At 63.1% G+C, this 114149-nt stretch carries 100 protein-coding genes, 2 tRNA genes and 1 pseudogene (1 of these 103 running past the window's edge); 45 read left to right on the forward strand and 58 right to left on the reverse strand.

From position 1 onward, the window contains the following. Positions 1-278: 278 nt before the first annotated feature. From NKI19_RS00005 to NKI19_RS00020, 4 genes are all read right to left on the reverse strand, one after another. Positions 279-518: a DUF680 domain-containing protein gene (locus tag NKI19_RS00005; RefSeq protein WP_352488697.1), complete on the reverse strand. Its 240-nt coding sequence runs from the start codon at positions 516-518 to the stop codon at positions 279-281. 189 nt (positions 519-707) lie between these two features. Further along, positions 708-1349, reverse strand: coding sequence for a TetR/AcrR family transcriptional regulator (locus NKI19_RS00010; RefSeq protein ID WP_352488698.1), 642 nt, complete (start codon positions 1347-1349; stop codon positions 708-710). A 226-nt stretch (positions 1350-1575) separates the two neighbouring features. Next, the gene (locus NKI19_RS00015) at positions 1576-2070 is read right to left on the reverse strand and encodes a MaoC family dehydratase (RefSeq protein WP_031211357.1); all 495 of its coding nucleotides are present in this window, start codon (positions 2068-2070) and stop codon (positions 1576-1578) included. Positions 2071-2109: 39 nt separating this feature from the next. After that, a complete protein-coding gene (locus NKI19_RS00020; protein WP_352488699.1) occupies positions 2110-2925 on the reverse strand; it encodes an SDR family oxidoreductase in 816 nt (271 codons plus the stop codon). A 339-nt stretch (positions 2926-3264) separates the two neighbouring features. Here NKI19_RS00020 and NKI19_RS00025 point away from each other — a divergent pair, with 339 nt between their 5' ends. Next, positions 3265-3405: a hypothetical protein gene (locus tag NKI19_RS00025; RefSeq protein ID WP_352488700.1), complete on the forward strand. Its 141-nt coding sequence runs from the start codon at positions 3265-3267 to the stop codon at positions 3403-3405. Between the two features lie 35 nt (positions 3406-3440). Here NKI19_RS00025 and NKI19_RS00030 read toward each other — a convergent pair whose 3' ends face one another. Continuing rightward, positions 3441-4268, reverse strand: coding sequence for a MurR/RpiR family transcriptional regulator (locus NKI19_RS00030; RefSeq protein ID WP_352488701.1), 828 nt, complete (start codon positions 4266-4268; stop codon positions 3441-3443). 145 nt (positions 4269-4413) lie between these two features. Between NKI19_RS00030 and NKI19_RS00035 the strand changes: the two genes are divergently transcribed. The 13 genes from NKI19_RS00035 to NKI19_RS00095 all read left to right on the forward strand — a co-directional run bounded on the left by NKI19_RS00035 (position 4414) and on the right by NKI19_RS00095 (position 19471). Continuing rightward, complete coding sequence (locus NKI19_RS00035; RefSeq protein WP_352488702.1) at positions 4414-5238, forward strand: N-formylglutamate amidohydrolase; 825 nt, start codon at positions 4414-4416, stop codon at positions 5236-5238. A 22-nt stretch (positions 5239-5260) separates the two neighbouring features. After that, positions 5261-6823 (forward strand): amino acid permease, encoded by a 1563-nt coding sequence (locus NKI19_RS00040; RefSeq protein ID WP_352488703.1) that lies wholly within the window; start codon positions 5261-5263, stop codon positions 6821-6823. A gap of 85 nt (positions 6824-6908) precedes the next feature. After that, positions 6909-8279: a glutamine synthetase family protein gene (locus tag NKI19_RS00045; protein ID WP_352488704.1), complete on the forward strand. Its 1371-nt coding sequence runs from the start codon at positions 6909-6911 to the stop codon at positions 8277-8279. A gap of 182 nt (positions 8280-8461) precedes the next feature. Further along, positions 8462-9850, forward strand: a complete 1389-nt coding sequence (locus tag NKI19_RS00050) for an aldehyde dehydrogenase family protein (RefSeq protein ID WP_352564874.1) — start codon at positions 8462-8464, stop codon at positions 9848-9850. A gap of 42 nt (positions 9851-9892) precedes the next feature. Continuing rightward, positions 9893-10378 (forward strand): DUF2569 domain-containing protein, encoded by a 486-nt coding sequence (locus NKI19_RS00055; protein ID WP_352488706.1) that lies wholly within the window; start codon positions 9893-9895, stop codon positions 10376-10378. A 38-nt stretch (positions 10379-10416) separates the two neighbouring features. After that, a complete protein-coding gene (locus tag NKI19_RS00060) occupies positions 10417-11589 on the forward strand; it encodes an iron-containing alcohol dehydrogenase (RefSeq protein ID WP_352488707.1) in 1173 nt (390 codons plus the stop codon). A 232-nt stretch (positions 11590-11821) separates the two neighbouring features. Next, on the forward strand, positions 11822-12928 hold the full coding sequence (locus tag NKI19_RS00065) for an ABC transporter substrate-binding protein (RefSeq protein WP_352488708.1): 1107 nt from the start codon (positions 11822-11824) through the stop codon (positions 12926-12928). A gap of 64 nt (positions 12929-12992) precedes the next feature. Then, positions 12993-13907 (forward strand): ABC transporter permease, encoded by a 915-nt coding sequence (locus tag NKI19_RS00070; RefSeq protein ID WP_352488709.1) that lies wholly within the window; start codon positions 12993-12995, stop codon positions 13905-13907. Then, on the forward strand, positions 13904-14695 hold the full coding sequence (locus NKI19_RS00075) for an ABC transporter permease (RefSeq protein ID WP_023675357.1): 792 nt from the start codon (positions 13904-13906) through the stop codon (positions 14693-14695). Before NKI19_RS00070 ends, NKI19_RS00075 begins: the two co-directional genes overlap by 4 nt. 16 nt (positions 14696-14711) lie before the next feature. Further along, positions 14712-15776 (forward strand): ABC transporter ATP-binding protein, encoded by a 1065-nt coding sequence (locus NKI19_RS00080; RefSeq protein WP_352488710.1) that lies wholly within the window; start codon positions 14712-14714, stop codon positions 15774-15776. Between the two features lie 189 nt (positions 15777-15965). After that, positions 15966-17516 (forward strand): cation:proton antiporter, encoded by a 1551-nt coding sequence (locus tag NKI19_RS00085; RefSeq protein ID WP_352564875.1) that lies wholly within the window; start codon positions 15966-15968, stop codon positions 17514-17516. A gap of 193 nt (positions 17517-17709) precedes the next feature. Beyond that, on the forward strand, positions 17710-18618 hold the full coding sequence (locus tag NKI19_RS00090) for an endonuclease/exonuclease/phosphatase family protein (RefSeq protein WP_352488712.1): 909 nt from the start codon (positions 17710-17712) through the stop codon (positions 18616-18618). Between the two features lie 7 nt (positions 18619-18625). Further along, positions 18626-19471, forward strand: a complete 846-nt coding sequence (locus tag NKI19_RS00095; protein WP_352465875.1) for an EamA family transporter — start codon at positions 18626-18628, stop codon at positions 19469-19471. Here the strand turns inward: NKI19_RS00095 and NKI19_RS00100 are convergent, their stop codons facing one another. The 13 genes from NKI19_RS00100 to NKI19_RS00160 form a co-directional block, all read right to left on the reverse strand. Continuing rightward, the gene (locus NKI19_RS00100; RefSeq protein WP_352488713.1) at positions 19472-19783 is read right to left on the reverse strand and encodes a Dabb family protein; all 312 of its coding nucleotides are present in this window, start codon (positions 19781-19783) and stop codon (positions 19472-19474) included. 10 nt (positions 19784-19793) lie between these two features. Then, entirely contained in the window at positions 19794-21422 is a 1629-nt protein-coding gene (locus NKI19_RS00105) for a GMC family oxidoreductase (protein WP_352488714.1), read from the reverse strand. A gap of 29 nt (positions 21423-21451) precedes the next feature. Next, positions 21452-22213, reverse strand: a complete 762-nt coding sequence (locus tag NKI19_RS00110; RefSeq protein ID WP_352488715.1) for a 3-ketoacyl-ACP reductase — start codon at positions 22211-22213, stop codon at positions 21452-21454. Beyond that, positions 22210-23724 (reverse strand): GMC oxidoreductase, encoded by a 1515-nt coding sequence (locus NKI19_RS00115; protein ID WP_352488716.1) that lies wholly within the window; start codon positions 23722-23724, stop codon positions 22210-22212. The genes NKI19_RS00110 and NKI19_RS00115 overlap by 4 nt, the downstream gene beginning before the upstream one ends. Before the next feature lie 5 nt (positions 23725-23729). Then, the gene (locus tag NKI19_RS00120; RefSeq protein WP_352488717.1) at positions 23730-24845 is read right to left on the reverse strand and encodes an ABC transporter ATP-binding protein; all 1116 of its coding nucleotides are present in this window, start codon (positions 24843-24845) and stop codon (positions 23730-23732) included. Between the two features lie 4 nt (positions 24846-24849). Next, a complete protein-coding gene (locus NKI19_RS00125) occupies positions 24850-25794 on the reverse strand; it encodes a carbohydrate ABC transporter permease (RefSeq protein ID WP_352488718.1) in 945 nt (314 codons plus the stop codon). Next, complete coding sequence (locus NKI19_RS00130) at positions 25791-26750, reverse strand: carbohydrate ABC transporter permease (RefSeq protein WP_352488719.1); 960 nt, start codon at positions 26748-26750, stop codon at positions 25791-25793. Before NKI19_RS00130 ends, NKI19_RS00125 begins: the two co-directional genes overlap by 4 nt. A gap of 142 nt (positions 26751-26892) precedes the next feature. Further along, positions 26893-28146 carry an ABC transporter substrate-binding protein gene (locus NKI19_RS00135; RefSeq protein WP_352488720.1) on the reverse strand — a complete coding sequence of 418 codons (1254 nt, stop codon included), beginning with the start codon at positions 28144-28146 and terminating at the stop codon, positions 26893-26895. A 59-nt stretch (positions 28147-28205) separates the two neighbouring features. Continuing rightward, positions 28206-29717, reverse strand: a complete 1512-nt coding sequence (locus NKI19_RS00140) for an aldehyde dehydrogenase family protein (RefSeq protein ID WP_352488721.1) — start codon at positions 29715-29717, stop codon at positions 28206-28208. A 15-nt stretch (positions 29718-29732) separates the two neighbouring features. After that, on the reverse strand, positions 29733-30509 hold the full coding sequence (locus tag NKI19_RS00145) for an enoyl-CoA hydratase/isomerase family protein (protein WP_352488722.1): 777 nt from the start codon (positions 30507-30509) through the stop codon (positions 29733-29735). Further along, complete coding sequence (locus NKI19_RS00150; protein WP_352488723.1) at positions 30502-32103, reverse strand: acyl CoA:acetate/3-ketoacid CoA transferase; 1602 nt, start codon at positions 32101-32103, stop codon at positions 30502-30504. The genes NKI19_RS00145 and NKI19_RS00150 overlap by 8 nt, the downstream gene beginning before the upstream one ends. Further along, positions 32100-33116, reverse strand: a complete 1017-nt coding sequence (locus tag NKI19_RS00155; RefSeq protein ID WP_352488724.1) for a Gfo/Idh/MocA family protein — start codon at positions 33114-33116, stop codon at positions 32100-32102. The genes NKI19_RS00150 and NKI19_RS00155 overlap by 4 nt, the downstream gene beginning before the upstream one ends. Continuing rightward, entirely contained in the window at positions 33113-34168 is a 1056-nt protein-coding gene (locus tag NKI19_RS00160) for a LacI family DNA-binding transcriptional regulator (RefSeq protein ID WP_352488725.1), read from the reverse strand. The genes NKI19_RS00155 and NKI19_RS00160 overlap by 4 nt, the downstream gene beginning before the upstream one ends. Positions 34169-34410: 242 nt before the next feature. Here NKI19_RS00160 and NKI19_RS00165 point away from each other — a divergent pair, with 242 nt between their 5' ends. Next, the gene (locus tag NKI19_RS00165) at positions 34411-35565 is read left to right on the forward strand and encodes a dihydrodipicolinate synthase family protein (RefSeq protein ID WP_352564876.1); all 1155 of its coding nucleotides are present in this window, start codon (positions 34411-34413) and stop codon (positions 35563-35565) included. Positions 35566-35727: 162 nt separating this feature from the next. Next, positions 35728-36690 carry a GDP-L-fucose synthase gene (gene fcl, locus NKI19_RS00170; RefSeq protein ID WP_352564877.1) on the forward strand — a complete coding sequence of 321 codons (963 nt, stop codon included), beginning with the start codon at positions 35728-35730 and terminating at the stop codon, positions 36688-36690. Positions 36691-36756: 66 nt separating this feature from the next. Here the strand turns inward: fcl and NKI19_RS00175 are convergent. Together NKI19_RS00175 and cpdR are read right to left on the reverse strand one after the other, a co-directional pair. Beyond that, positions 36757-36831, reverse strand: a tRNA-Val gene (locus tag NKI19_RS00175). A 104-nt stretch (positions 36832-36935) separates the two neighbouring features. Continuing rightward, a complete protein-coding gene (gene cpdR, locus NKI19_RS00180; protein ID WP_006199474.1) occupies positions 36936-37298 on the reverse strand; it encodes a cell cycle two-component system response regulator CpdR in 363 nt (120 codons plus the stop codon). Positions 37299-37451: 153 nt separating this feature from the next. On the opposite strand from cpdR, the gene NKI19_RS00185 reads away from it, so the two are divergent. Beyond that, a complete protein-coding gene (locus tag NKI19_RS00185) occupies positions 37452-38393 on the forward strand; it encodes an N-formylglutamate amidohydrolase (RefSeq protein ID WP_352539364.1) in 942 nt (313 codons plus the stop codon). 327 nt (positions 38394-38720) lie between these two features. After that, a complete protein-coding gene (gene hisN, locus NKI19_RS00190; protein ID WP_352564879.1) occupies positions 38721-39494 on the forward strand; it encodes a histidinol-phosphatase in 774 nt (257 codons plus the stop codon). Here the strand turns inward: hisN and NKI19_RS00195 are convergent. Both NKI19_RS00195 and NKI19_RS00200 read right to left on the reverse strand, forming a co-directional pair. Further along, on the reverse strand, positions 39394-40098 hold the full coding sequence (locus NKI19_RS00195) for a styrene oxide isomerase (RefSeq protein ID WP_352564881.1): 705 nt from the start codon (positions 40096-40098) through the stop codon (positions 39394-39396). The genes hisN and NKI19_RS00195 overlap by 101 nt on opposite strands. A 133-nt stretch (positions 40099-40231) precedes the next feature. Beyond that, positions 40232-41206, reverse strand: a complete 975-nt coding sequence (locus NKI19_RS00200) for an alpha/beta fold hydrolase (RefSeq protein WP_352564883.1) — start codon at positions 41204-41206, stop codon at positions 40232-40234. 476 nt (positions 41207-41682) lie between these two features. Between NKI19_RS00200 and NKI19_RS00205 the strand changes: the two genes are divergently transcribed. Then, positions 41683-42147 (forward strand): Hsp20 family protein, encoded by a 465-nt coding sequence (locus tag NKI19_RS00205; protein WP_023675381.1) that lies wholly within the window; start codon positions 41683-41685, stop codon positions 42145-42147. Positions 42148-42237: 90 nt separating this feature from the next. Here the strand turns inward: NKI19_RS00205 and NKI19_RS00210 are convergent, their stop codons facing one another. Next, a complete protein-coding gene (locus NKI19_RS00210; protein ID WP_352501928.1) occupies positions 42238-43290 on the reverse strand; it encodes a threonine aldolase family protein in 1053 nt (350 codons plus the stop codon). 475 nt (positions 43291-43765) lie between these two features. Between NKI19_RS00210 and gltB the strand changes: the two genes are divergently transcribed. After that, entirely contained in the window at positions 43766-48496 is a 4731-nt protein-coding gene (gene gltB, locus NKI19_RS00215; protein ID WP_352564885.1) for a glutamate synthase large subunit, read from the forward strand. 143 nt (positions 48497-48639) lie between these two features. Continuing rightward, entirely contained in the window at positions 48640-50094 is a 1455-nt protein-coding gene (locus NKI19_RS00220) for a glutamate synthase subunit beta (RefSeq protein WP_352564887.1), read from the forward strand. A 22-nt stretch (positions 50095-50116) separates the two neighbouring features. On the opposite strand, the gene NKI19_RS00225 is transcribed toward NKI19_RS00220, so the two are convergent. Together NKI19_RS00225 and NKI19_RS00230 are read right to left on the reverse strand one after the other, a co-directional pair. After that, positions 50117-51364, reverse strand: coding sequence for an SGNH/GDSL hydrolase family protein (locus NKI19_RS00225; RefSeq protein WP_352469526.1), 1248 nt, complete (start codon positions 51362-51364; stop codon positions 50117-50119). A 26-nt stretch (positions 51365-51390) separates the two neighbouring features. Next, positions 51391-52617: a lytic murein transglycosylase gene (locus tag NKI19_RS00230; RefSeq protein ID WP_352564889.1), complete on the reverse strand. Its 1227-nt coding sequence runs from the start codon at positions 52615-52617 to the stop codon at positions 51391-51393. A gap of 207 nt (positions 52618-52824) precedes the next feature. Here NKI19_RS00230 and galU point away from each other — a divergent pair, with 207 nt between their 5' ends. Then, on the forward strand, positions 52825-53730 hold the full coding sequence (galU, locus tag NKI19_RS00235) for a UTP--glucose-1-phosphate uridylyltransferase GalU (protein WP_352488740.1): 906 nt from the start codon (positions 52825-52827) through the stop codon (positions 53728-53730). Positions 53731-53742: 12 nt separating this feature from the next. On the opposite strand, the gene NKI19_RS00240 is transcribed toward galU, so the two are convergent. Further along, a complete protein-coding gene (locus tag NKI19_RS00240; RefSeq protein ID WP_352564891.1) occupies positions 53743-55503 on the reverse strand; it encodes an outer membrane beta-barrel protein in 1761 nt (586 codons plus the stop codon). A 150-nt stretch (positions 55504-55653) separates the two neighbouring features. Between NKI19_RS00240 and NKI19_RS00245 the strand changes: the two genes are divergently transcribed. Beyond that, positions 55654-56655 (forward strand): KpsF/GutQ family sugar-phosphate isomerase, encoded by a 1002-nt coding sequence (locus NKI19_RS00245; RefSeq protein WP_352489108.1) that lies wholly within the window; start codon positions 55654-55656, stop codon positions 56653-56655. A 108-nt stretch (positions 56656-56763) separates the two neighbouring features. Here NKI19_RS00245 and NKI19_RS00250 read toward each other — a convergent pair. The 13 genes and pseudogenes from NKI19_RS00250 to NKI19_RS00310 form a co-directional block, all read right to left on the reverse strand. After that, positions 56764-57229 (reverse strand): annotated as a pseudogene (locus NKI19_RS00250) (NfeD family protein). A gap of 10 nt (positions 57230-57239) precedes the next feature. Then, positions 57240-58190, reverse strand: coding sequence for an SPFH domain-containing protein (locus NKI19_RS00255; protein ID WP_352564893.1), 951 nt, complete (start codon positions 58188-58190; stop codon positions 57240-57242). Between the two features lie 130 nt (positions 58191-58320). After that, positions 58321-59385 (reverse strand): ferrochelatase, encoded by a 1065-nt coding sequence (hemH, locus tag NKI19_RS00260; RefSeq protein WP_352564895.1) that lies wholly within the window; start codon positions 59383-59385, stop codon positions 58321-58323. A 150-nt stretch (positions 59386-59535) separates the two neighbouring features. Further along, entirely contained in the window at positions 59536-61647 is a 2112-nt protein-coding gene (locus tag NKI19_RS00265) for a 5'-nucleotidase C-terminal domain-containing protein (RefSeq protein WP_352564896.1), read from the reverse strand. A 190-nt stretch (positions 61648-61837) separates the two neighbouring features. Continuing rightward, positions 61838-62212, reverse strand: a complete 375-nt coding sequence (gene omp10 / locus NKI19_RS00270; RefSeq protein ID WP_352489110.1) for an outer membrane lipoprotein Omp10 — start codon at positions 62210-62212, stop codon at positions 61838-61840. A gap of 187 nt (positions 62213-62399) precedes the next feature. Then, positions 62400-63845 (reverse strand): homospermidine synthase, encoded by a 1446-nt coding sequence (locus tag NKI19_RS00275; RefSeq protein WP_352564898.1) that lies wholly within the window; start codon positions 63843-63845, stop codon positions 62400-62402. Positions 63846-63967: 122 nt separating this feature from the next. Beyond that, a complete protein-coding gene (locus tag NKI19_RS00280) occupies positions 63968-65206 on the reverse strand; it encodes a hypothetical protein (RefSeq protein ID WP_352488750.1) in 1239 nt (412 codons plus the stop codon). After that, positions 65190-66146 carry a heme-dependent oxidative N-demethylase family protein gene (locus NKI19_RS00285; protein WP_352564900.1) on the reverse strand — a complete coding sequence of 319 codons (957 nt, stop codon included), beginning with the start codon at positions 66144-66146 and terminating at the stop codon, positions 65190-65192. Before NKI19_RS00285 ends, NKI19_RS00280 begins: the two co-directional genes overlap by 17 nt. Further along, a complete protein-coding gene (locus NKI19_RS00290; protein ID WP_292662929.1) occupies positions 66143-66430 on the reverse strand; it encodes a YciI family protein in 288 nt (95 codons plus the stop codon). The genes NKI19_RS00285 and NKI19_RS00290 overlap by 4 nt, the downstream gene beginning before the upstream one ends. Positions 66431-66447: 17 nt before the next feature. Further along, positions 66448-67110 (reverse strand): aminotransferase class IV family protein, encoded by a 663-nt coding sequence (locus NKI19_RS00295; RefSeq protein ID WP_352488752.1) that lies wholly within the window; start codon positions 67108-67110, stop codon positions 66448-66450. Continuing rightward, complete coding sequence (locus tag NKI19_RS00300; RefSeq protein WP_352488754.1) at positions 67059-68210, reverse strand: aminodeoxychorismate synthase component I; 1152 nt, start codon at positions 68208-68210, stop codon at positions 67059-67061. Before NKI19_RS00300 ends, NKI19_RS00295 begins: the two co-directional genes overlap by 52 nt. Positions 68211-68367: 157 nt before the next feature. Further along, the gene (locus NKI19_RS00305; RefSeq protein ID WP_352488755.1) at positions 68368-69198 is read right to left on the reverse strand and encodes a helix-hairpin-helix domain-containing protein; all 831 of its coding nucleotides are present in this window, start codon (positions 69196-69198) and stop codon (positions 68368-68370) included. Positions 69199-69606: 408 nt separating this feature from the next. Then, complete coding sequence (locus NKI19_RS00310; protein ID WP_352488756.1) at positions 69607-71442, reverse strand: M3 family oligoendopeptidase; 1836 nt, start codon at positions 71440-71442, stop codon at positions 69607-69609. A 152-nt stretch (positions 71443-71594) separates the two neighbouring features. On the opposite strand from NKI19_RS00310, the gene NKI19_RS00315 reads away from it, so the two are divergent. The 3 genes from NKI19_RS00315 to NKI19_RS00325 all read left to right on the forward strand — a co-directional run bounded on the left by NKI19_RS00315 (position 71595) and on the right by NKI19_RS00325 (position 75581). Beyond that, positions 71595-73172: a sigma-54-dependent transcriptional regulator gene (locus NKI19_RS00315; protein ID WP_352488757.1), complete on the forward strand. Its 1578-nt coding sequence runs from the start codon at positions 71595-71597 to the stop codon at positions 73170-73172. A 360-nt stretch (positions 73173-73532) separates the two neighbouring features. Next, positions 73533-75401: a peptidoglycan L,D-endopeptidase MepK gene (gene mepK, locus NKI19_RS00320; protein WP_352564902.1), complete on the forward strand. Its 1869-nt coding sequence runs from the start codon at positions 73533-73535 to the stop codon at positions 75399-75401. A 106-nt stretch (positions 75402-75507) separates the two neighbouring features. Continuing rightward, positions 75508-75581, forward strand: a tRNA-Gln gene (locus tag NKI19_RS00325). 250 nt (positions 75582-75831) lie between these two features. Here NKI19_RS00325 and NKI19_RS00330 read toward each other — a convergent pair. The 3 genes from NKI19_RS00330 to NKI19_RS00340 all read right to left on the reverse strand — a co-directional run bounded on the left by NKI19_RS00330 (position 75832) and on the right by NKI19_RS00340 (position 78519). Beyond that, entirely contained in the window at positions 75832-76056 is a 225-nt protein-coding gene (locus NKI19_RS00330; protein WP_352488759.1) for an HAD family hydrolase, read from the reverse strand. Positions 76057-77086: 1030 nt separating this feature from the next. Next, positions 77087-77635 carry a hypothetical protein gene (locus NKI19_RS00335; protein ID WP_352488760.1) on the reverse strand — a complete coding sequence of 183 codons (549 nt, stop codon included), beginning with the start codon at positions 77633-77635 and terminating at the stop codon, positions 77087-77089. Positions 77636-77880: 245 nt separating this feature from the next. Further along, the gene (locus NKI19_RS00340) at positions 77881-78519 is read right to left on the reverse strand and encodes a 2-dehydro-3-deoxy-phosphogluconate aldolase (protein WP_352564904.1); all 639 of its coding nucleotides are present in this window, start codon (positions 78517-78519) and stop codon (positions 77881-77883) included. 170 nt (positions 78520-78689) lie between these two features. Here NKI19_RS00340 and trhO point away from each other — a divergent pair, with 170 nt between their 5' ends. Beyond that, a complete protein-coding gene (gene trhO / locus NKI19_RS00345) occupies positions 78690-79610 on the forward strand; it encodes an oxygen-dependent tRNA uridine(34) hydroxylase TrhO (protein ID WP_473599496.1) in 921 nt (306 codons plus the stop codon). Between the two features lie 21 nt (positions 79611-79631). Here the strand turns inward: trhO and NKI19_RS00350 are convergent, their stop codons facing one another. Continuing rightward, positions 79632-79991 carry a YybH family protein gene (locus NKI19_RS00350; RefSeq protein ID WP_352564908.1) on the reverse strand — a complete coding sequence of 120 codons (360 nt, stop codon included), beginning with the start codon at positions 79989-79991 and terminating at the stop codon, positions 79632-79634. Between the two features lie 276 nt (positions 79992-80267). On the opposite strand from NKI19_RS00350, the gene NKI19_RS00355 reads away from it, so the two are divergent. Beyond that, positions 80268-81020: a tellurite resistance TerB family protein gene (locus tag NKI19_RS00355; RefSeq protein WP_352564910.1), complete on the forward strand. Its 753-nt coding sequence runs from the start codon at positions 80268-80270 to the stop codon at positions 81018-81020. A gap of 212 nt (positions 81021-81232) precedes the next feature. Continuing rightward, positions 81233-81988: an SDR family oxidoreductase gene (locus NKI19_RS00360; RefSeq protein WP_352564912.1), complete on the forward strand. Its 756-nt coding sequence runs from the start codon at positions 81233-81235 to the stop codon at positions 81986-81988. A 23-nt stretch (positions 81989-82011) separates the two neighbouring features. Here the strand turns inward: NKI19_RS00360 and NKI19_RS00365 are convergent, their stop codons facing one another. Beyond that, positions 82012-82392 carry a YciI family protein gene (locus tag NKI19_RS00365; RefSeq protein ID WP_352564914.1) on the reverse strand — a complete coding sequence of 127 codons (381 nt, stop codon included), beginning with the start codon at positions 82390-82392 and terminating at the stop codon, positions 82012-82014. A gap of 22 nt (positions 82393-82414) precedes the next feature. Next, on the reverse strand, positions 82415-83599 hold the full coding sequence (locus tag NKI19_RS00370; protein ID WP_352564916.1) for a pyridoxal phosphate-dependent aminotransferase: 1185 nt from the start codon (positions 83597-83599) through the stop codon (positions 82415-82417). Positions 83600-83682: 83 nt separating this feature from the next. Between NKI19_RS00370 and NKI19_RS00375 the strand changes: the two genes are divergently transcribed. The 4 genes from NKI19_RS00375 to denD all read left to right on the forward strand — a co-directional run bounded on the left by NKI19_RS00375 (position 83683) and on the right by denD (position 86715). Then, the gene (locus NKI19_RS00375) at positions 83683-84369 is read left to right on the forward strand and encodes a GNAT family N-acetyltransferase (RefSeq protein WP_352564918.1); all 687 of its coding nucleotides are present in this window, start codon (positions 83683-83685) and stop codon (positions 84367-84369) included. 114 nt (positions 84370-84483) lie between these two features. Next, positions 84484-85467, forward strand: coding sequence for a cation diffusion facilitator family transporter (locus NKI19_RS00380; protein ID WP_352564920.1), 984 nt, complete (start codon positions 84484-84486; stop codon positions 85465-85467). Positions 85468-85529: 62 nt separating this feature from the next. Then, the gene (locus NKI19_RS00385; RefSeq protein ID WP_352448198.1) at positions 85530-85736 is read left to right on the forward strand and encodes a hypothetical protein; all 207 of its coding nucleotides are present in this window, start codon (positions 85530-85532) and stop codon (positions 85734-85736) included. A 1-nt stretch (position 85737) separates the two neighbouring features. Next, on the forward strand, positions 85738-86715 hold the full coding sequence (denD, locus tag NKI19_RS00390) for a D-erythronate dehydrogenase (RefSeq protein ID WP_352564922.1): 978 nt from the start codon (positions 85738-85740) through the stop codon (positions 86713-86715). A 25-nt stretch (positions 86716-86740) separates the two neighbouring features. Here denD and NKI19_RS00395 read toward each other — a convergent pair whose 3' ends face one another. From NKI19_RS00395 to NKI19_RS00410, 4 genes are all read right to left on the reverse strand, one after another. After that, entirely contained in the window at positions 86741-87910 is a 1170-nt protein-coding gene (locus NKI19_RS00395) for a nickel/cobalt transporter (RefSeq protein WP_352565158.1), read from the reverse strand. Next, positions 87907-88575, reverse strand: coding sequence for a DUF1007 family protein (locus NKI19_RS00400; protein ID WP_352564924.1), 669 nt, complete (start codon positions 88573-88575; stop codon positions 87907-87909). Before NKI19_RS00400 ends, NKI19_RS00395 begins: the two co-directional genes overlap by 4 nt. A gap of 86 nt (positions 88576-88661) precedes the next feature. Continuing rightward, the gene (locus NKI19_RS00405; RefSeq protein ID WP_352564926.1) at positions 88662-89561 is read right to left on the reverse strand and encodes a LysR family transcriptional regulator; all 900 of its coding nucleotides are present in this window, start codon (positions 89559-89561) and stop codon (positions 88662-88664) included. Between the two features lies 1 nt (position 89562). Then, positions 89563-90762, reverse strand: coding sequence for an amidase (locus tag NKI19_RS00410; RefSeq protein ID WP_352564928.1), 1200 nt, complete (start codon positions 90760-90762; stop codon positions 89563-89565). A gap of 563 nt (positions 90763-91325) precedes the next feature. On the opposite strand from NKI19_RS00410, the gene odc2 reads away from it, so the two are divergent. After that, positions 91326-92459, forward strand: a complete 1134-nt coding sequence (odc2, locus tag NKI19_RS00415) for an ornithine/lysine decarboxylase (protein ID WP_352488774.1) — start codon at positions 91326-91328, stop codon at positions 92457-92459. 95 nt (positions 92460-92554) lie between these two features. Further along, positions 92555-93157: a GNAT family N-acetyltransferase gene (locus NKI19_RS00420; protein ID WP_352564930.1), complete on the forward strand. Its 603-nt coding sequence runs from the start codon at positions 92555-92557 to the stop codon at positions 93155-93157. A 53-nt stretch (positions 93158-93210) separates the two neighbouring features. Here the strand turns inward: NKI19_RS00420 and NKI19_RS00425 are convergent, their stop codons facing one another. Then, the gene (locus NKI19_RS00425; RefSeq protein ID WP_352448193.1) at positions 93211-93495 is read right to left on the reverse strand and encodes an SCP2 sterol-binding domain-containing protein; all 285 of its coding nucleotides are present in this window, start codon (positions 93493-93495) and stop codon (positions 93211-93213) included. A 287-nt stretch (positions 93496-93782) separates the two neighbouring features. Between NKI19_RS00425 and NKI19_RS00430 the strand changes: the two genes are divergently transcribed. The 7 genes from NKI19_RS00430 (at position 93783) to NKI19_RS00460 (ending at position 101773) form a co-directional block, all read left to right on the forward strand. After that, positions 93783-95564, forward strand: coding sequence for a chloride channel protein (locus NKI19_RS00430; RefSeq protein ID WP_352488776.1), 1782 nt, complete (start codon positions 93783-93785; stop codon positions 95562-95564). A 380-nt stretch (positions 95565-95944) separates the two neighbouring features. After that, positions 95945-96232, forward strand: coding sequence for a hypothetical protein (locus NKI19_RS00435; RefSeq protein WP_352488777.1), 288 nt, complete (start codon positions 95945-95947; stop codon positions 96230-96232). Positions 96233-96424: 192 nt separating this feature from the next. Next, a complete protein-coding gene (locus NKI19_RS00440; protein WP_352488778.1) occupies positions 96425-97084 on the forward strand; it encodes a L,D-transpeptidase in 660 nt (219 codons plus the stop codon). Positions 97085-97094: 10 nt separating this feature from the next. Further along, positions 97095-97607: an OmpA family protein gene (locus NKI19_RS00445; protein ID WP_352488779.1), complete on the forward strand. Its 513-nt coding sequence runs from the start codon at positions 97095-97097 to the stop codon at positions 97605-97607. A gap of 358 nt (positions 97608-97965) precedes the next feature. Then, entirely contained in the window at positions 97966-98397 is a 432-nt protein-coding gene (locus NKI19_RS00450; RefSeq protein ID WP_352488780.1) for a DOPA 4,5-dioxygenase family protein, read from the forward strand. Between the two features lie 342 nt (positions 98398-98739). Next, a complete protein-coding gene (locus NKI19_RS00455) occupies positions 98740-99756 on the forward strand; it encodes an aminopeptidase (RefSeq protein ID WP_352488781.1) in 1017 nt (338 codons plus the stop codon). Between the two features lie 163 nt (positions 99757-99919). Further along, positions 99920-101773 carry an adenylate/guanylate cyclase domain-containing protein gene (locus NKI19_RS00460; protein WP_352488782.1) on the forward strand — a complete coding sequence of 618 codons (1854 nt, stop codon included), beginning with the start codon at positions 99920-99922 and terminating at the stop codon, positions 101771-101773. A gap of 431 nt (positions 101774-102204) precedes the next feature. Here NKI19_RS00460 and NKI19_RS00465 read toward each other — a convergent pair whose 3' ends face one another. Both NKI19_RS00465 and NKI19_RS00470 read right to left on the reverse strand, forming a co-directional pair. After that, positions 102205-102702, reverse strand: a complete 498-nt coding sequence (locus NKI19_RS00465) for a GFA family protein (protein ID WP_352489113.1) — start codon at positions 102700-102702, stop codon at positions 102205-102207. 5 nt (positions 102703-102707) lie between these two features. Next, entirely contained in the window at positions 102708-104135 is a 1428-nt protein-coding gene (locus NKI19_RS00470; RefSeq protein WP_352564932.1) for a coniferyl aldehyde dehydrogenase, read from the reverse strand. 96 nt (positions 104136-104231) lie between these two features. Between NKI19_RS00470 and NKI19_RS00475 the strand changes: the two genes are divergently transcribed. Beyond that, positions 104232-104843, forward strand: a complete 612-nt coding sequence (locus tag NKI19_RS00475; RefSeq protein ID WP_352488785.1) for a TetR/AcrR family transcriptional regulator — start codon at positions 104232-104234, stop codon at positions 104841-104843. A 366-nt stretch (positions 104844-105209) separates the two neighbouring features. On the opposite strand, the gene NKI19_RS00480 is transcribed toward NKI19_RS00475, so the two are convergent. From NKI19_RS00480 to NKI19_RS00505, 6 genes are all read right to left on the reverse strand, one after another. After that, positions 105210-105455 carry a MoaD/ThiS family protein gene (locus tag NKI19_RS00480; RefSeq protein ID WP_023675441.1) on the reverse strand — a complete coding sequence of 82 codons (246 nt, stop codon included), beginning with the start codon at positions 105453-105455 and terminating at the stop codon, positions 105210-105212. Next, complete coding sequence (locus tag NKI19_RS00485; protein ID WP_352488786.1) at positions 105455-107719, reverse strand: xanthine dehydrogenase family protein molybdopterin-binding subunit; 2265 nt, start codon at positions 107717-107719, stop codon at positions 105455-105457. Before NKI19_RS00485 ends, NKI19_RS00480 begins: the two co-directional genes overlap by 1 nt. A 16-nt stretch (positions 107720-107735) precedes the next feature. Continuing rightward, the gene (locus NKI19_RS00490; protein ID WP_352488787.1) at positions 107736-108212 is read right to left on the reverse strand and encodes a (2Fe-2S)-binding protein; all 477 of its coding nucleotides are present in this window, start codon (positions 108210-108212) and stop codon (positions 107736-107738) included. Beyond that, positions 108212-109072 (reverse strand): FAD binding domain-containing protein, encoded by an 861-nt coding sequence (locus tag NKI19_RS00495; protein WP_352488788.1) that lies wholly within the window; start codon positions 109070-109072, stop codon positions 108212-108214. Before NKI19_RS00495 ends, NKI19_RS00490 begins: the two co-directional genes overlap by 1 nt. 136 nt (positions 109073-109208) lie before the next feature. Further along, entirely contained in the window at positions 109209-110852 is a 1644-nt protein-coding gene (locus tag NKI19_RS00500) for an MFS transporter (RefSeq protein ID WP_352488789.1), read from the reverse strand. Between the two features lie 234 nt (positions 110853-111086). Beyond that, positions 111087-112118, reverse strand: coding sequence for a histone deacetylase family protein (locus NKI19_RS00505; RefSeq protein ID WP_352488790.1), 1032 nt, complete (start codon positions 112116-112118; stop codon positions 111087-111089). Positions 112119-112259: 141 nt separating this feature from the next. Between NKI19_RS00505 and NKI19_RS00510 the strand changes: the two genes are divergently transcribed. Continuing rightward, positions 112260-113927, forward strand: coding sequence for an amidohydrolase (locus NKI19_RS00510; RefSeq protein ID WP_352488791.1), 1668 nt, complete (start codon positions 112260-112262; stop codon positions 113925-113927). A 140-nt stretch (positions 113928-114067) separates the two neighbouring features. Next, positions 114068-114149, forward strand: the beginning of a protein-coding gene (locus NKI19_RS00515; RefSeq protein WP_352488792.1) for an ABC transporter ATP-binding protein. The gene runs 1013 nt beyond the window's last position; 82 of the gene's 1095 nt are visible here — the first part of the coding sequence; its start codon is at positions 114068-114070; its stop codon lies beyond the right edge, outside the window.

Below are 114149 nucleotides of genomic sequence, written 5' to 3' on the forward strand. Positions count from 1 at the left end.
GTCTTGGGGGTTGGTGGGGGCGCCCGCCCCCCCCCAGGGAGCGGCGACCCGCGCTCACCTCCGCCCCCTCTCGGGCCGCGTCGCGCCCACCTCTCCCCCGCTTCGCGGTGGGCGAGGAACCCAAGCCTTGAGAGCCGGTCTGCCTTACATCTCCGCTCTTGCGGCCGAAGATCGGCAGCTACGCCGACGGCGCCCATTTCGGTGCCGGCATCGACCAGCCACGAAGACGGGCAATCAGGATATCCTGCCGCTCCTCATCTTCATGCCGCTCAAATTGCTCAGAAGCTGCTTGGCACGATCCAGGGGTCGATGCCGATGCCGAGCCTCGGGCCTTTGCTGCCGGCCTTGTGGGTCGCGGCATCGGCGTTTTCAAGCGATCCGGTCGGCGCGCAATCGAGCTTCACATCGGCCTTGGTGTCGACGCAGGCCGCTTCCTGCTTGGCTGGCTGACTGCTGCCGGCAAATGCGGCGCCAGAGAGCGCCAGCAGGGCGGCGAGCGTGAGGATTGTCTTCTTCATCGTCTGTCTCCGCCTCCAGTTATTGGATTCGTACATGTACGGCACTGCGTACAGATACGCCCGGGACTTAGGGAGTTCAAGCAAAATCGTACATGTACGGAGAAGTTGAGCGCAGGAATTGCCGGACGCTCGGCGCCGGGGCGCGGATCGTCCGCAGAAGATCCTACAGATCGGGAGAAGCGCTGCTCTTCAGCAGTTGACCGGCGGCGTGAGCGGCGCGATCTCGTGCGCGGCGATGGCTTCGAGCATGATGTCGCCGATCCGTGTGATGAACGTCGTCTGGTCGCCGAACGGGTAGAACGGGAAGGTGATCAGCAGCGAGATGGCGCCGTGGCCAACTGCCCACAGCATGGTGGCGATGGCGCGTGGATCGCCTCTGAGCCTGCCGACGGCAACGCAGGCTTCGACCCTCTCGATCAGCACTTTCATCGCCGGGTTGCCGCTCTCCATTTCGGCGAAGGTCTTGCCGGCTGGCGGCCGGACTTTTTCGGTCATGAAGACGGTGCGGTATTCGTTGGGATTTTCCAGCCCGAAGGCGGCGTATTCGACAAGCACCGCCTTGAGCGCCTCGATCGGGTCGTCGGCCGTATGATTTGCGATGCGCCTGGCCAAGGTCTCGAACGCATCCTCGGCCAGCGCGAACAGGATGTCCTGCTTGTCGGCGAAATAGGAATAGACCGACATCGGCGCGTAGCCGACGCGCTTGGCAAGCTTGCGGATGGTGAGGCCGTCATAGCCTTCTTCCTGGACAAGCTTGTGCGCGGCATCGACAAGTTCGGAACGCAGTTCGGCCTTTTGTTTTTCGCGGCGCTCCTGGACGCTTAGCTGCAACTTTCTACTGCCTTATGACTGATGGCTGGATGCAGCATATATACGCTGTACGGCATCGGGCAAGGGTGGCACGAAGCAGAAGCTTGACTGTCACAAAACGATGTAACCCGGCAACATTGCGCTGCAGGTCAGTCGTCACATGAAGTACGTCGCGGCCGAAGCCAAATAGATTTGGCACAGATAGATTTGCGCCGGATAGATTTGGGCTTCTCCGCCTGACGAACAGTCAAACCGCTTCTGGCTGGCGTTCGATCAGCGTCAGGGTCAGCCAGCGCGCCGTCAGCGCCGGCTTTTTCGAGCCCTCGATCTCGATCGTCACGTCGTGCGCCGTCTGCACCCAGCCCGACGGCCTGACCTTGACGTCGGCCAGCACGAAGCGGGTGCGGATGCGCGAGCCGGTCTTCACCGGCGCCAGGAAGCGCAGCGAATCGAAGCCGTGATTGACGCCCATCTTGCTGTTTTCCAGCGGCGGCATGGTTTCGAAGGTCATCGCCGACAACAGCGAAAGCGACAGGAAGCCGTGCGCGATGGTGCCGCCGAACGGCGTCTCGCGGCTGGCGCGTTCCGGATCGCAATGGATGAACTGATGGTCGTCGGTGGCATCGGCGAACTGGTCGATCATGCGCTGGGTGACGACACGCCATGGCGACACGCCGACTTCCTTGCCGACATTGGCCAGAAGCACATCGAGACTGATCGGTTCCACGCTGATGTCCTCCATCTTCACCCCCGGCATTTCACTCGCCGGATGGCGTGCGTCTCATTCCTTGAACAATGTCAGCCCGTGTTGCACCGACTGCCCGCCATCGATCGGCAGGATGGCGCCGGTGACATAGCTGCCGGCACGGCTGCACAAATAGAGCGTTGCGCCGGCAATGTCATCCGGTGCGCCGACGCGGCCGATCGGAACGTGGTTGCCGACATGTCTTGCCTGGTCCTCGGTGCCGGTCGCGAAGGCCGTCATCCGGCTCTGGAAAGGGCCGGGCGCAAAGGCGTTGACGGTGATGCGGCGGCCGGCAAGCTCGATCGCCAGGATGCGCGTCAGGTGGTGAACCGCGGCCTTCGAGGCCGAGTAGGAGTAGGCATCTTCGGCCAACGGCTGCGTGCCCATGACCGATCCGAGATTGATCACCCGTGCCGGGTCGGCATCGCTGGCGGCGGCTTCGAGCAGAGGCAGCAATTCGCGCGTCAGGTGGAAGACCGCGGTAACGTTGACGCCGAACACCTTGGCCCAGGCATGGTAGGGAAAGCTTTCCAGCGGTGCGCCCCAGGAGATGCCGGCATTGTTGACCAGGATATGCAGCCGCTCGGTCCTCGCCCTGACCTCGGCAACGAGCGCCGCGATGCCGGCCTCGCTGGCGACGTCGGCGGCGAAACCCTCAGCCCGACCGGAGGCGCCAAGCCCGTTCAGTTCGCCGGCAACCCTGACGCAATCCTCGCCCTTGCGCGAGGCAATCATCACGGTGGCGCCGGCCTTGACCAAAGCGGTCGCCGCCATGCGGCCGATGCCGGTCGCGGCGCCGGTGACCAGCGCCGTCTTGCCGGAGACTGTGAACAGCTCGTCCAGATAGCTCATCGAATTCCTCCGCGCAGTTCACCGCTGTTTGACGGGTGGTTCAAGGAGCGGCCTCGCATCGACAAGGCTAGCCGAACTTCGATCATGCTTGCCATGGGTAAAGTAGCTGGGGCGAAGGCACGCTCAGCGACTGAATGGTTAAGTCCGAAATGCAAGGTGTTCATTCGGCCGTGACATGGGTCGGATGAATGATGCGGCCATCCCCGTTAGCGAGCACCTTTGTAAGCTGTTCATTTCGCGTGTGAACCAGTCGTCATTACTCCTCCGCCCAAGCCGCAGGCGGGTCTTGAGGAGTCGGGAGGGTGGCCGAGCAGTGGGGCGAGACTGACGTTCGTATTCGTGGACGTGGACTATGCTTTCAAGGCGAAAGCTATGGGTAAGAAACAACGCACGGTCCTGCTGGCAGCGGTCTTTGCGTCTGTCTTTGGCATTTTTTTGCTGATCCTGATCCTGCAGATGGTCAGTTTTTTGGTTGACTAGGCACGGCCAGGAGGGTGCCATTCCGAAAACCTGCGCTACCGCAGGCTTTCCAGTTCGCGGATGCGTTTGGCGCCGTCGGCCTCGAGCTGCCTTGTGACGGCGCCGATCAGCGTTTCGGCAACGACGAAAAGTGCGGCGGATGAGTCCCAGGCCGAAGGCACGGCAGTGCGCCCGGCGATGACGTGACGGGCGAAGCGGGCGATCGGCGACAGCCACTGGTCGGTAAACAGCACTATCTGCACGCCGCGCTGGTTGGCGGTCTCGGCGAAACGGACCAGGCTGTCCTGGTAGCGCCTGATGTCGAAGATCACCAGCACGTCGCGCTTGCCCATGTCGATCAGCCGGTCGCGCCAGACGCTTTCCTGGCCGGCGAGATGGAAGACGTTGGGTTGGATGATAGCGAGGTGGGCGGCCATGTAGCGCGCCAGAGGGTCGGTGAAGCGGCCACCGATCAGGAATGTCTTGCCGCGCCGGTCGGCCAGCTTGGCGACAATGTCGGCAAGCTGCTTGTCCGAAAGGTGCCGGAAGGTCTCGCGCATATTGTCCAGCGTCGCCTCCAGCATCGGCGACACGGCACTGCTGCCCGGCGACGGCGGATTGAGCGTCCGTGACGCCGGCGACTGCAATTGCGCCGCCAGCTCATCCTGCAGCGCCGACTGGAATTCCGGATAATTCTGGAAGCCGAGCCGGGCGACGAAACGCAGGATCGTCGGCGACGATACGCCGGCCGTGGTCGAGAATTCGGCGACCGTCTTCAGTCCGATCAGCGGATAGCTGGCGATCAGCGTTTGCGCTGCGCGCCGCTCGCCGGCCGGCATGGTGCCGATGCGGTCGGAGATCAGTTCGGCAATGCTGGAAACCATGTTTTTCCCCACCCTGGCCGGGCCGTTACCGCGTTATCGAAATCGCGTTTGACAAAGCCGGGCAAACTGTATGAAATCATCCGCAGGGACGCAATGAGGCAAAATACGTAACATACGATACAGCGCTCCCTGGGGACAGCAGACAATGGAGACAGCACGGCCCGCCAGCCTTGCATCGCCTGAAACCGTAAGGGTGACGAACCCCGGCGGATCAAGCCCTTTCGTGCTGACCTGCGATCACGCCTCCAATTTCCTGCCGCCGGAATTCGGAACGCTCGGCCTTGCCGCCGACGAGCTTTCTCGCCACATCGCCTGGGATCCCGGCGCCTTGCCGGTGGCGCGCCGCATGGCCGAGGCGCTCGATGCGACGCTGGTCGAGACCTGCGTCTCGCGGCTCGTGATCGACTGCAACCGGCCGCTCGATGCGCCGGACCTGATAGTGACGGTCAGCGCCAGCGAAAAAACCGTGATCCCGGCCAACCAGGGGCTTTCCTCCGACCAGCGGCAGGCGCGCATCGCGCTGGCTTGGCAGCCGTTCCACGACCGGATCGCGACGATCATCGACGAACGCCAGGCGGCCGGGCGAGAAACCAGACTGGTCTCGATCCATTCCTTCACACCGGTCTACAAGGGCAGCAGCCGGCCCTGGCACATCGGCATCATCCATGACGAGGACCGCCGGCTGGCGGCGCCGCTGATCGCGGCGCTGCAGCAGCTTGCCGGCATCACCGTCGGCGTCAATGAACCCTATTCGCCGGCCGACCGCGTCTATTTCACACTGGAACGCCATGCTCGCGCGCGCGGGCTGCCCTGCGCGATGATCGAAATCCGCAACGATGAGATTTCCGGCGCAGCCGGGCAGCGGAAATGGGCGGATCTGCTCGCGGGTATTTTTCTCAATCTGGAGCCCGAAGCGGCCAAGGCCTCCAGACCAAGCGCAGTCGGAAAGTCAGTTCAATCGGCCAGCTAAGAAACCAAAAGGGGACTTCAAAATGGTAGCACCGGGTTACAGCGAAGTTGACAAGAAGGAGGACCTGAAAGTTCTCCACGGAATGGGGTATGCCCAGGAACTATCGCGAAGCATGAGCCGCTTCTCGAATTTCGCGATCTCGTTCTCGATCATCTGCATTCTCTCGGGCGGCATCAATTCCTTCGCGCAGGCGACGTCGTCGATCGGTGGCGCGGGCGCTGGCATCGGCTGGATCGTCGGGTGCATGGTTTCAGGATTTTTCGCGCTCGCCATGGCCCAGATCGCCTCTGCATTTCCGACCGCCGGCGGCCTTTATCACTGGGCGTCGATCCTCGGCAATCGTTTCACCGGCTGGCTCACCGCGTGGCTCAACCTGCTCGGCCTGATCACCGTGCTCGGCGCCATCAACATCGGTACCGCTTTCTTCTTCGTCGGCACGTTCGGCGGAGCCTTCGGCATGACCGGTACGCCTGGCGAGATCGTCGGGTTTGTCGCCTTCATCACCGTGCTGCAGGCGCTGCTCAACCATTTCGGCATCAAATTGACGGCGATGCTGACGGACGCCTCCGGCTTCCTGATCCTGGCAACGACGGCGGTGCTGATCGTCGCTTGCCTGATGTTTGCTCCAGCGATCGACATCAGCCGGCTGTGGACGTTCACGAACTATTCGGGCGATGCGGGCGGCGGCGTTTTCCCGCAGTCCGATTCCATGACTTATCTCTTCCTGCTCTGCCTGCTGCTGCCAGTTTACACCATCACCGGCTATGACGCCTCGGCGCATACTTCGGAAGAAACGTTGAGGGCGGCGCACTCGGTTCCGCGGGCGATCGTTTCGTCGGTGCTCTGGTCGTCGCTGATCGGCTGGGTGATGCTGTGCGCGATCGTACTGGCGATCCCGGATCTGGCGGCCGGCGCCAAGCAAGGCTGGAGCGTGTTCTTCGCGACGATGGACGCCATCTTGCCGGCATGGCTGAAGACACTGCTCTATCTAGGCATCCTGATCGCTCAATTCCTTTGCGGCCTTGCAACGGTCACTTCCGCCTCGCGCATGCTGTTCGCCTTCTCGCGTGACGGCGGCATGCCGGTCGGCTCGGCCTCGCTCGCCAAGGTCAGCCCGGCCTGGCGCACGCCGGTCAATGCGATTTGGACGGCTGCGGTCCTCGAGATCATCTATGTCTTTCTTGCCCAGTTCATCTCGGTCGGCGGCACGAACATCTATACCATCGTCGTCAATTCGACATTGGTGTTCCTGTTTCTGTCCTTCATCATTCCGATCGTGCTCGGCATGATGGCTTTCGGAACGGAGAAATGGCCGCATCCCGGCCCGTGGAATCTCGGCGCCGGCCTGTTCAAGCTGTTTTGCATCCTGTCGGTCATCGGCATGGCGATCATCTTCTACATCGCCATCCAGCCGCCGAACGATAAAGTGCTCTATATCACGCTGGGCTTCATTGTACTGACCGCGGTGCTTTGGTTCGGTTTCGAAGCCCGCCGCTTCCAGGGTCCGCCTATTGGCGACCAGATCGCAAAGCGCCAGGCGGCGATCAAGGCAGCCGAGATAGCCGTCGGCGAAGCTGGCGCCTGACGCTCCCTCACGACCATGGCCGGCATCGCGCCGGCCATGGTTTTCGTTCCCTTTTCAAAACGACAAGCGCTGGAGTGCCAAAGGAATGGCCGGAAATTTCTCGTTCGATCAGTTGAAGCAAGCGGTCTCCAGCGGCGAGGTCGACACGGTGCTGGCCTGCATCGTCGATATGCAGGGGCGGCTCGCGGGAAAGCGGTTCCTGGCCCGCTATTTCGTCGATTCCGCGCATGACGAGACGCATGGCTGCAACTATCTCTTGGCCGCCGACATCGATATGGAACCGGTGCCGGGCTACAAGGCGGCGAGCTGGTCGAAGGGTTATGGCGATTTCGTCATGAAGCCGGACCTTGCGACGCTACGGCGCGTCCCGTGGCTGGAGAAGACGGCGCTGGTGATCTGCGACGTGCTCGACCACCATACTCATGACGACCTAGCGCATTCGCCGCGCGCCATGCTGAAGAAGCAGGTCAAGCGGCTGCAGGAACGCGGCTATATCGGCTATTTCGCTTCCGAGCTCGAATTCTATCTGTTCAGCGAAACCTATGATTCCGCCCGCAAGAAGCACTGGCAGGGTCTCGAGACGGCATCGCCCTACATCGGCGACTACCAGATCGGCATCACCACCAAGGAAGAAGGCGTCATGCGCCGGCTGCGCAACGAGATGGAGGCGGCCGGCATCCCGATCGAGAATTCGAAGGGCGAGTGGGGGCCAGGCCAGGAAGAGATCAATGTGCGCTACGCCGAGGCGCTCGACATGGCCGACCGCCACGTCATCCTGAAGAACGGCGCCAAGGAAATCGCCGAGTCCGAAGGCAAGGCGATCTCGTTCATGGCCAAGTATAATTACGGGCTCGCCGGCAATTCCAGCCACATCCACAATTCGCTGTGGAGCGCCGACGGCAAGACGCCATTGTTCTACGACAAAAATGCCGAGTGGACGCTGTCGACGCTCGGCCAGCAATGGGCCGCGGGCCAGCTCAAATATGCCAAGGAATTCACCTGGTTCCTGGCGCCCTACATCAACTCCTACAAGCGCTTCCAAGCCGGCACCTTTGCGCCGACCAAGATCATGTGGAGCGAGGACAACCGTACCGCAGGCTTCCGTCTTTGCGGCGAGGGCACCAAGGGCATCCGCATGGAATGCCGCATCGGCGGCGCCGATTTGAACCCCTATCTGGCTTTCGCCGCGCTGATCGCGGCCGGGCTTGCCGGCATCGATGAAAAGCTTGAGCTGCAGAAGCCGTTCGTCGGCGACGCCTACCAGGCCTCGCAGCTGCCTGAAATTCCAAAGACATTGCGCGACGCCACCGCGACGCTGGCGGAATCGAAAATGCTGAGGCAGGCGCTCGGCGACGATGTGCTGGAACATTATGTCCACACGGCACACTGGGAACAGTTCGAATACGACCGCCGGATTACAGACTGGGAACTGCACAGGGGGTTCGAGCGGTATTGAATGGCCTGGCAATGTCGGCGCCGCCCGCCCCTCACCTTTACCCTCTCGTGAAGAACGGGGAGAGGGGGTCGCCAGCGCTGGAGCTTGTCCCTTCTCCGTCACTATAGGCGGAAAGGTGCCGGCAGGCGGATGAGGGGCGGCGTGACCAACGAGAATTATTGTAGAATGCGAGGACCCAAGGCATGACCGAAACGGTCAAGATAAAATCCCCCATCGACGATTCGATCTATGCCGAACGGCCTCTGGCGACGGACCAGGCGATCGGTGCCGCGGTCGAACGTGCCAAGGCGGCGCAGGAGAAGTGGGCTGAGACGCCGGTCGTCGAGCGCGGCAAGTACATGCTTGCCATGCTGGAAGCGCTGGTCGCCATGACCGACGAGATCGTGCCGGAGATCGCCTGGCAGATGGGCAGGCCGGTGCGCTATGGCGGTGAGTTCGGCGGCGTCAGGGAACGCGTCAGCTACATGGTCGAGATCGCCGAGGCGGCACTGAAGCCGGTCATGGCCTCCAACCCGAAGGACGGCTTTCGCCGTTATGTGAAGAAGGTGCCACTCGGCGTGGTCATGGTGATCGCACCGTGGAACTATCCCTATCTCACCGCCGTCAACACCATCGTGCCGGCGCTGATGGCGGGCAGCGCCGTCATCCTCAAGCACGCGGCGCAGACATTGTTGGTCGGCGAACGGTTTCAGCAGGCGTTCGACAGAGCCGGCCTGTCCAAGGGCCTGTTCCAGAACCTCATCATGAACCACGCGCAGACCGAAAGGCTGCTCGGCTCCGGCAAGATCGACCATGTCAACTTTACCGGCTCGGTCGCCGGCGGCCGCGCCATCGAAAAGGCGGCGGCGGGCACCTTCATGACGCTCGGCCTCGAACTCGGCGGCAAGGATCCCGCCTATGTGCTGCCCGACGCCAAGATGGACCATGCCGTTGCCAATCTGGTCGACGGCGCCTTCTTCAATTCCGGCCAGTGCTGCTGCGGCATCGAGCGCGTCTATGTCCACGAGAAGGTCTACGACGAATTCGTCGAAGGCTTCATTGCCGAGACCAGGAACTACATCGTCGGCAATCCACTCGACCAGGCGACCACCATGGGGCCGATGGCGCAGGCGCGCTTCGCCGACCTGATCCGCGAGCAGAAGGCCGAGGCGCTGCGCAAGGGCGCCAGGGCACATATCGATATGAAGGTGGCCAACGACAGGCAAGGTTCGCCCTATCTGGCGCCGGAAGTGCTGACCCAGGTCGACCACCAGATGAGCGTCATGCGCGAGGAAAGTTTTGGCCCGATCGTCGGCATCATGAAGGTGCGCAACGACGAGGAAGCGATTGCGCTGATGAACGACAGCCCTTATGGGCTGACGGCCTCGATCTGGACGCGCGACACCGACCATGCGGCGGCGATCGGCGATCGCGTCGAGACCGGCACCGTGTTCATGAACCGCTGCGACTATCTCGACCCGGCGCTGGTCTGGACCGGCGTCAAGGACACTGGCAAGGGCGCGGCACTGTCGGCCATCGGCTACGACAATCTGACCAGGCCGAAATCATACCATCTGCGCGAGGTGATCTAAGGTGGCGATCGACAAGCATGCGATCGCTGTTGAGGGGGAGTAATGGTGGATACGCAACAATCGGCGCCGCAAGAACGTGAGGGTTCCGAGGGTATCGGCGGATGGCTTGTCCTGCCGATGCTCGGGTTGATGCTCACGCCGATAGTGGGGCTGATGCAAATGTTTGGTGTCGACTATCTCGGCTTCGACTGGCAGGCCTTCAGTTTTTCTCAAAGTGCGCTGCTCGTTGCCGAACTGGTGATAGCAGGCGTTCTAAGCCTTACAGCCCCGGCCCTGTTATTGTTCTTCATGTTCAAGCGCTGGGAGATATTCCCCGGCTGGTACATGATTTGGGCAGTCGCGATGCCGGTATATGCCATCCTCGACCCGTGGGCCGCGCATCTGGTTTTTCCCGAGACCTTTCCAACCTTGGCTGATGCGTTCGACAGGGAAACGATGCGCGGAATTTACCGTTCCGTCTGGGCCGCAGCCATCTGGATTCCGTACATGATGCGGTCAGACCGTGTGGCCAATACCTTTGTGAATTAACGACATCCGAGAGCATGAAAGCAGTCAAGAAGGTCGAAATGACAAAACTCGTTTCCAAATGGAATTACCCGACGACCGTCCGCTTCGGCGCCGGGCGCATCAAGGAGCTGCCGGAGGTGCTGGCGGCGACCGGCATCAAGCGGCCGCTGTTCGTCACTGACCCGGGACTGGCCAAGCTGCCGGTGGTGGCCTCGACGCTGAAGATCCTCGACGACGCCAAGGTGCCGTATGGCGTGTTTTCGGAGGTCAAGCCGAACCCGGTGGATTCCAACCTGACCGCCGGCATTGCCGTGTTCAAGAAGGGCAAGCATGACGGCGTCATCGCCTTTGGCGGCGGCTCGGCGCTCGACCTCGGCAAGCTGATCGCCTTCCAGGCCGGGCAGACACGTCCGGTCTGGGATTTCGAGGATGTCGGCGACTGGTGGACACGCGCCGATGCCGATGCGATCGCGCCGATCATCGCCGTGCCGACCACGGCCGGCACCGGCTCGGAAGTCGGCCGCGCCGGCGTCATCACCAACGAAGCGACCCATACCAAGAAGGTCATCTTCCATCCGAAACTTTTGCCGGCGATCGTCATTGCCGATCCGGAACTGTCGGTCGGCATGCCCGGCTTCATCACCGCCGGCACCGGCATGGATGCGCTTGCCCATTGTCTCGAAGCCTATTGCGCGCCGGGCTATCACCCGATGGCAGACGGCATCGCGGTGGAAGGCATCAGGCTGGTCTTCGAAAACCTGCCGAAAGCCTATGCCAACGGCAAGGATCTGGTCGCCCGCGCCAACATGATGAGCGCCGCCGCCATGGGCGCCGCCGCCTTCCAGAAAGGGCTTGGCGCGATTCATTCGCTGTCGCATCCGATCGGTGCGCTCTACGACACCCACCACGGTATGACCAACGCGGTGTTCATGCCCTACGTGCTGGCCTTCAACCGCGAGGCGATCGAGCCGCGCATAGCCCGGCTCGCCGCCTATTGCGGCATCAAGGGCGGCTTCGACGGTTTTGCCAAGGCTGTTGTCAAGCTGCGCAAGGAGCTCAAGGTTCCGCACGCACTACCCGGCCTGATCAAGGGGCTCGACATGGACAAGAAGCGCAAGGGCCTGATCGCCGACATGGCGGTGGTCGACCCGACCGCCGGCGGCAACCCGGTCAAGCTGACCAAGAAGGCGGCGCTGACGCTGCTCGAAAACGCCATCGCCGGCGCCGTCTGAGGCATCGGAAATCGACTTGGGAAAAGAGGCGAAGAAAGGGGGAAGGATGAAAGGCAAGGCCGAAACTAGTTAGCCGGAAAAATAACGGCGTAGCGATTGCTACAGCCGGTTAAAAAGAGTTTACTTTTTCGTACTGCGGGGCGCCGGTTTCACAAAGCTTTCATCTGGCTGTCACACGAAAACGATACCGCATCGCAGGCGTCCAACGGCGTCAGTTCAACGGAGAGAACACATGTTCAAATTCACGGGAAAACTGCTTTCCCTTTCGGCCGTCGCCCTGATGGCGACCTCTGCCATCTCGTCGGCCCAGTCCATGGATGAACTGGTCGCCGCAGCCAAGGCAGAAGGCCAGCTCACCACCATCGCGCTGCCGCATGACTGGTGCGGCTATGGCGCCGTCATCGACGGCTTCAAGGCAAAATATCCGGGGATCACTGTCAACGAGCTCAACCCCGATGCCGGCTCCGGCGACGAGGTGGAGGCGATCAAGGCCAACAAGGACAACAAGGGCCCGCAGGCGCCCGACGTCATCGACGTCGGCCTGAGCTTCGGCCCGACGGCAAAGAAGGATGGCCTGATCCAGGCTTATAAAGTATCAACCTGGGACTCGATCCCGGACAGCGCCAAGGATCCCGAAGGCTTTTGGACCGGCGACTATTACGGCGTGCTTTCGTTCCTGGTGAACAAGGACCTGGTCAAGGAAGCGCCGGCCGACTGGGCCGACTTGCTGAAGCCGGGGTTCGCCAATACCGTGGCGCTCGCCGGTGACCCGCGCGCTTCGAACCAGGCCATCCAGGCCGTCTATGCCGCCGGCCTTTCCGGCGGTGCGGCTGCCGGCGAAGCTGCCGGCACGGCTGGTCTCGACTTCTTCAAGAAGCTCAACGCCGCCGGCAATTTCGTGCCGGTCATCGGCAAGCCCGCGACGCTTGCGCAAGGCCAGACGCCGATCCTGGTGACCTGGGATTATAACGCGCTTGCCGGCCGCGATACGCTGAAGGGCAATCCGCCGGTCGACGTCGTCGTGCCGAAGACCGGCGTCGTCGCCGGCGTCTATGTCCAGGCGATCAGCGCCTACGCGCCGCACCCGAATGCTGCCAAGCTATGGCTGGAATATCTCTATTCCGACGAAGGCCAGATCGGCTGGCTGAAGGGCTATTGTCACCCGATCCGCTTCAACGACCTCGCCAAGAACGGCAAGCTCCCGGCTGACGTGATGGCCAAGCTGCCGCCGGCCGAGTCCTATGCAGCCGCGGTGTTCCCGACGCTCGACGAGCAGGGCAAGGCCAAGGAAGCCATCACCAAGAACTGGGATGCCGTCGTCGGCGCCAACGTCAAGTAAGACTTGAGACCAGCCGGGCGGCTTAGATCGCCGCCCGGCATACCTCCAGGACGGTAGCCGGCGCATGACCGATATCTCGTTGTCCGATCACGCTGTTGCCGGGAAGACCGCGCCTCCTGCCGACGCCCGCAGCATGAGGCTGCCGACGCAATGGCTTGGCGTTGCGCCTTTCTTCATCTTCGCCGTCATGTTCCTGATCTTGCCGACGCTCTATCTGATGCTGGGCGCATTCCGGAACGATGCCGGTGAATTCACCTTCGAGAACATAGTGGCCTTGGCGCAGCCGTCGATCGTCGCCGCCTACTGGATCTCGATCAAGGTCAGCCTCGCCTCGTCGCTGATCGGTGCTTTCGCGGGGCTTGCCATTGCCATCGCCATCGTGCGCGGCGGGCTGCCGGAGTGGATACGCTCGGCGACACTGACCTTCTCCGGCGTGGCTTCCAATTTTGCCGGCGTGCCGCTGGCCTTCGCCTTTCTCGCGACGCTCGGCCGGCTCGGGCTCGCCACGGTGCTGCTCAACGTCTTGGTCGGCTTCAACATTTATGCCCATGGTTTCAACATCCTGTCGTTCTGGGGCCTGACGCTGACCTATGTCTATTTCCAGATTCCGCTGATGGTGGTGATCATCGTGCCGGCGATCGATGGGCTGAAAAAGGAATGGGGCGAAGCGGCGGCAACGCTTGGCGCGACCCAGGCGCAGTTCTGGCGCATGGTCGTCATTCCGGTGATCTGGCCAAGCTTCCTCGGCACCGTCATCCTCTTGTTCGCCAACGCCTTCGGTGCCATCGCCACCGCTTACGCTCTGACCGGCTCCTCGCTTAACATTGTCCCTATCCTGCTCTACGCGCAGATCCGCGGTGACGTGCTGCACAATGCCCATCTCGGCTACGCCATCGCCTTCGGCATGATCGTCATCACCGGGCTGGCCAATGTCTTCTACATCTGGTTCCGGACCCGCTCTGAGAGGTGGCTCAAATGAAGTCCGGCAGATTCTGGGCCTGGATCGTCTTCGCGCTGGGCGCGGCCTATTTCTTCATTCCGCTTATCGCGACCGTGGAATTCTCCATGCGCATGCGGCGCGGCGCCTATTCCTTCGATGCCTATCAGGTCGTGCTCGGCGATCCCCGCTTCCAGGCGACCTTCATCTATTCGGTGGTCGCCGCCATCTTCACCATCGTCCTTGGCGTGCTGGTGGTGGTGCCGGCGGCGTACTGGATTCGCCTGCGGCTGCCGCAGCTCAGGCCCGTCGTCGAGTTCATCACGCTGTTGCCGCTGGTCATCCCGGCCATCGTCATCGTCTTCGGCTACATCAGAATGTACGGGTCGAATTCACCGCTGCCGTTCCTGGCCAGCGAGACAGGAGCCAACGCCTTGCTGGTCATCGGTTATGCGACACTGGCGCTGCCCTATATGTATCGCGCCGTCGACACCGGGCTTCGCACTATCGACGTGCGGACACTAACCGAGGCGGCGCAGATCCTCGGCGCCGGCTGGGGCACGATCATCACCCGGGTCATCCTGCCCAACGTACTGATCGCGGTGCTGTCCGGCGCCTTCCTGACCTTTGCCATCGTCATCGGTGAATTCACCATGGCCAGCCTGCTCAACCGGCCTGCCTTCGGACCCTATCTGCAGAACGTCGGCGCCAACCGCGCCTATGAGCCGGCGGCGCTTGCCATCATCGCCTTCGCCATCACCTGGGGCTGCATGTCGCTGATCCAGATCCTGTCGCGTTTCGCGCCGCGATCGGCGAACCGTCCGAACTGACCCGAAGGAAAAAGCCATGACCGAGCCATTCCTCTCAATCCAGCATGTGCGAAAATCCTTCGGCCCCATCACCGTGGTGCAGGATTTCAACCTCGACGTCGAGCCGGGCGAATTCGTCTCTTTCCTTGGGCCATCGGGCTGCGGCAAGACGACGGTGCTGCGGATGGTCGCCGGTTTCGAGGAGCCGTCCGCCGGCAAGATCGTCGTGGCCGGCAAGGACATCACCCGGCTCAAGCCCAACCAGCGCAATGTCGGCATGGTGTTCCAGGCCTATGCGCTGTTTCCGAACCTCACCGTGGCGCAGAATATCGGCTTCGGGCTGAAGGTCGCCGGCATGCCGAAGGCCGATGCCGACAGGCGCGTTGCCGAAATGCTCGACATCATCAAGCTGCCGCAGATGGGCGACCGCTATCCCTACCAGCTTTCCGGCGGCCAGCAGCAGCGCATCGCGCTGGCGCGGGCGATTGCGCCGAAGCCGAAGCTGTTGCTGCTCGATGAGCCGCTGTCGGCGCTCGACGCCAAGGTGCGCGTATCACTGCGCGAGGAAATCCGCTCGATCCAGAAGAAGCTCGGCATTACCACCATCTTCGTCACCCATGACCAGGAAGAGGCGCTGTCGATCTCCGACCGCATTGCTGTCATGCATGGCGGCAAGGCCGAACAGGTCGGCACGCCGTTCGAGATCTACAACCGGCCGGCATCCAAATTCGTCGCCAATTTCGTCGGTACGCTGAACGTGCTCGAAGGCACGGTCACCGACGCGGCATCGGGCAAGGTGCGCGTCAACTCGCAAGAGGTCTCGCTCAAGGGCAAGCTCAACGGCTCGAAGTCTGGCGACACGCTGTCGCTGGCGCTGCGGCCCGAGGCGATCTCGCTCGGCCGCCAGCCCGGCCGCGATTCAAGCCTTTCGGGCGAAATCGCCGAGGTGCATTTCCTCGGCTCGGTCATCCGGGTGCGCGTCGGCATCGGCGGCAGCACGGTCTCGCTCGACACGTTCAACAGCCCGGCCACACCGCCGCCAGCCGTCGGCGAAAAGGCCGAGATTTCGTTCTCGTCGGGCGACATGCTCGTGCTGCATTAGGAAATAGTGAATAGTGAATAGTGAATAGTAAGAGGGCACTTTACGCGCCGAAATTACTCTGCAAGCAACCATTCACCATTCACCATTCACCATTCACCATTCACCATTCACCATTCACCATTCACCAGCAGCCAACGCCGTCGGCGTTTTTGCAGTGCCAATCGCCCGGCTTCGCCGCTACGATAGGGCATGGCGCTTTTTGAACTCACCCTTGTCCTGCTTCTCATCGCGGTCGCTCTGACCGCGCTGTCGCGGCGTCTGCAGATTCCCTATCCTTCATTGCTGGCGCTGGCCGGCGCCGGCATCGCCTTCCTGCCATTTGCACCGACCATCGAGATTGACCCGGAGCTGGCGCTCGCTCTGTTCATCGCGCCGGTTCTGCTCGACGCGGCCTATGACACGTCGCTGCGCGATCTCAACCGCTACAAGGTTTCGCTCATCCTGCTGGCGCTGGGCGCCGTCATCTTCACCACGGTGACGGTCGCGCTGGTCGGCTGGACGATGGCAGGCCTGCCCATCGCCGCCGCCATAGCGCTTGGCGCGATCGTGGCGCCGCCCGATGCCGTGGCAGCCGCGGCCGTGCTCGGACAGTTCAAGGTGCCGCACCGCATCACCGCCATCCTGGAAGGCGAGAGCCTGCTCAACGACGCCACGGCGCTGCTGATCTACAGGATGTCGGTTTCCGCAGCCGCGGGCTCCATCCTGTTGAGCAGCGCCGTACCGATGATCCTGCTGTCGACGGTCGGCAGCCTTGCCGCAGGCTATGTGCTCGGCCGGTTGTCTCTCGCCATACTCGGCCGCATCGAGGACCCGGCGAGCGGCACCGTGGTGCAATTCGCCTCAACCTTCGGCGTCTGGATCCTGGCCGACAGGATAGGGCTTTCCGCCATCATCACGATCGTCGTCTATGCCATGACGATCGCACGTACGTCGCCGCGCCGCATGCCAGCAAGGAATCGTGTCAGCTCCTACTCGGTCTGGGAGACGGCAGTGTTCGTGCTCAATGTCCTGGCCTTCGTCCTGATGGGCCTGCAAGCGCGATCGATCGTCGGCCGACTTGCGGAGCAAGGGCAAAGCGAGGCGTTCGTCTTTGCCCTGGCCGTGCTGGCCGTCGTCATCGTATCGCGGCTCGTCTGGGTGCTGGGCTGCGGCGCGATCCTCAGAGCGCTGGCACGTCTGGGCGACGAAGACAGGCGGAAGGACGCACCGACATTCCGCGGCGGCGTGCTCATCGGCTGGTGCGGCATGCGCGGCCTGGTGACGCTTGCGGCAGCCTTCGCCCTGCCGGCCGACTTTCCGGGCCGTGATCCGATCGTGCTCGCCGCTTTCACGGTCGTGCTCGGCACATTGGTGCTGCAAGGCGTCAGCCTGAAACCGTTGCTGCTTCTGCTCAATCTCGACCTCGACCGGACGGTCGACCGGGAGGTGGCGCAGGCGCGCGTCGCCATCATGCAGGCGGCGCTGGACGTGCTCAGCGGTAAGACATCCAGCGCGGCAGGGGCGGTGCGAGAGCAATATGCCGCCCAGCGCGCCATCGCCGAAAACCCGGAGGATGCCCAGGCGGCGACCGAGTATGACAGATTGCGTCTATATGCCATCAAGAGCCAGCGCGATGCGCTGGAGCGTTTGCGCATCGACGGAACGATCGGCGACGAAGCCTACCACCGCCTCGAGGAAGAGATCGACTGGTCGGAACTGGCAGCATCCCCGCCCGGTCGGTTCCAGCCGCTAACCACTTAAAGCGCGTCGCGATTGAACAGCCTCTTGCGACGCGCTTTAAGTTTTTGTCTTTATGCATGTCGTTATCCCAAAACCGCTGCGCACTTTTGGGCGACAAGCATTAGCATCTGGCCCAAGCTGCCTCTGTCCGGCTGCACATTGCAACCAATCCAGCGAACGGCTACTGCCAGCAAGAAATTGAGCCGGATAAGCAATGAAGCTGGTCAGCTATAACATCCAGTACGGCTTCGGCAGCGACGGCCGCTACGATCTGGCGCGTTGCGCCAAGGTCGTGGCCGGTGCCGACATTATCGCCTTGCAGGAGGTGGAACGGCACTGGCGGCGCAGCAATGAGGACGACCAGCCGGAACTTCTTTCGCAATTGCTGCCCGACTATTATTGGGCCTATGGCCCGGCCTTCGACATGGATGCCAGCGAGCGGCGTGACGGCCGCGTCGCCAACCGGCGGCGGCAATTCGGCACCATGGTTCTGTCGAAGCTGCCGATCGTCTGGTCGCGGCTGCATACGCTGCCGCTCAGGCGCACGCTGCGGCCGCTCAACACCCGCAACGCGGCACTCGAATGCATGGTCCGCACCCCCGCCGGTCCGGTGCGGGTGCTGTCGTTGCATCTGGCGCATATCGCGGCCGAGGAGCGGCTGGAGCAGATCGACTATTTGCTCGCCGAGCATCGCCGCGCCCCGTCCGAAGGCGGCCCGTGGAGCGGCGCCGATGACGAGCCGGCGCGCAACTGGAGCAATGGCGAACAGGAGCCCGAAAACCCCTTGGCGGCGATCTGGATGGGCGACTTCAACATGGAGCCGGGCAGCGCCGAGTACCGGCGCATCGTCGGCAGCACGCCCTATCATCGCGGTGCCGCCTATCTCGACGGTCTTGTCGATGCCGCCGCCGTCGCCAGCGAACCGACGTCGGATTTCCATACCCATGTGAAGACCATCGACGGCAGGATCGCAAAGCGCCGGCTCGACCATTGCTTCGTCGGCGGCATGTTTGCGGGGCGCGTGCGCTCGGTCAGCGCCGATATCGGCCAAATCGCCTCCGACCATTTTCCGCTCTGGGTGGATATCGACCTGGAGACGCCGATCGTCACCGGCGGCGGATGAACCGCCGATGAGCCTGTTTGTCTTTTTCGCGGTGCTCGCGGCCGCTTCCATGCATGCGATCTGGAACGCGCTGGTCAAGGTCCATCTCGACCGTTTCCTGTCGATCACGCTGATGACGCTCGGCATGGGTGCCGCGGCGCTGGTGACGTTGCCCTTTGTCGAGGTGCCGAAGCCGGAAGTGTGGCCGTACATCCTCGCCTCGGTTGTTTTCCACATGGGCTACAGGACGTTCCTGATCGGCGCCTACAAGGCCGGCGATTTCGCCCAGACCTATCCTCTGGCGCGCGGCACCGCGCCGTTGCTAGCCGCTTTGGGGGGCATTGTCGTCGTTGCCGAGATGCCGGCGCCGCTCGCCATCGTCGGCATCCTCTTGCTGTCGGCGGGCACGCTGGTGCTGTCGTTTCGCGGCGGCGCGCATCTGGAGAAATTGAACCTGCGCGCCGTCGGCTTCGCGCTGGGCACATCGATCTTCATCGCCAGCTATACGCTGTCCGACGGCAGCGGCGCGCGGCTGGCCGCCACCGCATCGAGCTATGCGGCCTGGCTGTTCGTCTGCGATGCGCTGTGGGCGCTGGTGCTGTGCGTAGTCTTTCGCGGCCCACAGGCGCTGCCGGTGCTGGCGCGCGACTGGAAGGCAGGAATCTATACCGGCGTGCTCAGCGGCGGCGCCTACTGGATCGTGATGTGGGCGATGACCAAGGCGCCGATCGCCTCGGTGGCGTCGCTGCGCGAAACATCGATCCTGTTCGCCATGATGATCTCGGTGTTCGCGCTCGGCGAGAAGATGACGGCATGGCGAGGTGCCGCGGTGCTTAGCATCGTCGCCGGCGTCGTTGCACTGAGAATGGGATAGTCAGGCGATCTCCAGGTCAAAGACCATCAGCCCGTCGGTGCCGCCTTCGAGCGCCGCGACCAGTCTTGCGCCGGCTCGCTGATGCGCTTCATGCTCGAGATAGGCATCGCGTGCCGCTGCGTTGCGGAAGTCGATGGTGAAGCCGTGTGTGAAGCCGCGGGCGAAGGGTTCCGGGCTGGCATTGGCGCTGAATTCGACCTTGCCCATGCCGTCGATCACCGTCCGCAACGCTTCGAGATCGGCGTGGATTGCCGCGCGCTCGGCGTCGGCAACATCGTTGCGGAATCTGACGAAAACACAGTGTCTGATCATTCTTTATCCCTCATGCCGCTCGGTTGGTGGAAAACACCGCCGGCGGCAGCGGCTCGCGGCCAAGGATCAGATCGGCGCCCTTTTCGCCGACCATGATCGTCGGCGCATTGGTGTTGGAGGAGGGGATGCGCGGCATCACCGAGGCGTCGCAGACGCGCAGGCCCTCGATACCGTGCAGCCTGAGATCGGGCGTCACCACGCTCATCGCATCGTGGCCCATGCGGCAGGTGCCGACCGGGTGGTGGTCGGTCTTGGAACTGCGGCAGGCGTAGTCGAACAGCTCGTCGCCGCTCTGCAGGTCAGGTCCTGGCAGTACCTCGCGCAGTACATAGGGCTGCAGCGCCTTCTGCCGCATGATCTCGCGCGCCAGCCTCAGCCCCTTGATCGACATGTCGCGGTCATAGGGGTCGGCCCAATAGTTCGGATCGATCAGCGGGCGGTCGGCCGGGTCGGCACTGTTCAGCCGCACCGTGCCGCGCGAGCGCGGACGCAAGAAGGCCGAGTTCAATGTCACGCCCGGATTGTTCAGCTTCTCGACGCCAGCCTCGATGCCGGAGCCGAGGCCGAGATGCAGCTGTATGTCGGGAGAGGCGGCGGTCGGATCGGCGTACCAGAAGCCGCCGGTCTCGAACAGGCTGGAGGCAACCGGGCCTTTCTTCAGGAGCAGATATTGCAGGCCGGCCCACGCCGTCCAATGCAGCTTGGCATAGTTGTCGTAGGTGTGGTCGCCGGTGCATTCGGCGATGACGAACAGATCGAGATGATCCTGCAGGTTGGAGCCGACGCCTGGCAAATCATGCACCGGCGTCACGCCGACCGCCTTCAGATGGTCGGCCGGGCCGATGCCCGACTGCATCAAAAGCTTCGGCGAGCCGATGGCGCCGGACGAGACGATCACCTCGCGTTCGGCGCGCAGGATCGTTGGCTGGCCGCCCGGCCTGTCGACGATCTCGACGCCTGCGGCGCGGCCCTTGTCAACGACGATGCGCGTCACCAGAACGCCGGTCCTGACGGTGAGATTCTTACGCTCGCGGATCGGCCGGAGATAGGCGACCGAGGCGGAGGAGCGCTTGGCGTCCTTCTGCGTCAATTGGTAATAGCCGACGCCCTCCTGGCTGGTGCCGTTGAAGTCGGGATTGAAAGGAATGCCCATCTCTTGTCCGGCACGGAAATAGGCCTCGCAGATCGGCAGCGGCGCGATCGGGTTCGACACGCCGAGCGGGCCCTGGTCGCCGTGAAAATCGTTGGCGTAGCGCTGGTTGTTCTCGGCGCGTTTGAAATAGGGCAGCACGTCGCGATAGCCCCAGCCGGCAAGGCCTTCCTCCTTCTCCCAGGCGTCGTAGTCGCGAGCATTGCCGCGCGTGTAGATCTGGGCGTTGATCGAAGAGCCGCCACCGATCACCTTGGCCTGCGTGTATCGGAAGACGCGGTCGTTCATGTGCTTTTGCGGCACTGTCGACCAGCCCCAGGCGGCGATGCCCTTGGTCATCTTGGCAAAACCGGCCGGCATGTGGATCAGCGGATGCCAGTCCTTGCCGCCGGCTTCGAGCAGCAGCACCTGATGCGACGGATCTTCGCTCAGCCGGTTGGCGAGTACGCAGCCGGCCGGGCCGGCGCCGACGATTATGTAGTCGGTCATGGGATGTAGTCGATCATGGCGTCACCTGTTCATAACCTCGGCACCGACAGCGCGCCGTCGACATTGATGACTGAGCCGGTCGAAAAGCCGAGCTTGCCACCGGCGAGCGCCGCCACGGCGGCACCGATATCTTCGCTCTCGCCCCAGCGCATTGCCGGCACCAGCCCGCCGTCGATCAGCCCGTCATATTTGGCGGTGACACCGGCGGTCATGTCGGTGCGGATGATGCCCGGGCGCACCTCGAACACGGCTATGTTTTCGCTGGCAAGCCGCAGCGCCAGGTTCTTCACCCACATCGAAAGCCCGGCCTTGGAGATGCAGTAATCGGCACGTTCCGGCGAGGCCATGGCGGCGCTGACCGAGGTGATGGTGATGATCGATCTCGCACCATCGCTCGGCAGGCCGAGCATCGCTTTGGCAACGGCCTGGCCGAGGAATACGGTGCCGCGCAGATTGATGCCGAGCACCCGGTCGAAATTTTCCGGCTTGAGCTCGAGCAGGTCGCCGCGCAGGACGGCGCCGATGCCGGCATTGTTGACCAGGCAGTCGATGCGGCCGAAGGCATTCAATGCAGCATCGATAAGTGCCGCATGGCCACCGAGATCGGCGATGTCGCAGCGATGGTATGCGAATGCCGCGCCGCGCGCTGTAGTGTCGGCGGCGAGCCCGTCGGCGGCTTCGTCGGCAAGGTCGGCGACGAGGATGTCGAAGCCGGAATCTGCGAGCGCTTTGGCGCAGGCAAGGCCGATGCCGCGCGTGCCGCCGGTGACGATCGCTGCCGGGCGGCTCATGTTGCAAGCTCCGTCTTGCGGATATGATCGGCGACGCGCAGCGCCTGTGCCGCGATCGATAGCGCCGGATTGACGGCGGCCGAATTCGGCAGGAAGCCGGCGTCGACGACGAACAAATTGCTGTGGTCGAAGGAGCGGCAGAACGGATCCAGCGGCGAGGTCGCTGGATCGTTGCCCATCTTCACCGTGCCGCACTGATGCGAGGGCGTGCGCTTGTCGAACGGTCGCGACAGCACGATCGGATAGCCGCAGGCGCGGAAATTCTCGCGCATCACCTTGGTCAGCCCGTCGAGCGACTGCATGTTGGAGCGCCGCCACTGCATGACGATGTCCTTGCCGTCGACCATGATGCGGCTCTCGGGATCGGGCAGGTCCTCGCACATCAGATACCAGTCGACGGCGTGGCCGGCCATGAAATCGAGCGCGAATTTGGGCGCGCGCCTGACATTGGCCTTGAGGATGTTGCCGTCGATCTTGCCGAGGAGCTGGACATTGCCGAGCGGCTTGCCGCCCTTGCCGTCGGATAGATAATAATCGTTCAGCATCAGCGTCTTCTGGTAGACGGATTTGTTCCGGCGGCGTGGATCGATCGCCAGCATGGCGCTCGAATTGTGGTTCATGAAGTTGCGGCCGACCTGGTCGGAGCGGTTGGCCAGGCCTTTGCCACCGCCTTTGCCCTCAGGGGTGGGCGAGCGCAGCAGGATGGCGGCGGAATTGACCGCGCCGGCCGATAGGATAACCAGCTTCGGCGCGACTTTCTTCAGCGTACCGTTCTGTCGATAATGGACGGCGGCGATTGTCCTCGCGTCCGGCGATGCCTCGAGATGTTCGACGTGGGCGCCGGTCTCGAGCTTGATGTTCTGGTCGGCAAGGGCCGACGCCAGCGGCCCCGTTTGGGCGTCGACCTTGCCGGCACCGGTGTTGGGAAACGCGTCCCACGGCGTGCTGCCGTCTTTCAGCCAGGCTTCGATGTCGACGCCGAGCGGCAGCGATGCCGGGTGCAGACCCAGGCTCCTGAGCTCGGCGCGGGCGCGCGCGATCGGCGGCTCGTCGGGTACCGGCCCGAAAGGGTAGGGTATCGAGTGGAACGGCTCGGTCGGGTCTTCGCCGAGCGCACCGCGCACGCGGAAAAGCTGCTCGGCCGTGGAATACCAGGGTTCGAATTCCTCATAGGAAAACGGCCAGGCCGGCGAGATGCCGCCATAGTGCTCCATCTCCGAAAAGTCTTGCCTGCGGTAGCGGATCAGCACGGCGCCGTAGAATTTCGAATTGCCGCCGACATAGTAGTAATTGCCGGGATTGAACGCAGCACCTCCGGCCTCGAGCCACATCTCCTTCGGCCGATAATGGCCGTCGACGAAGATGGCGCGGGTGTCGCGTGCGTGCGGGGTTGCCGGCAGTGGTTCGCCGCGCTCCAGCATCAGGATCGAGGCGCCACTGCCGGCAAGGCCGGAGGCGATCGTGGCGCCGCCTATGCCGGAGCCGATGATGACGATGTCGGGATTTGTCATGGCCGTCAGACGATGCGTTTCTCGGTCGCCGGATCGAAGAACACCGCCTTGGTCAGGTTGAAGGCGAGCGGCGTGACCGTGCCGGGCTGGATGTTGGCATCGGCGCGCAGCCGCGCCACCACCGCCTTGCCGCCGAGATTGGTGACCGCGAACGTATCCGAGCCGGCCGGCTCGATGACCTCGATGTGACAGTCGGCGCGGGCGATGTTCGAGGCGTTGCGTTCGGCGCCCTCGGGATCGGTCAGTGCTTCCGGGCGAACGCCGAAGATGATCGGTTTGCCCTGGAATGCCGACAGGCCGGCCGGCGCATTGCCCAGCGGCAGCGAGATCGGCTGGCGCGCCTCGCGCTCCATGACGACGGAGAAGCCGCTGCCGTTGCTGCCGATCGTCGCCGGGATCAGGTTCATCGCCGGCGAGCCCATGAAGTCGGCAACAAACAGGTTGACCGGATTGTTATAGATTTCGGCCGGCGTGCCGAACTGCTGCACCTCGCCGTCGCGCATCACCGCGATCTTGGTGGCCAGCGTCATCGCCTCGATCTGGTCGTGCGTGACGTAGACGATGGTGGTGCCGGTGGTGGCGTGCAGGCGCTTGATCTCGATCCGCATGTCGACGCGCAGCTTGGCGTCGAGGTTCGACAAAGGCTCGTCGAACAGGAACAGCTTGGGATCGCGCACCAGCGCCCGGCCCATGGCGACGCGCTGGCGCTGGCCGCCGGAAAGCTGGCTTGGCTTGCGCTTCAGCAAATGGCCGATCTGCAGGACCTTCGCCACCTTGTCGATCGCCTTCTGGCGCTCGCCGACCGGCACGCCGCGCATCTCCATGCCGAAGGCGATATTCCCGGCGACCGTCATGTTCGGATAGAGCGCATAGCTCTGGAAGACCATGGCGATGTCGCGCTTGGACGGGTGGAGATCGTTGATCGTGCGTCCGTCTACGCGGATTTCGCCTTCGGTGATGGTCTCCAGGCCGGCAATGGTGTTGAGCAGCGTGGACTTGCCGCAACCGGAAGGCCCGACCAGCACGAGGAAGCCGCCCTTTTCGAGGTCGAGGTCGATGCCTTTCAGGATCTCGACCGCTCCGAAACGCTTCTTCAGCCCGTCAATTTCCAGAAAAGCCATGCGATTATCCTTTGACGGCGCCGGCCATCAGGCCACGCACGAAATAGCGGCCGGCGAGCACATAGACGAGGAGCGTCGGCAGCGCGGCGATCATCGCCGCCGCCATGTTGACGTTGTATTCGACGACGCCGGTCGAGGTGTTGACGACGTTGTTCAGCGCCACCGTCATCGGCATCACGTCGCCTGAGCCGGCATAGGCGGAGGCAAACAGGAAGTCGTTCCAGATGTTGGTGAACTGGTAGATCACCGTCACCACGATGATCGGCAGCGAATTGGGCAGCATGATGCGCCGGAAGATCTGGAAGAAGCTGGCGCCGTCGATCTGCGCGGCCTTCACCAATTCGTTCGGAAACGCTTCGTAATAATTGCGGAAGAACAGGGTGGTGAAGCCGATGCCGTAGACGACGTGAACGAACACCAGGTTCACCGTCGGATTGCCGAAGCCGAAGGTGAGGCCGGTCGCGTTCTGCAGCTTGACGCCGAACCGGCCGAGGCTGCCGAGGATCGTTGCCATCGGCAGGAGGACGGACTGGAACGGGATGAAGCAGGCAAAAAGCATCAGCCCGAACACCAGCGTCGCGCCGCGAAAGCGCCACTTCGTCAGCACATAGCCGTTGAGTGCGCCGAGGAGGGTCGAGATGATGACGGCCGGAACCACCATCTTGATCGAGTTCCAGAAATAACCCTTCATGCCGACGCAGGTGAGACCCGAGCAGACTTCGCTCCACGCCCTTATCCAGGGTGCGAAGGTTGGCGCCTGCGGCAGCGCCAGCATGTTGCCGTTCTGGATCTCGTCCATGGTTTTGAACGAGGTCACCAGCATGACGAATAGCGGCATCAGGTAGAACAGCGCGAACAGCGCCAGCAGCCCGTAAATGACGATACGGTTGACCGTGCTGGCGCTGATACCGCCGGTGCTCTGGCGAGCAGGAGTGGCTATGGCGCTCATCGCGGCTTCTCCCGAAGCTCGGAATAGAGATAGGGAACGATGATCGCGGTGATGGTCATCAGCATGATCACGGCGCTGGCCGAGCCGACGGCCATTTCGTTGCGCTTGAAGGTGTACTCATACATGAAATTGGACGGCAGCCAGGCCGAACCGCCCGGCCCGCCGCTGGTCAGCGCGACAACCAGATCGTAAGACTTGATGGCGAGATGCGCGAGCACGATCAAGGCCGAGAGAAAGATCGGCCGCAGCAGCGGGATAACGATGCGGCGGTAGAGCTGGAAGGTGGTGGCGCCGTCGATCTGCGCCGCCTTCAGGATCTCGCCGTCAATGCCGCGCAGGCCGGCCAGGAACATCGCCATGATGAAGCCCGACGCCTGCCAGACGCCGGCGATGACCACCGTGTAGATGACAAAATCCTTGTTCTTGATCCAGTCGAAATGGAAGCTTGTCCAGCCCCATTGGTGCAATGTCTGCTCGAGGCCGAGGCCGGGGTCGAGGAACCATTTCCAGGCAACGCCGGTGACGATGAAGGACAGTGCCATCGGGTAGAGATAGATCGGCCGCAGCACACCTTCGCCGCGGATCTTCTGGTCGAGCAGGATCGCCAGGAACAGGCCGAGCGCCAGGCAGATGGAAATATAGAGGAAGCCGAAAATCCCCATATTGGTGATCGATGTGTACCAGGAGGACGGCGGATCGCTTTCGAAAGTCCAGCGCCACAGCCGCTGATAGGCGCGTGGCCCGGTGATGGCGTAGGAAGGAAAGGTCTTGGAGTTGGTGAAGGACAGATAGATCGTCCACAGGATGAAGCCGTAGACGAAGACGACGGTGGCGGCAAAGCTCGGCGCCAGCACGAGCTTCGGCAGCGCGTCCTGAAGGCGCGAGCGCACCGTGGCGCCCGGACGGGCATCGTGCTCCGGCGTCAGCGTGATACTGGTTTCAGCAACTGTGCTCATCTGTCCATTCCGTATCGCGGGTCTGGAATTCTGTCGTCGCGGCCTCTGCGGCACGAAGCGTGCCGTTCGGCGCAACCGCAAAACCTCGCCGCAGGAGATCTCCCCGGCTTGCGCCGGGAAGATCATTCACACGGGCGGTGCCTTACTTGGCGTCTTCGATCGCGCTGACCAGTTGGGTCACGGCCTCGTCCGAGGTCTTGATCTGACCGTGGACGAACTTCGAGACGACGTCCTTGTAGGCGTTGGCAACCGCCGGAGGCGCGCCATAGCCCTGCGCCAGCGAACCGAACAGCGTGCCGCCTTCATTGGCGGCCTTCAGGTCGGCTATGCCCTTCTTGCCGCAAGCGTCGAAATCGGTATCCGGCACGTCGGTGCGGGCCGGAACAGAGCCCTTGACGACGTTGAAGGCCGACTGGAAGCTCTTCGACAGCGTGGCGGTGGCCAGAGCGATCTGGGCGGCTTTGCGGTCCTCCGGCACGTTGAACATGCCGAACATGTCGGAGTTGTAGACGACACTGCCCTCGGTGCCGGGGAAGCGGTAGCACAGGAAGTCGGTGCCCGGGACCTTCTTGGCGGCGTTGAATTCGCCCTTGGCCCAGTCGCCCATGACCTGCACCAGGGCATCGCCCTTGATGACCATGGCGGTGGCGAGGTTCCAGTCCCGGCCGGAGAAGTTCGGGTCGACATAGGTGACGAGCTTGGCGAGGTTGTCGAACGACTTCTTCATCGTATCGGACTTCAGCGACTCCTCGTCGAGGTCGTTGAAGGCCTTCTTGTAGAACTCGGGCCCGCCGGTCGACAGCACGACCGAGTCGAACATGGTGGCTTCCTGCCAGTTCTGGCCGCCCAGCGCCAGCGGGATAACGCCCGCCGCCTTGGCCTTGTCGAGCAGCGCGATGAAGTCGTCGAAGGTCTTGGGCTCGGTGCCGCCGATCTTGTCCATCACCGCCTTGTTGATCCACAGCCAGTTGACCGAGTGGACGTTGACCGGGGCCGCGACCCACTTGCCGTCATAGACTGCAAATTTCTGCAAGGCCGTCGGAACGGACTTGTCCCAGCCTTCCTTCTTCGCCGTCTCGGTCAGGTCGCCCATAACGCCGGCCGCGGCGTAGTCGAGCACGGTATAGCCAAGCATTTGCGAGGCGGTCGGGTAGTTGCCGGCTGCCACCATCGCCTTCAGCGCGGTCATGGCGGCGTCGCCCCCGCCGCCGGCCACCGGCACGTCCTTCCAGGCAAAGCCTTCCTTGGCCAGATCCTGCTTGAGCACGTTCAGCGCGGCAGCTTCGCCGCCCGACGTCCACCAATGCAGCATCTGGACTTCCTTGACGTCCTCGGCATGGGCCGCGAACGCAACGCCCGATGCGAGAGCCGTCCCGATTAGCAGTTTGCGCAACATGTACTTCCTCCCTTGTTGAACTTACACGACCGGCGGATGCCCACCGGGTTCTTCCCAACTCAGCCGACCCACCATCCGGTGCGCTGGCCGCGATGAAACTGGATTGTCTTTTCTTCTGTATAATCCTCGACGGCGCGCTTGCCGAGTTCGCGTCCAAGACCGGACTGCTTGTAGCCGCCGAAAGGCAGTTCGGGATAACCCTCCATGAACGTGTTCACCCAAACGGTTCCCGAACGCACATTCCGCGCCACCGACATGCAGGTATCGATGCTGGCGCTCCACACGCCCGCCGACAGACCATAGGGCGTGTTGTTGGCGATGTGCAACGCCCTTTCAATCGATCCAAAAGTCAGCACCGAGAGCACCGGACCGAACACTTCCTCGCGCGCAATGGCCATGTCTTCGGTGACGTCGCCAACGATGGTCGGATCAAGATACTGGCCGCCGCTCGAAGCAAGCTGCTTGCCGCCGCAATATATCCGGCTGCCGTCGTTTTCCGCGGCCGTCACGTAGCCGGTGACCTTGGCCACATGGTCGGCGGAGATCATCGCGCCGACCTTGGTGCGGTCGTCGAGCGGGTCGCCAACAATCACCTTGGCGGTGAGTGCTTTGACGGCGCCGAGGAACTCGTCGGCGATCGCCTCATGAACGATCAGCCGGCTGCCGGCATTGCAGCACTCGCCGGCATTGAAGAAGCCGCCGAATACCGCCGCGTCGGCGGCCGCCTCGAGGTCGGCATCGGGAAAGACGATCTGGCCGTTCTTGCCGCCGAGCTCCATCGAGACTTTCTTCAGCGAGTTGGCGGCAGACGCCATGGTCATCTTGCCGACGCGGGTGGAGCCGGTGAACGACACCATCTCGACCAGCGGATGGCTGACCATCGGTGCGCCGACATCGGCGCCCAGCCCGGCAAGTATGTTAACGACGCCGTCCGGCAGGCCGGCCTGCATCAGGATCTCGCCGAGAACAAAGGTCGAGGCCGAGGTCATCTCGCTCGGCTTGACCACCGCCGTGCAGCCGGCGGCGAGCGCGAAGGGCAGTTTCTGGCTGACGATTAGGAAGGGGAAATTCCACGGCGTGATGATCGAGACGACGCCGATCGGTTCGCGCAACACGACGCCGAGCATGGCATCGCCGAGATTGGCGTAGCTTTCGCCGTGAAGCGTCCGCGCAAGTGCCGCGGCATAGCGCCAGATATCGACGGCGCTGCCGATCTCGCCGCGCGCCTGGGCAATCGGCTTGCCGGATTCCAGTGCGTCGAGCCGGGCAATCTCGTCCAGCCGCGCCTCGATCAGGTCAGCCGCCTTGAGCAGGATCGTGGCGCGTTCGGCTGCCTTCATGCGCGGCCACGGGCGGGTCTCGAAGGCCTTGTGCGCGGCCTGTACTGCCGCCTCTACGTCCGCCGCGCCGGCCTGTGCATAGCGCGAGACGGTGAAGCCGTGGCCGGGGCTGCTGCGCTCCAGTGTGCGGCCGTCCTGGGCATCGACGAACTTGCCGGCGATCAGCAGCCGATAGCTTTTCGGCGCTGCGGCTGCCTCGGCGGGCATGGCGATGTTGAGAGGCGCGTTCATGTGATTTCCAGGTTCCTAAGATCTTGAGAACGCCGGTTTCTGCTTGGCTTTGAAAGCCTTGACGCCGGCCCTGAGATCGCTTGTCAGCGCGATGAAGCCGCTGGCCAGCGCTTCGGTCGCGGCAGCACTCTCTTCGCCCTCGGCGATGGCAATCATCAGCTTGGCGGCTTCGGTCGCCAGCGGCCCGCGCTCGGCGATTTTTTCTCCCCAGGCCTTGGCCTCGACGCGTGCCTGACCGGTCTCCACCACCCGATCAACGATGCCCAGAGCAAGAGCCTCGGTCGCCAGAAACACTTCGCCGCCGAGCGCCATCCGCCGCACCGCCTGCGCGCCGAAGCGGCGCACGGCGCGCTGTGTGCCGGACCAGCCGGGAACGACACCGATCGAGGTCTCGGGGAAACCCAGCTTCATCTGTGTTTCTGCGACGCGGAGGTCGCATGCAGCCGCCAGTTCCAGCCCACCGCCCAGTGCATGGCCGGCAAGAACGGCGATCGTCGGCTGCCGCAGTCGCGCCAGCCGGTCAAAGACGCGGTGGCCGTAGCGAACCCATTGCACCTGGAAATCGGCTGCGCTCATTTCTGCCCATGCCTCGACGTCGCCGCCGGCGCAAAAGCCCTTGCCTTCGCCGCAGATCAGCACGACGCGGATGCCGTCCGCCGCCTCGGCTTCGTCGAGTGCTGCTTCCAGCGCCCGCAGCATCGGGATGTCGAGGGCGTTGAATTTCTCCGGCCGGCGCAGCGTGATTGTGCCGATGGCGCCGTCGGTTTCAAAGGTTACCAGGCGCTCAGCCATGGGCGCCTCCAAGCGAGGCGCCGCCGTTGAGCGACAGGCCGATCGGCCGGTCCCGGTAGAGCGCATCCGGCGTCACTTTGAGATCGTTGGCTACGGCGAGCGGGATCTCGGCCTGCGCCAGCACATCGCGCTCGAGGTCGATGCCCGGCGCCAGCTCGGTCACCATCAGCCCTGCCGGAGTCAGCTTCATCACGCAGCGCTCGGTGACATAGGTGATATCCTGTCCCTGCGCGACGGCACGCTTGCCCGAGAAGGAGATATGCTCGACCTCGCCGACGACTTTCTTGACCTTGCCCTCCTGGTCGATGCGGATGCCGCCATCAGCAAGCGACAGCTTGGCACCGGCGTTGAAGAAACCCGAAAAGACGATCTTCTTCGCCCGCGCGGTGATGTCGACGAAGCCGCCGGCGCCGGCTGTGACGTGCGGCCGCGCCGAAAGCCTGGACACGTTGACCGAGCCGTGGCGGTCGATCTGCAGGAAGGACAGCAGCGAGGCGTCGAAGCCGCCAGCCTGGAAATAGATGAACTGGTGCGGCGAGGGCATGAAGGCGTCGGCGTTCGACGAGCAGCCGAACTTGAAGTCGAGCAGCGGCACGCCGCCGACCGCGCCCTGTTCGATGACCCAGGTGACCTTGCCGTGCTGACCTTCCTCGAGCAGGATGCGCGGCACATTGGCCGAGATGCCGAAGCCGATATTGACCGCCATGCCGTCGGCAAGCTCCATGGCGACGCGGCGCGCAATCACCTTCTGGACGTTCATCTCGGCGTTGCGAAAGCTCGACAGCGGCCGGAAGATCTCGCCGGAGATGGCCGGATCGTAGGGCGTCAGCGTCGTCTGCAACTGGTCGGGCGCCACCACGATATGGTCGACCAGCACGCCGGGCACACGCACATCGTGCGGCTTCAGCGTGCCGTTCTCGACGACGCGCTTGACCTGTGCGATGACGATGCCGCCATTGTTGCGGGCGGCCAGCGCCTGTTCGAGGCCGCCGAGATAGGCGCCCTCATGCTCATAAGTGAGGTTGCCGCGCTCGTCGGCGGTGGTGGCGCGGATGATCGCGACTTGCGGCACGATCGCGCGAAAATAGAGCCACTCCTCGCCGTCGAATTGCTGCACCGAAACGATCGGCTCGCTGGCGGCGGCATTCATCGCGCAGCCCTGGTGGCGCGGGTCGGCAAAGGTATCGAGCCCGACCTTGGTCAGCACGCCGGGACGCTTGGCGGCGGCCTCGCGATGCATGTCGAACAGGATGCCGGACGGTACGTTATAGGCGGCGACCGAATTGTCGCCGATCATCTTCCAGATATGCGGCGGTTCGGCGGATGACGGGCCGGAGGGATACGAACCGCACAAAGTGCGCTTCAACAGGCCGGGCTTGGCTAGATGATCGATGCCCTTGATGCCGTACATGTCACCGGCGGCGATCGGGTGCAGCGTCGTGATGTCCCTGGGATGGCCCTCGGCGTCGAAGCGCTGGCCGATGGCGGCCAGCACCGCGTCCGGACAGCCGAGGCCGCTCGACGACGAGACGGAAACGACCACGCCATCCCTGATCAGGCCGGCAGCCTCAGCCGCTGAAACGAGCTTGCTCACGCTTCGCTCCCGAGCTTCGGGTCGATGGCAACGGCGTTGCCGGACCTGGCCGATTGCAATGCCGCCTCGGCTGCGGTCAGTGACCAGACGCCGTCCTCGCCGGTGGCGGAAGGCTGGCCCTCGCCACGGATCGCCGCGTGGAATTGGCGCAGCGAACGGGCATAGAGGTCTTCGCGGTCGAAGCTCAATTCCTCCTCGCCCTTTGCCGTGCGCAGCAAAACCGTGCCGATCGGCTTCTGCGTCATGACGTCCCTGGCGATCAGCGAGCCTTCGCTGCCATGCACCTCGAAGCCGGTGCCGGCGAATTTTGTCGTGAAGCCCTCATGCGACTGGGCGATGACGCCCGATCTGAAGCGCCAGAGGCACATGGCGCCGTCTTCCAGTCCGCCGGCGGCCATGCCGGCCGATTGCGTAAAGGCCGAGATCTCGACCGGATCGTCGCCGAGCACGAACCGCAGCGTATCGGCATCGTGGACGGTAATGTCGAGCACCACGCCGCCGCCGGCGTCCGGCCTGGTGATGCGCCAGCCTTGCAGGTTTTCCGGCAGATAGACAGAGTGGAAGACGCGCGCAGCGATCGGCCTGCCGATGCGGTCGGCAGCGATCGCTTCGCGCATCGCCCGATGCGAGCCGGCATTGCGCAGATGGTGATTGGTACCGAGCACGACGCCGGCGGCCCTGGCCGCCGCGACCATCTTGCGCGCGTCGGCGCTGGTTAGCGCCAGCGGCTTTTCGCACAGCACATGCTTTCCGGCCTCGATGCCGGCGAGTGCCTGTTCGAGATGCAATTCGTTGGTGGTCGAGATGTAGACGGCGTCGATATCCGAGCCGAGCAATTCATCAAGCGTCGAGACCGCCGCCGGAACGCGGTTTTCCCTGGCATAGGTGGCGGCGCGCTCCGGGCTGGAGCTCATCACTGCGGCGATTTCGCCGTCCGGCTGCGCGCGGATGGCGCCGATCATGAACTGTCTTGCGATCGTGCTGGCGCCGATCAGCCCCCAACTGACGGTCATGCCGCGTCCCCCACTCCTGCGCAGCCATGCTCCTTGCGATCGGGGCCGCAGCTTTCCCTGATCACGAGGTTGACGGCGCCGATATGATCCTCGGCGCGCGTGGTGCGCGATTGGATCATCTTCAGCACGACGTGGGCGGCGCGCTCGCCGAGGCCGGCGGTGTTCACCGCGACGCTGGTCAGCGCCGGCATATAGTGCTCGGCCTCGGCGACGTCGTCGAAGCCGACGACGGCAAAGTCCGCGCCTGGTTCCAGGCCGCGCTTGCGCAGCGCCAGCAAGACGCCGAAGGCGACCGCATCGTTGAAGCAAAGAGCCGCGGTCGGCGGCGCGGCCATGGCAAGCGCGGTTTCCAGGCAGGCAATGCCGCCCTTGCGGCTGGTTTCGCCCTCGAAGACCAGCCTGTCGGCTGGCGCGATGCCGAGCACTTCACAGGCCTCGCGAAAGCCGCCCAGCCGCTCGTGATAGACGACAAGGTCGGATGAGCCGCCGAAGAAGGCCAGCCGGCGATGGCCCTTGCCGATCAGATGGGCGGTGGCGAGATAGGCGCCGCGATGATTGTCGGGCGTGATCACCGGGATGCGGCTTTCGGGAAGCCGGCGCATGACGAAGACGACCGGAACGCCTGCGGTCTCAAGGCGACGGAACGCGCCGGGCGTGGTGCCGCGCGCCGGCGACACGACGAGCCCGGCGACACCCTGCTCCATCAGCGATTTCAAAACCTCTTCCTGGCGCACCGGGTTTTCAGCGGTATTGGCGATGAAAGGCACGACGCCGGCCGACTGGAAGACGCGCTCCATGCCGACCGCCAGTTCGGCGAAAAACGGATTGGTGAGATCGTTGATGACCATGCCGATGACGTTGGAATGGGCCTTGCGCAGATTGGCAGCGCCGCGGTTGTAGACATAGCCGACATCCTCGATCGCCTTGCGCACCTTGAGCGCGGTTTCGGGCCGGATCAGCCCGCTGCCTTGCAGCACCAGCGATACCGTCGATTTGGACACGCCCGCCTCACGGGCGATGTCGAGTATCGTTGCCTTGGCCCGGCTGGCCATCCAGATCTGTCCTCCCGGTGGTTTCTTGTGCGATTTTATTGGAACGATCTAATCCCTGCGGCGCATTTGAGTCAATCGCGTTTTTGCGAAGCCGGGAGAAATGCGGCTCGGTGGCGCAATTCTCCGGCAAGCAGGGCTTTCGGCTGCTGCGATGCAGCAATTTTCGCTGCACGAGGCAGGAGTCAAAATATCTTGATTTGTTGGAACGTTCCATTTAATAGGCGTTGGCAAGGGAGAGAGCCATGGACATCACCTTGCCCGGGGAAGGCGCCGGCCGTGTCCGCTGCCGGCTTGTCGGCCAGCCGGTACAGCCTGTGGCCGGCGCTCGCTTCTCGCGCATCGCCTACGCCGCCGCCCATGTCGTTGCCGATCCCCTCGCCATGACCGATCCGTGGTCGAGGCCCGCGGTCGACTGGGACAAGACGATGGCGTTTCGCCGTCACCTCTGGCGGCTTGGCTTCCGTGTCGCCGAAGCGATGGACACCTCTCAGCGCGGCATGGGTTTCGACTGGGCGAATGCCAAGGAATTGATCCGCCGCTCGATCGCCGAGGCGCGCAGCGTCGAAGGCGCCGCTCTCGCGTCGGGCGCCGGCACCGACCATCTGGCGCCGGGGGGCGCCAGCAGGCTAGACGATGTCATCGCGGCCTATGAAGAACAGCTCGGCTTCATCGAAGGGCTTGGCGGCAAGGCGATCATGATGGCCAGCCGGGCGCTGGCGGGGGTCGCCAAAGGCCCCGACGACTATATCGGCGTCTACGACCGCATCCTGTCCCAGGCCTCCGGCAAGGTCATCCTGCACTGGCTGGGCGACATGTTCGACCCGGCGCTGAAAGGCTACTGGGGCAGCAGCGACTTCGAAACTGCGCTGGAGACGCTGGTCGCGATCATCGAACGCCATGCCGGCAAGGTCGAAGGCATAAAGATATCGCTGCTCGATGCCGGCAAGGAGATTGCGCTCAGGGATCGGCTGCCCGAGGGCGTGCTGATGTTCACCGGCGACGATTTCAATTACCCCGAGCTGATCGCCGGCGACGGCGACAGACATTCGCACGCGCTGCTCGGCATTTTCGATGCCATCGCGCCGGTCGCCAATGCGGCGCTGGCAAAGCTGGCCGACGGCGACCGCGCGGGCTACGACGCGCTGATGGCCCCGACAGTGCCGCTGTCGCGCAAAATCTTCGAGGCGCCCACCGAATATTACAAGGCCGGCATCATCTTCATGGCATGGCTGAACGGCCACCAGGAGCATTTTTCGATGGTCGGCGGCATGCAATCGGCGCGCGGCATCCGTCACTATGCCGATGTCTTTCGCCTTGCCGACCAGGCAGGGTTGCTGGCCGACCCCGAGCTTGCCATTGCCAGAATGACAAGCCTCTGCGCGGTAGCGGGCGTCTGATCGCGAGCGCTACAGCGTCCGATCCAAAGGTTGCTTCGGGTGGCTTTGCGATTTGCCTTGTCTGGGCAAATCTGTATGCGGTATGCGTCCGGCAACAGAGAAGCCGATCCGGCGCTCCGCCGGCCAACTGGCATAGCTGCCGTTCTGCATTGGGGTAAGCTGATGACCTTCGACCTTCAGGGCAAGCGCGTTTTCGTGGCCGGACATCGCGGCATGGTCGGCTCGGCTATCCTGCGCAGATTGGCCGATGAGGATTGCGAGGTCCTGACCGCCTCGCGCGCCGAGCTCGATCTTCTCGACCAGGCCGGCGTGCGGCGCTGGATGGCCGACCGCAAGCCGGATGCAGTGGTGATGGCGGCGGCCAAGGTCGGCGGTATCCTGGCCAACAACAGGCTTCCCGTCGATTTTCTGCAGGACAATCTCGTCATGCAGAACAATGTCATCGACAGCGCCTTCCGCAACGAGGTGCAGAAGCTGCTGTTTCTCGGTTCATCCTGCATCTATCCCAAATTCGCGGCGCAGCCGATCTCCGAGGACGCCTTGCTGACCGGACCGCTCGAACCCACCAACGAATGGTATGCGATCGCCAAGATCGCCGGGCTGAAACTGTGCCAGGCCTATCGGCGCCAGTACGGCGTCGACTACATCTCGGCGATGCCGACCAATCTCTACGGCCCGGGCGACAATTTCGACCTCAATTCCAGCCATGTCGTGCCCGCTCTGATGCGCAAGGCGCACGAGGCCAGGCGCGCCGGCCGCAAGACCCTGGAGGTGTGGGGATCAGGCACGCCGATGCGCGAATTCCTGCATGTCGACGACGCCGCCGACGCGCTGGTCTGGTTGCTGAAGAATTATTCGGGCGACAGCCACATCAATGTCGGCTCGGGAGAAGACATCACCATTGCCGATCTTGCCCGCACCATCGTGTCGGTCGCCGGCGCCGATGCTGCGATAACGTTCGATGCGACGAAGCCGGACGGCACGCCGCGCAAGCTGATGGACGTGTCGCGTCTGTTCGCCACCGGCTGGCGCCCGCGTTACTCGCTGCGCAGCGGATTGGAACAGACCTATGCCTGGTTTCTGGAGCACGTCGAGACCGGGGATCTCCGCCTCGGTGCGGCCTGAGGCCGGTATAGGCCGGGAACGTCAGTCGACGAAAAATACCGACGGCCAATTGAGGGATTATTTGGATGGTGGGCGTGACAGGGATTGAACCTGTGACCCCTGCAATGTCAATGCAGTGCTCTCCCGCTGAGCTACACGCCCATCCGAAGCCGCGCATACACCATTTTTGGTTCGGCACGTCAATAGCGGGAAAAGGGAAAGAACGCCTGGCTTGCGGCGTCGGTCAAGACGCGACAAAAAGCGCGTCAGGCGGCCTGCAGCATCTTTTCGACCTCGTTGACGAGGTCGCGCAGGTGGAACGGCTTCGATAGCACCTTGGCGTCTTTCGGCGCCTTGGAATCAGGGTTCAGCGCGACGGCGGCGAAGCCGGTGATGAACATCACCTTGAGGTCGGGATCGATCTCCGTGGCGCGTCGGGCGAGCTCGATGCCATCCATCTCGGGCATGACGATGTCGGTCAAAAGCAGCGAAAAAGGTTCCTCGCGCAGCCGCTCATAGGCGCTGGCGCCATTGTCGAAATCGCTGACCTGATAACCGGCGCGCTCCAGCGCCTTGACGAGGAACCGGCGCATGTCGTCGTCGTCTTCCGCCAGCAGAATGCGTGCCATGTTGTCCCGTCCGAATCACCCAACCGACAATGCCGTTCGGCAAGCCCGTTAACCATGCTGTATATGAGGAGGTGACGGTAAACATCAAGTGAACGTTGGCCGCACAATCCTGATTTGGCTGGCGCTTCGGCGGCTGGACATGCGGGCGGCGAGGTGGCACTTTCCCATCATGATGCATTGGTATTCCCGGGTTCGTCCAAATTGAAAACGGCAGCCGAGGATTTTTCGGTCGTTCCACCCTTCGAAATCCGATCGGGCGCCGAACAGCGCGTTCCCTTCCTCTTCAACTCGCCGCATAGCGGCCGCTACTATCCGGACCGGTTCATGGCTATGGCCAAGCTGGACCGCAACGCCATCCGCCGCTCCGAGGACTGCTATGTCGAGGAATTGTTCGGCGGCGCCGTCGCGCTCGGAGCGCCGATGCTGGCGGCAAACTTCCCGCGCGCCTATCTCGACGTCAATCGGGAGCCGTGGGAACTCGACCCGCGCATGTTCGCCGAACCGGTGCCGTCATTCTGCAACATCCGCTCGGCGCGGGTGGCCGGCGGGCTCGGCACCGTGCCCAAGCTGGTCGGCGAGGGGCTCGACATCTATTCCGGCCGCTTGCCGCTGGCGGAAGCCGTGGCGCGCATCGAAGCGGTCTACAAGCCCTATCACGAGACGCTGAAACGGCTTTTGACCAGAACCCATGCGCGCTTCGGCTACGCCGTGCTGATTGACTGCCACTCGATGCCGGCAAGCATAAGGGTCGGCGACAGCGGATTGCGGCCGGATTTCATCGTCGGCGACCGTTTCGGCATCTCGGCCGCGGCGGCGTTGACCGAGACGGCGATCGGCCTGCTCACCGGCATGGGCTACAGCGTCGCCCACAACAAGCCCTATGCCGGAGGCTTCATTACCGAGCACTATGGCCGCCCCGTGCGCCATCTGCATGCGCTGCAGATCGAGGTCAATCGCGGGCTCTACATGAATGAGCGGACGTTCCAGAGATCGGCTGGTTTCGACGCACTGGCCGACGATCTGGCGCGGTTTTCGGCCGAACTGATGGCGATGCCCGATCACAATTTCATGGATCTGCCGCTGGCCGCCGAATAGCCGCGGAATCGCGGTACCGCCGCTCATGCGGCAGCGTAAAAAAAGACCGCATCGTTTGCACGACACGGTCGAAGTCTAGGGAGGAAACGCCCAAGGAGGGCATGGACAGGAACCCCTGTCCGAGAACAAACGTATTGTGCGCTGCACAAATGTCAAGGCGCGTTCCGGCTTTTTTAATTCACTGTGAAGTGGAAACTGCATTTCCATGACGGCGGCGTTGCATTCGAGCAACAGTTGGCACCATGCGAAAGGCTCCGAACGCCCTTGTTTCGGCATAAATCCGTAGGCAAACGGGTATCTCCAAACATGCTGGAGCGGGAGAATCAGTTGGACATCAACATCGAGTTCATGCGGCGCATTGCGCGTGCCGCCGCAGCCGAGACCTTGCCGCGCTTCCGCAACCAGGGCGCGGTCACCAACAAGGAGCGCGGCAGCTTCGACCCGGTCACCGAGGCCGACCGCGAGGCCGAGCGCGCCATCCGGGCGCTGATATCAGCGCAATACCCCGATCACGGCATTCTCGGCGAGGAACATGGCAGCGAAAACATCTCCAGCCGGCATGTCTGGGTGATCGATCCGATCGATGGAACGCGCGCCTTCATTTCCGGCCTGCCGGTATGGGGCACGCTGGTCGGGCTGACGGTCGACGGCGATGCCGTCGCCGGCATGATGTCGCAGCCCTTCACCGGCGAGTTGTTCTACGCCAATGCCTCCGGCTCGCATTATGAAGGTCCCGGTGGCCCCCGAAAACTCGCTACGCGCAAGACGACGAATCTCGCCGAGGCGACGCTGTTCACCACCACGCCGGCGCTGTTCAAGGGAGACGCGCGCCTGCGCTACGACCTGTTCGAGCAACAGGTCCAGCTCGCCCGTTACGGCACCGACTGCTATGCCTTCGCGATGGTGGCGGCGGGCAGCGTCGATATCGTTGCCGATCCCGGATTGAAACCGTACGACATCGTCGCGCTGATCCCGATCATCGAGAAGGCAGGCGGCGTTGTCACCACCTTCGAAGGCGGGCCGGCGGAAAACGGCGGCGACATCCTGGCGGCGGCGACACCGGAGCTGCACGCAGCCGCGATGGCGGCGCTGCGCGGCTGAGCATCCGGTGCACCCACGCGTCTGTTTTGCGCAAATCCGACGGAAACCGCGGTACGGTCCTAAAGCAAAGCGCGTCGCGTTTGAGTGAACTCATGGGACGCGCTTGTTTTATGCATGTTATCGCAAAACCGCTGCGCGACATGCATTCGCTGTCGGCAGGCCAAGCGTCCGAGAGACGCAGGCCCCACAAAATGAGCACGAAAGAGATGAGGCCGGTCGGCGCGGACGAATACGCCACACCTTTGATCACAGCTTCCTGAAAGGCACTTCCGTGGAAGGCTCCGGCCGCCAACGGCATAGTCTCGTTGCCGGCCGCCCAGGCGCTGGCGATCACGTAGGCGGCCAGGATCGCCAAAGCCGAATAGATCAGCAGCCAGAAAGCAATCCGCGACGTCGCCGCGCCGAGATTGAGCCTAGACCATGTGAGGCCTAGAGCCAGCAAGAGAACGCCCTCCAGGGCGCTGAGCGTGTGCGCGGACAGTCCGAGCCGCGGTGCGGCGAGATACGGTATTGCAAACCCTTCGAATGACGAAAACAGCAGCAGCGCGACGCCAATCTGCAGTAGCCGATGCCCCTGACGTGACAGCGTGTTCGATGCGTTCATGGTCGTTTTTCTCCCGGCAAATGGCCTCCATTCTCTTTGGCAGCAACCTAGCGCTCGATGCCTTAACGGGAATAAGGGGCTGCGCCGGACAAGCGACCCGTGCGGGCTTTGTTGGCGGGCGCCGGCAAAGCGGTCAAACAGCGTCGCCGGTTCCGGGGATGAAGGCATCGAATGCCGCAAGCAACTGCTCGCGATAGAGGTCGGCTTCCTGGAGGATCTCATGGCGGGCGCCGTCGATCATCACTAGCGAGCCGACGCGCAGACGCCTCGCATAGGCTTCGACTGCCCTGGTCGAGACGACCTGGTCGGCGCCGGCGGCGATCATCAGCAAGGGCACCTGGATCTTGGCCATGAAATCCGGGTCGCTGACGATCAAGGATGCCTCGGTGGCCGCCTTCAGCCAGCGGATCGTCGGTCCGCCGAGCGCCAGCTGCGGATAGGTTTCGTAGATCAGCGTGTTGCGCCGATAGCGTTCCGGGTCGCTGGTCAGCTTGTTTATGGCGAAGGGCACCGATTCCTTGGGCCGCGGCCCCCATGCGGCATAGAGCCGGCCAAGGCCGAGAAGGCAGAACAGCGAACAGAGGCGGCGGACGGTTTTTACCGAAACCGGCAGGTCCGGCACGGTGAAGAACGGTGCGATCAGCACCATGCGGCGCACGCGGTTCGCCATCGAGGGCGCGGCGAGCAGCGCAATCACCGCGCCGGCCGAGTGGGCCAGTATGTAGTAGGGTCCTCGGCAATCGGGCAGCACGATCTCCTCGAAGAACTGCTCCAGATCGCCGGTGTAATCGAAGAAGCTCCGGACGAAGCCGCGCTGTCGGTCGCCGATCAGCCGGTCGGAAGCGCCCTGTCCGCGCCAGTCGAGGGTTGCCACGCCAAAGCCCCGGTCGGCAAGGTTGCGAATGGTCTCGAAATACTTCTCGATGCACTCGTTGCGGCCGGTCAGGACGACGACGGTGCCCTTCATCGGGCGGGCAACCGCGGCAAACAGCCCATAGCGGATCTTCTTGCCGTCGCGCGCGGTGAAGAAGCCGCCGGCCGCGTTTTCCGGCAGCGGATTGCCCGGAGTTTCCTGGAAGAGAGGGGGCTGGTGGAGAAGATCGGTCATGCGGTTTTTGGTTGGTGTCGGTGCCGGTGTGGGCGCAAGTCAGGCATAAACGCCCATGCGCCAAAAGCAAAGGAATTTGGGACGCCGGGGAGCTCGACCGCCAGGCAGCGAACAAGTAAGGCCGGAAGCAGCCTTGGCGTGCTTCCGGCCTCTGTCGACCGGGAGGAAGGGACGTTACACCCGGTTCGGCCTCGTCGTGTCGCCTTTTCCGGCGACCTGTTCGTTATCTCGAGAACAGTTTTAATGCCGCCTGGCTGAACGCTCGCCGAAGCCACGGTTCATCTGCCGTTCATCGGCATCGGGACGTGGGCCGGGACCCGGTCCCGTTCGGACGCGGGAAAATCTTGAAATGCCGTCGCCGGCTTCCCAAATTTGTCATGCGGTCGCCAATGTCGGGGCCGCTGGCCCATCCGGAACGCCGTCACGGGTTTCGCACCGGCCATACGCAACCTTGTTGCTCAACAGGAGAACACACCATGCGTCACGTTGATTTTTCCCCGCTCTACCGTTCGACCGTCGGTTTTGACCGGTTGTTCACCATGCTCGATTCGCTTGCGCAGCCGGAAGGCCAGACGTATCCGCCTTACAACATCGAGCGCACGGGCGAGGATGCCTATCGCATCTCGATGGCTGTGGCCGGCTTCTCGGAAGATGAGATTTCGATCGAAGCTCACCGCAATGTGCTGACCGTCAAGGGTGAGCGCAAGGAGGAAGGCAATGGCGAAGGCTCCGAACTGCTCTATCGCGGTATCGCCAGCCGAGCCTTCGAGCGCCGCTTCCAGCTTGCCGATCACGTCGAGGTTGTCGGCGCCGCGCTGAAGAACGGCCTGCTCTTCGTCGACCTCAAGCGCAACATCCCCGAAGAGCTGAAGCCGCGCAAGATCGCGATCACCTCGGCTCCGGCCAAGGCCAAGCAGATCGAGGCCAAGACTGCCGCCTAAGCCAGGCAGCTAAACTCCGGGACGCCAACTCCCCGGGAAGAAAGGGCGGTGCAGCAATGCGCCGCTCTTTTTGCTGGTGGGCAAGGCTTGCTATCCGGCGAGCAGGTAGCCGAAACGGTCGACCTCGTCGGGCGTGGTCGCGAAGCTGGTGACAAACCGATAGAGCGCTTCGTCTTCGCCAATGTAGCCGTCGTAGCCGAGCGGCCTGTGCCAGTCGTGGAAGGCCGCCCCTGCCGCTTGCATTCTTTCGGCCTCGGCCTTTTTCATGACTGCGAAGACCTCGTTCGCCTGCGGCAGCCAGGCCAGCCGGGCCGAAGGGGAATCTTCTATCGCCGCGGCAAGCCGTGCCGCCATCGCATTGGCGTGCCGTGCTGTGTCGAGCCACAGTCCACCCCTGAAATAAGCATCGAATTGCGCGGCGATGAAGCGCGATTTCGAGAACAGTTGGGCCGCGCGCTTGCGCAAAAAGGCCAATTCCTTGGCTCGCTCGAGGTCGAACAGCACGATCGCCTCGGCGCACCAACAGCCATTCTTGGTGCCGCCGAAGGAGAGGATGTCAACGCCATGCTTCCAGGTCATTTCGGCCGGCGTCGTTTCCAGCGCGACGAGCGCATTGGCAAAGCGGGCCCCATCCATGTGCAGCGGCAGTCCATGCTGCTTTGCGATCGCCGAAATCCTGGCGATTTCGTTCAGTGTGTAGACGGTGCCGACTTCGGTCGACTGGGTGATCGAAACGGCAACCGGCCGCCCGGAATGGACGTTTTCGGGTGCGAAACGGTCCACCGCCCGTTCCAGATTGCCGGCATCGATCCTGCCGAGTGCGCCTTCGACTGTACAAAGCCGCGAACCGCCGGTGAAATATTCCGGTGCACCGCATTCGTCCTCGATGATGTGCGATTCGCGATGGCAGAAGGAAATGCCGCCTGGCTTGTTATAGGTAGTCAGCGACAACGAATTGGCAGCGGTGCCGGTGGCGACGAAAAACACCGCGACTTCGCATTCGAAGATCTCATTGAAGCGCTGGTAAACGGTCTTGTCGAGGGCACCGTCGCCATAGGCGGTGGAGAAGCCGTCGGCATGGGCCGACAGGCCGGCAGCGATACGGGGATGGGCGCCTGCCCAATTGTCGGAAGCGAAAATCATGCGTCTGCCTATGCTGGGGAAATCGGTGCGAGCTTGGCCGCTTTCGCATGCCGGTCGCAAGGGGCAGATACCGAAAATCCGCTAAAGCCAGTGAAACGCATGAGCGTAGATGCAGCGACGGAAGGTTACGCTGACATGGCGTTCCGCGCAATTTTCTGTCGCGAAAGCTTCAAGAAATTTGTGAATCGGTCTTGTGTGCATCCAAAATTTCTGTCATAAAAATTTAGGACAGTAGTGCTGTCTTATTTTGTCGCACAAAACTGGCCGCATTGGCATATGATTGCGCCTCTGCGGCCATTGCCGCGAGCGACAGCTAGACAGTCTGGCTCCGGCCTGTACGAATACCATATGCGAACCATGCGGAAAGCCGCACGGTCGGCAAGAATTTCGCAAGACGTGCCGCAGATTGAAAGGGGAGCCACGCGCTTCCCGACGGAAACCAGCGCCCGAAGGGGACGGAACGGAGGACAGGACGATGACGGACATGACGCCATCTGCGACGAAGGCCGCGCAGACGACAGCGGCAGCCGTCAAAAATCCGTCCCTGACCAATATTCGGCGAACCAGCACCGGCTATGCTGCGCACGGCCTCTATGATCCGCGCAACGAGCATGATGCCTGCGGCGTCGGCTTCATCGTCAACATGAAGGGCGTGAAGTCGCACCAGATCGTCGAGGACGGCCTTGCCGTGCTCGAAAACCTGACGCATCGCGGCGCGGTCGGCGCCGATCCGCTGATGGGTGACGGCGCCGGCGTGCTGGTGCAGCTGCCGGACCGCTTCTTCCGCGAGGAGATGGCCAAGCAAGGGGTCGAACTGCCGAAGCCCGGCCACTACGCCGTCGGCCACGTGTTCATGCCGCGCGACCCGGAGCTGCAGGCGCATATCGAAGGCATCATCGCCGAGGTGGCGCAGCTCGAGGGCCAGCCGCTGCTCGGCTTTCGCGACGTGCCGGTCGACAATTCGTCGCTGTCGAAGGCGCCCGACATAGCCGCTTCCGAGCCGGTGCACCGGCAGGTGTTCCTGGGCCGCGGCGCCGAGATCGAGAACGACGACGATTACGAGCGGCGGCTCTACATCCTGCGCAAGGTCATTTCCGGCCGTATCCACGAAGAGACCAAAGGCGTCGACAACGGCTTCTATGTCGTCTCGATGTCGTCGCGGACCATCGTCTACAAGGGCATGTTCCTGGCCTATCAGGTCGGCGCCTACTACAAGGATCTCACCGACCCGCGTTTCGAGACGGCGCTGATCCTGGTTCACCAGCGCTTCTCGACCAACACGTTCCCGTCGTGGAAGCTGGCGCATCCCTACCGCATGGTCGCCCACAATGGCGAGATCAACACCCTGCGCGGCAACGTCAACTGGATGGCGGCGCGGCAGGCTTCGGTCGATTCCGAACTGTTCGGCAACGACATCTCGAAGCTGTGGCCGATCTCCTACGAAGGGCAGTCGGACACCGCCTGCTTCGACAATGCGCTCGAATTCCTGACGCAGGGCGGCTATTCGCTCGCCCACGCCATGATGATGCTGATCCCGGAAGCCTGGGCCGGCAACAAGCTGATGGGTCAGGACCGCAAGGCCTTCTACGAGTATCACGCAGCGCTGATGGAGCCGTGGGACGGGCCAGCGGCGGTTGCCTTCACCGACGGCCGCCAGATCGGTGCCACGCTCGACCGCAACGGGCTGCGGCCGGCGCGCTACATCGTCACCGATGACGACCGCGTCATCATGGCTTCGGAAGCCGGCGTGCTGCCGGTGCCGGAGGAAAGGATCGTCAAGAAGTGGCGGCTGCAGCCCGGCCGCATGCTGCTGATCGACCTGGACAAGGGCCGCATCGTTTCCGACGAGGAAATCAAGTCGGAGATCGCGACCAGGCATCCCTACAAGAGCTGGCTCGCCAACACACAGCTCATCCTCGAGGATCTGAACCCGGTCGAGCCGCGCGCCCTGCGCAGGGATGTCTCACTGCTCGACCGCCAGCAGGCGTTTGGCTACACCCAGGAGGACACCAAGCTGTTGATGTCGCCGATGGCGACCACCGGCCAGGAAGCCGTCGGCTCGATGGGTACCGACACGCCGATTTCGGCAATGTCGGACAGATCGAAGCTGCTCTACACCTATTTCAAGCAGAATTTCGCACAGGTCACCAATCCGCCGATCGACCCGATCCGCGAGGAGCTGGTGATGAGCCTGGTGTCCTTCATCGGGCCGCGGCCCAACATCTTCGATCTTGTCGGCAATTCGCGCCGCAAGCGGCTCGAAGTGCGCCAACCGATCCTGACGAATGGCGATCTGGAGAAGCTGCGCTCCGTCGGCCACACCGAAGACCGTTTCGACACCAAGACGATCGACATCACTTACGGTTCGAATGAAGGCGCGGCCGGCATGCAGGGCGCCATCGACCGGCTGTGCGAGCGCGCCGAGGCGGCGGTCGCCGGCGGCTACAACATCATCATCCTTTCGGACCGTCAGCTCGGCCCGGATCGCATTGCCATTCCGGCGCTGCTGGCAACGGCGGCCGTGCACCATCATTTGATCCGCAAGGGATTGCGCACCTCGGTTGGGCTCGTCGTGGAATCCGGCGAGCCGCGCGAGGTGCATCATTTCTGCTGCCTCGCCGGCTACGGCGCCGAGGCGATCAATCCCTATCTCGCTTTCGACACGCTGCTCGATATGCACAAGCGTGGCGAATTGCCAGCGGAGGTCGATGCCTACGAGGTCGTCTCCCGCTACATCAAGTCGATCGGCAAGGGCATCCTCAAGGTGATGTCCAAGATGGGCATCTCGACCTACCAGTCCTATTGCGGCGCGCAGATCTTCGACGCCATCGGCCTCAAGTCGGACTTCGTGCAGAAGTACTTCACCGGCACGGCGACCCTGATCGAGGGCGTCGGGCTGGACGAGATCGCCGCCGAAACGGTCAGCCGCCACACCGACGGCTTCGGCAACGACCCGGTGCTGCGCAACAGCCTCGAGGTCGGCGGCGAATACATGTTCCGCATGCGCGGCGAGGCCCATATCTGGTCGCCCGACGCAGTGGCGACCTTGCAGCACGCCGTGCGCCAAGGCTCGTGGGAGACGTTCAAGGACTATTCCGCCCAGATCGACAGCGAGACGGCGCAGGCGCAGACCATTCGCGGCCTGTTCAAGATCAAGCTTGCGCAAGAGACCGGGCGCAAGAAGGTCAAGCTCGACGAGGTGATGCCGGCGGCCGATATCGTCAAGCGCTTCTCGACCGGGGCGATGTCCTTCGGCTCGATCTCAAGGGAAGCGCACACGACGCTGGCGCGCGCCATGAACGCCATCGGCGGCAAGTCGAACACCGGCGAGGGCGGCGAAGAGGCCGATCGCTATCTGCCACTGCCGGGCGGCGGCAAGAACCCCGAACGCTCGGCGATCAAGCAGGTCGCCTCGGGACGCTTTGGCGTCACGGCGGAGTATCTTGTCAATTCCGACATGATGCAGATCAAGGTCGCGCAAGGGGCGAAGCCAGGCGAGGGCGGCCAGCTGCCGGGTCACAAGGTCGATGCGACCATAGCAAAGGTCAGGCACTCGACGCCGGGCGTCGGCCTGATCTCGCCGCCGCCGCATCACGACATCTATTCGATCGAGGATCTGGCGCAGCTCATCTACGACCTGAAGAACGTCAATCCGGCGGCCGACGTATCGGTCAAGCTGGTCTCGGAAGTCGGCGTCGGCACGGTTGCGGCCGGCGTCGCCAAGGCGCGTGCCGACCACATCACCATATCAGGCTATGACGGCGGCACCGGTGCCTCGCCGCTGACCTCGCTCAAGCATGCCGGCAGCCCGTGGGAGATGGGCCTTGCCGAGACGCACCAGACGCTGGTGCTCAACGGCCTCAGGTCGCGCGTCGCGCTGCAGGTCGATGGCGGCCTGCGCACCGGGCGTGACGTCATTATCGGCGCACTGCTCGGCGCCGACGAGTTCGGCTTTTCGACCGCGCCGTTGATCGCGGCCGGCTGCATCATGATGCGCAAGTGCCATCTCAACACCTGCCCCGTCGGCGTCGCGACACAGGACCCGGTGCTGCGCAAGCGCTTCAAGGGCACGCCCGAGCACGTCATCAACTTCTTCTTCTATGTGGCGGAAGAGGTGCGGGCGGTGCTTGCCGAGATGGGCTACACCCATCTCGACCAGATCATCGGCGACACCGACCTTCTGGAAAAGCGCGAGCTGATCCAGCACTGGAAGGCACGCGGGCTCGACTTCAGCAAGATGTTCTACAAGCCCGATGCGCCGCACGAGGCGGTGCACTGGACCGAGCGGCAGAAGCATCCGATCGACGACGTGCTCGACCGCAAGCTGATCGACCTCGCAAAGCCGGCGCTCGAAGCCAGGCAGCCGGTCAGTATCGAACTGCCGATCCGCAACGTCGACCGTTCGACCGGCGCCATGCTGTCGGGCGAGGTGGCAAAGCGCTTCAAGCACAAGGGCCTGCGCGAGGACACGATCTCGGTCAAGCTCACCGGCACGGCCGGCCAGTCCTTTGGCGCCTTCCTGGCGCGCGGTGTCTCGTTCGAACTGGTGGGCGCCGCCAACGACTATGTCGGCAAGGGCCTGTCGGGTGGCCGCATCGTCATCCGCCCGCCGGAGAACACGAAAATCGTTGCTGCCGAGTCCATTATTGTCGGCAATACCGTGCTCTACGGCGCAACCGAGGGCGAGGCCTATTTCTGCGGCGTTGCCGGCGAGCGTTTTGCCGTGCGCAATTCGGGTGTCGCCGCCGTCGTTGAAGGCGTCGGCGACCATGGTTGCGAATACATGACTGGCGGTATCGTCGTCGTCATCGGCCAGACCGGCCGCAACTTCGCCGCCGGCATGTCGGGCGGCGTCGCCTATGTGCTCGACGAGGCGGGTGATTTCGCCGAACGCTGCAACATGGCGATGGTCGAGCTGGAGCCGGTTCCGGAAGAGGACGACCTGATGGAAAAGCTGCTCCACCATGGCGGCGATCTCGACCATAAGGGCCGTGTCGACGTATCCGGCGATATGACCAGCCATGACGAGGAGCGGCTCTACCAGCTGATCTCCAACCACGTCCACTACACCGGCTCGGTACGAGGTCGCGAAATCCTCGACGACTGGGCGACTTTCCGGCCGAAATTCCGGAAGATCATGCCGGTCGAATACCGCCGCGCGCTGATCGAGATGGAGCGGATGCGCATGAACGTGGCGGCGGAATAGATTTGGAAATTGCCGGGAGGCCATGCGTCCCGGCAACCATCTTCATCAACAATCCTGACCTCGGACTGAAGGTTGCCACAGCTGCCTTATGAGGTTAACGGGTGCGTCGCCAGGCGTGCCTTCCGGACAGCAGGGACTGGACTATGGGCAAGGTAACAGGGTTTCTCGAGATCGACCGGCAGGTGCACAAGTACCAGCCGGCTTCCGACCGCATCCGGCATTTCCGCGAGTTCACGCTGCCGATGTCGGACAAGGAGGTCGAGAAACAGGCCGCGCGGTGCATGGATTGCGGCATTCCTTATTGCCATGGACCGACCGGCTGCCCGATCCACAACCAGATCCCGGACTGGAACGACCTCGTCTACAATGGCGACTGGGAAAACGCGATCCGCAACCTGCATTCGACCAACAATTTTCCGGAATTTACCGGCCGCATCTGCCCCGCACCTTGCGAGGAAGCCTGCACGCTGAACCTCGAGGATATTCCGGTCGCCATCAAGACCATCGAGCAGGCCGTTGCCGACAAAGCCTATGAAACCGGCCATATCCGGCCCTATCCGCCGGAACGGAAGACCGGCAAGCGCGTCGCGATCATCGGCTCGGGGCCGGCAGGCATGGCGGCTGCCCAGCAACTCGGCCGCGCCGGCCATGACGTTCACGTCTATGAGCGCGAGAGCCGGCCGGGCGGGCTGATGCGCTACGGCATCCCCGATTTCAAGATCGAGAAGCATTATATCGACCGGCGCATCGAGCAGATGCAGGGCGAAGGTGTCAGCTTCCATTGCGGCGTCAATGTCGGCGTCGACAAGCCGGTCGCCGAACTGCTCGCCGAATATGACGCCGTGCTCTATTGCGGCGGCTCCGAAACGCCGCGCCCGGCCAACATCCCGGGCGACGATCTCGACGGCGTGCACGACGCCATGCCGTATCTGGTGCAGCAGAACAAGCGTATCGGCGGCGAGCCGATCCAGTCGGTGGCATGGCCGTCGCGCCCGATCGTCGCCGGCGGCCAGCACGTCGTCGTCGTCGGCGGCGGCGACACTGCCTCAGACTGCGTCGGCACCGCCTTCCGCCAGGGCGCGGTACGCGTCACCCAGCTCGACATCCGGCCGCAGCCGCCGGAAAAGGAGGACAAGCTGTCGGTCTGGCCCTACTGGGCGACCAAGATGCGCACGTCATCGTCGCAGGCCGAAGGCGCCGAGCGCGAATTCCAGGTGGCGACGCTTGAATTCATCGGCGAAGACGGCCAGCTGACCGGGGTCAAATGCTGCGAGGTCGACGAAAAGCGCAAGCCGATCGCGGGCACGGAATTCGTCATCCGCGCCGATCTCGCGTTCATCGCCATCGGCTTTGCCGGGCCAGCCGCTCGCGGGCCGATCTCGGAACTCGACGGGCAGATGAAGATCGTCACCGACAGCCGCCGTTCGAAGAATGTCGAGGCCAATGACCGGGACTACAGGACCAGCGTCGAAAGGCTCTATGCGGCGGGCGACGTGCGGCGCGGCCAGTCGCTGGTCGTCTGGGCGATCCGCGAGGGTCGCCAGGCGGCGCGCGCCATCGACGAGGCGCTGATGGGATCGAGCGTGCTGCCGCGCTGAGCCCGTTCCGAAGAGGTTCTGTTTACTGGCGGATCGCCGTCGTCGTATCGGATGCGGCCGCCGTCGCAGGCTGTGTCTTGGGCGGCCAGGAGAAATCGTCGGCGCGGCCCGGTGAGGCGTCGGGCGCCTTGCCCTCGACGATCAGCCTTTCGCCCGGCAAATTCTTGTCAGCTTTTGCCGGCGGGGCGGCGCCGAGAAGTTCCGAGCCGCCGTCCAGCGCCGGATCGCTGAGCAGCATCGGCACGGTGCGATCGACAGCTATCGGTGCCGCGGCAGGTGCCGGCGCCTCGACGGGAGCGCCGGCCGGGGCAGAAGCCGTCACCACGCTTCCCGGCGCGGCCAGCCCCAGGATCTTCATCAGCGGCTTTTCGGTATAGAAGGCGAGCTTGCGCTTGCCGGCCTTCGACATGTTGATGCCGTCGTCGGAGCGCAGGCGCACCGATTGGCCGTTGATGTCCGGTCCGCTGGTGATGAAGGCGCCGTTCTCGTCGACGAACCCGTCCCAGACGTCGACGAATTCGCCGCCGTGGCTTTCGGCGGACGAGCGGAAGATGTCGTTGAAGGCCAGCATGTCGGAGGTCATTTTCGAGACCCGGAAGGCCGGCATGCCGACCCACAGATACGGCACCTTGGTTGCGGCGATGGCCTTGCCGAACGCATCGGTCCGGCGCTCGTATTCCTTGGTCCAGTTTTCGGATCGCGGCTGCTCGCGTACATCGCCGACGCGCATCTGCTGCCGGTCGTTGGATCCGAGCATGACGACGACGGCTGCCGGTTTTTCGGCAGCGATCAGCGACTTGACCTGTTCTGGCCAGTTGTAGACATCGTCACGCACGAAGCCGGACGATCCGTTGGCACGGACGACGATCCTGACGCCAGTGTTTTCGGCAAAGGCGGCGTCGAGCCCCTCAGCCAGCCCAGACGCCATGAAATCGCCGACCACCAGAACGACGCGTGCATCCGGCGCCTTCTCGACTACTGGGGTTGTCGGCTCGGCCGGCGGCGGCCGGCTAACTGACCGGGGCTTTCTCAGCTTGGGCCTGGGCTTTGTTCTCTGGAATTCTCTCTGGAATTCGGGCGGCGGCTGCTCAAACCGCTCGCTTCTGCGCGGAAACAACAGGTCGCGCAGCGACCAGCCACGACTTTCCGGCTCCTGCGCCATGGCCGCGGTATGAAAGGCACTGGCGCCGCCGACCGCCAGAACGGCGATCGCCAGAACGAGGATCGGCACGCGACGAACGATTAACCGGATGCGCGCAGCCGAAACCAATCACCCTCTCCATCCCGCAACCGGCTCTAGTTCTGCCTGAGCCATTTGAGCACTTCCTTGCTCGGATACCCGTCCTGGGTCAAGCCAGCCTTTGCTTGGAAGGCCATGATGGCGGTTTTCGATCCGTCACCGATCTTGCCGTCGAACTTGCCGTCGTAATAGCCGTGCTCGGAAAGTCGCTTCTGAAGCTCCTGCCTTTCCTCGAAGGAGAGCTTGGTAAATGGTCGCTTCCAGTCCTGCACAAGCCCGCCATAGCCGGCAATTTCGTCGGCAAGAAGGCCCACGGCGAGCGCATATTTGTCGGCATTGTTGTAACGCTTGATGACCGAGAAATTCTTGATCATCAGGAAAGCCGGCCCGCCGCTGCCGCCGGGCAGCTTCAACGTCGCTTTGTCCGCACCGTTCTTGAACGGCTTGCCGTTGGCACGGCTGACCCCCAGCGCCTGCCATTGCGACAGCGACTTCGAGCCTCCGGGCAGCTTCTTGCCGTCCGGAAGGCTGACCTCATAACCCCAGGTCTTGCCTGCCTGCCAGCCGTTCTTCCTCAGCAAATTGGCGGCTGTCGCCAGTGCGTCGGGAATCGAATTCCAGATGTCGCGCTTGCCGTTGCCGTCCATATCGACCGCATAGGACTGGTAGCTGGTGGGGATGAACTGGGTATGGCCCATCGCGCCGGCCCATGAGCCGCTGAGATGGCTTTCGTCGATGTCGCCGGTCTGCAGGATCTTCAGCGCCGCGATCAGCTGGGTGCGGGCAAATTTCGCTCGCTTCGGATCGGCATAGCCAAGCGTCGCCAGCGAGCGCACGACATTGCGCATGATATCATCGCGCTTGAGGGTTTCGCCGTAGTTCGATTCCATAGACCAGATGGCCAGCAGGATGTAGCGGTCGACGCCGTATCTTGCCTCGATCCTGTCCAGCCAAGGCTTCCATTTCCTTGCCATCTGCTGGCCGACGGCGACCGACTGGTCATGGACGCGGTTGTCGAAATAATCCCAGGCGGGTGCGGTGAATTCGGGTTGAGTACGGGCCTTTTCCAGTACCACCGGGTCAGCATCGTTGATGCCCTTGAATGCCTGGTCGTAGACGGAGCCGGAAACGCCGCTCGCCACGGCGGTAGCACGGAAGCTGGCGACCCATTGGCGGAAGCCGGCATCGGCAAAAGCCGGTCCGCTGGGCATGAGCAAGGCAAGCGAGAGGCTGGCGGCCGTCAGGACGCTGGTGAAGCGCCTTGCGGCGTTGCGAACGGACATCTTTTCCTCCTTCTTCATCTCAGGAAGACTATTCATCGCCGAACCCGGTTAGCATTTGGTTTACCATAGGTGCCGTCCGGGGTGAAAAGATGCGTCAATGCTTTACCAGCTGAGATTTCTGACCCGCCGTTCAGTAATCCTCGATTTCGGCATGAAAATGTCTCGAATCGGGATTGCCGAACAGGCATGCAAATGGATAATTGGCACATGAAGAGAGTTCGCAAGGCAGTGTTCCCGGTTGCCGGTCTCGGCACGCGCTTTCTCCCCGCCACCAAGGCCATTCCCAAGGAAATGCTGACGGTCGTCGACAGGCCGGTCATCCAGTATGTGGTCGATGAGGCGCGCGAAGCCGGGATCGAGCATTTCATCTTCGTGACCGGCCGCAACAAGGCGGTCATCGAGGATCACTTCGACGTCCAGTTCGAGCTCTACGACACGCTTGCGCAGCGCGGCAAGGACGACCAGCTCGCCCGCCTGCAGCGGCTGCAGCCGGCACCGGGGCAGACCAGCTTCACCCGCCAGCAGGTACCGCTCGGCCTTGGTCACGCCGTCTGGTGCGCGCGCGAGCTCGTCGGCGACGAGCCCTTTGCGTTGCTGTTGCCCGACATGATCATGCAGTCGGAAAAAAGCTGCATGAAGGACATGGTCGAGCTTTACGCCGAGACCGGCAACAACATCGTCGCCGTGCAGGAGTGCGATCCGGCCGAGGCGCACAAATACGGCATTGTCGGCCGCGGCGAGGACGCGCATCACGGTTTCCGCATCACCGGCATGGTGGAAAAGCCGAAGACCGGCACCGCGCCGTCGAACCTCTACATCAACGGGCGCTACATCCTGCAGCCGGAGATATTCAAGATACTCGAAGGTCAGGAAAAAGGCGCCGGCAACGAGATCCAGCTCACCGATGCAATGCTGAAGCTGCAGAAGCAACAGCCCTTCTACGGCTACCACTACCGCGGGCGGACGTTCGACTGCGGCTCGCCCGAAGGCTTCGTCGAGGCCAACGTTGCCTTCGCACTTTGGCGTAGCGACATGAATGCCAGCATGGCCGGTGTAATTCGCACGCTTCTGGACGAACTCGCGCCGTCAGAACGCCGCGGCGTAGCCTCATAGTTTCAACACCGGCTAGCGCTGCAACTTCAAGCCGACGAAGATGCTGTTGGCCGTGTAGTCGCGCCCAACCAGGTTGCTGGTCAGTTTTTCAGTCCTGGCGCGGGTGGTGAGCCCGGTGTAGCGGTTCAGCCACCACGTCAGCCCAGCCTCGGCGCTCAGCGTCAAATCATGATCGTCGGAGCCGGTATAGTCGCGCCATTCAAGGCCGAGAGCGGCATTTCCGGTCAGGTTGGCGCGGATCTGCCGCTCGCCGGTGAGGCTGCCGGAATAGAGCATGGAGCCGCTTTCGCCCGCATTCGTCGTGTTCTCGGCGGTCGTCTGTGCGGTGAGCCCGATCGTGGTTTCGCGTTCCGGCGACCATTTGAGATCGGCATTGACCGTCGCGCCCGAAATCGCCGGCAGGCGGTCGTCGTCGATGGCCTCGCGCAGCCAGCCGACCGAGAACTCGCCGCTAAGCTTCTCGCGGAGATCGAGCTCGACGCCGGCCCGTGCGCCAAGCCTGCTGGAGGAGCGCTGGAAGCCGTTTGGATCGACGCGCAAATCATAAGCGCGCCGGCCGATCTCGATTTCGGTGAACGGAGTGATGGCAGGCGAGATCTCGTAACCGGTGCGCAAAATGGCCGTGTAGAGCGTCGAGTCGCGGCCCTTCTGCGACAGCGATCCGCCTGACGAAAGCTTGGCGTCGCCAAAGATGTCGTGCTCGACCGCGCCGGTCAGCGCGAAGCGCATCTTGCCGGCATCCTTCTCGACGGCGAGACTTCCGTTCACTGTCTGCCGCACTGGCTGGCCAACGGCGCCGACGACTGCGTCCGGCGCCGAGGCCGATTCGGGCACGGCCTCATAGCCCAGCTTGGCGATGGCGCGCAGATCATTGTCGAGATCGATGTTGAGTGTGCCGTCGACGCGGCCTTGCGCCTCGTGAATGTCATAGCCGGACAAGGTTTCGCGGAAGATGCCATAGCCCTCAACCGTCGCCGAATTCTCCCGCCAATCGGAGACGGCGTTGAAGCGCAGCGTCGTTTCCGACAGCAATGCCGGCTTGCCGAGGCTGCTCGAATCGGCGTTTGTCGAAGACGTCAGGCCTTGCTCGAGCGTCGGCCGGATCACGAAGGAGCCGAGCTTGATGCCGGTGGCGGCGAACGGGTCGTCCTCGTTCTTTTTGTTCTGGCCTTCGATGGCTTCGATGCGCTCGGCGCCGGGGTCGAGCCTCAGCCTTTCGGCGGAATCGACGGTGACGGCACGGCGGTTGACCGTATCCTGCTCGTCTACGGTGTCGGTGTCATCGGTCGTCGCCGTCGCTGCAGTCGCGGTTCTCTTGCGCTTCTGGCTGTCCGCGGTCTCGTCTTCGCTGTTGGCCGCATTGGCGGCGCGTTGCGTTACGCTTGGCCGCCGTCGTGGGGGCGGAGCAGGGTTGTCGGGAAATGGGTCGCCGCTGGCCGCTGGTGGATCGAAAGTGCCGCCGGTTGTGGTCGCCTCGCCCGTGCCGTCGTCAGGCAACGCCCCTTGGCTGGCCGGGCGATAGGTAGGCAGCGGCGTATTGTCGTTGGCGGTTGCAGCAGCCTGCGCGGCTTGGGTTCCGGCTATGCTCGATTGCCTGATCTTGTACTGCTGGTCGTCCAGGATTGTCGATTCCGCAACCTCGCCGCGCAGTTCGGTTTCCTGGGCGCAAAGCAGTGCCGGCCGCGACAACGCAAAGACACTGGTTGCCAGCAGCAAAGCGCAAACCGCCTTGCCCTTTCGTCCCATTTTGTTTTGAGGCTGAAACCCGGACATCGGCACCACTGCTTGCGCGGCGCACGCGCGCCATACTTACGAAACCGTAAATGGGGATGGTTAACGGAGCGTTGAGGGATGGCCCGTCAGGAGGTTCGGGACGGCAATTCCGTTGGACAGGCGCGCGCCGAAGCGCTAATCGCATCGTCCATGGACGTGAAATCCCCAGACAGGAAGCGGCACGATGGGCAGGCCGCGATTGCCTCGGCGCTGAGAACGGTGGCGACGGAGCAGGCCGGCGTCGCGGCACTGGCAGACGCTCTCGAAAACGGGCTGGCCGAGCCGTTCGCACGGGCCGTCGGCATGGTGTCGCAGATCGATGGCCGTGTCATCGTCACCGGGGTCGGCAAAAGCGGCCATATCGGCTCGAAGATCGCCGCGACGCTCGCCTCGACCGGCACGCCGGCCTTCTTCGTCCACCCTGCCGAAGCCAATCACGGCGACCTCGGCATGATCGCCAGGAATGACGCCATCGTCGCCCTTTCGTGGTCGGGCGAAAGCCTCGAGCTCAAGGGCATCATCGCCTATTCGAGGCGCTTCTCGATTCCGCTGGTCGCGGTCACTGCGGGTGAAAAATCGGCTCTGGCGCGCGCGGCCGACGTCGTGCTTCTGCTGCCGCGAGCACCGGAAGCCTGCCCGCACGGCCTTGCGCCGACGACCTCGACACTATTGCAAATGGTGATGGGCGATGCGCTGGCCATCGCGCTGCTCGAGGCACGCGGCTTCACCCCGGACCATTTCCGGACGTTCCATCCCGGCGGCCAGCTCGGGGCCAACCTGACGCAGATCCGCGAGATCATGCATGTCGGCGACAGGCTGCCGCTGGTGTCGTCCGGCACCGGCATGCGCGAAGCGATCCTCGAATTGTCGCGCAAGGGGTTTGGCTGCGTGGCGGTGACTGCCGCGGACGGCAAGCTGATCGGCATCATCACCGATGGCGACATCAGGCGCCATATCGGCAGCGATCTCCTGGCCATGAGCGTCGATCAGGTGATGACCAGAGAGCCGAAAATGGCCGCGCCCGACACGCTTGTTGCGACGGCGCTGCAGACGATCAACGACTCGGCCATCACCAGCCTGATGGTGGTCGAAGGCAGGCGGCCGATCGGGCTCGTCCATCTGCACGACCTGCTGCGCATCGGTGCTGCCTAGAGCGGTTCATCGTTTCACGGAACGCTGAACCGCTCTATCTCTTTGTCTTTGCGCAATTCCGGTCGGAAAACCGTCTCACACTTTTCCTGGAATTGCTTTAGCGGGCTTCTAGACCGCCTCGACCGTCAGTTCCAGATCGGTGTCGGCGGCGCCCGTCACCCGCACCTGCGTGCCAGCCGGCAGGTCAGGGCCGGAGACGCGCCACAATGTGTCGCCCAGCTTGATGCGGCCGCGGCCGTCTTTGATCGGCTCGGCAAGGGTCGCCGTCCGGCCGACCATCTGCGCGCCGCGACGGTTGAGCAGGGGCTGGTCGGTCTCATCGGTGGCGTCCGCCCACCAGCCGCTTGCCGACATAGGCCGAGACCAGCGACAGCGCCAGGAAGGCGAGGACCTGGACCTGCCAGGTCCAGAAACCGGCATCCCAGATGAGAAGTGAGACGGCGCCGATCAACAGCGCGGCAATGCCGATCCACAGCATGAAAATACCCGGCGCGATGACCTCCATAACCAGCAGGACGAAGCCGAGGACCATCCAGCTCCACGGGCCGAGTTCGGAAACAATGCGGTCGAGCATGGCTGCGGCCTCAGGTTTCGCTCGGGCGAATCACCGGCGGGCGGGCGGCCTGTCGTGCGGCGCCGGCGGTGCCTTCGCTCCGGAAAACCTCCTTGGCGATTTCGCCAATGCCGCCGAGCGTGCCGATCAGCGATGAGGCCTCCACCGGCATCAGAACGAGCTTGCTGTTTGTCGCCGAGCCGATCCTGGTCAGCGCTTCGGTGTATTTCAGCGCGACGAAGTAGTTGAGCGCCTGCACGTCGCCCTTGGAGATCGCCTCCGACACCACCTGCGTGGCGCGTGCTTCAGCCTCGGCCGAGCGCTCGCGCGCCTCGGCGTCGCGGAAGGCGGCTTCCTTGCGGCCCTCGGCCTCCAGGATCTGCGATTGCTTGAGGCCTTCGGCGGCGAGGATCTGGGCGCGCTTATTGCGCTCGGCCATCATCTGGCGGCCCATCGATTCGACGAGATTGGCCGGCGGGTTGATGTCCTTGATCTCGACACGAGTGATCTTGATGCCCCAGGGATGTGCCGCCTCGTCAACGACGCGCAGCAGGCGCTCGTTGATGGCGTCGCGGTTCGACAAAAGTTCGTCGAGGTCCATCGAGCCCATCACGGTGCGGATGTTTGTCATCGTGAGATTGAGAATCGCATTCTGCAGGCCGGAGACCTGGTAGGCGGCCTGCGCCGCGTTGAGCACCTGATAGAAGGCGATACCATCGACGGCAACGGTGGCATTGTCGCGGGTGATGATCTCCTGCGTCGGAACGTCGAGCACCTGCTCCATCATGTTCATCTTGGCGCCGACACGGTCGACGAAAGGCACGATCAGGTTTAGGCCTGGGTTCAATGTCTTGGTGTAACGGCCAAAGCGCTCGACGGTATAATTATAGTCTTGCGGAATTGTCCGGATGCCCTTGAAAAGCACCAGCATGACAAGGGCGACAAGAACAAGAAGCGCGATATCAAAACCACTGAAACCCATTTGGCTCTCCCCTCAAAGGCCGGCCATGTTGGACATTCCACGCGGCCGACTTGACCAAACACTTAAGTGTGTTTCAGCAACGTGACAATCAGGTGATCACGGATTGCCGGTGCATGGACGGGCGATCCATTCAGGCCCAGCCGGACAACTCGCGCCGCACCATCGCCTCGATCACCGCCATGCCCTCGGCACTGTCGTTGAGGCAAGGGATGTGTGCGAACTTTTCGCCGCCGGCATGGTGGAAGGTCTCGGCCGCTTCCCTGCCGATCTCGTCCAGCGTCTCGATGCAGTCGACGGAAAATCCCGGGTTGACGATGGCGATCGATTTCACGCCTTCGCGCCCTAGTCTGTCGACCGTCTTGTCGGTGTAGGGCTGCAGCCATTCCTGCGCGCCGAAGCGCGACTGGAAGGTGGTGATCAGCTTCTTTTCATCCCAGCCGAGCTTTTCGCGCAGCAACCGCGTCGTCTCGAGGCAATGGGCCTGGTAGGGGTCGCCCTTGTCGGAATAGGGTTTCGGAATGCCGTGATAGGAAGCGATGACAATTTCCGGTTCGAAGGCGAGGCTCGCCAGATGCTTTTCGATCGAACGGGCGAGCGCATCGATATAGGCCGGCTCGTTGTAATAGGGCGGCACGCTGCGAATGGCCGGGGCGCGGCGCATCTTCATCAGCGCGCGAAACAGCTGGTCGTTGGCAGTCGCAGTCGTCGTCGCCGAATATTGCGGATAGAGCGGGAAAGACAGGATGCGGTCGCAGCCTTGCTCGACCAGTCTCCCGGCCACGCTCTCGGTCGAAGGATTGCCGTAGCGCATCGCCCAGTCGACAACGACATTGGGTAGGTCGCCGAGCGCGAGCCCGAGCTTCTCGGCCTGGGCGCGGGTGTAGGTGCGCAGCGGCGACTCGTTACGCTCCCGGTTCCATATCCTGGCATAGTTGGCGCCCGACTTCTTCGGCCGGGTTGTGAGGACCACGCCGTAGAGGATCGGATACCAGATCGCCTTGTTGAGCTCGATGACGCGTGGATCGGACAGGAACTCACGGAGGTAGCGCCACATTGGCTTGAAGCCGGTGCCGTCGGGGGTGCCGAGATTGATCAGCATGACACCGACCTTGCCGGTCCTAACCAGAGGGCGCTCCGCCGATGGCGAGGCGGTGGTCCTCTCGGCTTTGATTTCAGCAGGGCTGGCACGCGTCATGAGGTTCTCCAACACCGCGAACCAACGGTGCCGCGGCGAAAGTAGCGATGCCGCGCCGGTTTTCAAATGCTGCGTCTGGCCGCACCTTGTCCCAGAAATGCAACACCCGCCCGGTTTGCCGGGCGGGTGCTTTGAGTTCCTGCGGCCGGATTACTTCGAGGCCGCCGGGATCGTCAAGGTTGCGCCGATCGGCAGCCGGCGTGGCTCGTAGGCTTTGTTGGCATCGTAGATCATTTTCCATTTGGTGCCGTCGCCATAGGCCTTCACCGCGAGATCCCAATAGGTATCGCCGGCGACGATTACATGGCTGCTTTCGGCTGGTGCCGGCGCAGCCGGCTCGGCAGGTTTTGCTGGTTCACTTGGGGTTGGCTGACTCGGGGCAGGCGCCGTCTCGGCCGGTTTGGCCGGTTCAGCCGGAGCAGGGGTCGCCGGAGCCGGTGTGGCCGGAGCCGCAGGTGCCGCCGGCTGGGCCGGCTCGGCGGGTGCGGGTGTTGCCGGCGCGGTTTCAGCCGGGACGGCCGGCGGCGTCTTGGAAATGTCGCCGGAGCCGGCCGGCATTTCGGGCATTGCCGGCTCAGCAGGCTTTGCCGGCGCGGCCTCAGCAGGTTTTGGCGGTTCGGCAGGCTTGGCAGGTTCTGCGGCTGGGGCTACGGTCGCGGCGATCTCGGTGATGCGGCCGTCGAGCTTCGGCGTATAGGGCCGGTGCGCACCGAGGTAATCGGCAACGACCTGTTCCAGCCCCGGGCCGTAATCATAGGCGTTCTTGGCCTTCTCTGCGAACACCTTGTAGCCGTCGCCGCCCTGGCGGACATAGTTGTTGGTGGCGACCAGGTAATCCTTGTCCGGCTTGATCGGCGTCCAGGCGCCGCCTTCCATGACCTCGACCGATTTGACGCGTCCATTAGGCGGCGCCGATTTGTCGAACGCATATTTCAGGCCGGCAACCTGCGGGAAGCGCCCGGCGCCGTCCTCGACCTGGCTGAGGCCGCTTTCGAGGCCGCCAACCAGATCCTTGCCGGAGATCTGGAAGGTCGCCAGCGTGTTCTGAAACGGCAGCACGGTGAGAACCTCGCCCATGGTGACGGTGCCCTGGTCGATCGAGGCGCGCAAGCCGCCACCATTCGAGATGACGATCTCGACACCCTGGCTCTTGACCCGGTCGAGGACGGCGTCGGAGACCAGATTGCCCATCTCGCATTCGCGGGCGCGGCAGTTTTCGCGACTGCCGTCGATCGCCTTGGTGGTCTCGGCGACTTCTTTGTTCTTCAATGCCTCGATCGGCGCGCCGAGTTCCTTGATGCGGGCAAGCACGGCGGGGTCGGGCGTGATCGATTTGTCGAGATGGATGGGATCGCCGCTTGCCTCCTTGACGACGCCGTTGTCGTCGAACACGACCTTGAACTCGCCGAGATATTTCGAATAGGACGCCGCCTGCACGACCGGCACTTTGTAGCCGTCCGGACTGTCGACCATCGTCGGATATGGGCCTTCCGCCTTGGGATCGGTGTTGGACAGCAGCGAATGGCTGTGGCCGCCGACCACCACGTCGACTCCCGGGATCTTGGCGATCACGTCGCGCTCGCGCTTGTAGCCGATATGGGTGACCGCGATGATTTTGTTGACGCCCTCTCCCTTCAGTTTCTCGACCTCCGCGGTGATCGACTTGACGTCGTCTTCAATGGCGATGTTCGGGCCGGGCGAGGCAAGCTCCGGCGTGTCGTTGGTGACCGCGCCGACGATGCCGATCTTCTGGCCGCCGACCTCGACCACGATCGACGGCTTGACGCGGTCGCCGAGCTTGGATTGCGCATTGGCCTTCACGTTGGCGCCGAGCACCGGAAACTGGATCATGTCGAGAAACGGCGCCAGCGCCGACTCGCCATCGTCGAACTCATGGTTCCCGAGAGCCTCGGCATCGAATTTCATCTGGTTGAGGAATTCGCCTTCGGTCTTGCCCTTGTAGGTCGTGTAAAAGAGCGAGCCCTGGAAATTGTCGCCGGCGCTGAGCAGCAGCACGTTCTGGCCTTCCAGCTTTTTGCGCTCCTGCGCGATCGCTGTGACCAGGCGGGCGGCGCCGCCGATGCATTCGCCCTTGGTCTCCTCCTCGGCTGAGCAGGTCGATTCGTACTTGTTGTTGCTCTCGATGCGGCTGTGCCAGTCATTGATGTGCAGGATGTTCAGCGTGTAGTCGGCAAAGGATGCTCCTGCCGACAGGCCAAGCGCCGATGCCGACAGCGCGGCGATGGCAGCGATCTTCTTCATTCTCGTCTCCCGGATAACTGGACCAGACGCGTTTAACGCTCTTGTTTGACTGGGATGTAACAGCCCTCTCGGGCCATGTTCACATCGCGTTTCAGTCGATGCAAGCGGAATTCGGCATCAGCTTTGGCGGCGCAAGAAGACGGCGGCTTGAAGCCGCCGCCCTTGTGCAAAGTCAATTCGGAATCGGACTTCAGGTGCGCCTGGTCAGCACAAAATTCTGCCCGCTCGCGCTGGTGCAATTGAGCTGGCTGGTGGAGACCATCAAGCAGTTGAAGCTGATCGGCGTCTGGCGGATCAGCGAAGTGCCATGGATCTCGACCGAGGTGCCGCCGGTCATGGTGTAGCTGCCATCGGCAAGCTTCTGGCCGGTGTCGGTTGCTACGGTCGCGAAGCTGCCGCCCTTGAAGGTCGACAAGCCCGTGCCCTGCGCGTCGATCCAGGAGCCTTCGACCCCTTTGGCGGTGATCACCGGCGGCTCGCCCGGGCCGGTGGTGGTGCAGGCCGCCAACGCGACCGTAGCGGCCGCTGCAATGCCAGCCGAAAACAGTCTTTGCGCAATCGTCATCATCAAGATCCTCTCCTCTCGCATCGGCCCGAAAATCGATCCGATTTTCGGAAAGCACGATGCGCGCATTCAAAGTGCTAGAGCGTATCTTGTGCGTCCAAATGGACGCACGTCGCTCTAGGCCGCCCCTCTTCAATCGCCCGATTTCCGGGCGATTGCAAGCTGGCGGAGTGTTGAGGTAACGCTGCTATCGAACGAGGATGTTGCGGAATTGCCACGGGTCTTTGGTGTCGAGGTCCTCGGGAAACAGACCAGGCCGATTGTCGAGCGGTGTCCAGTCCGAATAATAGCTCCTGACCGGCCCCAGATAGGGGTTCTGCACGTCGAGGCAGCGCTTGTAATCCATCTCGTCGGCTTCGACGATGCCGGCCTCCGGATTTTCCAGCGCCCAGACCATGCCGGCCAGCACCGCCGACGTGACCTGCATACCGGTGGCGTTCTGGTAGGGCGCCAGCTTGCGCGCCTCGGCCAGCGACAGCTGCGAGCCGTACCAGTAGGCGTTCTTGGCGTGGCCGTAGAGCAGCACGCCGAGCTCGTCGATGCCATCGACCAGTTCGTTTTCGTCGAGCACGTGATGTACGGGCTGAGCCTCGCCGGCGGCACCGAACATCTCGTGCAGCGACAGCACGGCGTCGTTGCAGGGATGATAGGCGTAATGGCAGGTCGGCCGGTACTCCACCTTGCCTTTCTTGCTGTGCAACGTGAAGAAATCGGCAATCGAAATCGCCTCATTATGCGTCACCAGGAATCCGTATTGCGGACCGGACGTCGGGCACCATGTGCGCACGCGCGTGTTGGCGCCGGGCTGCTCCAGAAAGATCGCGGCCTTCGAGCCGTTCTTGTGCTTTTTGGCGTTCTTCGGCATCCACGTCTCATGCGTGCCCCAACCGAGCTCGGCCGGCTGCAGGCCTTCCGAAATGAAGCCTTCGACCGACCAGGTGTTCCAAAACACGTTCATCGGCTTGGGTTTCTTGGTGCGCTGGGTGTCGCGCTCGGCGATATGGATGCCCTTGACGCCGGCCTTCTTCATCAGCCTGGCCCAGCCTTCGCGATCGTGCTGCGTGGGTTCCGCGAAGTCGAGGCCAAGATCTGTGGCGAGGTTGACCAGTGCCTGCTTGACGAACCACGAGACCATGCCGGGATTGGCGCCGCAGCATGAGATCGCCGTAGTGCCGCCCGGGTTCTTCGCGATTTCAGTACGCACGGTCTCGCGCAGCGCATAATTGGTGCGTGAGGCGTTGTCGGCCTTTTCGTCGAAATAAAAGCCGAGCCAGGGCTCGACCACCGTGTCGATATAGAGGACGCCAAGCTTGCGGCAGAGCTTCATCAACTCGAGCGAGGAAGTGTCGACCGACAGGTTGACGCAAAAGCCCTGGCCGCTGCCATTGGTCAAAAGCGGTGTCAGCAGCTTCTTGTAATTCTTTTTGGTCACCGCATCCTGCATGAAGGTGATGCCGCGCTCGTCGAGCAATTTGCGGTCGGTGTCGCGCGGGTCGATGACCGTCATGCGCGACTTGTCGAATTTGAAATGGCGCTCGATCAGCGGCAGCGTTCCCCGTCCGATCGAGCCGAAGCCGATCATCACCACAGGGCCGGTGATCTCACCGTAGACGAGCCAGTTTTCATTCGCCATTTATCGATTACTCCCTCAAAAAACGCTTCGGAACAGCGGCTTGGCCGCGGCGCGACAAACCATAGATCATTGTCACAATAAAGCGAAAAGCGGCCGGCCGGCCTCACGCCGCGCCATCCCGGCTATGGCTCGACCAGTCTCGCGAATTCAGGCTTGAAGAGGTCACGTGCCTCGGCGACTGGCAGTTCCAGCAGATCGTCGGCGCAGGCCTGGATGGCATGCGGCAGGGTCTGGAGCCCGAACACCAGAACCTGCTTGTCGCCCTCACGCCAGAGGCTGACCGCCAGATATTCGCCGATGAGATCGTCCATGCCGCATTCGGCTTCGTGATCGATGTCGGTCTGATCGGTCGGTTTCTTGCGCCGCTGCTTGACGAAGGAGGCCAGGGAAGGACCGGGCTTGCCATCCACCGTATCCGAGAAAATGTCCTGAAGGCCAAGCAGGACGCCGCGCCGCACATCCATGATGTAGGCGTCCGAATAGTTGGTCGGATGCGCTCCGCCGCAGAAGATGCTGCCGGACTCCCGCCAGCTCATCAGCCGCGGCGTCAGCGAGCTCACTTCGAATGTGCTGTCCTCATAGCCGCCGAGCGTGCCGTCGTTCACACCGTCAATCGGCCCGCCTTCGTTGAAACCGGCGTATTGCGCAGCCACGCAGCCCAGTGCGCCGATGTTTGCGCGCCAGTGCCTGTCCTGCAGCAGAGCATTCGCGGCCTCGATCGGAACGTTGCCGGACAGTTCGACGATGCGCGGCGTGGCGAATTTGGTGCGGGGGTCGACGACATAGCGGTAGGTTGCGTCCGGCCAACCAGTGGTCTTGCCGATATCAAGCTGAGTGTCCATCCGCAGATAGTCATAGGGAGACGTTTCCATGGTGAGCGGCGTGTCATTGCCGAAGAACTTCATGAAGCTGAAATCGTAGAGATCGAGCGGGGTGCTGGGCTCATTCTCGCTCACTTGCCGACTTGCGACCCGTTCCAATCTGAGCGGCAGCGCCTTCTTTCCGTTCCAGCTGCCTTCAAGGGTCTTGCCGTTACTGGATAAGGCCAGGCGCCACACAGCGGCGATCGGCGCGGCCTTTCCGTCATCGCAATTATCGGCGCCGCATGCCTCCTCCTCGGCCAGTTCGAACTTGCTGCTCTTCCGCGACCTGGCTTGCAGCGGGATGTCGACGCCCTTCGAGCGGAAGAAGTAGCGGCCGGCCAGCGGGCCGTCGGCGGCCGCGGGGTCGCCGGTGAATTCGACGACGATATCGCTTTTTCCAAGCTTGCCGGCATAAGTCACCGGCTCCGCCTCGGCTGCTGTCGACAGTACCAGGATCGCGGCCATGAACGTGACCGGCCTGCTAAGATGCTGGATCATTGTTTCCCCAAGCCATGACTTTCAGTCGTTCCGTCAGCCGGTCACGGTCGGCGGTCATCCCCTTGTAGTCGAGCTGTGCCTCGTCCAGCGCCAGAAGTTGTTCGGCCAAGGACGCTGCGAGCGCCGCGTGGTCGGGGTGGCGCTCCAGCACGGCGAGCGGGTCGAGATGGATGCGGATGGTGAAGAGTATGTCGCCCGAAACGGGGAGCTTTCTCAGCGTCTGCCGCTCGACGCGAATAAAGGCATGGGCGTCGATGTCGCCGTCCGGGAATCTCGACGGGCGACTGCTGGCGCGATCGATGCGCTCGAGGTTGGAGAGCGGATGGTAGAGCGCGTCGCCCGCCTGGATCGACCAGTTGTAGCGCTCGACGGCTTGGCCCTGGAGGCCGTCGAACATGCCGTTGATGAGATCGGCCGGGCGTGTGCCTGGGCCGAAACCCGGTACCGGCGCGTGGATCTGCTGCAGCGGCTTGCCGAATTTTTCGGTCAGCGACCATGACGACGGGAAGCAGAGCGAGCCGGCCGCCAGGCGCCAGCCGCTCTCGTCGCGGCGCATCAGGATCAAATCCTCCTGGACAAGCAACGAGGCCGCGACAAGCGGCACATCGCTGAAAGAAGCTGCGGTGCCTGGGCCTTCGAGATTGTCGGTGCCGCCGATCACCTCGATCGCGTTGTCGGTACGCCTGTGGGTCTGAGGAAAGTTCGCCGCCAGATGCGCACCGAGCAGGTCGAGCACTTCGCGCTGGGCGTCGCGCGTGGCTTGCTCCTCGACAAAAACCTTGTCGGGAATTTCCGCATAAAGCCGGCGTTTCTCGGCAAGATAGGGCAGCAGATATTCGTCGACCTCGATCCAGCTATCGAGATTGAGCGGCTTCAGCCCGATGGTGAACAGTTTCGACGAGCCGTCATAGGGTGTGTGGGTCGGTGGGCGGAAACTCATGCTTCTTTGTAGGCTTCCAGTGCGGCAGTGGCCATTCTCGCCGTGAATTCGGTGATTTCGTAGTCGGCGGCACCTGCCTTGGCGAAGGGATCGTCAGCCAGTCTGGCATCGAGCTCCTCGCGTGGACCGCGCGCGATGATGATGCCGCCGGTCCTTGGCCGCTTCGGCCCGGAGGCGACAAAGATGCCTTGCGCATAGCAGGCCTTCAGCCACTCGACATGCGCTTGCTGAAGGCGGTCGATCTCGGTCAGCGGCACCTTGTAGTTCAGCGAAACCACGAACATTGTTGTCTCCCGATGCTTCAGCCCAGCCGCGCCGGGATCAATCCGCGCAGCGAGTTGCCGACGAACAGCGCCTTGGCCGATTTCAGTTCGTTCCACGTGTAGACCGCTTCACCGGCACGGCCTTGATCCAGCAGTTCACCGCGCAGGACGCCAGGCAGCAGGCCGCAATCGAGCCGCGGCGTGGCCAGCACGCCGTCGCCGAGATCGGCAAAGACGTTAGTGATCGTGCCCTCGCAGATTTCGCCGCGCTCATTGGCGAGCAGCACCTCGTCGGCCCGGCTGGCAAGATATTCGGCGCGGGCGCGCGTAAAGGTTTGTCGGCGGCTGGTCTTGTGACGCAGCAGCGTGTTGCTCGAATCAAGCCGCACCCGTGCCAGCTGCAGTGTCCAGACCTTGTCTGCGGCAAGCGGCTCGTAGGGCTGCACCGAAACCGCAACCTCGCCATTGCGTGACAGGACGAGGCGTGTGCGCAACGCGATCTGTTGGTGACCATCCGCATTCATCAGCGCTTCGCCGACCCTTTGCGGATCGCAGGCGAAGCCGAGTTCGTTTGCCGAGCCGTAAAGCCGCGCGAGATGGCGGTCGAAACGGAGGAAACCCGAGCCAGGTTCCCAGCGCATTGTTTCGATCAGTTCGAAATCGGCAGTGTTCCCGTCGCGAAACGGGCTTTCAGCAGACACTCCTGGTACTCCTCTTCGGCCGTCGAATCGAAGACGACGCCACCGCCGACATTGTAGACCGCCTCGCCATTGGCAAAGAGCGAGATGGTGCGGATCGCCACGGAAAAGCGCATCCGGCCGCCGGGCGCGATCCAGCCTATGGCGCCGCAATATACATCGCGCGGGCCAGTTTCCAGCTCACGCAGGATCTCCATGGCGCGGATCTTCGGCGCGCCGGTGATCGAACCGCAGGGGAACAGCGCGGCGAAAATCTGGCGGATTGCGAGGCCGGGCAAAAGTTTTGCCCGCACGCGGCTCACCATCTGGTGGACGGTCGGGTAGCTCTCGATGCGGAAAAGCTCCGGCACATCGAGCGTGCCAACCTCGCTGATCAGTGAGATGTCGTTGCGCAGGAGATCGACAATCATCCGGTTCTCGGCCTGGTTCTTCTCGTCGTTGCGCAAGAACGCTTTCAGGCGGTCGTCTTCGGCTTTTGTTGCCCCGCGCGGCGCGGTGCCCTTCATCGGATGCGTCTCGATCATGCCTTCCGCGTCGACGTCGAAGAACAGTTCGGGCGAACGCGACAAGACGATCGGATCGCCGAACGCGATCAGCGCCCCGTACTTCACCGGCTGGCGTTCGGTCAGCGCGTTGAAGGCGACCAGCGGATCGCCCGACCATTGCGCATGGACCGGAAAGGTCAGGTTGCCCTGATAGCAGTCGCCCTTGCGGATGTGGTCATGCAGCCTGGCAAAGCGTTTGGCGTAGTCGTCCGAAGACCAGGCCGCCTTGGCGTCGAAGATCGGGCCGTTGCTAGCCGGCAGATCGCCCGGCGCGACCGTCTCTTCGACCGGCGCGTTGAACACGCCGACGCAGAAAAGCGGGGCGCGGCGGCCGGCCGGCAGCAGCGGAACGAGCTTGGGTTCGAGCAGGTAACCGGCCTCGTAGGAGAAATAGCCGGCCAGCCATTTGCCGCCGTCATGTGCGGCCTGCACTGCTTCCAGGGCCGGCAAAAAGTCCGCCTCGCAATGCGCTGCGATTATCTCGGCCGGCCGGTCGAAAACGAGCTGACGCGCGGTCTCGTCGTTCCGGAAGATTGCAAAGGGCAGGGGCAGGGACATAAGGCTCGGATGCTGCGGTCACCAGCGATCGATCTATATGGGGGCTCGACCGTGCGCAATCGAGGGAACGGCGTCTCAAGACGCAAAGGCGCGGCGGCAAAAAACAAAAGCGGCGCCAGAGGGCGCCGCCTTGTTCCAGATGCCGTCTTGCCATGGATCAGGTATTGCTGGCTTCTCCCGCGGTCGGGAAGCGGCGCGCAAATTCCTTCTCGTCACCGGCGGCAAGCAGTTTCGCCTGCTCGATCCAGCGTTCACGTTCGATGCGGCCGTCGAAATTCAACGTCGCCTCGATCCGCTTGACATCGTCGGGTGTCCAGGCGGCGATCTGGGCATAGGTCGTGACCCCAAGCCCTTTGAGCAGCCGCTCGTTGGTCGGGCCGATGCCGATCAGGCGACGCAGATCGTTGGCTTTGCCTGGGGCAGTGGCTGTTGCCTTGCCGCTCGCGGCTTTCTTTGCAGCTGGCGGGGCCTTGCTCGCCGCCGACGCGGTCTTGCTTGCCGCTGGCGCAGCCTTGCTTGCCGCCGGCGCGCTCCGGGGCGCGGCGCTCGCTTTCGATGCAGGCGGTTTCGGCGTTGCCGTTTTCGCGGCACTTGCGCGTGGCGCGGTCACGGCCTTTGCCGTCGGAGATTTCTTCGGCGCCGGTTTGGCTGGTGCGGATGTCGACATCAGGGTTGACGGCGCCTGCATCGCCGCCTTGGTCGCGCCGGCCTTGGCGGCTGGCGCCTTGGCTGTTGCCGCCTTCGCGGTTGGCGCCTGGGTGGGTTTCGCCTCGCCCAGCCGGCGTTCGAGATCGGCGCGGGCGCGGCCGCATGCATCCAACTCACCGGTCAGACGGTCGCTATCGGCCCGCAATCTGTCACGTTCGCTGCGCGTGCGATCGAGATCGCCGCGCAAACTGTCGAGTTCGCCACGCAGGCGTCCCCAAATGAACCAGCCAACCAACACACCTACCAAGAACGCCAGGAGCATGTAGAAAAAAGTGCCCATTGTCTTTCTCTCTCCAGTCCGATCCGTCCGCCCTGGCCTGTGGAGCCATGACCTCGGCGAAGGACCATTCGATGGTGATTCCGCAATTTGCAGAACAGCCGGCTTCGATCGAGCTGTCGGCGACCGGTTTGCCCCTGGCCAACAACCGTTGTCGCATCCGCCGACACGCCATGACCGGTCGGGAGTTTCCGACGGGATCCATTCGTGCCCGGCCGAGCTTGAGGGCGGACGCTATCATACAGCTTACGGGAATCTAACGGAAAACTTCCATGGAAAGTTATTTAAGAACAAATATCCAAGACAAGAATAGAATCGTCGCCAATATGCATTGCAGCTAAACTGTTCTGGAAAACCCGGTCACCCGGTGTTGCGCATCACCCAGTGTTGCGCATCACCCAATGTTGCGCATCAATTGTCCAGTGCTTCCAGCTCGTCGATCAGTCCGCTGATCACGCCAAGCCCGATCTGCCAGAAGGCAGGGTCGGCCGCGTCGAGGCCGAACGGCGCCAGAAGCTCGGAATGATGCTTGGTGCCGCCGGCGCGCAGCATGGCAAAATATTTCTCCTGAAAGCCGCGCTCGGCGTTCTGGTAGACCGCGTAGAGCGAGTTCACCAGGCAATCGCCGAATGCATAGGCATAGACGTAGAAAGGCGAGTGGATGAAGTGCGGGATATAGGTCCAGAAAACCTCGTACCCGTCGCGCAGCTTGATCGCCGGCCCGAGGCTTTCGGCCTGCACTTCCAGCCAGAACTGGCCGAGTTTGTCGGAGGTCAATTCGCCGCTCTTGCGCTCGGCATGCACCTTGCGCTCGAACTCGTAGAAGGCGATCTGGCGCACGACCGTGTTGATCATGTCCTCGACCTTCTGGGCGAGCATGGCCTTGCGTTCGCGCTTGTCGGTGGTCTGCTCGAGCAGCGAGCGGAAGGTCAGCATCTCACCGAATACCGATGCGGTTTCGGCCAGCGTCAGCGGCGTCGACGCCATCAAGGCGCCCTGGCCGCCGGCCAGCACCTGGTGCACGCCGTGGCCGAGCTCGTGCGCCAGCGTCATCACGTCGCGCGGCTTGCCCATATAGTTGAGCAGCACATAGGGATGCGCCGAAGGCACGGTCGGATGGGCGAAGGCACCAGGCGACTTGCCGGGTCTCACCGGTGCATCGATCCAGTTGCGGTCGAAGAAAGTTCTGGCGATCTCCGCCATGTCGGGTGAAAATTGCTGGTAGGCGGAAAGGACGGTGTTCTTGGCCTCGTCCCAGCCGATGACCGCCTGCGGGGTCTCCGGCAGGGGCGCATTGCGGTCCCAATGGTTCATCACCTCCATGCCGAGCCAGCGCGCCTTCATCGCATAATAGCGATGCGACAGGCGCGGATAGGCGTCGCGAACCGCGGCGGCGAGTGCATCCACCACGCTGCGTTCGACGCGGTTGGCGAGATGGCGGGAATCGGCAATGTCCTCGAAGCCGCGCCAGCGGTCGGAGATCTCCTTGTCCTTGGCCAGCGTGTTGGTGACCAGCGTAAAGACGCGCAAATTCTTGCGGAAGGTCGTGGCCAGCGCCTCGGACGCCCGGCGGCGCACCTCGCCATCGGCGTCCTGCAGACGATTGAGTGCCGGCTCCAGCGTCAGCTCCTCGCCGTCGACGTCGAAGCGCAAATCGGTCATCGTCTCGTCGAACAGGCGGTTCCAGGCCCCGCGCCCGGTGATCGACTTTTCGTGGAAGAGCTGCTCGATGCGGTCTTCGAGCTGATAGGGCTTGTCCTTGCGCAAATCGAGCACCCAGGGCCGGTAATGGGCGAAGGCCGGATCGGCGGCGAGTGAGGTTTCGATCGCGCCATCGTCGATGAGGTTCAGCTCGAGCGCGAAAAACAGCAGGTGCGCGCTGGCATCGGTCATCTTTTCCTGGGTGTCGCCATAGAGCTTGGCGCGCTGCGGATCCGACGTGTTGCCGGCATAGACAAGGCCTGCATAGGAGACGATGCGGCCGATCAGCTCCTCCAGCGCTTCATAGGCCTGAAGCGCCTCGCCCAGTCTGCCGGCGCTGCCACGCCCGGCCTCGGCGGCGAGCGTGCCTTTCCAACGGCTCTCGAAGGCGATGGCATCGGCGGCGGCCTTGGCGATGTCGCGCTTCAGCTCGGGCGCTTCCATGCCCGAATAGAGATCGGCCAGATTCCATTCCGGCAGGTCGCCAAGCTCCGCTACGCCCTGACCGGGCGCCGCCGCCAGCTTTCGAGCAAAAACCATGCGCATTGCCGATCCTTCCAGACACAAAAATTCGAGGAAACGAGAAGCCGGTCAAATGCTAAGGAATTCATTCACCGGGTTTTTTGAAAGCTTATTTAGAACCCTGTGCCAAGATGATCCATAGGGCGCATTCTCGGGCGGGCACGGTCGGATCAGTCATGGCAGCTTCCATACTCATAGTCGATGACGATCCCGTGCAGCGCAGGCTGCTCGAGGCGGCGGTGACGAAATTCGGCCACACCGCGATCGTCGCCGATGGCGGTGAGGCCGGTCTCGATCTCGTCGACGGACCCAATGCGCGCGACGTGTCGGTGGTCATCCTCGACCTGATGATGCCCGGGCTCGACGGCATCGGCGTGCTGAAGGCGATGCGCGAGCGCGGCATCCACATTCCGGTCATCGTGCAGACCGCGCAGGGCGGCATCGAAACCGTCGTTTCGGCAATGCGTCACGGCGCCTTCGACTTCGTCGTCAAGCCGGCCTCTCCCGACAGGCTGCAGGCGTCGATCGGCAACGCCCTCAAGGTCGAGGCGCTCGAAGGCGAAGTGAAGCGCTCGTCACGGCAGCGCGGCGGCCATCTGACGTTCAAGGACATGATCACTCAAAGTCCGGCAATGGATCGGGTGATCCGGCTCGGCCGCAAGGCGGCGGGCTCCAACATTCCGATCCTGATCGAAGGTGAATCCGGCGTCGGCAAGGAACTGGTGGCGCGCGCCATCCAGGGCAGCGGCGACCGCCGCTCGAAACCCTTCGTCACCGTCAATTGCGGCGCCATCCCCGACAATCTGGTCGAATCGATCCTGTTCGGACACGAGAAGGGCTCGTTCACCGGCGCCACCGAAAAACATACCGGCAAGTTCGTCGAAGCGCACACCGGCACGCTGTTCCTTGACGAAATCGGCGACCTGCCGCTCGATGTGCAGGTCAAGCTGCTGCGCGCCGTGCAGGACGGCGAAGTCGATCCGGTTGGCGGGCGCTCGACCGTCAGGGTCGACATCAGGCTGATATCGGCAACCCATCGCAACCTGCTGCAGCAGGTCAAGGACGGCAAGTTCCGCGAGGACCTGTTCTACCGGCTGAACGTCTATCCGATCTTCGTGCCGCCACTGCGCGACCGTCGCGACGACATCCCCTATCTGGTCGAGCACTTCATGGAGAAGGTGGCGCCCACCGATCCGCGCCACCGTCTGCGAGGCATCTCGGCTGCGGCGCTTGCCATGCTGCAGGCCTATGACTGGCCGGGCAACATAAGGCAGCTCGAAAACGCCATCTTCCGGGCTTCGGTGCTTGCCGACGGCGACATGCTGACCGAAGAAGAATTCCCGCAGATCCGGGCGCAGGTCGAGGGCACGGTCAATCTCGATTCGGGTATCGCCTTGGCAGATTCAGGGGGGCCAGCTTCAAGGGGGCCAGCTCCAGGGTGGCCAGCTTCCGGCTTGGCTTCGGGCAGCCAGCCGCGCGACAACTTGCCGGCCGCCGGCGGCATAGCAACCGCCGATCCCGACGCGCCGGCCAGGCCTCGCTTCGGCACGCTGCGGGCGCTCGACGAGCGCGGCAATGTGCGTGCTCTGGCCGACGTCGAACTCGAAATGATCAAGCTCGCCATCGACCACTACAACGGCCAGATGAGCGAAGTCGCCCGCCGCCTCGGCATCGGCCGGTCGACGCTCTACCGCAAGCTCAAGGAATATGGCATCGACCCGGAAACCGGCCGCGTCGAACGGCTCGCTTCCTGAGTCACAGGGCCAAGCCGGTTCTCATCCGGGCATCCATTCGAAGCAAGCACGCCTCGAAACGAGGTATCCGCCGCAGTGTTCACGTATTAAGGCGGGCGGTAACAGATCGTGTTTCGGTCTGGCGCCAAAACATGATCTAAACCAGCGGTTTACCAAGATATCCTGCGCAATATTTTTGGCGGGATATCGCCACCGTGTTACCGCATTTCGGCTTCAATAAGCGATGATTAACCATTAGGATCGATATTCGGATGCATACACCACGCATCCGTTTGGTCAAATCCGGGGACAAAACGGCAGCCTGCAAGGCCTTTTGATTTGAACAGAATCGAACGACACAAAAACGGGCGGCATTATCACATGAGCGTCTGGCCGAGATGGCTGGCAGCGGTGATTGTTGCCGCCGGGTTCCTTGCAGCGGCGGCAACCGGCGCCAGTGCCGAGACACGTTCGCTGAAGCTCTATCATCTCCACACGCATGAAAAGGCGGAGATCGTCTACAAGCGCAATGGCCGCTACGACCAGGCGGGCTTGCGAAAGATCAACATCATCCTGCGCGACTGGCGTCGCAACGAGCCGACCAAGATGGATCCGCGCCTGCTGGACTTGGTCTGGGAGGCGTATCGGGAGAGCGGCGCCACCGATTACATTCAGGTCGTCTGCGGCTATCGTTCGCCGGCCACGAATTCGATGCTGCGCAGCCGCAGCAGGGGCGTCGCCGAGAAGAGCCAGCACATGCTCGGCAGGGCGATGGATTTCTACATTCCCGGCGTCCCGCTGAAGAAGCTGCGCGACATCGGCCTCAGGATGCAGGGCGGCGGCGTCGGCTACTATCCCAGCTCCGGCTCGCCCTTCGTGCATATGGATGTCGGCAATGTGCGCCACTGGCCCGGCATCAGCCGCCAGGAACTGGCGCGCGTATTCCCCAACGGCAAGACGCTGCATGTACCGAGCGACGGCAAGCCGCTGCCTGGTTATCAACAGGCGCTCGCCTCCTATAAGGCCCGCAAGGGCGCCGGCGCGCCGGCCATCGAACTGGCCAGCGCAAGCGGCGGTGCAAAAAAATCCCGCGGGTTCCTGGCAGCCTTCTTCGGCGGCGGCGACGACGAGGCGGACGACAGCGCCGATGTGGCGATGGCCGAGCCAGCGCCAAAGCCCCGTAACGTGAAGCCGGCGCCGTCCGCCAAGAGCGGCAACCTGCCTGGCATTGCCATCGTGGCGCCTCAGGATGCCAAGCGCGCCGAGATTCCGGAAGTCGCCGATGCTCCGGCGCCTGCGCCAGAACCGGAGAATGACACACCGGAGACGATCATCGCGGCATTGCCGGCGCGCAGCATTCCGCTGCCGGATTTTGCTCCGCGCCCGAAGACGGACGTCGGCGCCCGGCCGCCTGAAAACGTTCCGTTCGGCGTGGCGGATGCGGCTGGATCGACCGAACAGGCGGTGGCGACCGCGCAAGCGTCGGCAAGCGTGGCGCCGGCAAGCGTGGCACCTGAAAACGTTCCGTTCGGCGTGGCAGACCCGTCTGCCGCGGCCGGCCCGGTGCAGGTCGCGGCCAACACCATTCCGGTGCCGAGCTGGCGGCCCGATCATTCGCTGCCGGCCGATCTTTCGCAGGCGGGTCTTGCGCCGCAGGACAAGCAAGTGTTGCTGGCGCTGGCGAGTGCGGCCGAGCGGAGCAACACCGCCACCGACGCATTCTCCGTATTGCCGTCGGCGCGGCCAGACAGTTCGCAGCCCGACGAGGTCAAGGCCGTTCTGGAACGGGTCAGCGCGACCGACGAATACAAGGTCGCGTCGCTTTCCGAGCAAGCATCGGTGTTTGAGGAACCGGCGAACGACGACGGCGCATCGAGCGACGGGGCATCGCCGCGCGAGGCCATCGTTGCCCGCCCGGCAGGCTCCGATCCGGCTGCCGTCATCGGTGCAGGCGTGAAGACCACACGCAAGGAACCCAGGGCCACCGCCCGCGACCTGAAGCCCGGCCCCAAGCCGGTGGTGGTCGCCGCCGCGCCGCAGGCCGCCCGGTGGGCGCTGCACAGCGGTGAGTATGTCGCAACCGTTTCAGATGCGACAACGGCGCCGCGCTACGCCTACGACTTCGTCCGTATGGCACCGAGCGAGGTCTATACCGTGGGCTTCCAGCCGGGCAACGAAATGGCCGACGCCAACCGGTTCACCGGCAAGGCCGTCAAGTTCATGTCGGTGGCCCGCTTCAAGACAGAGTAGGCCGCGCCCGGCAAATATGGTAAAGGCCGCGCTGGGCACCTCGCGCGGCCTCCACCGCCGGCACTGGCTTCCTTCGTCCCGGGATGCTAACCACTGGTCGGCATTCTCCCGCTTCGTCTAATGGTAGGACAGCGCCCTTTGAAGGCGTGAATCGTGGTTCGAGCCCATGAGCGGGAACCAGAAATTGTTAGTAACATCAAATACTTATTTTGATCATGAGTTTGACCTTCTGGATCTAACATAACATTGGCTTAATATGGATGCCGCTCAGCGTAGGCGATAACACCGGTTCCACCACGTCAGGCCATGTACCGCATGATCGAGGTCGGCAACCGCATCGTCGACGAACTGGGCGATATGCGCCGAGAGGTCGGCGATCTCGCCAAGGAAATCGCGAGGGCGAAGTAAGGGGCGCCACCACGAAAAGCCGTCAATCACCCCGCCTTTCGAGGGCGATCTTCGATCCTTCGACCAAGTCGGTGACATAATCGCAAAGCTCTTTCAAATCCGCGCTACCGTTTTCCATCCGGTGCTTGAGGAGTTCGAGCGAATGCAGCTTCTTTGCAAAGGCGAAGCGCTGCTCGCTCACTTCGGAGCACACCCGCTTGATCGGATTCGCTGCATCGACTTTGGCGAGCCATTTCGGATCGCTCAAATCGCGGGTCCATACATCTCTGGCTTTAAAGACAAGGACTGCATCTATGGGCCCTACCGACCCTAAACCTGACCGCCGCCTTCACCAGAGAACGCCTGTTCTGAAGGACGCGACCATAACCACTGGGCGTCGGGACATGGACATAAGCTGCTCGGTCTGCAATCAGCATGAGAGAGGCGCCGAACTGCGGGTCGCTGCTGATGCCTTGGTCCCGGATCGTTTTGTGCTGTTCATCCCTGAGGACGGAGCCACCTATCAGGCGGTGGTCCGGTGGCGGAAGAACGATCGCCTTGGTGTGCAACTGTACGGCTCGGGAGTGGCAATTCGGCCTTGATCAAGGCGCGCCGTCAATTCGCCCCGCGGGTTAATCTCTCGACCGTTTCGATGATCGCCTTTGCAAGCGCCTCGCCCTCATTCACCGGCAACGGTCCATAGAGCAACTTTGACCACCCGTCCATGCATGTCATTCGGCCGGCGATCGTTAAGGGCTGATCCTGCGATAACCGTCCCCATCATTCCGCCATCGCTCGGTCCCTGTGGCGTTCGTTATGTCGGCCCACTGGCCGGATCGCCGGAACTCAGCTTTCACCTCTCGGCCCCTTATGCGAATGGCAGCGAGTGAATTGCCGCCGCTCAATGGAAGCATGGCATACGAGACTGCATCTCCGTCAGGGATGCAGTTCATGCCTGGTTTTTCGACGATTGTCCCAACAGTAAAACCGGTGCTGGGATCTCGTAGATTTTTGAGTGTGCTCCATCGTACCCTTACCTTGTTGCCGGTGACAGCGGCGATGCATCGGTATTCGGTGCTCGAGTAGATAAATGTGCGCGCATCTTGCCGATCGAGAAAGGTATTAACACCGATCCAGATCAACCCGCTAAGCCATAGGAAAGCAAAGATCACAATCGCACGATGATCGGACTGCACGGGCGACGAGGTCACAGCGGGCATGTCAGCCTCGGCCGACCAGCTCTCATCATGGCGCACGGGATAGCCATGTGCGCCTCGACCTTGACGTTTTCCTTTGTGTCATGGCGGCGCCACTGGTGCCTTGATGTCCGTCCGATAGGACCAGCCTATTTTTATCTCTACAACCTGTACGGGATCAACGCTCACGCAATCCGATTTCCGGTTCCTGTATTCTGGAATCTCAAGCCAGATCGTGCAGCGATAAAATCGCGGGTCATACTCGGGGTTATGTTTCCTATAGGAGATAACTACCGTGTTGACACCATCCAGCACCTCTTCGCGCAACCGGTGACAATCCCCACGGCGGACATTGTCAACGATACTGTACGGCGTGCTGCGCCAAGGCCCGTAAGGTGCCCTCCGCTTGTACGCGATGCCATTTTCAACGATCATCTCTTCATGCTGCCTCACCTCGCGTTTGTGGGGCATCTTGACCACGAGGCTCCACGTCCCCTGAAAGGCGAGCATCCTGGCCAGCGCTTCGTTAGCCGCAGCCATGGGGTAACATGCCTCTTCAATTTGCTGATCGTTGCGTAAATCCGCATAAGACGCCGAAGGCAAAAACGCCGCGCTGGCGGCGAGGGCGATGAGTCGAGTCAAAAGGCTCATTATCGTTGAAGGCGTGTCTTGTCTGGGGCCATGAGAGGGAATCTCCGATTGAATTAGATCATCCCTGAGGTCTTAAAGGAAGCGCTCGCCGTCTGCGCGGTGCTCGAAACAGAACCAGTGCGACGGCTGCCTCGGCTTGGCGAATCCCCATCCTGCATCCTTGCCGCAACCGGGATGCCATGAGCGGAACCAGCCGGCAAATCACATCGGCAGCAGGCCAGATTTGCGGGCCTACACGCGGAAGGCTAGCGCCCGAGCTTGCTTGCGGCGCGCGCCAAGGCTTCGATCTCGTCCCATTTGCCGGCCTTGACCAGATCGTCCGGCGCCACCCAGGAACCGCCGACGCAGATGACGTTGGGCAGGCTGAGATAGTCGGCGGCATTCTTGCCGGTGATACCGCCGGTCGGGCAGAATTTCACGTCGGCAAGCGGCGAGGCGAAGGCCTTGAGCGAGGCAATGCCGCCCGACTGTTCGGCCGGGAAGAATTTCAGAAAACGCAGGCCGGCTTCGCGAGCGGCCATGACCTCGCCCGGCGTGATGGCGCCAGGCAGCAACGGCACATCGCTGTCCTTGGCTGCCGCGAGAAGCTCGCGGGTGATGCCGGGGCTGACGATGAACTTCGAACCGGCGGCCGCCGCCTCGCCAAACTGGCGGGCGTCCAGGATGGTGCCGGCGCCAACGACCGCGTCTTCAATCTCGCCCGCCACCCGGCGGATCGCCTCCAGCGCGTCGGCGGTGCGCAGCGTGATTTCGATCGCCGGCAGGCCGCCGCGGGCCAGCGCGCGGGCCAGCGGCACCGCGTCGGCAACATTGTTGATCTTCAGCACCGGTATGACCGGCTGGCCGTTGAGGAGCGACAGGAGCTTTTCGGTCGTGCTGGGCATTCGTCGTCTCTCCTCTGTTGATCAAGTCGACCGGTTAGCAGAAGGCGGTTTTTCTGTCCACGAAACGCGGCGTGTCGCGATGTCACGCGTGGTGTTCGAAACGCACCCGCGGTCAGACCGCTCCCGGCTCTGCCTTGATCCGGCTGTCGTGAGCGTTTAGTGGCTTGGTGATGACACTGCCCAGCCAAGCCTTCCGCGTTGCCGCGCTTTACCGCTTCGCCCGGCTCGACACCTTCGAGGCGCTGCGCGCGCCGCTCGCCGCCTTCTGCTGCGCACGCGGCATCAAGGGCACGCTGCTGTTGGCGCGTGAGGGCATCAACGGCACGGTCGCCGGCAGTGAAGCGGCAATCGCCGCGCTCGTCGATCATCTCGAATCCATCGACGGTCTCGCCAGCCTCGAGATCAAATACAGCAACGCCGCAACGATGCCGTTCCACCGCATGAAGGTGCGGTTGAAGCGCGAGATCGTCACCATGGGCGTGGACAATATCGATCCGGCGGCAGGTGCAGGCACCTATGTTGCGCCGGCCGACTGGAACGCACTGATCTCGGATACAGACACCATCTTCATCGACACGCGCAACGCCTACGAGGTGTCGCTCGGCACCTTCAAGGGCGCTGTCGATCCCGCCACCACCAGCTTCCGCGAATTCCCGGCCTGGGTCGAGCAGCATCGGCATGAGCTCGAGGGGCGCAAGGTCGCGATGTTCTGCACCGGCGGCATACGCTGCGAGAAGGCGACGGCCTATGTGAAGTCGCTCGGCTTCGAGGATGTGTTCCACCTCAAGGGCGGCATTCTGAAATATCTCGAGGACGTGCCCGCCGAACAGAGCCTGTGGCAAGGCGAATGCTTCGTCTTCGACGAGCGCGTTTCGGTGTCGCAGGGGCTGCTCGAAGGCGAGGCCGAACTCTGCCGCGCCTGCCGGCATCCGCTGGCGGCAGAAGACCGGCTGTCGCCGAAATATGCTACTGGCGTTTCATGCCCGCATTGCTTCGAAGCCCGCTCGGATGAAGATCGCGCCCGCTATGCCGAGCGCCAGCGACAGGTCGAGCTGGCGCAAGCCCGCGGCGATCGCCACATCGGAAGTTAGCTCACGTGAAGCAACTTCACGTCAGGCAACAGAGAAGCGATCGATGACCCACAGCCATGTCCCGTCGTTCTGCAGGCGTGCGACCTCGGTGGTGATCGTGCCGTCGGGAAGCTGGGTCGAGGTGAGCGCCAGGTCGCCATTGATGACGGCCGGACGCTGATCTCCGGACAGAAATTTTCGGCCGGTTGCGGTGATCTCCGCGAACAGCGCCCGGATGGCTTCGCGGCCGAACGTCAGCTGTCCGCCACCGCTGTCGATGACTGCGTGCGGCTCAAAAAGCGCCGCCATGCCGTCAATGTCTCCGACCCATTGCCGTGAAATCAGCAGGCGCTCCAGCTCCTGGGGATCGCGTGCCGGCTGGCGGTCTGTCTCATCGCTCATGCCAGGCTCCTCTCAAACGACATGCCGCGACATTAGTCGAAGTCGAGGGCGGTTTCGACCCATCCAATGTCCACAGCCTCGCGTGTTTTTTGGGCGCGGAAGGAGGCTGCAGCACTTTGATTTCGCGTGAAATCCCAGCAGATGTCGGTGCGAAGTCATGCGTGGCTTCGGGCAAAAGGATGCACCCCGTCATTGTAATGTCAAACTGCGGGACCTAGGTCTTCGACGTGCAAACCTGCCCGGGCACCTTCGGCCGGGCCAATTCTGGAGGCATAGATGTTCGATCCCAAGAAGCTCCTCGACGATCTGCTCGGCTCGCAAGTTCCCGGCACCGGATCGACAGTCCGCGACAAGGCCGGACAGGCGGTGCAGATGGCCAAGGACAATCCGCTTGCCGCCGGTGCGCTGGCCGCGGTGCTGCTCGGAACCGGCCCAGGCCGCCAGGTCACTGGTGCTGCGGTGAAGCTTGGCGGGTTGGCTGCGATCGGCGGCCTCGCCTACAAGGCTTACCAGAACTACAAGAACGGCAACGCGCCGGCCGAGACGCAAGCTGCCGGCGAACCGGAATTGCTGCCGCCGCCGGCCGATACCGCCTTCCATCCGTCACAAGCGCCGCAAGGCGAAGACGAATTCACGCTGACGCTGGTCAGGGCGATGATCTCGGCGGCGAAGGCCGACGGTCACGTCGATGACGAAGAGCGGCAGAAGATCGCCGGCAAGCTCAGCCTCGCCGGCGTCGGCGCCGAAGCGGAGAAATTCCTGATGGCGGAACTGGAGGCGCCGCTCGATCTGGACGTGCTGATCGCCGGGGCCAAGACCGATGCGCAAAAGCTGGAACTCTACACCGCCTCGCGTCTTGCCATCGATCCGGACACGCGGGCCGAACGCGGCTATCTCGACCTGCTTGCCGGCCGTCTCGGCCTGCCGGATGCGCTGGTCGACCATGTCGAGGCGACGGTGACGGCGGCGAAGGTGCCGGCAGCAGCCACGGGCGAGGCAGCCAAGCCGGCCGTCAATTCGCGCTGGTAGAAGCGGACTGCGACATAGCCGTCCGACGTTAGCTTCTCGTTAATCGAGAAAGCGCATGATTTTAGACAGTCGGATCGGCGTTTCTCCTCCCAAGCCCGGTTCGGATCAGGGGCGGTCGCCAATGGCCGCCCTTTTTGTGAGCACAGGCTTTGGGCCGGCTTGCCATGGTTCCCGTCATTTGCGATGGCTCATTCCTTTCAGGGAGTACAGCCATGACCGACTATAAAACCGCCATCGTCACCGGCGCCGGCACGGGCATCGGCAAAAGCGTCGCCACGGCGCTGCTCAAGGCCGGCTGGAACACGGTCTTCTGCGGCCGCCGCAAGCCGGTGCTGGACGAGGCGATCGCCGCGGCCGGGCCGACGCAGGCCAAGGCATTGGCTTTCGCTTGCGACATCAGCAAGGCCGATCAGGTCGACGATCTGTTCGAGACGGTGGCTGCGGCTTTCGGGCGCGTCGACCTGCTCTTCAACAATGCCGGCACGAGCTACAAATCGACATTGATCGACGACATCCCGGTCGAAGTGTGGAACGAAATCGTCGGGGTCAATCTCACCGGCTCGTTCCTGTGTGCTCGCGCCGCATTCGGCGCCATGCGCAGGCAGCAGCCGATGGGCGGCCGCATCATCAATAACGGCTCGGTATCGGCCTATGCGCCACGGCCGGGCTCGGTGCCCTATACGGCGACCAAGCACGCCATCACCGGGCTGACCAAGACGCTGGCGCTGGACGGCAGGCCCTTCGACATTGCTTGCGGCCAGATCGACATCGGCAACGCGCTGACCGACATGGCGCAAGCGATGACGGTCGGCGTGCCGCAGGCCAACGGCACCATTGCCGCCGAAGCGGTGATGGATGTCGAGCGCGTCGCCGATGCCGTCCTCCATATGGCCAGTCTGCCGCTCGACGCCAACGTGCTGTTCATGACCGTGATGGCGACGAAGATGCCGTTTGTCGGGCGAGGCTAAGTTAGTCTCAACCGGGTCCTAAATCAGGGCCGCGTGACCGGAAGCGGCACGCCGGGAAGATAGAGCGAAATCGGACGGATTTCGTAGACCGCGGTCGGATTGACGCGGCGAAGATCGCGCGCAATGTCGATGGCGGCGTCACGGTTGGCGCAGTCGACGACATAGAGCCCCAGCAATTGTTCCTTGGTCTCGGCGAAGGGGCCGTCGATAACCATTCCGGTGCCTGGCCCGCGCAAGGTACAGGCGTCTTGTGTCCCGCCGAGCCGGGCCGCCGGCCCAAGGGTGCCTTGCCGGTAGAGCCGATCGTTGATCTGGAGAAGATCGGTCATCAGCGCCGCATCCTGCTCAGGCGTCAGTGCCGTAATCGCTTCTTCTTCGTGATAGGCAAGAATGGCATAGAACATATGGCGTCTCCTTTCGTCGTCCTCACTTGGCCAGGAACGCCTCGATCCGCTCCAGCGCGCGCAGGATGTTCTCCTCGGAATTGGCGTAGGACAGCCTGACATAGCCTTCGCCGAGAATGCCGAAATCGGGGCCGCCGATCAGCGCCACGCCGGCATCCTCGAGCAGCGCCGAGGCGAGCTTCTTGGCCTTCCAGCCGGTTTTGGAAACATTGGGGAAAGCATAGAAAGCGCCTTTCGGCGTGATGCAGGAAACGCCAGGCAAGGCATTCAGCCCTTCGACCACGACCTTTCTGCGGCGGTCGAAGGCGCGCATCATCCTGTCGACGTCGTCCTGCGGGCCGTCGATGGCAGCTATGCCGGCATACTGGCTCGGTGCGTTGACGCAGGACCAGCAATTGACCGCCAGCTTGCGCACCTTGTCGTAGAGATGCGCGCCCTTGTCGCCGTTCGGCCAGATCGACCAGCCCATGCGCCAGCCGGTCATCGCCCAGGTCTTCGACCAGCCGTTGAGGACGATCAGCCGGTCACGGATTTCGGGGAAGGCGAGCAGCGAGCAATGCGTCTCGCCATCATAGGTCATCACATCGTAGATCTCGTCGGAGAGGATGGCGACGTCCGGGTGCGCTTGCAGCCCCCTGACCAGCTTTTCGATCTCGTCGCGGGGGGTGACGCCGCCGGTCGGATTGGCGGGCGAGTTGAGGATCAGCAGCCTGGTCTTCGGGGTGATCAGCGCCAGTGTCTCCTCGGCGGAAAAGGCGAAGCCGTTCTCCTCGCGCATCGGCACCGGGATGGGGGCAGCACCGGTGAACTCGATCATCGAGCGGTAGATCGGAAAGCCGGGGTCGGGATAGAGAATTTCGGCACCCGGCTCGCCGAACATCAGGATGGCCGCGAACATGGTCGGCTTGCCGCCGGGCAGGATCATCACCGCTTCCGGCGAGATTTCGACGCCGGTGGTGGCCAGCGTGCGGCGTACCACCGCTTCTCGCGTCGCCAGCAGGCCATTGGCCGGCGTGTAGCCATGATGGCCGTCGCGCAGCGCCTTGATCGCAGCCTCGACGATATGCTGCGGCGTCTTGAAGTCGGGCTGGCCGATGCCCAGATTGACGATGTCGCGGCCCTGATGGGCCAATGATGTCGCCCGCGCGAGCACCGCGAACGCATTTTCCTCGCCGAGGCGGTCGAAGGCCGAAATCGTGTGGAGCATTTTTCCCGTCCGTGTGGTTCTTTCAGCGAGCGTGCGTTTTTGTGAGCGTCCGCCCGCAAAAGTCAAACAGATTGGAGTTTTCGGTGTCGGAAAATCTCAAGAATTGGCAGCCGCGCCCGCGGCCGGAACGCAAGGTGCTGGAGGGGCGCACTGTCAGGCTGGAGCCGCTCAACGCCGAAAAGCACGGCGACGGCCTGTTCGAGGCCTCGTCGGTGGCCGACGCCGACGGCCGCTTCGCCTGGTTGCCGGACTATCCGCCGCAAACCCGCGCCGCCTTCCAGCTATGGCTGGACAAGGCCGAGGCCAGTGAGGACCCGCTGTTCTTTACCGTCATCGACAAGGCCAGCGGCAAGGTCGCCGGGCGGCAGACGCTGATGCGCATCGACGCCGCTTACGGTGTCATCGAGATCGGCAACATCTATTGGGGGCCGCGGATCTCGCGCAAGCCGGCGGCGACCGAAGCGCAATTCCTGTTCATGAAATATGTCTTCGACGAGCTTGGCTACCGCCGCTACGAATGGAAATGCAACAATCGCAACGAGCCGTCGAAGCGCGCTGCGGAACGTTTCGGCTTCAAGTTCGAGGGCATTTTCCGTCAGCATCTTGTGGTCAAGGGCGAAAACCGCGATACCGCGTGGTATTCGATCATCGACAAAGAATGGCCTGATCTGCGCAGAGCCTATGAGGCGTGGCTCGATCCGGCTAACTTCGACAGCGATGGCCAGCAGAAGCGGCGGCTCGAGGATTTTCGCGCCGAGTTCGGCGCCTGACCATGATCCCGAAAAGTGGACGCCGGTTTTCGGATAAGATCATGGTCAAACAAGAAGATAGAGCTTCCATCCCGGTTCTGCCGGGATGGATCAGGCTCTAGCAGGGGCTCATAGATGGCGCATACCCACGACCACGCTTCGCAAGGCCACGACCACAGCCACGGCGCTGGGCATGTGCATGGCTCGACCGACAAGAAGCGCGTGCTGATCGCTGCCTGCCTGACCGCCGGCTTCATGGTTGCGGAGACGCTGGGCGCCATCTTCACCGGCTCACTGGCGCTGCTGGCGGATGCCGGCCATATGCTTGCCGACTGCGTCGCGCTCGGCCTTGCCTGGTATGCCTTTCATCTTGCAAGCCGGCCGGCCACCGTGCGCCTCACCTATGGCTTCGGCCGGGTCAAGACGCTGGTCGCCTACACCAACGGCATCGCCATCTTCGTCATCGCGCTGTGGATCGTCTACGAGGCTTTGGGCCGCTTGCAAGCGCCGGTTCCGGTGCTCGGCGGGCCGATGCTGGTCGTGGCGATCGCCGGCCTGCTGGTCAATCTCGGCTCGTTCTACGTGCTGCATGGCGGCGACCGCGGCAGCCTGAACATGCGCGGCGCCATCCTGCACGTGCTCGGCGACCTGCTCGGCTCGGCAGCGGCGATCGTCGCGGCGCTGGTGATCCTGGCGACGGGCTGGACGCCCATCGATCCGATCCTGTCGATCCTGGTCTCGCTGCTGATCCTGTCCACGGCCTGGTCACTGATGCGCGAGGCAGCTCACGTCCTGCTCGAGGGCGTGCCGGCAAGCCTCGACCGCGACCTGATCGCGAGGGATATCGAAGACTCGGTCAAGGGCGTGCGCGAGGTGCATCACATGCATGTCTGGTCGCTCGACGGCTCCAGCAACATGGCAACATTGCATGCCTGCCTCAATGACGGCGTCGATGCGCATATGGCGGTCAGCGCGATCAAGAAGCGGCTTGCGCAGGAGCATGGCATAGCCCATGCCACGGTCGAACCGGAATTCGGCCGATGTGCAGACAGCCATGAGCATGATGACGAGCACGAGCATGCGCATGACACGGCACCGCACCGCGGCCATTATCACTGACTTCGGGAGTTCCTGGTATTGGCAACGATCGACATGAAATCCTGCCACCTTCGGACCACGTGATGGACCGCGACACCCGCAATGCGGCGATCGGCGCCGCCTGGGTTTTGCTGCTGTTCGGCATCGCAGCCTATTACCTTCCAACCGTGATGCTGGCGGTCGGCAAGGTCTCGACGGTGCTTGCCGGCGTCGTCGCGGCGATCTTCATGGTGGCAATCTTCGTCGTGTTCTGGCTGCGTAGCCGCAGCCAGCGCAAGAAAGGAAAATGACATGCGCATTCTGATTACAGGCGCGGCAGGCATGGTCGGCCGCAAGCTCATCGCCCGCCTGGCCAAGGACGGGACGCTCGGCGGCCGCAAGATCGCCGCGCTCGACCTTCACGACATTGTGCCGCCGCAGGCGCCGGTCCTCGAAGGCGTCGACATCAGCGTCCACACCGGTGACCTTGCCGCGCCGGGGGCGACGGCAAATCTGGTCGCGTCGCGACCCGACGTGATCTTCCATCTCGCCGGCGTGGTGTCGGGTGAGGCGGAGGCCAATTTCGATCTCGGCTATCGCGTCAATCTCGATGGTACAAGGGCGCTGTTCGATGCCATCCGGCTGGCGGCATTTGCGCCGCGTCTCGTCTTCACCTCGTCAATCGCCGTGTTCGGCGCGCCGTTTCCCGACATCATTCCGGACGAGTTCCACCCGACGCCGCTGACCTCCTACGGCACGCAGAAGCTGATCGGCGAGGCGCTGCTTGCCGACTATACGCGCCGCGGTTTCTTCGACGGCATCGGCATCAGGCTGCCGACCATCTGCGTCAGGCCGGGAAAGCCGAATAAGGCGGCCTCAGGTTTCTTCTCCGGCATCATCCGCGAGCCGCTGAGCGGCCATGAAGCGATCCTGCCGGTGCCGCGCTCGGTCGTCCACACACACGCCAGCCCGCGTTCGGCGGTGAATTTCCTGATCCATGCGGCTCAGATCGACGGCAGCGCCGTTGGCCCGCGCCGCAACCTGACGATGCCGGGCGTCGCCGTCAGCGTCGGCGAGCAGATCGAAGCGCTGGAACGCGTTGGCGGCGCCAAGGCGGTGAAACTGATCCGCGAGGAGCCCGACGAGACGATCTGGGCGATCGTCAAGGGCTGGCCGACACGCTTCGAGGCGCGGCGCTCGAGGGAGCTTGGCTTCGCCGCCGAAACGAGCTTCGACGAAATCATCCGCGTCCATATCGAGGACGAGTTGGGGGGCAATATCCCTAGTTAAAGCGCCCCGATCGGACGCAACGAGGTCAGGCGCCAGTCAGGCTGGCCGAGAGCAGCAGCAGGCCGAACAGGAAGACGAAGGCGGCGCCGCCGATCTCGACGAAGGAATGGATGCGGTTGCCCATGCGGCCATCGCCGGCGAAATACACCGCCCAGTTCTTCGCCGTTACTGCAAGCGTCGCCAGAGCCGAGACGGTGATTGCGGTGCCGAGCGCCATGGCCAGCACCGACAGGATGCCGCCGAACCATAGCCCATTCAACAACGCAAAGCTCAGCACGATCAGCGCGCCGGAACAGGGGCGGATACCGACCGCAGCCACCGCCGACCAGGCCGTGCGCCAATCGAAGCGATCGCCGGAAAGCAGCGCCGGGTCGGGCGCATGCGAGTGCCCGCAGGTCTCGCAGACCTCGCCCGCGGCATGGCTGTGGTGATCGTGCGCGGCATGGGCGTGGTCGTGGGCGCCGTGATCGTGATGGTCATGCGCATGGTCATGATGATCGTGGGCCTGAAGCGTGTGGGAATGTGCCGCATGGGCATGCGCGGAATGGGTATGCGCGGAATGTGAATGGCCGGCATGTGAATGGCCGGCATGGGCAGCCGAGAGGCTGTAGCCGGGGCTTGCCCCGAACAGGCGAAGGATGGCCGGGCCGGCCTTGCGCCACAGCAGCCAGGCGCCGAACAGAGTGACGAAGACATAGCTCATGATTTCGAGGAACCATGCGGCGTCTGTCATCGACACAGCAGTGCCGCGCAGCACGAAATAGGCCACCAGCATCACCACGATCGCGGTCAGCGCCTGCAGCAGGGCCGAGACGAAGGACAACATGATGCCGCGCCGGAGCGCCACTTCATTGGCCACCATGTAGGACGAGATCACCGCCTTGCCATGACCGGGGCCGGCGGCGTGGAAAATGCCGTAGGCAAAGGACAGGCCGATGAGCAGCCACAACTTGCTGCCGTCCTGGCGCATCGCCTTCATAGCGCCGGCAAGCGCATGATAGAATTCCTGCTGGCGCAGATTGATCCACATCAGGATGTGGGCGAACGGGCCGGTGGCGGTTGGAGCCATGCCGTCATTGGTGCCGATGCCGAGTGAGCTCTGGGCGTGGGCGGAGCCGAGAAAGTGCGTCATCACAAGGGCGACGGCCAGAAGACCGAATGCCAAACGCAGGGACGGTTTGGTCACTGGATCTATCCTTCCGGCTGACAGGTCAGTTCAAGTTTGGTGGCAAAGATCTTGCTCATGTCGGTGCCTGTCGGATCGTTGAAGAAGGCCTCGGTCAGGGTCTTCTGGTTCTGGGCGATCGCCTCGTCCGGGTTCGGGCGGACAACCTTGCTGGTGCAGGTCGGCGGCAAGCCATCGACCTGCAGATTGGCATCCTCGGTGAAATCGATCGCGGTGTAGAAGGTCGGGTCGTAGACGCCGATATCTATCTTGCCGCTCAGTTTGATCGGCACCTTCGGTTCGGACTCAAACAGGATGATCAACTGGTCATTGTCGAAATTGGCCATCAGATGCGGCGGCGGGGTCATTGCCACGTCCTTGCCGTCGACGGTGACGAGCTGGAAATAGTTGAATTCGGCAAGCGAGGCATGGACCGTGTCGGCGACATCCTTCAGCTCCTTGTCGTCGAGTTTCAGGTCGGAATTCTTGTCGAACTCCATCATCACCGTGCTCGAAAACAAATCATCGAAGCGCCAGACATGGCGCAATGCCTTCACAGTTTGGTGATCCGGGCCGAGGACCACTTCGAGACGGGCCTCGGCGAAGACGTGGGGATGCACCTCAGCCGGTCCGACGGCGGCAAACGTCGCGGTCAAGGCCGAAGCCAGCATCATTGCTTGCCGTTTCAGGTGCATTCTCGGTCGCGATTCAATCGGCTTCGGTGAATTGTCGACAGTTACCAGAAAGCGGGCGAAAATGGGACCGCAACGCGGCTGAACGCTCATGCGTTGTCCAGCGTCTTGAACCACTGCACCAGGAAGTCGACGAAAACGCGAACTTTTGCAGGCAGATAGCGCCGGTGCGGATAGAGGGCAAAAATGCCGCCGCCGGGCAGGATGCGGTCATCCAGCACAGTCACCAGCTTGCCGCTTTCGATGTCGGGCGCGGCGATGAAATCCGGCAGGACGGAAAACCCCAATCCCGCGACGGCGGCGGCCCTTGCCGCCATCGGGCTGTTGACCTCGATCGGGCCGGAAACCGAAACGCTCACCGTATCGCCGCCGTCGCCCTTGAACGGCCAGTTGGTGAGCCAGCGGCCATTGGTGTCGATGATGCAAGGCACGCGGGCAAGGTCTTGCGGCCTGACCGGCATGCCATGCTTGGCGATCAGTTCGGGAGACGCGCAAAGCCGTACCGAAAACGGCGCCAGGCGTCTGGCAATCAGCGAGGAACTTTCCAGCCGCGAAATGCGCACCGCGAGATCGAAACCCTCCTCGACCAGATCGACGAAACGGTCGTCGAGATGGATGTCGAGCACGATGTCGGGATGCTGCTTGGCGAAATCGATCAGCGACTGGCCGATCGGCGCGTCGGCAAAGGTGCGCGGCGCCGACAGCTTGATCCTGCCGCGCACGTCGCCGGAGGATTCGCGCACCGCATCGGCAAGGCTGTCGACCTCGCGCACGATCTCCGAGGCGCGCCGGTAATAGGTGTGGCCGGCCTCGGTGAGGGAGAACTGCCTGGTGGTGCGGTTGAGCAGCAGCGCGCCGAGTTCGTCCTCCAGCTCGCGCACATATTTCGACAACAGCGCCTTCGAGCGGCCGATCTTGCGCGCCGCCGCCGAAAAGCCTTCGGCCTCGACCACGTCGATGAAGGCACGCATGCGGGTCAGCGTATCCATGTCATGCGCCTCCTTGGTGGGCCGAAAGGATGCGGGCGGCGAGTGTAATCAACTGCCGGTCGCTGTTCTTCGGGCCGAGCAGCGAAAGACCGAACGGCGCCCCGCCGGTCTTGCCGAGCGGCAGCGTGATTTGCGGAAAACCGGACAGGCCGGAAAGGCATAGCAGTCTCAGCGCGCGCTCGCGATAGGTCTGCAAATCGTCGAGTGACGCCGCCTTGAGCGGCGCGGCACCCGGAACGGTCGGAAGCACAAGAACGCCGTCCTCGCCAAGCAGGCCGGCAAGCTCGCGGCGAAACGAAACGCGACGTTCCGTTTCACGTTGCGCGGTTGCCGCGTGGATAGTCGCGCCGTGCTCGAAACGCTCCTTGACTCCGGGTCCCAGCATGCGGTCGCCGCCGGCGATCCAGGCGCCGTGATTTTGCCAGGCTTCATAGCCCTGCAGCTTGCGGAAGCACCAATAGAGATCGTCGGTGGAATGAGACAGCGGGCCGACGCTGCGCGGCGCGCCCAGCACCGAAGCGGCGCTGCGGAGCATGGCGCGATATTCGTCGGCCTCGTGCGGGCCAAGCACGAGGCCGTCCAGCGCAGCGAGGGCGACGGGGCGTCTCAGTTCGTGGGAATGCGGATCGTCGCCGAGCAGCACCGTGCCGACCTTTTCGTAGGTGACGATATCCTTGGCGAACCAGCCGAACGTGTCCAGCGAAGGCGCCAGCGGCATGGCTCCGTCGAGCGGAATGCGGCCATGCGTGGTCCTGAGGCCGATCAGGCCGCAGAAGCTCGCCGGCGCACGGATCGAGCCGCCGGTGTCGGACCCGGTGGCGATGTCGGCAAGCCCGCCGGCAACCGCCGCGGCAGAACCCGAGGATGAACCGCCGGTGACGCGATCGGGTGCCGCCGGATTGACCGGCGACGGGAAATGCGCGTTCAATCCCAGCAGGGAAAACGCCAGTTCGTCGGTCTGCGTCTTGCCGACGAAACGCGCACCCGAATCAAGCAGCGCCTGGACGGCCGGCGCGGTCGCCATGGCCGGCGAAGCCTCCCGGTATTTCTGCGGATTGCCGCAACCGGTGCGGTAGCCGGCGACGTCGAAGATGTCCTTGACGGCAAGCCGCAAGCCGGCAAGCGGGCCGGATTTCGTATTGGCTACAGGGGTTTGATCAAGGTCGAGAAAAGCGTTCAGCGGGCCGCGAGTGCCTGTCATGCGTTCGATATCCGGATGTGCTTGCCGCAGCATTGTTCTTCTGGTTGCCGCAGCATTGTTCGATGCCACAAATTTTACAACCTGCCATACGATTTTTATTGATTGTGAAATCTTTCGATCTTATATCGCGCTTGCCCAAAGTCGCACGTGCCTGTGGGTGTCCGCCGATCCTCGAATGGTGAGGGCAATCGGTAAGGTAACTGGAGCCAACCCCTCCAGTCGGTTTAGCGGCCAACCGCCAACCGAGGACACCTTGAAGCAACGACGGTGCGGGCCTTTCTGGTGTTCTGCCGGTCGTCCAAAGACCGGGGTTACTGAAGAGGCACACCTTCATTGCCGGCAGTGCGGACGGGTCTCCCATCCAAGCCAAGGCAGACAAAGCGAACCGAGGCCGGGCAAGGCCAAGGTTCACCGCCGCGAGACGGCGCTTCATGGTTCCGGGGTCTCCACCGGCTGGTTCCATGGATTTCCGTCCCGCCTTTGTCCACCGCGTGTTCGCGAGGCCGAGAGCCCGCGTCCGCAAGCCTTTGTGCGCGCCGAAAGGCGCTGATGGAGAGACCCCGATGGCTACCCAGCGCATCCTTGACTTTCTGGCCACCCGACGTCCGAACGGCCCGTGCCTCGTCGTCGACCTCGACGTCGTGCGCGACAATTTCCGCGCCTTCGAGAAGGCGCTTCCCGATTCAAAGATCTACTATGCGGTGAAAGCAAACCCGGCACCGGAAATCCTGCGCCTGCTTGCTGCGATGGGCTCGTCCTTCGACACCGCTTCCGTTGCCGAAGTCGAGATGGCGATGGACGCCGGTGCGCCGGCGGACCGCATCTCCTTCGGCAACACCATCAAGAAGGAGCGCGATATCCAGCGCGCCTACCAGCTCGGCATTAAGCTGTTTGCGGTGGACTGCGTCGAGGAGGTCGAGAAGATCGCCCGCGTCGCTCCCGGCGCCCGCGTGTTCTGCCGCGTCCTGACCGACGGCGAGGGCGCCGAATGGCCGCTGTCGCGCAAGTTCGGCTGTGTGCCGGCGATGGCGGTCGACGTGCTGCGCCATGCCAAGGTGCTCGGTCTCGACGCTTATGGCGTGTCGTTCCATGTCGGCTCGCAGCAGACCGACCTGACCGCCTGGGACCGCGCGCTCGCCGACGCCAAGAAGGTGTTCGCGACGCTGGCTGACGAAGGCATCGTGCTGAAGATGGTCAATATGGGCGGCGGCTTCCCGACCCGCTATCTCAGGGATGTGCCGGTGGCGCAGGCCTATGGCCAGGCGATCTTCGCGGCGCTCAGGAAGCATTTCGGCAACGCCATCCCCGAGACGATCATCGAGCCGGGCCGCGGCATGGTCGGCAATGCCGGCGTCATCAAGTCGGAGGTCGTGCTGATCTCGAAGAAGGCCGACAACGACAATGTGCGCTGGGTGTTCCTCGACATCGGCAAGTTCGGCGGTCTCGCCGAGACGATGGACGAGGCGATCCGCTATCCGATCGTCACCGCGCATGACGGCAGCGAGACCGCGCCTTGCGTGCTCGCCGGCCCGACCTGCGATTCGGCCGACGTGATGTACGAAAAGACGCCGTACCCGCTGCCCCTTTCGCTGACCATCGGCGACGAGGTGCTGATCGAGGGCACCGGCGCCTACACGACGACCTACGCCTCGGTCGCCTTCAACGGCTTCGAACCTCTCCGATCCTACGTGATCTGACGGTTCGAAAGAACCGGTCAGATCATCCCGAGGTGGGCGCCTGTCGCCCGCCCGGGCTCGCCTGTGGAACAATCCGCTCGTGAAGGATCGCGGAAATGGACGTTTTGGATTTCATTGTTGAAGGCGCCGCAGGAATCTCCCCCTCGAGGGGGGAGATTGCCGGCGCTTTTGTCATCACTGCCGAAACCGCCGCCGACGTTGGCGCTCGCGAGGCGTTGCTCGATCGCGCCATGGGGCCGAAGCGCCGGAAAAAGTCATCGGAAAAGCTGCGGCGCGGCCGCCGGCCTTCGGAGGGTCTGGCCTTTGTCGCGCGCGATGCGTCGGGCACTGTTGCCGGCACCGTGCGGCTGTGGGACGTGGTGCTGGGCGAGGGCGGCAAGGCAGCGCTGCTGCTCGGCCCGCTTGCGGTCGACCCGGCGCTGAAAAATGCCGGCATCGGCTCGGCGCTGATGCGCCATGCGGTCACTGAGGCCAAGAGGCTCGGCCATGCGGCGATTCTGCTGGTCGGCGACGCGCCCTATTACGAGCGATTCGGGTTTTCGGCCGCAAAGACCGGCTCGCTGGCCATGCCGGGGCCTTACGAGCGGCACCGCCTGCTGGCGCGGGAACTGGTTGTCGGCGCGCTCGACGGCGCGCAAGGCACGCTGAAGGCGGCCGGGCGCAAGCTGAAGGCGCAGAGACTGCCGCTCGCCGCCTGACGCTTTGAATCAAGCCGCCGCCGTCGCGCGGCGGCTTGTCTCGCCTTAAGCGATCAGCCGATCAGCTGGCTGAGCGCCATGGCGACGCTCATGTCGCCTTCGACCTTTATCTTGCCGGACATGAAGGCCATGGTCGGGTTGAGATCGCCCGATATCAGCGAGTCCAGATCGTCGAGTGACAGCTTTATGGTGCAATCGGCCGGCGCATCGGTGGTCGAGACATCGGCGCCGTCGATGACGATGACGCCGTCGCTGCCGGTGTCGAATTTCACGGAGCGATCGAAGCCGGCGCTCGCCACGCGCGACCTGATGTTGTCGGCAATCTCCTGAACGCTCATGGCGGTTCTCCTCGTCTGGTTGCGTTTGTCGCGCCTCGACGCTTCGACCTGGGGCGCTTCGATCTGGGGCGCTTCGACCTAGCCGAAGCCGCTTGCCTGGTTTTACAGCCACGGCCGCTGGCGCATATAGCTTCGGGTTGACGTTTACGTCAACGCAGTTCCCCGAGCCGAAGATGGGCTTTATCGCCGCAGCATCACGTCAGGATGACACCTTGCCGGCCGGCATTGTTGCCATGCGGTGACGCCGGGCGTATCAGGCGCCCCACGAATATCGGCGAGCCGCCCTGGTGCTTTCCAAAAACGAACCGCAAGTTTACGCCCGCCGGTTGCGCGCGGTGCTGATCAGATCGATCCCGCTGCTCGAGGCGCGCGGCATCGCCGTCGTCATTCTGGCGGCTTTGGTCGGGATGATGGCGGGTGCGCTGGTCACCGGCATGAGCGGACTGGTGCAGGTCCTGCATGGGCTTATGTTCGGCGTTCAGCCCGGCGGTCGGCTTTCGGCGATGTTTTCGCTGCAAAGGCCGGAGCAGGCGCTGATACCGGCGATCGGCGGCATCCTGCTCGGGCTATCGGTGATCTGGCTGAGAAAGCGAAAATTCCGCACCCCGGTCGATCCGATCGAAGCCAACGCACTTTACGGCGGCCGCATGTCGCTGACCGATACTTTCATCATCGCCGGGCAGACGATGATCTCGAGCGGCTTCGGCGCTTCGGTCGGGCTCGAGGCCGGCTACACGCAGGTGGGTTCGGGCCTGGCGTCGCGGCTGGCGCGCTTGTTCAGGCTGCGCCGCAACGATGTCCGCATCCTGGTTGGCTGCGGTGCCGCCGGCGCGATCGCCGCCGCCTTCGACGCGCCGCTGACCGGCGCCTTCTACGGTTTCGAGCTGGTCATCGGCATCTACTCGGTCGCCAATGTCGCGCCGGTTATGGCCGCCGCGATCTCGGCCTCGCTGACCGCCGAGGTGTTCGGCGGCGTGCCGTTTCCGCTGGAGCTCGCCGGCCTCCCGGCGCTGACGGTCAGCCAGTATCTGCCGTTCATGCTGCTCGGGCTTCTGGGCGGCGGTGCTTCCATCGCCATCATGCATCTGGTGAGCCTGATCGAGCGCGTCTTTGCCCGGCTGTCGATCGACGCCTCGCTGCGCCCAGCCATCGGCGGCGTGATGGTCGGGCTGCTGGGGCTGGTCACGCCGCAGGTCCTGTCCAGCGGCCATGGCGCGCTGCACCGCGAATTCGCGATGAATTACGGGCTGGCCGCGGTGGCCAGCGTCTTCGTGCTGAAGCTGGCGGCCTCGGCGATCTCGCTCGGCTCCGGCTTCCGCGGCGGCCTGTTCTTTGCCTCGCTGTTCCTCGGCGCACTGCTCGGCAAGATGTTTGCCGGCGCGATGGCGTTCGTCTCGCCGGCGACCGGCATCGACCCGGCCGTCGCCGCCGTCGTCGGCATGACCTCGCTCGCCGTCGGCGTCGTCGGCGGCCCGCTGACGATGACCTTCCTGGCGCTGGAATCGACCCGCGACCTGACGCTGACCGGCGTAGTGCTGGCCGCCTCGCTGATGGCGGCGATCCTGGTGCGCGAAACGTTCGGCTATTCCTTCTCGACATGGCGCTTCCACCTGCGCGGCGAAACCATCCGCAGCGCGCATGATGTCGGCTGGATGCGCAGCCTGACGGTCGGCTCGATGATGCGAAAGGATGTCCGCACCATCGACGCCTCGACGACGCTTGCGGAATTCCGCAAGCAGGTGCCGCTCGGTGCCTCGCAGCGCGTCATCGCGGTCGACGCCGACCTGCATTATGCCGGCGTGCTGATCGTCGCCGAATTGCACAGCCATTTGTCGGATGACGAGATGCCGGTTAAGTCCTTCGCCAAATTTAGGGATGCTGTGCTGGTGCCGAGCATGAACGTGCAGTCGGCGGCCGAGACCTTCCAGCGCGCCGGCGCCGAGGAATTGGCGGTGGTCGAGGATTTCACCGACCGCAAGGTCGTCGGTTTGCTGACCGAGGGCCATCTGATGCGGCGTTATGCCGAAGAACTCGACAAGGCGCGGCGCGATCTGTCGGGCGAGGGGTAGGACAGGGGGGAGCCAACGTCTGGAGAGACCGACATTGACCTTCGCAGACCGAAACCTGAGTGGCTGCTTGGCGCCTATCTCGGATATTGAGACCAGCGTCGCTCTGTGGTCGGAACGGACCCTCGCGATCCAGAAAGGGAACTCGATGGACCACCAAGCCGACGAGCAAGCGCGCCGAGCCGCAGACGCGCTCGGCCGAAGAGTCTAGCACCTGGTCTGAGATCGGCTGCGTTCTAGCCAATTTCCGCCTGCCGCGCTTCAGGTGTTGCAAGACGTTCAAATTTGAGCTTCCGCACTCATCCTTTGTCGAGAGTATCTCCGTAAGTTTTGGCCGTTCTGAATCGCCTTCGGCGACGATGACGAGGAAATAGGAGAACGCAATGGCTCGCAATCACGTTCAACGTCTTGGAGAGTTCAGGGAAATCCTGGTCGCGACCCGACGCGAAGGAGTCCGTAACGTGCACCATACTCGCGACGCAATGCGGGCAAGTGGCTTTCAGATCGGGGACAGCGACGGCTCCAGCTACGGAGCCGAGCTGAAGGTGCTCCAAGAGGAAATTGAGGCAGTCGATCGCGCCATCGAAGACGAGAAGCGGTTGGCCTTGGCCCTCGAGAGCGCGGCTCAATCCCGCCGACCGACCAAACCGAGAATCGTGAAGGGAACATAGGGTCAGGTACGGCCCTTGGCGCCCGTGGCGTCGAGCGCCTCCGGTGTCGGGCTCGCCGCCGCCGTGGTGCAGTGCCTTAAGAAGCAGACGTTTCGCTTTCGGCGGACTGAAGCAACGCAGCATTTTCCACTTTGAGGCGAAATAATTCTCAACTATGGTCCGTCAGGCTTTAGGCATGGGGGAATATTGCCGATGGTTTTATCACGCAGGGGTGTCGTGCTCGGCGGCCTGGCGCTGGTCGCGGTGGGTGCAACCAGCAATACTGCTCAAGCCGCGGCGGCAAAATCCTTTTTCGCCGGTACCGCCAGCGACAACAATTTTGTCTATCGCAAGACCAACTTCGCCAAGATCGACAAGCGATGGCATCGCCAGATCGTCAAGTATTTCAGCAGCGAGCCGGTCGGCACCGTCGTGGTCGATACCCGTCACCACTTCCTCTACGTCATCATGGAAAACAAGACCGCCATCCGTTACGGCGTCGGCGTCGGCAAGGAAGGCTTCAAATGGTACGGCCGCGCGACGATCGACCGCCGCGCGCTGTGGCCGGACTGGGTCCCGCCCCCCGAAATGCGTAAGCGCAGGCCGGAGCTACCGGACATGATCGCAGGCGGCGCGTTCAACAATCCGCTCGGGCCGCGCGCGCTCTATCTGCACCGCGACGGCGCCGACACCGGCTATCGCCTGCATGGCACGCTGGAGCCATGGAGCATCGGCACCGACGCTTCCAGCGGCTGCATCCGCATGTTCCCGGAAGACATCATCGACCTCTACCAGCGCTGTCCGATCGGCACCGCGGTGCAGGTCCTGCCGCACATCGCCGACCAGGCGCCCGCTTCCACCACTGTCGAATGATTGGCGCCTCATGAACCGCATGATTGAAAACACGCGCCGGCTGCTCGCCGCCGGCCTGCTGGTGTCGGTCGCATCCTGCTCGACCAGCAACACGCTGGCCCCTCCCACGCCCGACGTCACCAACACCGAGGTTGCCGGCTTCCAGAACGTGCAGCCGGGCAGCGAGGAGGATTTTATCCTCAATGTCGGCCGCCGCACCTATTTCACGCAAGGTTCGGCCGCGCTCGATTCTGTCGCCAAGGCCACCCTCGACACCCAGATCGCCTGGTTGGCAAAGCATCCACGCTGGCTGCTCAAGCTGCAGGGTTTCGCCGACGATCCCGGCGCAAGTGAAACGGCGCTGTCGCAGAAGCGCGCCGATGCGGTGATGGACTACCTCGCCGCCGGCGGCATAGACCGCAACCGCATGTGGGCCAAGGGCTACGGCAAGGACAGGCTCGTCCGCGAGTGCCCCGACACCGCCTGCAGATCGCAGAACCGCCGCGTTGTGTCTAATTTGCGCGATGTGAGGGACGAGTCGTAGGGGGCTGCTGTTTTGCTGGTCAGTCTCACACCACGGCGGCATGGCTGCTTTTCGCCATCTCGGACATTGAGACCAGCATCGCTGTGCGCTCAGGAACGGACCCTCGCGATCCAGAAGCGGAACTCGATGGACCAGCAAGCCGACGAGCAAGCGCGCCGAGCCGCAGACGCGCTCGGCCGAAATGCCTAGCACCTGGTCTGAGATCGGTTGGGTCCTAGCCAATTTCTTGGCCATCGCCAGGGAGGGCGGCGTCGACCAGGTGACGATGCGCGAGGCCGGCAAAAGGGCCAGGGTGTCGGGAGTGCCGTTCCGGCATTTTCGGACCAAGACAGCGCGATAGGCATCGAAGGAGAGCATTATGGTGAACGAAGACGCCGCCAGTCCAAGACCGCTTTCGGAAATTGCCAGTTATCACGCGCATATCTACTACGACGGGCAGGCAGAGCGGCAGCATGCCGAATGGCTGCGCCTGCGCATCGGCGAGCGTTTCCGCGTGCGCCTGGGCAATTGGCGCGACGAGCCGGTCGGCCCGCATGAGCAGGCCATGTACCAGGTCTCCTTCGCCACCGAGATTTTCGCTTCGCTGGTTCCATGGTTGATGCTGAACCATGGCGGCCTGAGTATCCTCATCCACCCCAACACCACCAACCCCAAGCGCGACCATCTGGTCGACCCGATCTGGATCGGCCGCCCGCTGGGGGTGCACGGCGAGGTGCTGGGTGAGGAGGATGAGGCGGAGGAGGCGGAGGAGGCGCTGGAGGTGAATACGGAGCCGACGCTGGAGCCGTAATCGCGTGGGACTGCGCCGACCCCCACTCCGTCTCGGCTTCGCCGAGCCACCTCTCCCCCATTTCATGAGGGAGAGGAAACGATAATCGTCAAGGTCGCAACCTCGGAAAGCCCAGGTTTCCTCATCCCCCACGAATGTGGGGGAGAGGTGGCTCGGCGAAGCCGAGACGGAGTGGGGGAGCGCCATATGCGATTGCCTGGGCGGGCGACTGAGCGCGGTAACTTGCACCGGTGTCTTCTTGACGAAAATCGGTGCGCCTGTGAGAGCAAGAAGTCCATGTGGAGATAAGCAGGCGGTGGGCAAACTGTGAGGCGCGTTCTTCGAATACTGGCCGCGCTGACCATGGCGTTCGGGGTGAGCGGCTGCACGAGCATCTCCTATTACGCGCAGTCGCTGGAGGGCCATGTGGAGATCATGGCTGCGCGCAAAAATGTTGGAAGACTGATCCGCGATCCTTCGACACCTGAGGCATTGCGCAGCAAGCTGACGTCGGCGAGCGCCATAAGACGGTTTGCGACAGATGAACTGTCACTGCCCGACAACAGCAGCTATCGCAGCTATGTCGACATCCACCGGGATGCGGTGACCTGGGCCGTTTTTGCCGCGCCGCAGTTCTCGCTCGCGCCAAAAACATGGTGCTTTCCGGTTTTCGGCTGCGTTCCCTACCGGGGTTACTTCTCCCGGAAATCCGCGACGGAAAGCGCTATCGAGCTTCAGAGACAGGGGCTGGACGTCCATGTCACCGGCATCACCGCCTATTCCACACTGGGCTGGTCCAGCGACCCGCTGCTCAGCACCATGCTCCGTCAGGACGACACCTACCTCGCAAGCCTTGTCTTCCATGAACTGGCGCACCAGCGCCTCTATGTGGATGGCGATTCCGCATTCAATGAGGCTTTCGCGGTTGCCGTCGAAACCACCGGCACAAGAAAATGGCTCCGCGCCGCCGGCGATCGGGCCGGATTGCGCCGCTACGAAGCCGCTCGCAAGCGCAACGCCGATTTTCTCGGGCTGGTGTCGAAAACGCGCGAAGAGTTAGCCCAGGTCTATGGAAGTCTCCGTACCCCGCAGCAGATGGCGGCCGTCAAGGCGGCCACGATCGACAGGCTGCGGATGCGCTACCGGGACATGCGCGACAGGCGCTGGGCCGGATACCGGGGCTACGACGCCTGGTTCGAACAGCCGATCAACAACGCAAAGCTTGCTGCGACCTCAGTCTACGGTGAACAGGTTCCGGCATTTCTTCACCTGTTCGACCTGTGTTCCGGCGACTATCCAAGGTTTTATGCTGCTGTTCGACGGATAGCGGACAAGCCGTCCCGTGGAGAAGCACTGAAGGCTATGGAGAGCTGTGATTGAGGTGAACAGTGCAGCGCCCTAAAAGCGGACGCTTCCGGCCCAAATCAAGTCGTTTCGCAACCAGCAGCCGCTTGCGGGTAAGGTCCTGATAGGCGAAACTGATTGGAACCGGGAGGGTTTGCCACCTCGTCTCCGAGGTTGGCCGCCGACAGAGTGCTCCGAAATGGACCGCAAGCTCGCCGCCATCCTTGCTGCTGACGTTGTCGGATATTCTGCCATGATGGAGCGCGACGAGGCGGGTACGCATGAACGGGTGCGCGCCGGTCATAAGGAACTTTTCGAACCGACAGTGGCGCGTCATCATGGCACTATCTTCAAGCTGATGGGCGACGGCCTGCTGGCGGAGTTTTCTTCTGTCGTCGAGGCGATGGAGTGCGCGGTTTCGCTGCAACGTGGGCTGGCCGAGCGAAACGCCTCGTTGCCGAAAGACCAGCGCGTGGAAGTGCGCATCGGCGTCAATCTTGGCGAGGTGATTATCGAGGGTGACGATCGGTTTGGCGAGGGCGTAAATATCGCGGCGCGGCTGGAACAACTTGCCGAGCCTGGCGGCATCTGGGTGTCTGCAAAGGTCGCGCGCGAGGTTGAGAAGAAGCTGGCTTTCGGCTTTCAGTCGATGGGCCTGCTGAAGGTCAAGAACATCGCGGAGCCGGTGGAGGCATACCGTGTCACGATCGGCGGCAAGGCCAGCCCCAGGCGCGCGAGCCGCAGCCGGTCGCGGCTGCCAGTCGTGGCGAGCTTCCTGGTGCTGGTCTTAGCAGTCACGGCGGTCCTGGCGTGGTGGCAGTTCTATGGAACAAAGCGCGATATGGGCCAGGGTGGTATCCCGACCGTCGCGGTTCTGCCGTTCAAGAACATGAGCGGCGACCCGAAGCTGGAGTATTTCAGCGACGGCATGACAGACAATTTGATCTCGATGCTGGCAGGCGTCACCGAACTTAAGGTGCTCTCGCGTAGCTCTACCTTTGTCTACAAGGACAAGCCAACCGATGTCCGCCAGATCGGCCAAGAGCTGAACGCGGCCTACGTGATCGAGGGCAGCATCTGGAAGGAGACGGACCGGGTGCGCATCACCGCGCAGCTGATCAACGCGCGCACAGGCGAAAATCTCTGGGCGGAAAAGTTCGATCGCTCTGGAAGCAATCCCCTTGTGATTCAGGACGAGGCGATCGAACGCATCATTGGGACGCTTGGTGGCCAGCGCGGAAAAATGTACGACAGCGAATACAAGAAGGTCTGGGAAAAGGACACACCGGATCTTGAAGAGTACGACTTCTTCCTTCGCTCCAATTTCTTTTTTGGGCAGTTCACGCCCGAGAGCCTGGTGAAGGCGACGGACATAATTCTTGAGGGCCTGGCCAAATTTCCCGACTCCTCGCTGCTATCGTGCGGACTGGCTTGGGATCACGTCTTGGCGGCCGGCCTCGGCTTTGACGAAAAGCCTGACGAACATTGGCGCATGGCGTCCGAACTGGAAGCAAAGGTTCTTCCGCGGGCAAACCTCGGACCCGACGCAAGAAAAAGCTGCTTGTGGTCATCCGTCTACGTCAGCGCTCATGAGGGCAACTTCGATCTGTCTCTGCGTAGGGCTGATGAGGTGATTGCGCTTTCGCCCGGAGACGCGTTTCTCATCGGCGACCTTTCATCAGCAGCCCGCTTCAGCGGCCTGACAGACAAGGCCATTGAGCGAGCAGAATACGGGCTCAGGAACGATCCAAACTTCGCCGATTATTATCTCGTGATGAAGGCGAATGCCCTGACGGATATCGAAAAGTACGCCGAATCTGCTGCACTGATCACGAAGGCTTCAGACTTCATGATCACTGTTCCGCTGCTACGTGCCATCAACGATGTCCATCTTGGAAAAACTGACGATGCACGCAGTGAAGCCCTCAAGGCGCTTGCCATGCAGCCGTGGCTTAAGGCCGCGCGGTGGCGCGATATGACTTTCCATACCAATCCTGCAGTGATTGATCGACAGGTGGCCGATCTGGTGGCCGCGGGAATGCCAATGAAGTAGTTTCGTTTGCGAGCCCGGCTGGAGAACCGGCGCACACAGCACCCTTGCCCGTCTCGCTGGTGAGATTCAGTCCGAGCTTCCTCCTAAGGATGTCGGCAGGGCTCCTGTATCAGGTCGCGAAGACGCCTGCGCCGATTTGAATGTCCACCCTTGAAGATGCGCAGCCAGAAGCTGCCAGTCCGCTTATGGCCACAAAGCTCGCTCGCTTCCATGACTGTCATTGACACGGAAGCAGTCATCGAAAAGGAGCCGAATTCGCCGGCTGAACTGGCCAAGAATTCTCGTGGATAGCCGAGGGTTTTCTCAACTAGCAGGATCAAGGCGTTCAAACGTACTGTCGTCCGGGACCCTAAGCTGCCGCCGGCGTGGCCTCGCTGCTGGCGTAGGGGAGCAATCGGGTAACGCCTCGCCAAACAGATCGACTTTCCATTTCACAAGCCACTTATGATAAGTTTCCCGACCGCCCACTCGCTCGCAAAATAGCCGCTGTATTTGGGCACGCTATCGGGCATATCCAGCACTCGACGGTGATAGAACATGTCGAACCGAACCGGCGGCAGCCGGGCCTCGGGCTCGAAATTGCTGGCGGGGATGAACATCACCTTGAACGGCCCGACGCCCGCAACCTCCACAACGGGCTTGCCGCAAGTCCGGCAGACCCCGCGATTGAAGTTCGGAGGCGGGCGGTATTTCTTGAACGAAATATTGCCGGCGTTTTTCAGCACGACATCCGTGCCGCGAACGGCGACCACATCCGCAAACGGTTTGCCGTTGAACGCCTGGCAGATCAGGCAGTGGCACCGGAACCTGGCTTTCGGCGAGGTATGCACCTCGAACGAGCAGGCGCCGCATTCGCATGAGCCGCGTAGCGGCAACGACGTGTCATTGGTCATGTTCTGATGCTCCCGAGCTTGACTTAATGATGGCATGCTGGTCACCGGAGCATCACGTTGAGGATGGTATCGATCGGCTGTCTGAAGGGCGCGCGCAGAAGGTTGGAGAGGTTCCAACGGCCCTGCTCATAGATCCCCTTGGCGTGGCTGAGGTTATGGAAGCCTTCGATGCCATGGTATGCGCCCATGCCGCTGGCCCCGACGCCGCCGAAGGGCAAGTCATCCTGGGCGATGTGCATGATCGTCCCGTTGATAGTGACGTTGCCTGAGGTTGTTCGGCTCAGCACTTTGCGCCGGTGTTCGTCATCGGCACCGAAGTAGTAGAGCGCGAGCGGCCGAGGCCGGGCGTTCACATAGGCAATCGCTTCTTCAACGTCGCGGTAGGGAAAAATCGGCAGGACCGGGCCGAAGATTTCCTCATGAGCGATGCGCATGTCGTCTGTGACTCCGAGCACGACAGTTGGCGCCAGCGTGTTGGGGCGCAGAGACGCCTCACCGGGCCGATTGCCAACCTCTATGATCTGCGCTCCTTTGGAGCGGGCATCGTCGGTGAGGCCCTGTAGCCGGGCATAGTGCCGCGCGTTGATGATTGAGGTGTAGTGTTCACTCGTCGGACCGTCAGCATAGAAGGACATCACCTTCCGGTCATATGCCTTGACGAACGCGTCAACTTCGCTTTCGTGGATGAGTGCGTAGTCCGGAGCGATGCAGGTTTGTCCGGCGCTGAGCAGCTTTCCGTAGACAATTGAAGTCGCCGCTTGGTCGAGGTCGTGGCCCTTGGCAACGATGCTAGGCGACTTGCCTCCGAGTTCGTGGGTAACCGGAACGAGGTTGTCGCTTGCGGCCTTCATCACCGATCGCCCTACTGCGGTGCTCCCCGTGAAGACCAAGTGATCGAACGGCAGGGCAGTGAAATCCGCCCCTACCGCCGCATCACCGGTCACGATCGCGAACTGGTCCTCGGAGAATATCTCGCCGAACATTTTTGCGAGCAGCGCATTTGTTACGGGCGTGAACTCTGAGGGCTTCAGCATCACCCGGTTTCCGGCAGCGATGGCCGTGACAACCGGCATCAGCGACAGGTTTACCGGGTAATTCCAGGGCGACATGACGCCGACAACGCCAAGCGGCTGGTATTCAATGCGGGCGTTGCCCATTCGCATGTGCAGAGCAACGTGGCGGCGGGAAGGCGCCATGAAGCTGCGAAGGTTGCGGATCAAATACTTCGTTCCCTCGGCGACCCCTCCAACCTCCATGATCGCCGTCTCATACCTCGAGCGATGCCCGAAATCGGCATTGATGGCATCTTCGATCGCTTTGCGGTGCCCGATTAACGTGGCCCTGAACCTAGCCAGATCAGAGCGTCGCTGCGCCAGCGAAGGCGCTCCGTCACGCAGGAAAGCAGCACGCTGGGCCGCGAGGAGACTGCACAGCCGATTAGCGTCGGTGGTATTTGCGGTTGCGTTCATGGTCCACTCCAATGTAGACAAGAGAAACTTATGCCCTTACATAGGCGCTTAAGTAGTCACTGTCAACAATGTAACCACAGGAAACTTTGAGGTATCATGCGGGACGCACCCGATCGCCCCTATCACCACGGTGACCTCCGTCGTGCGGTTATCGAAACGGCGTTGGATATGCTTCGGGAGGAGAAGGGCTGGCAGTTCACGTTGCGCGAAGTCGCCCGCCGCGCGGGCGTAAGCCACGCGGCACCCTACAAGCACTTTCCGGACAAAGCCGCGCTGCTTGCGGAGCTCGCCATGATTGGCTTCGACCGACTGCGGGAGTGTCTATCGGCCGCCAAGCCCAAGACGCCCAAATCTCTGCGCGACGAAATCACTCCGGTATCTCATGCCTACGTCGCGTTCGGAATCGACAACCCGGCTCTCTACCGCCTGATGTTCAGCGCGGGGGAGGAGAAAGCCGCAGGGATGCATCTCAATGAGCGGGCGCTCGCGGTCTTCGATGTAGCGCTCGAAATCCTCCGGCGCGGCCAGGCCGCGGGGAGCATTCGCAAGCGGCCGATAGAAGGTCAGGCGGCAGCTTGGTGGGGGCTCATCCACGGTATGACCATGCTTGCGATCGATGGCCTCCTAGTGTCAGAGAAAGTCGGATCGGCCCCCTTGGATGCGGCTTTAAGCACGATGATGGAAGGGCTGGCGAACCCGGCATCATGACACTAGCTGTTCATGCAAAAATATGCGCTTTTGGCCGCAAACAGGTCCTTAGTGAATGACCGCTTCGCACCACCGATTGCCGACTGCAATCTTGCGAGAAGCGGCTTTGGGTCAGATCAGAACGTTGCTTGCGCAGAACTGAATGTCAGCTTTCACAGACATTGCTGCTAGGAGCTGGCGGTCCGCATCCGGCCCAAACCTGACGTGTAGCTCGCTCGCCTCTATGTCTGCGATTGACACAGAAGCAGTCATCGAAAAGGAACCAAACTCGCCGGCTGAACTGGCCAAGAATTCTCGTGGATAGCCGAGGTTTTTCTCGAGCCTGGGCCAAGTCTTGGTCGTCGATAGTAGGACGGGGTTGTCCAGTCATCCCCCCGCCAGCCGCGGCAGCAGGAAAATCTCCGCCCCTTCCGGCAATTCCTTCGACCAGGTGTCGCGATAGATCGTCCCGTCGATGGCGACGGCGATACCGCGATCGATGTACGGCTCGAGGCCGGGATACTGTTCAGCCAGCTTCCTGAACAGCTCCCGAATATCCTTGGCCTCGATCTCGACCTTGCTCTTGCCTCCGGCGATCGCGCCGAGCGATCCCCAGAGCGTTACTTCGACCATCAGCCTTCCCGTTCCGCCTCGAGCGCCGCCAGGATGCGCGGCGGCGACATCGGGATGTGCGTCATGCGCACCCCGACCGCGTTCGACACCGCATTGGCGATCGCCGCCAGCGGCGGCACGATCGAGGTCTCGCCGACGCCGCGCACCCCGTAGGGATGGTTGGGGTTGGGGATCTCGAGGATCTGCGTGTCGATCATCGGCAGGTCCGAGCAGACCGGGATCCGGTAATCCAGGAAGCCAGGGTTCTGCAGCCGCCCATCCTTGCCGTAAATGTACTCCTCGTTGAGCGCCCAGCCGATGCCTTGCGCGGCACCCCCCTGGTACTGCCCCTCGACATAGGTCGGATGCACCGCCTTGCCGGCATCCTGGACGACGGTGTAACGCAGCACCCTGGTGGAGCCGGTCTCGGGATCCACCTCGATATCGCAGATATGGGTGGCGAAGGAGACGCCGGCGCCATCGGCGACGAGCTCACTATGGCCTGCGACGGGCCCCCCCGTCTTCCCTGACGCGGCTGCGATCTCCTTCAGCGACAATGCTGCAAGGTTGCCGTATTTCTCGCCCTTGGCAATCGCGTGGCCCTTTTCCCAGACCACGTCGTCGACGGGAATGTCCCACATCTGTGCGGCGCGTTCCCGCAACACCTTGATGGCATTGCGTGCCGCCGAGATCGTCGCCATCGAGGAGGAGAAGGTACCGCGGCTGCCGTCCGTCATGTCGTTGTAGCCGAGGCTGGAGGTATCGGCGACCACCGCCTTGACCTGCTCATAGGGGATACCGAGCTCCTCCGCCGCGACCAGCGACAGCGAGGCGCGGGAACCACCCACGTCAACGGTTCCGACGGCAAGCGAGACCGAACCGTCCATGCCGATGTTGAGGTCGGTGCAGGTCTGGCCGCCGAAATTGAACCAGAAGCCGCAGGCCATGCCGCGGCCCTGGTTCTTGCCGAGCGGCGCCTTCATGTGCGGGTGGTTCTTCACCGCCTCCAGCGTCGGGCCGATGCCGATCGGGCCGTATACCGGTCCGTAGGACGATCTGGTGCCTTCCTGCGCCGCGTTCCTGATCCGGAACTCGACGGGATCCATGCCGATCTCCTTGGCCAGCTCGTCGACCGCGCTTTCCACCGCAAATGCCGCCATCGGTGCCGACGGCGCGCGATAGGCCGCCGTCTTGGGCCGGTTGACCAGCACCTCGTAGCCGACCGTCTTGACGTTCTCGAGCTTGTAGCAGGCAAAGGCGGTCATGGCGCCTATCTCGGCCCACGTGCCGGCATAGGGGCCGCAGCTATAGCGCAGCGTCGCCTCTGCCGCAGTGATCGTGCCGTCCTTGCGGGCGCCGATCCGAACATCGATCGAGGTGGCGCTTGTCGGCCCCGAGGCGCGGAAGACCTCGTCGCGCGTCATCACCAGCTTGACCGGCCGGCCGGCCTTACGCGACAGCGCCAGCGCCACCGGCTCGGCCCAGACATGGGTCTTGCCGCCGAAACCGCCGCCGATCTCCGACGAGGTGACGCGCAGCTTCGAGGCCTCCATGCCAAGCAGCTGGGCGCAATGCTGGCGGTAGACGAAATGGCCTTGGGTACAGACCCAGAGGTCGGCGGTGCCGTCGGAGCTGACATTGGCCACGCAGGCATGCGGCTCGATGTAACCCTGGTGCGTCTGCTCGGTCTTGAAGGAGCGTTCGACGACGAAATCGGCCTGGCCGAAACCCTGGTGGATGTCGCCATGGCCGAACTGGCTGCGCTTGGTGACATTGGAAGGCTTGACGGGCTTTTGCTCGAGGCCCTCGGTGAAGATGCCGTCGTTGACCAGGGGTGTGGAGTGCTTCATCGCCTCGTCGACATCGGTGACATGCGGCAGCACCTCGTAATCGACCTCGATCAGCTTCAGCGCCTGCCTCGCCGTGCGGGCATCGACCGCCGCGACCGCGGCCACGGCATGGCCGTCATAGAGCGCTTGCTTGCGCGCCATGCAGTTGTCGAGGATGTCGTACATGGCGGCATCGCCGTCGGTGAGGTCCGGCAGGTCGGCGGCCGTTATCACCGCCTTGACGCCGGGAAGCTTCTCCGCCTTCGAGATGTCGATCTTGCGGATCACGGCATGGGCGTGCGGGCTGCGCAGGATGCGCCCGACCAGTTGCCCGGCCATGTTGAAGTCGGCGCCGTAGCGCGCGCGGCCCGTCACCTTGTCGACGCCGTCGGGACGTATGGGACGCGTGCCGACAGATGTGAAACTGCGTCCCGAATAGCGCGGATCGAAATTCATCGTCAGGCTCCCTTCATCACGCTTGTTTCATCACGATGGCGGCGTCCTGGACGGCGCGCACGATCTTGTCATAGCCGGTGCAGCGGCAGAGGTTCCCGGCGAGGCCGAAGCGGATTTCCTCCTCGGTCGGGTCGGGGTTCTTGGCCAAAAGGTCCTTCGCCGCGATCAGGAAGCCCGGCGTGCAGATGCCGCATTGAAGCGCGGCGTGCTCGAGGAACTTCTGCTGCAGCGGATGCAGCGTGTCGCCATGCGCCATGCCCTCGATGGTCTCGACGTGCCGGCCCTCGGCCTCCGCGCCGAGCACCAGGCACGAGCACACCAGCCGATCGTCGAGGATGATGCTGCAGGCGCCGCAGTCGCCGGTGCCGCAGCCTTCCTTGGCGCCCGTCAGCCCCAGGCGATCGCGCAGGACGTCAAGCAGCGTCTCGTCCGGCTGGCAAAGGAACTCGACATTGTCGCCGTTGATTGTCGTTGATACTGCCACACCAGCCATCATTTGCCTCCTGCACGTGCATAGGCGGTCGTGGCGGCCCGCTTGGCCAGCACACCCGCGACTTTCCGTCTGAATTCGATAGTGCCCCGCTTGTCGTCGATCGGACGGCAGGCGCCCGAGCAGACCTTGGCGAGCCTCTCCAGCGTGGCTTCGTCCAGCTTGGAGCCGATGAGGACCTCGGCGGCCTCCTCGACCAGAACCACCGTCGGCGCCACGGCGCCCAGCGCCAGGCGGGCGGATTTGACGCGACCTTGCTCGTCGAGCGTCAGGTTCACGCCGGCGCTTACCACGGCGATGTCCATCTCCGTGCGCGGAATGAAACGCAGATAGGCATCGCCCGAACGCGGCGGACGTTTGTCGAGCAGGATTGCCTCGATGATCTCGCCCTTGGCCAGCGACGTCTTGCCCGGCCCGGTCGGCACCGCTTCCACGGCAATCGTGCGCCTGGTTCCCGGGCCGACGACCACCGCCTTGGCGCCAGCGGCCACCAGCGCCGGCACGCTGTCGGCGGCCGGCGAGGCGTTGCACAGATTGCCGACGATGGTGCAGCGTCCCTGCACCTGCTTGGAGCCGATCAACTTGGCCGCTTCGACGACGCCGGGCCATGCCTTCTGCAGGGCCGCGTTCTCGCCCAGCACAGCGCAGGGGACCGCCGCGCCGATGCTGAAGCCATCGGCTGTTTCCCTGATCTCGCCAAGCCCGTCGATCGCCTTGATGTCGACGATCAGGTCGGGTTCGATAAAGCCGCCTTTCATTCTCACCAAGAGGTCGCTGCCTCCGGCGAGGATGGCGGCCGTGCCGGCTGAACCGGCCAACAGGCCGGCGGCGTCTTCAATTGAAAGCGGACGTATGTAACGCATCGTCTCCCCTTAGTGATCGTATCACGGCAACCGATATAAAGCGTCTCTCGACAATGGACCATCCTGTTCGCGCATTCGCGGGTTAGGCCAGGCGCCGCATTTCATTTACTCGTCCGGCTGGGCGCAGCGCTAGCCCCTAATGCTCGATCGGCCCCTTTGGCATCACGAGCGCCGTGCCGGCTGTCGTCGGGCGCTCGATCATGCGGCGGACGCGCGGTGGCTCGTTGCCGCTGTGCAGCGCCCTTATGCGCTCGCCGATGACCGCGTCGGCGTAGGTGGCGCGCCGATTGTGGCGGATATATTCGACCCAGGTCGGCGTGTGGTAGTGCTCGATCCATATTGAGGGATTTTCGAGGTCGCGCGCCAGGGTCCAGTTGCGGGCGCCGTCACGGCGGCGGACGCGGCCGCGCTCGGCCATGGTGGCGAGGAATTCCGGTACGTCCTCGTTACGGATGACATATTCGATCATGATGGCGATGGGGCCGCTGCGCGGCTTGAGATCAAGCGCCAGATGCGGCTCCTGAAAACGGTTGAGCGGGTCGAGGTTGAGCACCGCCTGCTGCGGCAGCGGCAGCAGCAGGCCGATGGCGCCTCCCGCCAGCATGGCGACGCTTGCCGCCATCAGGGCGACTTCGGCGCCATGCGCGTCGGCAACGACGCCCCAGACCCAGCTGCCGAGCGCGATGCCGCCGAAGGTCGCGGTCTGGTAGACTGAAAGCACGCGGCCGACCACCCAGCGCGGCGTCGACATCTGCACGGTGACGTTGAAATGCGACAGCGCCATCACCCAGCAGGCGCCGCCGACCAGCAGGCCGAGCGACGTCTGCCAGGCATGATTGCTAACGGCGGCGTTAAAGGCGCAGACGGCGAAACCGGCAAATGCCATGCGCACCATGGTTTCGCTGGACAGCAGCTGCCGCAGCCTGACGCTGGTCAGCGCGCCGCCGACGGCGCCGATGCCGAAAGCGCCGAGCATGATGCCGTAGCTCAAGGCATCGCCCTTGACGACGTCGCGTGCGACCAGCGGCAGCAGCGCCAGGACCGCGCCGGCGCTGAAGCCGAAAGCCGAGCTCCTGACCAGCACCTTGCCGATATTGGGCGACATGGCGACGTAGCGCAGGCCGGCGCCCATTGCGGCGCCCAGCGTCTCGCGCGGCAAGGTCGATGCCGGCAGTTCCGGCCTCCAGCGGGCCAGCACGACAATCAGGCCGACATAGCTCAGCGTGTTGACGGCGAAGGCCGCGGCGGCGCCTGCGGCGGCAACGATGATGCCACCGATCGCCGGGCCGACGCTGCGCGTCAGGTTGAAGCCCATCGAGTTGAGCGCGATCGCCGCCGGCACCTTGGTGCGAGGCACCATGTCGCCGACCGAAGCCTGCCAGGACGGACTGTTGAGCGCGGTGCCGCTGTCGATCAGGAAGGTGAAGGCGAGCAGCGTCCACGGCGTCATCAGGTCGAGATAGGTGAAGACGGTCAGAAGAGCCGAGACGACGAGCATGAAGATCTGCGCGATCAGCATGATTTTGCGCCGGTTGAAGCTGTCGGCGATGGCGCCGGCCAGCAGCGCGAAGAGCATGATCGGCAAGGTGGTCGAGGCGTGGACCAATGCCACCTGGTAGGACGAGGTGGCGATCGTCGTCATCATCCAGGCGGCGCCGACGCCCTGGATGAGGCCGCCGAAATTGGAGACGAGGCTGGCGGACCACACCGCCCGGAAGATGCCGTGCCGGAACGGCGCCAGCGCCGAGGCGCTTTCGCTTTCCGGTGTGTCGTCGTTCATAAATGCCTTCCCGGGCTCAAATGCGTTTGTTCTTTCCGATGAATCGGCCCCTCAAGCCAAGGATTCAAAAAATAGAACATCATTTCGCAAAGGGCGAACGCATTCTGGAAAAAAGATCATGGTCCAACAACAAGATAGCGGACCGTCAGCGCGTGCCGCTGCAGGCGAGGCGGTCGGTCAGGCCGGCGGCACCGCTTGCCACGCGCTGCCATGTGATTGCAGGCACCGGCGGTTCTAACGGTCCTCGAAACCGGTCAGCACGCCGACGGCGTTGATGCCGATCTCCTCGACGGCGTAGCCGCCTTCCATGACGAACAGCGTCGGCAGGCCGAGCCTGGCGATGCGGCGGCCGATCCTGGGATAGTCGCCCGTCTTCAGCTTGAACTGGCTGATCGGGTCCTTCTCGAACGTGTCGACGCCGAGTGAAACCACGACGACGTCAGGAGCATAAGCCGAAAGCCTCGTGCAAGCGTCCTCGAGCGAGGCGTTCCACACCTCCCAGCCGGTGCCGAAGGGCATCGGATAATTGTCGTTGAAGCCTTCGCCGTCGCCCTCGCCGCGTTCGTCGGCATGGCCGAGGAAGAACGGATATTCGGTCATCGGATCGCCATGCAGGTTCAGCACCTGAACGTCGCCGCGGCGGTAGAAGATCTCCTGGGTGCCGTTGCCGTGGTGATAATCGACGTCGAGGATCGAAACGCGCGCGGCGCCATGGTCGCGAAACCACTGCGCGGCGACGGCGGCGTTGTTGATGAAGCAATAGCCGCCCATGAAGGCCGCCCCGGCATGATGCCCCGGCGGGCGGCAGAGCGCGAAGGCGGAAGGCTCACCGGACTTGACCAGCGCGGCGGCGGTCAGCGCGACGTCATAGGACGACTTGATCGCATCCCATGTGCCTTTGACGAACGTCGCGCCGCCGTCGAAGGAGTAGAAGCCGAGCAGCGCATCGATGCCGTTCGGGCGCACGTCGCCGCGCAGGCCGCGCGTCGGCCAGGTGAAGGGAATGGCCGAACCGCTGCGGCCCGACGCTTCCCAGAGCGGCCACACAGTCGGCAGGAAATCGATGTAGTCGCCGGCATGCACCTTCCTGGCGGCGGCGAGGTCGTGGATTTCCGGCGGCAGGATCGGACCGAGCTTCTCGCTCTCCACCCGCGCCCTGATGAACTCGGCGCGCGAAGGCTTTTCAAAAGCCGGCACGATGGCACCGGCGATCAATTCGACATTGCCGGAATGGCCGGCATGGAGAGGCGAAAAAACAGTCTTCATGAAATTGTTCCGTGGTGAGACGCGGCGACCCTAACCGTCCTGCACTGCCTTTCACAAGGCGCTGGGCCAACCAGCCATGGCTTGCTGGCCCGGCAGCCGGTCGTCTAGCCTGCCGGCAGCGCAACCGAACCGCGGGTAATCATGAGTTCAAATGCCGACCTGATCGTCACCAATGCCCGTGTGCTGACCATGGACGAAGGCAATCCGACAGCCGAGGCGGTGGCGATAAAGGACGGCAACATCCTGGCGGTTGGCGATCGCCGGACGATCGAGGCGCTGAAAGGGCCGGCCACGAAGATCATCGATGCGCAAGGCGGTTCGGTGGTGCCGGGCTTCATCGAAGCGCATATGCATCTTTTCGGCGGCGCGGCCGAACTGGATAATCTTCACCTTCAGGGCGTGCATGGCTTCGATGCGCTGAGCGATGCGATCCGCGCCTATGCGGACGCACGGCCGAACGCCAAATTGCTGCTTGGGGCAGGCGTCGACTACACTATCCTTTCGAAGGAAGAGCCGGTCACCCGGCATCATCTCGACCGCATCATCGCCGACCGGCCGTTCGCGATGTCGGCTTCCGATCACCACACGATGTGGGCCAACACCAAGGCGCTGGAGCTGGCTGGCATCTTGCACGGCAAGCAACTCGGTCCCGGCAACGAGATCGTCATGGGCACCGACGGCCTCGCGGCCGGCGAATTGCGCGAGGGCGAGGCGTTCGGGCCGATCCTCGAGCTTTCCGGGCAGAACCGCGTTCGGCTCGGCCTTGCGACAGGCGGCGAGCCCGACCCGTATCCTTCCGCCGCCGAAGTCGCGGCCGATCGCGACCTGTTGCATCGCGGGCTGCAATGGTGCGCCCGCCACGGCATCACCTCGATCCACAACATGGACGGCAATCTCTACCAGCTCGAGCTGCTTGCCGGGCTGGAGCAGGAAGGGCGACTGCTCTGCCGCACCAAGATACCTTTTCATTTCAAGAATTTCATGACGCTGGACATGCTGGAAAAAGCGTCGAGGATGGCTTCCGCCTACCGGTCGGAATGGCTGTCGTCCGGCATGGTCAAGATGTTTTACGACGGCGTGCTGGAAGGCTGGACCGCGGTCATGGTCGACGACTATGCCGACCGGCCGGGCTGGCGCGGTGAGCCGCTGTTTACGCCGGAGCATTTCGCCGAGGTGGCGCTGGAGGCCGACCGGCGCGGGCTGCAGATCGCCGTGCATTCGATCGGCGACGGCGCGGTGCGCGCGGTTCTCGACGGTTACGAGGCGGCGCAGCGGAAGAACGGCAGGCGGGACAGCCGGCACCGGGTCGAGCACATCGAGGTGACCACTGCCGCCGACGTGCCACGCTTCGCCGAACTCGGCGTCATCGCCTCGATGCAGCCGCCGCACCCGCCCGGCGCCATGGACTTCCCGCTGGAACCGACGCTTTCGCGCATCGGCCGCGAAAGATGGCCGCTGAGCTATGCCTGGCGGACGCTGAAGCAGGCGGGCGCGCATGTCGTCTTCGCTTCCGACTGGCCGGTGTCGCGGGTCGACCCGATCCTGGGCATTCAGGCGGCGGTGCTGCGCAAGCCCTGGGCAGACGGCGTTCCCGACCAGAGCTTCTCGCTGCTGGAAGCGCTTGCCGGCTATACGGTCGAAGGTGCCTATGCCGAATTCATGGAGCACCGTAAGGGCCGGCTGAAACCAGGCTATCTGGCCGATCTGGTGGTGCTGTCGGCCGATATCGAAGCAACTGAACCGGGTTTGCTGCACAAGGTGCGTCCGGTCAGCACCATCTGCGGCGGCAAGATCACTTACCAGGTTTGATGATGGCGCTGACGATGGCACGGAGCTTGCGTCCTGAACCGAGATTCAGATGCACGGTTGCCAAGCTGACCGGCATATGCTGACAATCGAAATGGGAACTGGATCCGCCATCAAGAGCGGACATGATAATGGGGTAATGCGTGCCGGATCAACCGGGTAAGAGTGCAATCGAGGTTCGCGGCGTCCGCAAGGTGTTCGGCACCGGAGACGCACAAGTCGCCG

This window comes from Mesorhizobium sp. M0751 (assembly GCF_040320265.1).
In the GTDB taxonomy this organism is placed as follows: Bacteria; Pseudomonadota; Alphaproteobacteria; order Rhizobiales; family Rhizobiaceae; genus Mesorhizobium.

Excerpts from the sequence above, each read along its gene's own strand:
- NKI19_RS00005 (WP_352488697.1), bottom strand. The coding sequence starts at position 518 with ATGAAGAAGACAATCCTCACGCTCGCCGCCCTGCTGGCGCTCTCTGGC.
- NKI19_RS00015 (WP_031211357.1), bottom strand. The coding sequence starts at position 2,070 with ATGGAGGACATCAGCGTGGAACCGATCAGTCTCGATGTGCTTCTGGCC.
- NKI19_RS00020 (WP_352488699.1), bottom strand. The coding sequence starts at position 2,925 with ATGAGCTATCTGGACGAGCTGTTCACAGTCTCCGGCAAGACGGCGCTG.
- NKI19_RS00030 (WP_352488701.1), bottom strand. The coding sequence starts at position 4,268 with ATGGTTTCCAGCATTGCCGAACTGATCTCCGACCGCATCGGCACCATG.
- NKI19_RS00035 (WP_352488702.1), top strand. The coding sequence starts at position 4,414 with ATGGAGACAGCACGGCCCGCCAGCCTTGCATCGCCTGAAACCGTAAGG.
- NKI19_RS00040 (WP_352488703.1), top strand. The coding sequence starts at position 5,261 with ATGGTAGCACCGGGTTACAGCGAAGTTGACAAGAAGGAGGACCTGAAA.
- NKI19_RS00045 (WP_352488704.1), top strand. The coding sequence starts at position 6,909 with ATGGCCGGAAATTTCTCGTTCGATCAGTTGAAGCAAGCGGTCTCCAGC.
- NKI19_RS00050 (WP_352564874.1), top strand. The coding sequence starts at position 8,462 with ATGACCGAAACGGTCAAGATAAAATCCCCCATCGACGATTCGATCTAT.
- NKI19_RS00055 (WP_352488706.1), top strand. The coding sequence starts at position 9,893 with ATGGTGGATACGCAACAATCGGCGCCGCAAGAACGTGAGGGTTCCGAG.
- NKI19_RS00060 (WP_352488707.1), top strand. The coding sequence starts at position 10,417 with ATGACAAAACTCGTTTCCAAATGGAATTACCCGACGACCGTCCGCTTC.
- NKI19_RS00065 (WP_352488708.1), top strand. The coding sequence starts at position 11,822 with ATGTTCAAATTCACGGGAAAACTGCTTTCCCTTTCGGCCGTCGCCCTG.
- NKI19_RS00070 (WP_352488709.1), top strand. The coding sequence starts at position 12,993 with ATGACCGATATCTCGTTGTCCGATCACGCTGTTGCCGGGAAGACCGCG.
- NKI19_RS00075 (WP_023675357.1), top strand. The coding sequence starts at position 13,904 with ATGAAGTCCGGCAGATTCTGGGCCTGGATCGTCTTCGCGCTGGGCGCG.
- NKI19_RS00080 (WP_352488710.1), top strand. The coding sequence starts at position 14,712 with ATGACCGAGCCATTCCTCTCAATCCAGCATGTGCGAAAATCCTTCGGC.
- NKI19_RS00085 (WP_352564875.1), top strand. The coding sequence starts at position 15,966 with ATGGCGCTTTTTGAACTCACCCTTGTCCTGCTTCTCATCGCGGTCGCT.
- NKI19_RS00090 (WP_352488712.1), top strand. The coding sequence starts at position 17,710 with ATGAAGCTGGTCAGCTATAACATCCAGTACGGCTTCGGCAGCGACGGC.
- NKI19_RS00095 (WP_352465875.1), top strand. The coding sequence starts at position 18,626 with ATGAGCCTGTTTGTCTTTTTCGCGGTGCTCGCGGCCGCTTCCATGCAT.
- NKI19_RS00100 (WP_352488713.1), bottom strand. The coding sequence starts at position 19,783 with ATGATCAGACACTGTGTTTTCGTCAGATTCCGCAACGATGTTGCCGAC.
- NKI19_RS00105 (WP_352488714.1), bottom strand. The coding sequence starts at position 21,422 with ATGACCGACTACATAATCGTCGGCGCCGGCCCGGCCGGCTGCGTACTC.
- NKI19_RS00110 (WP_352488715.1), bottom strand. The coding sequence starts at position 22,213 with ATGAGCCGCCCGGCAGCGATCGTCACCGGCGGCACGCGCGGCATCGGC.
- NKI19_RS00115 (WP_352488716.1), bottom strand. The coding sequence starts at position 23,724 with ATGACAAATCCCGACATCGTCATCATCGGCTCCGGCATAGGCGGCGCC.
- NKI19_RS00120 (WP_352488717.1), bottom strand. The coding sequence starts at position 24,845 with ATGGCTTTTCTGGAAATTGACGGGCTGAAGAAGCGTTTCGGAGCGGTC.
- NKI19_RS00125 (WP_352488718.1), bottom strand. The coding sequence starts at position 25,794 with ATGAGCGCCATAGCCACTCCTGCTCGCCAGAGCACCGGCGGTATCAGC.
- NKI19_RS00130 (WP_352488719.1), bottom strand. The coding sequence starts at position 26,750 with ATGAGCACAGTTGCTGAAACCAGTATCACGCTGACGCCGGAGCACGAT.
- NKI19_RS00135 (WP_352488720.1), bottom strand. The coding sequence starts at position 28,146 with ATGTTGCGCAAACTGCTAATCGGGACGGCTCTCGCATCGGGCGTTGCG.
- NKI19_RS00140 (WP_352488721.1), bottom strand. The coding sequence starts at position 29,717 with ATGAACGCGCCTCTCAACATCGCCATGCCCGCCGAGGCAGCCGCAGCG.
- NKI19_RS00145 (WP_352488722.1), bottom strand. The coding sequence starts at position 30,509 with ATGGCTGAGCGCCTGGTAACCTTTGAAACCGACGGCGCCATCGGCACA.
- NKI19_RS00155 (WP_352488724.1), bottom strand. The coding sequence starts at position 33,116 with ATGACCGTCAGTTGGGGGCTGATCGGCGCCAGCACGATCGCAAGACAG.
- NKI19_RS00160 (WP_352488725.1), bottom strand. The coding sequence starts at position 34,168 with ATGGCCAGCCGGGCCAAGGCAACGATACTCGACATCGCCCGTGAGGCG.
- NKI19_RS00165 (WP_352564876.1), top strand. The coding sequence starts at position 34,411 with ATGGACATCACCTTGCCCGGGGAAGGCGCCGGCCGTGTCCGCTGCCGG.
- fcl (WP_352564877.1), top strand. The coding sequence starts at position 35,728 with ATGACCTTCGACCTTCAGGGCAAGCGCGTTTTCGTGGCCGGACATCGC.
- cpdR (WP_006199474.1), bottom strand. The coding sequence starts at position 37,298 with ATGGCACGCATTCTGCTGGCGGAAGACGACGACGACATGCGCCGGTTC.
- NKI19_RS00195 (WP_352564881.1), bottom strand. The coding sequence starts at position 40,098 with ATGAACGCATCGAACACGCTGTCACGTCAGGGGCATCGGCTACTGCAG.
- NKI19_RS00200 (WP_352564883.1), bottom strand. The coding sequence starts at position 41,206 with ATGACCGATCTTCTCCACCAGCCCCCTCTCTTCCAGGAAACTCCGGGC.
- NKI19_RS00205 (WP_023675381.1), top strand. The coding sequence starts at position 41,683 with ATGCGTCACGTTGATTTTTCCCCGCTCTACCGTTCGACCGTCGGTTTT.
- NKI19_RS00210 (WP_352501928.1), bottom strand. The coding sequence starts at position 43,290 with ATGATTTTCGCTTCCGACAATTGGGCAGGCGCCCATCCCCGTATCGCT.
- gltB (WP_352564885.1), top strand. The coding sequence starts at position 43,766 with ATGACGGACATGACGCCATCTGCGACGAAGGCCGCGCAGACGACAGCG.
- NKI19_RS00220 (WP_352564887.1), top strand. The coding sequence starts at position 48,640 with ATGGGCAAGGTAACAGGGTTTCTCGAGATCGACCGGCAGGTGCACAAG.
- NKI19_RS00230 (WP_352564889.1), bottom strand. The coding sequence starts at position 52,617 with ATGTCCGTTCGCAACGCCGCAAGGCGCTTCACCAGCGTCCTGACGGCC.
- galU (WP_352488740.1), top strand. The coding sequence starts at position 52,825 with ATGAAGAGAGTTCGCAAGGCAGTGTTCCCGGTTGCCGGTCTCGGCACG.
- NKI19_RS00240 (WP_352564891.1), bottom strand. The coding sequence starts at position 55,503 with ATGTCCGGGTTTCAGCCTCAAAACAAAATGGGACGAAAGGGCAAGGCG.
- NKI19_RS00245 (WP_352489108.1), top strand. The coding sequence starts at position 55,654 with ATGGACGTGAAATCCCCAGACAGGAAGCGGCACGATGGGCAGGCCGCG.
- NKI19_RS00255 (WP_352564893.1), bottom strand. The coding sequence starts at position 58,190 with ATGGGTTTCAGTGGTTTTGATATCGCGCTTCTTGTTCTTGTCGCCCTT.
- hemH (WP_352564895.1), bottom strand. The coding sequence starts at position 59,385 with ATGACGCGTGCCAGCCCTGCTGAAATCAAAGCCGAGAGGACCACCGCC.
- NKI19_RS00265 (WP_352564896.1), bottom strand. The coding sequence starts at position 61,647 with ATGAAGAAGATCGCTGCCATCGCCGCGCTGTCGGCATCGGCGCTTGGC.
- omp10 (WP_352489110.1), bottom strand. The coding sequence starts at position 62,212 with ATGACGATTGCGCAAAGACTGTTTTCGGCTGGCATTGCAGCGGCCGCT.
- NKI19_RS00275 (WP_352564898.1), bottom strand. The coding sequence starts at position 63,845 with ATGGCGAATGAAAACTGGCTCGTCTACGGTGAGATCACCGGCCCTGTG.
- NKI19_RS00280 (WP_352488750.1), bottom strand. The coding sequence starts at position 65,206 with ATGATCCAGCATCTTAGCAGGCCGGTCACGTTCATGGCCGCGATCCTG.
- NKI19_RS00285 (WP_352564900.1), bottom strand. The coding sequence starts at position 66,146 with ATGAGTTTCCGCCCACCGACCCACACACCCTATGACGGCTCGTCGAAA.
- NKI19_RS00290 (WP_292662929.1), bottom strand. The coding sequence starts at position 66,430 with ATGTTCGTGGTTTCGCTGAACTACAAGGTGCCGCTGACCGAGATCGAC.
- NKI19_RS00300 (WP_352488754.1), bottom strand. The coding sequence starts at position 68,210 with ATGTCCCTGCCCCTGCCCTTTGCAATCTTCCGGAACGACGAGACCGCG.
- NKI19_RS00305 (WP_352488755.1), bottom strand. The coding sequence starts at position 69,198 with ATGGGCACTTTTTTCTACATGCTCCTGGCGTTCTTGGTAGGTGTGTTG.
- NKI19_RS00310 (WP_352488756.1), bottom strand. The coding sequence starts at position 71,442 with ATGCGCATGGTTTTTGCTCGAAAGCTGGCGGCGGCGCCCGGTCAGGGC.
- NKI19_RS00315 (WP_352488757.1), top strand. The coding sequence starts at position 71,595 with ATGGCAGCTTCCATACTCATAGTCGATGACGATCCCGTGCAGCGCAGG.
- mepK (WP_352564902.1), top strand. The coding sequence starts at position 73,533 with ATGAGCGTCTGGCCGAGATGGCTGGCAGCGGTGATTGTTGCCGCCGGG.
- NKI19_RS00335 (WP_352488760.1), bottom strand. The coding sequence starts at position 77,635 with ATGAGCCTTTTGACTCGACTCATCGCCCTCGCCGCCAGCGCGGCGTTT.
- NKI19_RS00340 (WP_352564904.1), bottom strand. The coding sequence starts at position 78,519 with ATGCCCAGCACGACCGAAAAGCTCCTGTCGCTCCTCAACGGCCAGCCG.
- trhO (WP_473599496.1), top strand. The coding sequence starts at position 78,690 with ATGACACTGCCCAGCCAAGCCTTCCGCGTTGCCGCGCTTTACCGCTTC.
- NKI19_RS00350 (WP_352564908.1), bottom strand. The coding sequence starts at position 79,991 with ATGAGCGATGAGACAGACCGCCAGCCGGCACGCGATCCCCAGGAGCTG.
- NKI19_RS00355 (WP_352564910.1), top strand. The coding sequence starts at position 80,268 with ATGTTCGATCCCAAGAAGCTCCTCGACGATCTGCTCGGCTCGCAAGTT.
- NKI19_RS00360 (WP_352564912.1), top strand. The coding sequence starts at position 81,233 with ATGACCGACTATAAAACCGCCATCGTCACCGGCGCCGGCACGGGCATC.
- NKI19_RS00365 (WP_352564914.1), bottom strand. The coding sequence starts at position 82,392 with ATGTTCTATGCCATTCTTGCCTATCACGAAGAAGAAGCGATTACGGCA.
- NKI19_RS00370 (WP_352564916.1), bottom strand. The coding sequence starts at position 83,599 with ATGCTCCACACGATTTCGGCCTTCGACCGCCTCGGCGAGGAAAATGCG.
- NKI19_RS00380 (WP_352564920.1), top strand. The coding sequence starts at position 84,484 with ATGGCGCATACCCACGACCACGCTTCGCAAGGCCACGACCACAGCCAC.
- NKI19_RS00385 (WP_352448198.1), top strand. The coding sequence starts at position 85,530 with ATGGACCGCGACACCCGCAATGCGGCGATCGGCGCCGCCTGGGTTTTG.
- denD (WP_352564922.1), top strand. The coding sequence starts at position 85,738 with ATGCGCATTCTGATTACAGGCGCGGCAGGCATGGTCGGCCGCAAGCTC.
- NKI19_RS00400 (WP_352564924.1), bottom strand. The coding sequence starts at position 88,575 with ATGCACCTGAAACGGCAAGCAATGATGCTGGCTTCGGCCTTGACCGCG.
- NKI19_RS00405 (WP_352564926.1), bottom strand. The coding sequence starts at position 89,561 with ATGGATACGCTGACCCGCATGCGTGCCTTCATCGACGTGGTCGAGGCC.
- NKI19_RS00410 (WP_352564928.1), bottom strand. The coding sequence starts at position 90,762 with ATGACAGGCACTCGCGGCCCGCTGAACGCTTTTCTCGACCTTGATCAA.
- odc2 (WP_352488774.1), top strand. The coding sequence starts at position 91,326 with ATGGCTACCCAGCGCATCCTTGACTTTCTGGCCACCCGACGTCCGAAC.
- NKI19_RS00420 (WP_352564930.1), top strand. The coding sequence starts at position 92,555 with ATGGACGTTTTGGATTTCATTGTTGAAGGCGCCGCAGGAATCTCCCCC.
- NKI19_RS00425 (WP_352448193.1), bottom strand. The coding sequence starts at position 93,495 with ATGAGCGTTCAGGAGATTGCCGACAACATCAGGTCGCGCGTGGCGAGC.
- NKI19_RS00435 (WP_352488777.1), top strand. The coding sequence starts at position 95,945 with ATGGCTCGCAATCACGTTCAACGTCTTGGAGAGTTCAGGGAAATCCTG.
- NKI19_RS00440 (WP_352488778.1), top strand. The coding sequence starts at position 96,425 with ATGGTTTTATCACGCAGGGGTGTCGTGCTCGGCGGCCTGGCGCTGGTC.
- NKI19_RS00445 (WP_352488779.1), top strand. The coding sequence starts at position 97,095 with ATGAACCGCATGATTGAAAACACGCGCCGGCTGCTCGCCGCCGGCCTG.
- NKI19_RS00450 (WP_352488780.1), top strand. The coding sequence starts at position 97,966 with ATGGTGAACGAAGACGCCGCCAGTCCAAGACCGCTTTCGGAAATTGCC.
- NKI19_RS00455 (WP_352488781.1), top strand. The coding sequence starts at position 98,740 with ATGGCGTTCGGGGTGAGCGGCTGCACGAGCATCTCCTATTACGCGCAG.
- NKI19_RS00460 (WP_352488782.1), top strand. The coding sequence starts at position 99,920 with ATGGACCGCAAGCTCGCCGCCATCCTTGCTGCTGACGTTGTCGGATAT.
- NKI19_RS00465 (WP_352489113.1), bottom strand. The coding sequence starts at position 102,702 with ATGCCATCATTAAGTCAAGCTCGGGAGCATCAGAACATGACCAATGAC.
- NKI19_RS00470 (WP_352564932.1), bottom strand. The coding sequence starts at position 104,135 with ATGAACGCAACCGCAAATACCACCGACGCTAATCGGCTGTGCAGTCTC.
- NKI19_RS00475 (WP_352488785.1), top strand. The coding sequence starts at position 104,232 with ATGCGGGACGCACCCGATCGCCCCTATCACCACGGTGACCTCCGTCGT.
- NKI19_RS00480 (WP_023675441.1), bottom strand. The coding sequence starts at position 105,455 with ATGGTCGAAGTAACGCTCTGGGGATCGCTCGGCGCGATCGCCGGAGGC.
- NKI19_RS00485 (WP_352488786.1), bottom strand. The coding sequence starts at position 107,719 with ATGAATTTCGATCCGCGCTATTCGGGACGCAGTTTCACATCTGTCGGC.
- NKI19_RS00490 (WP_352488787.1), bottom strand. The coding sequence starts at position 108,212 with ATGGCTGGTGTGGCAGTATCAACGACAATCAACGGCGACAATGTCGAG.
- NKI19_RS00495 (WP_352488788.1), bottom strand. The coding sequence starts at position 109,072 with ATGCGTTACATACGTCCGCTTTCAATTGAAGACGCCGCCGGCCTGTTG.
- NKI19_RS00500 (WP_352488789.1), bottom strand. The coding sequence starts at position 110,852 with ATGAACGACGACACACCGGAAAGCGAAAGCGCCTCGGCGCTGGCGCCG.
- NKI19_RS00505 (WP_352488790.1), bottom strand. The coding sequence starts at position 112,118 with ATGAAGACTGTTTTTTCGCCTCTCCATGCCGGCCATTCCGGCAATGTC.
- NKI19_RS00510 (WP_352488791.1), top strand. The coding sequence starts at position 112,260 with ATGAGTTCAAATGCCGACCTGATCGTCACCAATGCCCGTGTGCTGACC.